The organism is Flavobacterium sp. Root420 (assembly GCF_001427905.1).
Lineage (GTDB): Bacteria > Bacteroidota > Bacteroidia > Flavobacteriales > Flavobacteriaceae > Flavobacterium.
This window is the reverse complement of the sequence record NZ_LMEF01000030.1, coordinates 173,015-288,357: the sequence shown is the minus strand read 5'-3', so window position 1 is coordinate 288,357 and position 115,343 is coordinate 173,015. Positions and strand designations below refer to the sequence as shown.

The 115,343-nt window shown below is 34.3% G+C and carries 105 protein-coding genes and 4 tRNA genes (2 of these 109 running past the window's edge); 55 read left to right on the top strand and 54 right to left on the bottom strand.

What is annotated here, in order from left to right:
- Positions 1 to 736 carry the 5' portion of a chorismate synthase gene (gene aroC, locus ASC72_RS18690; RefSeq protein ID WP_056194335.1) on the bottom strand. It extends 323 nt beyond the left edge of the window, so 736 of the gene's 1,059 nt are visible here — the first part of the coding sequence; the start codon lies at positions 734 to 736; the stop codon falls past the left edge of the window.
- Between the two features lie 188 nt (positions 737 to 924).
- Between aroC and ASC72_RS18685 the strand changes: the two genes are divergently transcribed.
- Both ASC72_RS18685 and ASC72_RS18680 read left to right on the top strand, forming a co-directional pair.
- Positions 925 to 1,752 (top strand): UDP-2,3-diacylglucosamine diphosphatase, encoded by an 828-nt coding sequence (locus ASC72_RS18685; protein ID WP_056194332.1) that lies wholly within the window; start codon positions 925 to 927, stop codon positions 1,750 to 1,752.
- 161 nt (positions 1,753 to 1,913) lie between these two features.
- Complete coding sequence (locus tag ASC72_RS18680) at positions 1,914 to 2,411, top strand: hypothetical protein (protein ID WP_056194329.1); 498 nt, start codon at positions 1,914 to 1,916, stop codon at positions 2,409 to 2,411.
- Positions 2,412 to 2,529: 118 nt separating this feature from the next.
- On the opposite strand, the gene ASC72_RS18675 is transcribed toward ASC72_RS18680, so the two are convergent.
- From ASC72_RS18675 to ASC72_RS18640, 8 genes are all read right to left on the bottom strand, one after another.
- Complete coding sequence (locus ASC72_RS18675; RefSeq protein WP_056194326.1) at positions 2,530 to 2,952, bottom strand: protease complex subunit PrcB family protein; 423 nt, start codon at positions 2,950 to 2,952, stop codon at positions 2,530 to 2,532.
- A 26-nt stretch (positions 2,953 to 2,978) separates the two neighbouring features.
- A complete protein-coding gene (bshA, locus tag ASC72_RS18670) occupies positions 2,979 to 4,115 on the bottom strand; it encodes an N-acetyl-alpha-D-glucosaminyl L-malate synthase BshA (protein ID WP_056194324.1) in 1,137 nt (378 codons plus the stop codon).
- Positions 4,116 to 4,645: 530 nt separating this feature from the next.
- Complete coding sequence (locus ASC72_RS18665; RefSeq protein ID WP_056194321.1) at positions 4,646 to 5,128, bottom strand: hypothetical protein; 483 nt, start codon at positions 5,126 to 5,128, stop codon at positions 4,646 to 4,648.
- A gap of 81 nt (positions 5,129 to 5,209) precedes the next feature.
- Positions 5,210 to 5,812 (bottom strand): hypothetical protein, encoded by a 603-nt coding sequence (locus tag ASC72_RS18660; RefSeq protein WP_056194317.1) that lies wholly within the window; start codon positions 5,810 to 5,812, stop codon positions 5,210 to 5,212.
- Position 5,813: 1 nt separating this feature from the next.
- A complete protein-coding gene (locus ASC72_RS18655; protein WP_056194314.1) occupies positions 5,814 to 6,605 on the bottom strand; it encodes a (Fe-S)-binding protein in 792 nt (263 codons plus the stop codon).
- 135 nt (positions 6,606 to 6,740) lie between these two features.
- Positions 6,741 to 8,078 carry a (Fe-S)-binding protein gene (locus ASC72_RS18650; RefSeq protein ID WP_056194311.1) on the bottom strand — a complete coding sequence of 446 codons (1,338 nt, stop codon included), beginning with the start codon at positions 8,076 to 8,078 and terminating at the stop codon, positions 6,741 to 6,743.
- A gap of 6 nt (positions 8,079 to 8,084) precedes the next feature.
- Positions 8,085 to 9,050 carry an MlaD family protein gene (locus ASC72_RS18645; RefSeq protein WP_056194308.1) on the bottom strand — a complete coding sequence of 322 codons (966 nt, stop codon included), beginning with the start codon at positions 9,048 to 9,050 and terminating at the stop codon, positions 8,085 to 8,087.
- Positions 9,051 to 9,100: 50 nt separating this feature from the next.
- Positions 9,101 to 10,222, bottom strand: a complete 1,122-nt coding sequence (locus tag ASC72_RS18640) for an N-acetylmuramoyl-L-alanine amidase (RefSeq protein ID WP_056194564.1) — start codon at positions 10,220 to 10,222, stop codon at positions 9,101 to 9,103.
- 82 nt (positions 10,223 to 10,304) lie between these two features.
- On the opposite strand from ASC72_RS18640, the gene ASC72_RS18635 reads away from it, so the two are divergent.
- Positions 10,305 to 13,001, top strand: a complete 2,697-nt coding sequence (locus ASC72_RS18635; protein WP_056194561.1) for a putative LPS assembly protein LptD — start codon at positions 10,305 to 10,307, stop codon at positions 12,999 to 13,001.
- Between the two features lie 25 nt (positions 13,002 to 13,026).
- A complete protein-coding gene (locus tag ASC72_RS18630) occupies positions 13,027 to 13,407 on the top strand; it encodes a RidA family protein (protein ID WP_056194303.1) in 381 nt (126 codons plus the stop codon).
- Here ASC72_RS18630 and ASC72_RS18625 read toward each other — a convergent pair.
- The 5 genes from ASC72_RS18625 to ASC72_RS18605 all read right to left on the bottom strand — a co-directional run bounded on the left by ASC72_RS18625 (position 13,388) and on the right by ASC72_RS18605 (position 21,636).
- The gene (locus ASC72_RS18625) at positions 13,388 to 13,762 is read right to left on the bottom strand and encodes a methylglyoxal synthase (RefSeq protein WP_056194557.1); all 375 of its coding nucleotides are present in this window, start codon (positions 13,760 to 13,762) and stop codon (positions 13,388 to 13,390) included. The genes ASC72_RS18630 and ASC72_RS18625 overlap by 20 nt on opposite strands.
- 10 nt (positions 13,763 to 13,772) lie before the next feature.
- Entirely contained in the window at positions 13,773 to 14,624 is an 852-nt protein-coding gene (locus ASC72_RS18620) for an N-acetylglucosamine kinase (protein WP_056194301.1), read from the bottom strand.
- A gap of 129 nt (positions 14,625 to 14,753) precedes the next feature.
- Complete coding sequence (gene gap, locus ASC72_RS18615) at positions 14,754 to 15,758, bottom strand: type I glyceraldehyde-3-phosphate dehydrogenase (protein WP_056194298.1); 1,005 nt, start codon at positions 15,756 to 15,758, stop codon at positions 14,754 to 14,756.
- 96 nt (positions 15,759 to 15,854) lie between these two features.
- The gene (gene pfkA / locus ASC72_RS18610; protein WP_056194295.1) at positions 15,855 to 16,841 is read right to left on the bottom strand and encodes a 6-phosphofructokinase; all 987 of its coding nucleotides are present in this window, start codon (positions 16,839 to 16,841) and stop codon (positions 15,855 to 15,857) included.
- Between the two features lie 307 nt (positions 16,842 to 17,148).
- Positions 17,149 to 21,636 carry a translocation/assembly module TamB domain-containing protein gene (locus tag ASC72_RS18605; RefSeq protein ID WP_241775757.1) on the bottom strand — a complete coding sequence of 1,496 codons (4,488 nt, stop codon included), beginning with the start codon at positions 21,634 to 21,636 and terminating at the stop codon, positions 17,149 to 17,151.
- Between the two features lie 206 nt (positions 21,637 to 21,842).
- Here ASC72_RS18605 and tsaD point away from each other — a divergent pair, with 206 nt between their 5' ends.
- From tsaD to ASC72_RS18565, 8 genes are all read left to right on the top strand, one after another.
- The gene (gene tsaD, locus ASC72_RS18600) at positions 21,843 to 22,865 is read left to right on the top strand and encodes a tRNA (adenosine(37)-N6)-threonylcarbamoyltransferase complex transferase subunit TsaD (RefSeq protein WP_056194293.1); all 1,023 of its coding nucleotides are present in this window, start codon (positions 21,843 to 21,845) and stop codon (positions 22,863 to 22,865) included.
- Positions 22,866 to 22,868: 3 nt separating this feature from the next.
- A complete protein-coding gene (locus tag ASC72_RS18595; protein WP_056194289.1) occupies positions 22,869 to 23,582 on the top strand; it encodes a 16S rRNA (uracil(1498)-N(3))-methyltransferase in 714 nt (237 codons plus the stop codon).
- A gap of 17 nt (positions 23,583 to 23,599) precedes the next feature.
- Positions 23,600 to 24,238, top strand: a complete 639-nt coding sequence (locus ASC72_RS18590) for a DUF4159 domain-containing protein (protein ID WP_056194286.1) — start codon at positions 23,600 to 23,602, stop codon at positions 24,236 to 24,238.
- Between the two features lie 10 nt (positions 24,239 to 24,248).
- Positions 24,249 to 24,743 (top strand): TrmH family RNA methyltransferase, encoded by a 495-nt coding sequence (locus ASC72_RS18585; protein ID WP_056194283.1) that lies wholly within the window; start codon positions 24,249 to 24,251, stop codon positions 24,741 to 24,743.
- 158 nt (positions 24,744 to 24,901) lie between these two features.
- Positions 24,902 to 25,852, top strand: coding sequence for a zinc metalloprotease (locus tag ASC72_RS18580; protein ID WP_056194281.1), 951 nt, complete (start codon positions 24,902 to 24,904; stop codon positions 25,850 to 25,852).
- Positions 25,853 to 25,961: 109 nt separating this feature from the next.
- A complete protein-coding gene (locus ASC72_RS18575; protein ID WP_056194278.1) occupies positions 25,962 to 27,053 on the top strand; it encodes an AI-2E family transporter in 1,092 nt (363 codons plus the stop codon).
- Positions 27,054 to 27,055: 2 nt separating this feature from the next.
- A complete protein-coding gene (locus tag ASC72_RS18570) occupies positions 27,056 to 28,237 on the top strand; it encodes a class I SAM-dependent methyltransferase (protein WP_056194276.1) in 1,182 nt (393 codons plus the stop codon).
- Positions 28,238 to 28,239: 2 nt separating this feature from the next.
- Positions 28,240 to 28,803 carry a hypothetical protein gene (locus tag ASC72_RS18565; RefSeq protein ID WP_056194273.1) on the top strand — a complete coding sequence of 188 codons (564 nt, stop codon included), beginning with the start codon at positions 28,240 to 28,242 and terminating at the stop codon, positions 28,801 to 28,803.
- Here the strand turns inward: ASC72_RS18565 and ASC72_RS18560 are convergent, their stop codons facing one another.
- On the bottom strand, positions 28,804 to 29,457 hold the full coding sequence (locus ASC72_RS18560) for a M15 family metallopeptidase (RefSeq protein ID WP_056194270.1): 654 nt from the start codon (positions 29,455 to 29,457) through the stop codon (positions 28,804 to 28,806).
- A gap of 187 nt (positions 29,458 to 29,644) precedes the next feature.
- On the opposite strand from ASC72_RS18560, the gene ASC72_RS18555 reads away from it, so the two are divergent.
- The gene (locus ASC72_RS18555; RefSeq protein WP_056194267.1) at positions 29,645 to 30,172 is read left to right on the top strand and encodes a hypothetical protein; all 528 of its coding nucleotides are present in this window, start codon (positions 29,645 to 29,647) and stop codon (positions 30,170 to 30,172) included.
- Between the two features lie 39 nt (positions 30,173 to 30,211).
- On the opposite strand, the gene ASC72_RS18550 is transcribed toward ASC72_RS18555, so the two are convergent.
- The 14 genes from ASC72_RS18550 to ASC72_RS18485 all read right to left on the bottom strand — a co-directional run bounded on the left by ASC72_RS18550 (position 30,212) and on the right by ASC72_RS18485 (position 44,895).
- Positions 30,212 to 31,315, bottom strand: a complete 1,104-nt coding sequence (locus ASC72_RS18550; RefSeq protein WP_056194265.1) for an acyl-CoA desaturase — start codon at positions 31,313 to 31,315, stop codon at positions 30,212 to 30,214.
- 120 nt (positions 31,316 to 31,435) lie between these two features.
- The gene (locus ASC72_RS18545) at positions 31,436 to 32,257 is read right to left on the bottom strand and encodes a phospholipase A (protein WP_056194262.1); all 822 of its coding nucleotides are present in this window, start codon (positions 32,255 to 32,257) and stop codon (positions 31,436 to 31,438) included.
- A 244-nt stretch (positions 32,258 to 32,501) separates the two neighbouring features.
- Entirely contained in the window at positions 32,502 to 33,344 is an 843-nt protein-coding gene (locus ASC72_RS18540) for a DUF4249 domain-containing protein (protein WP_056194553.1), read from the bottom strand.
- 5 nt (positions 33,345 to 33,349) lie between these two features.
- The gene (locus ASC72_RS18535; protein WP_056194260.1) at positions 33,350 to 35,962 is read right to left on the bottom strand and encodes a TonB-dependent receptor domain-containing protein; all 2,613 of its coding nucleotides are present in this window, start codon (positions 35,960 to 35,962) and stop codon (positions 33,350 to 33,352) included.
- Positions 35,963 to 36,063: 101 nt separating this feature from the next.
- Entirely contained in the window at positions 36,064 to 36,912 is an 849-nt protein-coding gene (locus tag ASC72_RS18530; protein WP_056194257.1) for a FecR family protein, read from the bottom strand.
- A 12-nt stretch (positions 36,913 to 36,924) separates the two neighbouring features.
- Positions 36,925 to 37,134, bottom strand: coding sequence for a hypothetical protein (locus ASC72_RS18525; RefSeq protein WP_056194255.1), 210 nt, complete (start codon positions 37,132 to 37,134; stop codon positions 36,925 to 36,927).
- A 46-nt stretch (positions 37,135 to 37,180) separates the two neighbouring features.
- Positions 37,181 to 37,702, bottom strand: a complete 522-nt coding sequence (locus ASC72_RS18520) for an RNA polymerase sigma factor (protein WP_056194251.1) — start codon at positions 37,700 to 37,702, stop codon at positions 37,181 to 37,183.
- 552 nt (positions 37,703 to 38,254) lie between these two features.
- The gene (locus ASC72_RS18515; RefSeq protein ID WP_056194247.1) at positions 38,255 to 39,256 is read right to left on the bottom strand and encodes an NADP-dependent oxidoreductase; all 1,002 of its coding nucleotides are present in this window, start codon (positions 39,254 to 39,256) and stop codon (positions 38,255 to 38,257) included.
- Between the two features lie 23 nt (positions 39,257 to 39,279).
- Positions 39,280 to 40,047 (bottom strand): SDR family oxidoreductase, encoded by a 768-nt coding sequence (locus tag ASC72_RS18510; RefSeq protein WP_056194245.1) that lies wholly within the window; start codon positions 40,045 to 40,047, stop codon positions 39,280 to 39,282.
- Positions 40,048 to 40,146: 99 nt separating this feature from the next.
- On the bottom strand, positions 40,147 to 40,737 hold the full coding sequence (locus ASC72_RS18505; RefSeq protein ID WP_056194242.1) for a TetR/AcrR family transcriptional regulator: 591 nt from the start codon (positions 40,735 to 40,737) through the stop codon (positions 40,147 to 40,149).
- 206 nt (positions 40,738 to 40,943) lie between these two features.
- Entirely contained in the window at positions 40,944 to 41,135 is a 192-nt protein-coding gene (locus ASC72_RS18500) for a cold-shock protein (protein ID WP_056194237.1), read from the bottom strand.
- A 664-nt stretch (positions 41,136 to 41,799) separates the two neighbouring features.
- Positions 41,800 to 42,723, bottom strand: coding sequence for an NADP-dependent oxidoreductase (locus ASC72_RS18495; RefSeq protein ID WP_056194234.1), 924 nt, complete (start codon positions 42,721 to 42,723; stop codon positions 41,800 to 41,802).
- Positions 42,723 to 43,796, bottom strand: coding sequence for an alkene reductase (locus ASC72_RS18490; protein WP_056194232.1), 1,074 nt, complete (start codon positions 43,794 to 43,796; stop codon positions 42,723 to 42,725). Before ASC72_RS18490 ends, ASC72_RS18495 begins: the two co-directional genes overlap by 1 nt.
- A gap of 115 nt (positions 43,797 to 43,911) precedes the next feature.
- The gene (locus ASC72_RS18485) at positions 43,912 to 44,895 is read right to left on the bottom strand and encodes an AraC family transcriptional regulator (RefSeq protein ID WP_056194228.1); all 984 of its coding nucleotides are present in this window, start codon (positions 44,893 to 44,895) and stop codon (positions 43,912 to 43,914) included.
- Between the two features lie 194 nt (positions 44,896 to 45,089).
- On the opposite strand from ASC72_RS18485, the gene ASC72_RS18480 reads away from it, so the two are divergent.
- The 10 genes from ASC72_RS18480 (at position 45,090) to ASC72_RS18435 (ending at position 52,100) form a co-directional block, all read left to right on the top strand.
- Positions 45,090 to 45,878 (top strand): SDR family NAD(P)-dependent oxidoreductase, encoded by a 789-nt coding sequence (locus ASC72_RS18480; RefSeq protein WP_056194226.1) that lies wholly within the window; start codon positions 45,090 to 45,092, stop codon positions 45,876 to 45,878.
- Positions 45,879 to 45,964: 86 nt separating this feature from the next.
- Entirely contained in the window at positions 45,965 to 46,258 is a 294-nt protein-coding gene (locus ASC72_RS18475; RefSeq protein ID WP_056194223.1) for a putative quinol monooxygenase, read from the top strand.
- A gap of 50 nt (positions 46,259 to 46,308) precedes the next feature.
- Entirely contained in the window at positions 46,309 to 47,205 is an 897-nt protein-coding gene (locus tag ASC72_RS18470; RefSeq protein WP_056194220.1) for an AraC family transcriptional regulator, read from the top strand.
- Positions 47,206 to 47,400: 195 nt separating this feature from the next.
- Complete coding sequence (locus ASC72_RS18465; protein ID WP_056194217.1) at positions 47,401 to 47,982, top strand: Crp/Fnr family transcriptional regulator; 582 nt, start codon at positions 47,401 to 47,403, stop codon at positions 47,980 to 47,982.
- Positions 47,983 to 48,144: 162 nt separating this feature from the next.
- Complete coding sequence (locus ASC72_RS18460) at positions 48,145 to 48,774, top strand: DsbA family protein (protein ID WP_241775756.1); 630 nt, start codon at positions 48,145 to 48,147, stop codon at positions 48,772 to 48,774.
- 66 nt (positions 48,775 to 48,840) lie between these two features.
- Positions 48,841 to 49,317 (top strand): ester cyclase, encoded by a 477-nt coding sequence (locus ASC72_RS18455; protein ID WP_056194211.1) that lies wholly within the window; start codon positions 48,841 to 48,843, stop codon positions 49,315 to 49,317.
- Positions 49,318 to 49,374: 57 nt separating this feature from the next.
- Complete coding sequence (locus ASC72_RS18450) at positions 49,375 to 50,088, top strand: intradiol ring-cleavage dioxygenase (RefSeq protein ID WP_056194208.1); 714 nt, start codon at positions 49,375 to 49,377, stop codon at positions 50,086 to 50,088.
- An 89-nt stretch (positions 50,089 to 50,177) separates the two neighbouring features.
- Positions 50,178 to 51,017 carry an MBL fold metallo-hydrolase gene (locus tag ASC72_RS18445; RefSeq protein ID WP_241775755.1) on the top strand — a complete coding sequence of 280 codons (840 nt, stop codon included), beginning with the start codon at positions 50,178 to 50,180 and terminating at the stop codon, positions 51,015 to 51,017.
- Positions 51,011 to 51,472, top strand: a complete 462-nt coding sequence (locus tag ASC72_RS18440; RefSeq protein ID WP_241775754.1) for a nuclear transport factor 2 family protein — start codon at positions 51,011 to 51,013, stop codon at positions 51,470 to 51,472. Before ASC72_RS18445 ends, ASC72_RS18440 begins: the two co-directional genes overlap by 7 nt.
- 46 nt (positions 51,473 to 51,518) lie before the next feature.
- On the top strand, positions 51,519 to 52,100 hold the full coding sequence (locus tag ASC72_RS18435; RefSeq protein WP_056194203.1) for a Crp/Fnr family transcriptional regulator: 582 nt from the start codon (positions 51,519 to 51,521) through the stop codon (positions 52,098 to 52,100).
- A gap of 68 nt (positions 52,101 to 52,168) precedes the next feature.
- On the opposite strand, the gene ASC72_RS18430 is transcribed toward ASC72_RS18435, so the two are convergent.
- The 3 genes from ASC72_RS18430 to ASC72_RS18420 form a co-directional block, all read right to left on the bottom strand.
- Positions 52,169 to 53,212: an alpha/beta hydrolase gene (locus ASC72_RS18430; RefSeq protein WP_056194200.1), complete on the bottom strand. Its 1,044-nt coding sequence runs from the start codon at positions 53,210 to 53,212 to the stop codon at positions 52,169 to 52,171.
- A 10-nt stretch (positions 53,213 to 53,222) separates the two neighbouring features.
- Positions 53,223 to 53,783 carry a sugar O-acetyltransferase gene (locus ASC72_RS18425; RefSeq protein ID WP_056194197.1) on the bottom strand — a complete coding sequence of 187 codons (561 nt, stop codon included), beginning with the start codon at positions 53,781 to 53,783 and terminating at the stop codon, positions 53,223 to 53,225.
- A 91-nt stretch (positions 53,784 to 53,874) separates the two neighbouring features.
- Positions 53,875 to 54,702 (bottom strand): AraC family transcriptional regulator, encoded by an 828-nt coding sequence (locus ASC72_RS18420; protein ID WP_056194194.1) that lies wholly within the window; start codon positions 54,700 to 54,702, stop codon positions 53,875 to 53,877.
- A gap of 294 nt (positions 54,703 to 54,996) precedes the next feature.
- On the opposite strand from ASC72_RS18420, the gene ASC72_RS18415 reads away from it, so the two are divergent.
- Positions 54,997 to 56,004, top strand: a complete 1,008-nt coding sequence (locus tag ASC72_RS18415; RefSeq protein WP_082564360.1) for a zinc-dependent alcohol dehydrogenase family protein — start codon at positions 54,997 to 54,999, stop codon at positions 56,002 to 56,004.
- 193 nt (positions 56,005 to 56,197) lie between these two features.
- Here ASC72_RS18415 and ASC72_RS18410 read toward each other — a convergent pair whose 3' ends face one another.
- Positions 56,198 to 56,530, bottom strand: coding sequence for a helix-turn-helix domain-containing protein (locus tag ASC72_RS18410; RefSeq protein ID WP_056194193.1), 333 nt, complete (start codon positions 56,528 to 56,530; stop codon positions 56,198 to 56,200).
- Positions 56,531 to 56,645: 115 nt separating this feature from the next.
- Between ASC72_RS18410 and ASC72_RS18405 the strand changes: the two genes are divergently transcribed.
- The 4 genes from ASC72_RS18405 (at position 56,646) to ASC72_RS18390 (ending at position 59,713) form a co-directional block, all read left to right on the top strand.
- Complete coding sequence (locus ASC72_RS18405; RefSeq protein ID WP_056194190.1) at positions 56,646 to 57,410, top strand: MBL fold metallo-hydrolase; 765 nt, start codon at positions 56,646 to 56,648, stop codon at positions 57,408 to 57,410.
- Positions 57,411 to 57,434: 24 nt separating this feature from the next.
- Entirely contained in the window at positions 57,435 to 58,325 is an 891-nt protein-coding gene (locus ASC72_RS18400; protein WP_056194187.1) for an SDR family oxidoreductase, read from the top strand.
- 147 nt (positions 58,326 to 58,472) lie between these two features.
- Positions 58,473 to 58,835 carry a DoxX family protein gene (locus tag ASC72_RS18395; protein WP_056194545.1) on the top strand — a complete coding sequence of 121 codons (363 nt, stop codon included), beginning with the start codon at positions 58,473 to 58,475 and terminating at the stop codon, positions 58,833 to 58,835.
- A 5-nt stretch (positions 58,836 to 58,840) separates the two neighbouring features.
- A complete protein-coding gene (locus tag ASC72_RS18390) occupies positions 58,841 to 59,713 on the top strand; it encodes a pirin family protein (RefSeq protein WP_056194186.1) in 873 nt (290 codons plus the stop codon).
- Between the two features lie 134 nt (positions 59,714 to 59,847).
- Here ASC72_RS18390 and ASC72_RS18385 read toward each other — a convergent pair whose 3' ends face one another.
- The 9 genes from ASC72_RS18385 to ASC72_RS18345 all read right to left on the bottom strand — a co-directional run bounded on the left by ASC72_RS18385 (position 59,848) and on the right by ASC72_RS18345 (position 75,280).
- Positions 59,848 to 60,753 carry a carbohydrate kinase family protein gene (locus ASC72_RS18385; RefSeq protein WP_056194182.1) on the bottom strand — a complete coding sequence of 302 codons (906 nt, stop codon included), beginning with the start codon at positions 60,751 to 60,753 and terminating at the stop codon, positions 59,848 to 59,850.
- A 23-nt stretch (positions 60,754 to 60,776) separates the two neighbouring features.
- A complete protein-coding gene (locus ASC72_RS18380) occupies positions 60,777 to 62,330 on the bottom strand; it encodes a glycoside hydrolase family 32 protein (protein WP_056194179.1) in 1,554 nt (517 codons plus the stop codon).
- Between the two features lie 21 nt (positions 62,331 to 62,351).
- Entirely contained in the window at positions 62,352 to 63,749 is a 1,398-nt protein-coding gene (locus ASC72_RS18375; RefSeq protein ID WP_082564359.1) for a DUF4960 domain-containing protein, read from the bottom strand.
- Between the two features lie 19 nt (positions 63,750 to 63,768).
- Positions 63,769 to 65,460, bottom strand: coding sequence for a RagB/SusD family nutrient uptake outer membrane protein (locus ASC72_RS18370; protein ID WP_056194175.1), 1,692 nt, complete (start codon positions 65,458 to 65,460; stop codon positions 63,769 to 63,771).
- A gap of 21 nt (positions 65,461 to 65,481) precedes the next feature.
- On the bottom strand, positions 65,482 to 68,586 hold the full coding sequence (locus ASC72_RS18365; RefSeq protein WP_056194173.1) for a TonB-dependent receptor: 3,105 nt from the start codon (positions 68,584 to 68,586) through the stop codon (positions 65,482 to 65,484).
- 18 nt (positions 68,587 to 68,604) lie between these two features.
- Entirely contained in the window at positions 68,605 to 70,212 is a 1,608-nt protein-coding gene (locus tag ASC72_RS18360; RefSeq protein WP_056194171.1) for a glycoside hydrolase family 32 protein, read from the bottom strand.
- Complete coding sequence (locus ASC72_RS18355) at positions 70,175 to 71,533, bottom strand: sugar porter family MFS transporter (RefSeq protein ID WP_056194168.1); 1,359 nt, start codon at positions 71,531 to 71,533, stop codon at positions 70,175 to 70,177. Before ASC72_RS18355 ends, ASC72_RS18360 begins: the two co-directional genes overlap by 38 nt.
- Positions 71,534 to 71,763: 230 nt before the next feature.
- Positions 71,764 to 74,475: a substrate-binding domain-containing protein gene (locus tag ASC72_RS18350; RefSeq protein ID WP_241775753.1), complete on the bottom strand. Its 2,712-nt coding sequence runs from the start codon at positions 74,473 to 74,475 to the stop codon at positions 71,764 to 71,766.
- 421 nt (positions 74,476 to 74,896) lie between these two features.
- A complete protein-coding gene (locus tag ASC72_RS18345; RefSeq protein ID WP_056194161.1) occupies positions 74,897 to 75,280 on the bottom strand; it encodes a helix-turn-helix domain-containing protein in 384 nt (127 codons plus the stop codon).
- A 120-nt stretch (positions 75,281 to 75,400) separates the two neighbouring features.
- Here ASC72_RS18345 and ASC72_RS18340 point away from each other — a divergent pair, with 120 nt between their 5' ends.
- The 4 genes from ASC72_RS18340 to ASC72_RS18325 all read left to right on the top strand — a co-directional run bounded on the left by ASC72_RS18340 (position 75,401) and on the right by ASC72_RS18325 (position 80,465).
- Positions 75,401 to 76,006, top strand: a complete 606-nt coding sequence (locus ASC72_RS18340; protein ID WP_117595815.1) for an NADPH-dependent F420 reductase — start codon at positions 75,401 to 75,403, stop codon at positions 76,004 to 76,006.
- Between the two features lie 15 nt (positions 76,007 to 76,021).
- Entirely contained in the window at positions 76,022 to 76,786 is a 765-nt protein-coding gene (locus ASC72_RS18335) for an SDR family NAD(P)-dependent oxidoreductase (protein WP_056194158.1), read from the top strand.
- Between the two features lie 16 nt (positions 76,787 to 76,802).
- Positions 76,803 to 77,561, top strand: coding sequence for an SDR family NAD(P)-dependent oxidoreductase (locus tag ASC72_RS18330; protein ID WP_056194156.1), 759 nt, complete (start codon positions 76,803 to 76,805; stop codon positions 77,559 to 77,561).
- Between the two features lie 645 nt (positions 77,562 to 78,206).
- Positions 78,207 to 80,465 carry an excinuclease ABC subunit UvrA gene (locus ASC72_RS18325; RefSeq protein WP_056194153.1) on the top strand — a complete coding sequence of 753 codons (2,259 nt, stop codon included), beginning with the start codon at positions 78,207 to 78,209 and terminating at the stop codon, positions 80,463 to 80,465.
- 118 nt (positions 80,466 to 80,583) lie between these two features.
- On the opposite strand, the gene ASC72_RS18320 is transcribed toward ASC72_RS18325, so the two are convergent.
- The 4 genes from ASC72_RS18320 to ASC72_RS18305 all read right to left on the bottom strand — a co-directional run bounded on the left by ASC72_RS18320 (position 80,584) and on the right by ASC72_RS18305 (position 80,986).
- A tRNA-Glu gene (locus ASC72_RS18320) sits at positions 80,584 to 80,659 on the bottom strand.
- Positions 80,660 to 80,707: 48 nt separating this feature from the next.
- Positions 80,708 to 80,781: transfer RNA gene (locus tag ASC72_RS18315), tRNA-Arg, on the bottom strand.
- A 31-nt stretch (positions 80,782 to 80,812) separates the two neighbouring features.
- Positions 80,813 to 80,887: transfer RNA gene (locus ASC72_RS18310), tRNA-Pro, on the bottom strand.
- A gap of 15 nt (positions 80,888 to 80,902) precedes the next feature.
- A tRNA-Ser gene (locus tag ASC72_RS18305) sits at positions 80,903 to 80,986 on the bottom strand.
- Between the two features lie 239 nt (positions 80,987 to 81,225).
- Between ASC72_RS18305 and ASC72_RS18300 the strand changes: the two genes are divergently transcribed.
- Complete coding sequence (locus ASC72_RS18300) at positions 81,226 to 82,404, top strand: acetyl-CoA C-acyltransferase (RefSeq protein WP_056194148.1); 1,179 nt, start codon at positions 81,226 to 81,228, stop codon at positions 82,402 to 82,404.
- A 68-nt stretch (positions 82,405 to 82,472) separates the two neighbouring features.
- The gene (locus ASC72_RS18295; RefSeq protein WP_056194145.1) at positions 82,473 to 83,234 is read left to right on the top strand and encodes a C40 family peptidase; all 762 of its coding nucleotides are present in this window, start codon (positions 82,473 to 82,475) and stop codon (positions 83,232 to 83,234) included.
- 199 nt (positions 83,235 to 83,433) lie between these two features.
- Here ASC72_RS18295 and ASC72_RS18290 read toward each other — a convergent pair whose 3' ends face one another.
- Positions 83,434 to 84,279 carry an AraC family transcriptional regulator gene (locus ASC72_RS18290; RefSeq protein ID WP_056194142.1) on the bottom strand — a complete coding sequence of 282 codons (846 nt, stop codon included), beginning with the start codon at positions 84,277 to 84,279 and terminating at the stop codon, positions 83,434 to 83,436.
- Between the two features lie 119 nt (positions 84,280 to 84,398).
- Between ASC72_RS18290 and ASC72_RS18285 the strand changes: the two genes are divergently transcribed.
- From ASC72_RS18285 to ASC72_RS18265, 5 genes are all read left to right on the top strand, one after another.
- On the top strand, positions 84,399 to 85,385 hold the full coding sequence (locus ASC72_RS18285) for an aldo/keto reductase (RefSeq protein WP_056194139.1): 987 nt from the start codon (positions 84,399 to 84,401) through the stop codon (positions 85,383 to 85,385).
- A gap of 124 nt (positions 85,386 to 85,509) precedes the next feature.
- Positions 85,510 to 86,112 carry an NAD(P)H-dependent oxidoreductase gene (locus tag ASC72_RS18280; RefSeq protein WP_056194136.1) on the top strand — a complete coding sequence of 201 codons (603 nt, stop codon included), beginning with the start codon at positions 85,510 to 85,512 and terminating at the stop codon, positions 86,110 to 86,112.
- Between the two features lie 11 nt (positions 86,113 to 86,123).
- Positions 86,124 to 86,402, top strand: coding sequence for a putative quinol monooxygenase (locus ASC72_RS18275; RefSeq protein WP_056194132.1), 279 nt, complete (start codon positions 86,124 to 86,126; stop codon positions 86,400 to 86,402).
- A gap of 15 nt (positions 86,403 to 86,417) precedes the next feature.
- Positions 86,418 to 87,398 (top strand): zinc-dependent alcohol dehydrogenase family protein, encoded by a 981-nt coding sequence (locus tag ASC72_RS18270; protein ID WP_056194130.1) that lies wholly within the window; start codon positions 86,418 to 86,420, stop codon positions 87,396 to 87,398.
- 58 nt (positions 87,399 to 87,456) lie between these two features.
- Positions 87,457 to 87,915 (top strand): DUF3291 domain-containing protein, encoded by a 459-nt coding sequence (locus ASC72_RS18265; RefSeq protein ID WP_056194127.1) that lies wholly within the window; start codon positions 87,457 to 87,459, stop codon positions 87,913 to 87,915.
- Positions 87,916 to 88,005: 90 nt separating this feature from the next.
- Here ASC72_RS18265 and ASC72_RS18260 read toward each other — a convergent pair whose 3' ends face one another.
- Entirely contained in the window at positions 88,006 to 88,713 is a 708-nt protein-coding gene (locus tag ASC72_RS18260; protein ID WP_056194125.1) for a class I SAM-dependent methyltransferase, read from the bottom strand.
- Between the two features lie 257 nt (positions 88,714 to 88,970).
- Between ASC72_RS18260 and ASC72_RS18255 the strand changes: the two genes are divergently transcribed.
- Positions 88,971 to 89,849 (top strand): LysR family transcriptional regulator, encoded by an 879-nt coding sequence (locus ASC72_RS18255; RefSeq protein ID WP_056194121.1) that lies wholly within the window; start codon positions 88,971 to 88,973, stop codon positions 89,847 to 89,849.
- A 169-nt stretch (positions 89,850 to 90,018) separates the two neighbouring features.
- Entirely contained in the window at positions 90,019 to 91,302 is a 1,284-nt protein-coding gene (locus tag ASC72_RS18250; RefSeq protein WP_056194117.1) for a DUF2130 domain-containing protein, read from the top strand.
- Between the two features lie 272 nt (positions 91,303 to 91,574).
- Here the strand turns inward: ASC72_RS18250 and ASC72_RS18245 are convergent, their stop codons facing one another.
- On the bottom strand, positions 91,575 to 92,357 hold the full coding sequence (locus ASC72_RS18245; protein WP_056194114.1) for an META domain-containing protein: 783 nt from the start codon (positions 92,355 to 92,357) through the stop codon (positions 91,575 to 91,577).
- Between the two features lie 293 nt (positions 92,358 to 92,650).
- Here ASC72_RS18245 and nirB point away from each other — a divergent pair, with 293 nt between their 5' ends.
- From nirB to ASC72_RS18180, 13 genes are all read left to right on the top strand, one after another.
- The gene (nirB, locus tag ASC72_RS18240; RefSeq protein WP_056194111.1) at positions 92,651 to 95,164 is read left to right on the top strand and encodes a nitrite reductase large subunit NirB; all 2,514 of its coding nucleotides are present in this window, start codon (positions 92,651 to 92,653) and stop codon (positions 95,162 to 95,164) included.
- Positions 95,165 to 95,451: 287 nt separating this feature from the next.
- Positions 95,452 to 95,832: a nitrite reductase small subunit NirD gene (gene nirD, locus ASC72_RS18235; protein WP_056194108.1), complete on the top strand. Its 381-nt coding sequence runs from the start codon at positions 95,452 to 95,454 to the stop codon at positions 95,830 to 95,832.
- 148 nt (positions 95,833 to 95,980) lie between these two features.
- Positions 95,981 to 96,565, top strand: a complete 585-nt coding sequence (locus tag ASC72_RS18230) for a DUF4202 domain-containing protein (protein WP_056194105.1) — start codon at positions 95,981 to 95,983, stop codon at positions 96,563 to 96,565.
- A gap of 15 nt (positions 96,566 to 96,580) precedes the next feature.
- On the top strand, positions 96,581 to 98,386 hold the full coding sequence (locus ASC72_RS18225; RefSeq protein ID WP_056194102.1) for an ATP-binding protein: 1,806 nt from the start codon (positions 96,581 to 96,583) through the stop codon (positions 98,384 to 98,386).
- Between the two features lie 575 nt (positions 98,387 to 98,961).
- On the top strand, positions 98,962 to 99,621 hold the full coding sequence (locus ASC72_RS18220; RefSeq protein ID WP_056194099.1) for a response regulator transcription factor: 660 nt from the start codon (positions 98,962 to 98,964) through the stop codon (positions 99,619 to 99,621).
- A gap of 99 nt (positions 99,622 to 99,720) precedes the next feature.
- Positions 99,721 to 101,199 carry a nitrate/nitrite transporter gene (locus ASC72_RS18215; protein ID WP_056194096.1) on the top strand — a complete coding sequence of 493 codons (1,479 nt, stop codon included), beginning with the start codon at positions 99,721 to 99,723 and terminating at the stop codon, positions 101,197 to 101,199.
- Positions 101,200 to 101,528: 329 nt separating this feature from the next.
- A complete protein-coding gene (locus tag ASC72_RS18210) occupies positions 101,529 to 102,788 on the top strand; it encodes an alginate export family protein (RefSeq protein WP_056194094.1) in 1,260 nt (419 codons plus the stop codon).
- Between the two features lie 137 nt (positions 102,789 to 102,925).
- On the top strand, positions 102,926 to 103,291 hold the full coding sequence (locus ASC72_RS18205; RefSeq protein WP_056194091.1) for a hypothetical protein: 366 nt from the start codon (positions 102,926 to 102,928) through the stop codon (positions 103,289 to 103,291).
- A 139-nt stretch (positions 103,292 to 103,430) separates the two neighbouring features.
- Positions 103,431 to 104,135: a hypothetical protein gene (locus tag ASC72_RS18200; protein WP_056194088.1), complete on the top strand. Its 705-nt coding sequence runs from the start codon at positions 103,431 to 103,433 to the stop codon at positions 104,133 to 104,135.
- A 31-nt stretch (positions 104,136 to 104,166) separates the two neighbouring features.
- Positions 104,167 to 104,880 carry an endonuclease/exonuclease/phosphatase family protein gene (locus ASC72_RS18195; RefSeq protein WP_056194085.1) on the top strand — a complete coding sequence of 238 codons (714 nt, stop codon included), beginning with the start codon at positions 104,167 to 104,169 and terminating at the stop codon, positions 104,878 to 104,880.
- Between the two features lie 2 nt (positions 104,881 to 104,882).
- Positions 104,883 to 105,506 carry a bifunctional 2-polyprenyl-6-hydroxyphenol methylase/3-demethylubiquinol 3-O-methyltransferase UbiG gene (locus tag ASC72_RS18190; RefSeq protein WP_056194082.1) on the top strand — a complete coding sequence of 208 codons (624 nt, stop codon included), beginning with the start codon at positions 104,883 to 104,885 and terminating at the stop codon, positions 105,504 to 105,506.
- Between the two features lie 117 nt (positions 105,507 to 105,623).
- A complete protein-coding gene (locus ASC72_RS18185; protein WP_056194079.1) occupies positions 105,624 to 105,863 on the top strand; it encodes a hypothetical protein in 240 nt (79 codons plus the stop codon).
- Positions 105,863 to 106,180 (top strand): type II toxin-antitoxin system RelE/ParE family toxin, encoded by a 318-nt coding sequence (locus ASC72_RS18180; RefSeq protein WP_056194076.1) that lies wholly within the window; start codon positions 105,863 to 105,865, stop codon positions 106,178 to 106,180. The genes ASC72_RS18185 and ASC72_RS18180 overlap by 1 nt, the downstream gene beginning before the upstream one ends.
- Positions 106,181 to 106,229: 49 nt before the next feature.
- Here ASC72_RS18180 and ASC72_RS18175 read toward each other — a convergent pair whose 3' ends face one another.
- The 5 genes from ASC72_RS18175 to ASC72_RS18155 all read right to left on the bottom strand — a co-directional run bounded on the left by ASC72_RS18175 (position 106,230) and on the right by ASC72_RS18155 (position 111,825).
- The gene (locus ASC72_RS18175) at positions 106,230 to 107,036 is read right to left on the bottom strand and encodes an ABC transporter ATP-binding protein (protein ID WP_056194073.1); all 807 of its coding nucleotides are present in this window, start codon (positions 107,034 to 107,036) and stop codon (positions 106,230 to 106,232) included.
- Positions 107,037 to 107,120: 84 nt separating this feature from the next.
- Positions 107,121 to 108,008 carry a nitrate ABC transporter permease gene (gene ntrB / locus ASC72_RS18170; RefSeq protein ID WP_056194070.1) on the bottom strand — a complete coding sequence of 296 codons (888 nt, stop codon included), beginning with the start codon at positions 108,006 to 108,008 and terminating at the stop codon, positions 107,121 to 107,123.
- 23 nt (positions 108,009 to 108,031) lie between these two features.
- Entirely contained in the window at positions 108,032 to 109,261 is a 1,230-nt protein-coding gene (locus ASC72_RS18165) for a CmpA/NrtA family ABC transporter substrate-binding protein (RefSeq protein ID WP_056194067.1), read from the bottom strand.
- Positions 109,262 to 109,288: 27 nt separating this feature from the next.
- A complete protein-coding gene (locus tag ASC72_RS18160; RefSeq protein ID WP_056194064.1) occupies positions 109,289 to 110,728 on the bottom strand; it encodes an alginate export family protein in 1,440 nt (479 codons plus the stop codon).
- A gap of 392 nt (positions 110,729 to 111,120) precedes the next feature.
- The gene (locus tag ASC72_RS18155; protein WP_056194062.1) at positions 111,121 to 111,825 is read right to left on the bottom strand and encodes a Crp/Fnr family transcriptional regulator; all 705 of its coding nucleotides are present in this window, start codon (positions 111,823 to 111,825) and stop codon (positions 111,121 to 111,123) included.
- A gap of 187 nt (positions 111,826 to 112,012) precedes the next feature.
- On the opposite strand from ASC72_RS18155, the gene ASC72_RS18150 reads away from it, so the two are divergent.
- On the top strand, positions 112,013 to 115,343 hold the 5' portion of the coding sequence (locus ASC72_RS18150) for a nitrate reductase (protein ID WP_056194059.1). 188 nt of this gene lie beyond the right edge of the window; 3,331 of the gene's 3,519 nt are visible here — the first part of the coding sequence; its start codon is at positions 112,013 to 112,015; its stop codon lies beyond the right edge, outside the window.

Here is a 115,343-nt window from a genome sequence, read left to right as displayed (position 1 = left end):
ATTCAAAACCTTTTACCGCATTGATAGAAAGCATTGCTTTACCAAGTTCCGCGTGCAATTTATCAAAAACTGGTTCGCCTAGACCAACCGGAACGTTCTGAATTACACAAGAAACAACGCCCCCGACAGTGTCCCCTTGTTTACGGATATCGCGAATATATTCTTCCATAATTGCAGCCGATTTTTCATCAGGACAACGAACAGGATTACTTTCAATTTTTGAAAAATCCAAATCCTGATAAGGAGTATCCAAATGAATTGGCCCAACAGAAGAAACGTAAGCATTAATTTTAATCTCAGGCAACATTTGTTTAGCAATGGCACCTGCTACTACTCTACTAGCGGTTTCTCTTGCAGAACTTCTTCCACCTCCGCGATAGTCACGAAAACCATATTTTTGATCGTATACGTAATCGGCATGACTTGGTCTGTAATTATCTTTAATATGCGAATAATCATCTGATTTTTGATTGGTATTTGGGATAATAAAACCAATTGGAGTTCCGGTTGTTTTTCCTTCAAAAATTCCAGATAAAAACTGAACTGCGTCTGGTTCTTTTCTTTGCGTTACAATTGCCGATTGTCCTGGTTTTCTTCGGGACATTTCAACTTCAATTGCTTCTAAATCAAGTTGTATTCCTGATGGACATCCATCAATAATTCCGCCTAAAGCTTCACCATGAGATTCTCCAAATGTTGTAACTTTATATAGGGTGCCGTAGCTATTTCCTGCCATTGTAATTTGTTTTGAGCAAATGTAAGTTTTATGAATTAAATTAAAAAATTTAAAGTTGGTATTATTAAGTAAAGGTTAAGTTGCCTAAAAATCATAATTTATTAAAATTGAAGCCAAATTGATAACCTTTTGATAAAGCAAAACCATTTCAGTTTTCTTTTATTTGCTAAACTTCAAATTAAGAAAAATTGAAAAAAAGAAATGTCGAATTGGTTATTCTTTCAGATGTTCATTTAGGAACATACGGAAGCCATGCCAAAGAACTAAACAACTATTTATCAAGCATTAAACCTAAAACTTTAGTCTTAAACGGCGACATTATTGATGCCTGGCAATTTAGAAAATCATATTTCCCTAAAGCGCATTTAAGAGTTATTCAGCGAATTATCGGAATGGCTACTAAAGGCACAAAAGTGTATTACATCACCGGAAATCACGATGAAATCCTCCGTAAATTCAGCGATATGAATATGGGAAATTTTGCCTTGTTAGATAAACTAGTTTTAGATTTAGACGATAAAAAAGCCTGGATTTTTCATGGAGATGTGTTTGATGCTTCTGTACAGCACTCCAAATGGATTGCAAAATTAGGTGGTTTAGGGTACGATTATTTAATCCTGAGCAATCGATTTGCCAATTGGTGTTTAGCAAAATTAGGTCGTGAACCTTATTCCTTTTCTAAAAAAATAAAGGCCAGTGTAAAAAAAGCAGTTAAGTTTATTTCTGATTTTGAAACCACGGCAACCGATTTAGCAATAGAAAAAAAATACGATTATGTAATTTGCGGACATATTCACGAGCCAAAAATCGCTACTATAGAAAACAAACACGGATCAACTTTATATTTAAATTCCGGGGATTGGGTTGAAAATTTAACAGCCTTAGAATATCATAAAAAACGTTGGAAATTATTTTCTTACGCTGAATCAAATTTGACTGGAGAAGATGAAAATTTATTTGAAATGGAGGATATTGTTGCTTCTCAGTTAATTACTTCATTCGTAACTAAGAAATAACTATCTAGAAACAAGAAACATAGCGTTATTATTGGCCTCGCACTTCTAAAAGCCCGGCGGAAAATGCATAAAAATGTGAATTATATAACAATTTAAAAGAATCTTATACGTTATATGATTGGTCCTAATTATACATTTGACAAAAATTAATAACCATTTTTATGAAAAAAATCATTTTATCTGCCATTATGCTATTTGGATTAGCGTTTATGGCTCAAGCACAAGACATTGCTAAAAACGCCCTTGGATTACGTTTAGGAGACAATAACGGATTTGGAGGAGAAGTATCATACCAAAGAGGATTAAATCAAAAAAACAGACTTGAGTTTGATTTAGGATGGAGAAACAGTAGTGATGTAGATGCCATTAAAGGAGTTGCTCTTTACCAATGGGTTTGGAACATTGACGGAGGTTTTAACTGGTATGCCGGTGTTGGTGGTGGTATCGCTGCCTGGGATCATGATTACTACAACAATAATGTAAAATATAATGATAGCGGAACTTACGTTTTTGCTGCAGGGGATATTGGTATTGAATACGGCTTTAAAGAAGTGCCAATTTTATTATCATTAGATGCAAGACCAGAAATTGGTTCAGGATATTATGACGATGACAACTTTGGATTTGATGTTGGTTTAGGAATCAAATTCAAATTCTAAAATAAAAATTAAAAAATAATTGTAAAAAAAACCTGTCGCTTTAATTACGACAGGTTTTTTTTATTTGTCACACTGAGCTAAGTCGAAGTGCGCTTCTTGGATATTGTCTCTCTGGAAATTATTTAATAATAATCTCTTTTTTTGAATGAACTTTCACAACTGTATAAGGATAAGTAATCACTTGCATTGTCATAGCATCCGGAGCCGGGTTATTTTCTTTCACGGTAATAATAATATTTTTATCGGTTTCTTCTACTTTTTCAACCCCAATAGAATATCCACCGGTATTTTTCTCTCCCATGTTCAAAATAACATAGTTAGAAGTATTAATATCAGTCTGTTTCATTTTATCGGACAAAAGAGGATCGTTTTCTAACATTTTGATCTCATTTGGCTCAGTCAAAATCTCATAAAATTTAATATTTCCACCTCCGTCTGATTGCGTTGTTAAAACTTCATACAATGCCTTTGAATCTGATGTTTTTTTTGCTCCACAAGAAATTAAAACAAAAACTGCTAAAACCGAAATTACTTTTTTCATTTACGTTTATTTTAAAATTATTGTTTCTACTCTTTATAATCATCAATTGCTTTTTGATACAAAGCTTCGTATATTGGAAGTATGTTTTTAATATCAAATTTCTTCGCCACTTCAAGGGCATTCACTTTAAATTGATTTAAAACTTCATCATTTTCCAGGATTTTAATCGCATTTGCAGCCATTTCCTCAACATTTCCAACATTACTTAAATATCCGGAAACGCCATCAAAATTTACTTCCGGGAGTCCCCCTGAATTACTGGAAATTACTGGAACACCGCAAGCCATTGCTTCTAAAGCTGCCAAACCAAAACTTTCTGTTTCTGATGGAAGTAAAAACAAATCAGTTAAACATAAAATCTTGTCGATTTCATTACTGTTTCCAAAGAAAATTACTTTGTCGTAAATCCCCAATTCCATGCACAAAATTTCTGCTTTCTCTTTTTCAGGACCATCACCTACCATCATTAATTTAGCCGGCATCACTTTCTGGATATTATAGAAAATCTTAATAATATCCGGAATACGCTTTACTTTTCTAAAGTTACTGATATGGGTAATAATGCGCTCATTTTCCTTTGCCATTACATAACGATGACAAGGCGCGGTTGGATCCGTTTTCACTTTATCCAACTCAATAAAATTCGGAATAACTTTTATCTTATTCTTGATTTTGAATAATTTCAACGTATCATCTTTCAAACTCTGCGAAACCGAAGTCACATAATCTGATTTGTTGATACTGAAAGTTACAGCAGGTTTATAAAATGGATGATTTCCAACCAGTGTAATATCCGTTCCGTGAAGTGTAGTAATCATCGGAAGATTAATTCCTTCGTTCTTCAACATTTGCTTCGCCATATAACCCGCATAGGCATGAGGAATTGCATAATGCACATGAAGCACTTCAATTTTATATAATTTTACCATATCAACCAATTTGCTTGACAATGCCAATTCATAAGGCTGATAATGGAAAAGAGGATATTCAGGAACGTTTACTTCGTGATAATGAACATTAGGATTTAAAAGTGCCAACCTAACTGGCTGACTGTAGGTAATAAAGTGGATTTCGTGTCCGCGTCTGGCTAATTCGAGGCCTAATTCTGTGGCTACAACCCCACTACCGCCAAATGTCGGATAACAAACTATTGCTATTTTCATGTATTAAATTTAGTCCTACGAAAGTACTCAAAAATCACGTTTAATTAAAGTTTTCAATTGTTAGATTTTTGTGAATTATTGATTTATCAGATTATTAGATTGTTAGATCTTTAGATTAATAGACTTACTTACCTTTTTATTTCTAATGTATTAATTCATAACTTTCATCAGGAGCAGAAGATTGATTTTCAAAAGAACGATAGGTCCCGCTGTCCGCTATATCTTTTGTGCCGAACCCCGGCACAAAAGGATATCGCTCCCATCGGGGCTAGATTAGAGGTTTTAGTTTTCATAAGAACTTAATGTTTGAAAATTTGATAATTATTTTTTCAATCAGGTGGATGCAAACCATAAAACATTCTACCTGTATAATAATCCAATACTAAATATCCAATAATGATCAGAATGAAAAGTATTATAATTATTTTTATCGTTCTTATCTTCATTTTTTTTATGTTTTCTAAGTATTTAATCTAACAAAAAAGGCATAAAATCTAAATTTTATGCCTTCAAATATTTTTTATAATTTCTTAGAAAAACCTGCTATGCCAGCTATCAGCGGCAGGCACTTCCCAAGATTCATTAAATTCTTCGATATTGTTCACCAAATTATTAAACACAATCGTATTCTCAGAAACCGATTTGTCTTTCACCATTTTCTTAAAATCAATTAATGTTTTATGTGCAATATGTTCTCCATTTTTAAAAGTCACGTTCATTTTATCTAGCAAATCAACGTTGTACTTTTTCTCCAGACTCTGAATAAATTCAACAGAACTATCGATAGAACAACCTGTAGCAGCCTGTACATCCTGATTTACAGCCAAAATAATAAATCGGTTGTATTTCAATAAATACGAAGCCTCTAAACTTGTTCCATGCGCTGCCCATTCCTCAACAAAAGCTTTTAGGTCAGTCTCTATTTCAGAAAATTCTTCCTCAGAAAATTTTCTGTTTGATTGATAAATCCAAACTCTGGATTCACCAGGTAAATTTTCAAAAGGTATATACATTTTAATTTTAGATTTTAGATTGTTGATTTTAGATTCTTTGAAAATTTCAGGTTTAAAGTTTCAAAAAACTTATAACCTTACTTATTGTTTCTCTAATTTTGTAAGTATTTTAAAGGCTCTAAACTCTTTAACTTTAATATCAAATAACTCAATTTCGGTATAACTTACTTTAAGCTTGTCTTTTTTCTTAATTTCATTATTAGTTAGTAATGATGCTGTATCAAAATAATCCAATAAAAGGAGACTATAATTTCTTCCATTTTGATCCATCATTTGTAAAGTCATAAACTGCTCCGATTTTATATCGGTTACCTCACCAACAATAAAAGCATCTTGTTCTTTAACTTGAACATCGTCTTTTGACCCTTTCCCTAATTCCAAAATCATAGCAGGGCAAACTTCCAGCATTTTTACGCCAACAGCTTCTCCTAACTTACTCATTCCTTCCTTATCAGAAAATTTTACCTTTTCATCAGCTTTAAATTCTGACATATGATCAGAATAACTTTTAATCATGCATAATCCAACTGCAGCTTTTAATTCATCTCCAGTAAAATTATCCGATTTAAGCTTTTTAGCATCTAGACATTCACATGTTTCTTTTGCAATAACTTTTAACACATCCTGAGAATAGGTAACGATATTAGAAAATAAAACAATTAGCAAAAATATATTTTTCTTCATTTTATAAATCCTGAGCATTAGCAATTAGTTCAGCAATATCCATAACTTTAACCTGTCCTTCTTTTTCCTGATGTTTGATACCGTCGGTTAACATGGTATTACAGAACGGACAACCCGCTGCTATTATATCTGGTTGTACTTCTAAGGCATCTTCAGTACGCAATACGTTCACTTCTTTGTTTCCTGGTTCAGCATCTTTAAACATCTGTGCTCCACCTGCTCCACAACATAATCCGTTTGCTTTTGAACGCTTCATTTCAACCAATTCAACATCCAATTTCTGAATTAAATCTCTTGGTGCTTCATATACTTTATTTGCTCTTCCTAAATAACAAGGATCGTGAAAAGTGATTTTTTTTCCTTTAAACTGACCGCCTTCAACAGTCAATCTTCCTTCATCAATTAATGACTTTAAAAATTCTGTATGATGAATAACATCATATTGACCACCCAACTCAGGATATTCATTTTTTAAAGTATTAAAACAATGCGGACAAGCTGTAACAATCTTTTTAGCTTCATATGCATTTAAAACCTCGATATTCATCATGGCCTGCATTTGAAACAAAAATTCATTTCCAGCACGTTTTGCAGGATCTCCGGTACAACTCTCTTCTGTGCCTAAAACTGCAAATGAAACATTGGTACGATTTAAAATACGTACAAATGCTTTGGTAATTTTTTTTGCTCTATCATCAAAACTTCCTGCACAACCCACCCAAAATAAAACTTCTGGCTGTTTTCCTTCGGCTAGCATTTCAGCCATTGTTGGCACTACTAAACTTTCTGACATCTTCTTTTGTTGTTAAATCGGTTAATCGTTTATTTGGCTAGTTGTACTCCTTACTATAGCCGCCACTAAAAAAACCTTAAATATTCTATTCCAATAGATTAAACGGTTAAACAAATAACCAATTAAACCTTAATTCTAATTCTCGTTTTTCCAGTTCAATCTATCTTGCTGACTGTATTGCCATGGCGCTCCATTGTTTTCAATATTAGTCATCATAGCATTCAATGACATTGGAGCAGCACTTTGTTCCATCACTAAATAACGACGCATATCCATAATAATAGACAACGGACTAATGTTCACCGGACATTCTTCAACGCAGGCGTTACAAGACGTACAAGCCCACAATTCTTCTGGTGTTATATAATCGTTTAGTAGTGTTTTGCTATCCGGAACAAAAACACCTTTATTGGTATCAATATTTTTTCCTACTTCTTGTAAGCGATCTCTTGTATCCATCATAATCTTACGAGGAGACAATTTTTTACCTGTTTGATTTGCCGGACATGCTGATGTACAACGTCCACATTCTGTACATGTATACGCATTCAGTAGCTGAACCCAGTTTAAATCCTGAACATCGCTTGCACCAAATTTACTCGGCGCAGCATTTTCATCAACCGGAGCTGCCGCAAACGGATCAGCATTTGGATCCATCATTAACTTTACTTCTTTGGTAACCGATTCTAAATTATCAAATTTCCCCTTCGGATTTAAATCTGCAAAATAAGTATTTGGAAAAGCCAAAAGAATATGCAGGTGTTTTGAGAAGTATAAATAGTTCATAAAAACTAAAATACCAGCAATATGAACCCACCAGAAAACTTCAAACAACATCATAACCAACTCATTTGACATTCCGTTAAACATTGGAGCAATAAATTGACTCACAGGAAAAGTTCCTGCTTTATGAAAATGAGAAAATCCTCCCGGAACATTCTGTAAATGCAAATCAGAAGCGTTCATCAATAAAAACAAAATCATCAATACTGTTTCAAAATACAGAATATAGTTAGCATCACTTTTAGGAAAACCTTTTAAATCTGAATGTATAAAACGTTTCAATCTAATACCATTTCTTCTAATCCAGAAAACTGTAACAGCAAAGATTACCAGTATTGCCAATATTTCAAATGAAGCAATTAAAACATCATAAACTACACCCAAATAAGGCGCAAAAATTCTATGAGTTCCAAATAATCCATCAATGATAATTTCAAGTAATTCGATATTTATGATAATAAATCCAACGTATACCACAATATGCAATACACCGGCCACCGGACGTTTCACCATTTTCGATTGTCCAAGAGCAATCAATGCCATGTTTGCCCAACGTGCCTTCGGATTGTCTTTTCGATCTACATTAACTCCTAATTTTATGTTTCTGATTATTTTTTTTACACTTGAAGCAAAAAAGCCAAAACCAGCTATCAGAAGTATAGCGAATAAAATATTATCTAAATAACTCATTCCTTATTATTTTTTGTCGGTTGTATTGGCATCTTTTACAGGTGAAACGTATGGTTTATTTTTCTTTCCAAAAAGAGAAACATTTACATAACGTGTTGGATATAATCGAACATCCTGCAATAATAATTCAAGCTCTTTTGAAGTTTTAGCCAAATTATTATACAAAGCATCATCATTCAATAATTTACCTGCAGAACCTTTTCCTGAGTTTAGGTTAGCCATAATACCATCTACTTTTGTTAAAGTTTGGTTTAAGTTTCTAATTGTTTTTCCTAAATCGGCTTTACTTAAAGAATCTGATATTTTATTGAAGTTGCTTGACATTTTATTAAAGTTTGCCACAACTCCATTAATCTGTGCTTTGTTAGTATCTAAAATAGAATTAAGACTTCCTGAAGCTCTATGAAATTGCTCCATGGTCTGACTCAATTCTGACAACGACTTTTTCAAATCTTCCTGACCTTTTTTATCCAAAACATTGTTTAACCCACCAACCAGCGTATTTATGTTCGCCAGCATTAGATTTAATTTTTGCTCTATTGGCTCTATTTTACCGCCTAAAGATTCAGTTAATCCCAATTCAATAGTTGCTTCCAACGTTTGCCCATCAACCGCAGGATCTTTATCCGCAAGATTCGGAATAATTTTAATTTGTTTTCCTCCAATTAAACTCGGAGAATATAATGCTGCTTTACTGGTTTTAGAAATTGGAAAATCAGTTTTTAACTGAAGTTCAACTAATAATCTACCTGTTGTTTCGTTGATTGTAATTTTATTTACTTTACCAATTCCCAATCCGTTTAAGGTTACCGGTGCTGATTGTGATAAATCTTCAACATTATCATATTCTACATATAATGTTTTGTAATTTGTAAAAAGATCTCTGCCTTTTAAAAAGCTGTAGCCCCAAATAAATAATAAAATTGACGCGATGACTAAAATAGCCGTTTTAATTTCTCTTGTTAGTTTCAAAATTCTAAGTGTTTGTACAAAATTAATATAAATATTCGAACTTGTGGCTATTATTTAGTGGCGTCCTGAATACTGATTTTTTCTCCGTCTTTGTATGCTATTAAAAAAGAAGCTCCATATCCTTTACTTTTAGCTTCTTGCAAATATTTTTGTGCCGCCTGATAATCTGAAGTTTCCTCGTAGAAATATTTATAAATATTATTTTCATACAACATTGTCACATTTTTCAGTCCTTTAAAGTTCTTTGGCTCTAAAGGTGTCTTTTTAATACTGGCAATTAATTGCACTTTAAAGATAGTTCCTTTTGTTGCATTTTTGTTTGTTGCCGGAGCTGCTATAACTGTTTTTGGTTTAGCAGTATCTTTTGCTGGTTTGGCATCCATTACTTCCGGAACTCCAGAACCAAAATACTCCCTTTTGTAACTTATAATTGCTTCGGCGATAGCTTTGGCGATATCATTTTGACCTTCTTCTGAATTTAAAATGTTTCCTTCCGTAGGGTTCGAAACGAAACCGGTTTCAACTAAAACCCTAGGCATATACGCTTTATGAAGTACCATAAAAGGGGCTTGTTTTACGCCACCCTGACGAAGTTTCTTTCCTAAACGGTCAAAATTATCCTCAATTTTACTAGCCAATGCAATACTATTATCTAAATATTCTTCTTGCATTATAGTCATTGCCGCCATTGATTCCGGAGAATTAGGGTCATAACCTTCATACTTACGTTTATAATCTTTCTCTAAAGTAATTACCGAGTTCTCTTTTTTCGCAGCTTCAAGATTCGAAGCGACTTTACTCAAACCCATTACATAGGTTTCTGTTCCGTCTGCTGCAGTATTTTTATTGGCATTACAATGTATAGAAACAAAAATATTCGAGTTAGCTCGATTGGCAATATTAGCTCTTTCGACCAAATCGATAAAAACATCCGTTTTACGGGTATAAATGACATTAACATTTGGACTGTCTTCTAAAATTTTTCCAACTTTTAACACAATGGCCAATGCAATATTTTTTTCGATTCTTCCGCTATAGACGGCTCCAAAGTCATGATCACCGTGTCCGGCATCAAGTGTTACCTTAAAAACATTTGCCTGACTGTATGCGCAAAATGAAATTATAGTTAGAAAAAAACTAAATATTAGCCTAGTTTTGTTAAATATGTTCATAAATCTAAAAGTTAATTTTAATAAAATGCAACTGCTATAATTTTTACAATTGATTATTTTTGCCAAAAAATTATATGTAAGTTTGACATGTCAAAAAACAAGCCATACTTTTACAAAAATAGCATTTAAACCTTTGCATACAAACTTATTTAATATCGTTTTATTATCATTTTTCCTAACACTAGGATGTGGTAAATTATATTCGCAAGAGATAAAAACCAAAAAAAACGCATTACCTGCTGAAAAACAAACAGATAAAACCACAACCACTGTACAAGATACCGTAAAACTGGACACTGTTAGACCTAAAAAGACTTTTCTTGACGGAAAAGTAAAGTACAGGGCCAAGGATTATGCGAAAATCGATCAGAAACACAAACTCATTACTTTATATAACGAAGCTGAATTATACTATAAAGACGTAGAGTTAAAATCGGGTATAATTGTTTTAAATTATGAAAAAGATGAAGTCTATGCAGGAAGAATAAAAGATTCTGCAGGTGTTTTGAGTCAATTTCCTAATTTTAAACAAGGAGCAAGTGAGGTTCAGCCAGACTCTATTCGTTTTAATTTTAAAACAAAAAAAGCATTAATCTATAATTCCAGAACAGAACAAGGCGAATTTAAAATCAAGGCCGCTGTTACTAAAAAAGAAAATGATTCTGTTTATTTCTTAAAAGGCGCGCGCTTTACAACTTCAAGCGATGTAGACAATCCTGAATATTACTTTCAGACCAATAAAGTAAAGTTTATTCCGGGAAAGAAAGTAGTTACAGGTTTAACCAATATGGTCATTGCAGATGTCCCTACTCCTCTTGCCTTACCTTTTGCATACTTCCCTATGAGTCAGGAAAAGAGTGTTTCAGGAATCATTGTACCAAGTTACAATGACTCCAATACAAGGGGTTTCTCTTTGCAAAATGGTGGTTACTACTTTGCTTTAAGCGATAATTATGACCTGACCGTTTTAGGAGATTACTATACAAACGGAAGTTATGCCATGCGCTTTGAATCTTCATATGCAAAAAAATACAAGTATCGTGGGAATGTAAATGTTCGTTTTGAGAATTTGATCAGTAGCGAAAGAGGCTACCCTGATTATTCAAAGCAAAATATTTACAATATCCAGTGGTCACATTCAAAAGATACCAAATCAAATCCTAACTCAAGTTTTTCTGCTTCTGTAAATATGGGTAGTAGTAAATACTTTAAACAATCTATTAATCAGGCAAACGTAGGTTCAAATTTGAACAACACTTTAAGTTCGTCTATCTCTTATAATAAAACTTTCAATACAATTCCCGGGGCTCGTATTGCATTAACGGCCACACACCAGCAAAATACACAAACAGAAGAAATTCAAATGACATTGCCGTCCTTACAAGGTAGTATTGATCGTGTTTATCCTTTTGTTGGTAAAGATGGTGTTAAAAAAGGCCTTATTAAAAATATTAACTTACAGTACAATGTAACCGGACAAAATAGATTTGTCACCACTGATTCTTTATTCTTTAAACCTCAAATGTTTAGAGACGCACAAATTGGACTTCAACAATCGATTCCAATTAGTACCAACTTTAAAATATTTAAGTATTTTAGTGCAGGAGCATCAACAAACTACCAGGAAACCTGGGTTACAAAAACAATACACAAAAATTACGACCCAACACAAAACAAAGTTGTCGATCAGACTATAAACGGTTTTGATGCTTTCAGAACTTACAATTTCAGTTCTAATTTAGGAACTACGATTTACGGTACTTTTAACTTTGGAGAAGACAAAAGAATCCAATCTATCCGCCACGTAATGAGGCCTTCTATTACGTACGCATACACTCCTAGTTTCGAAAAATATTACGATAATTACTATGTTGATGCTTCAGGAAGAATATCAAACTCCTACTCACGCTTTGATGGAGGCGTTTACGGAGCTCCTAGTAAAGAAAACTCTAACATTGTTGGTATTGCCTTAAGTAATACTTTTGAAGCCAAAGTGAGAGATCGTGACAGCACAAAGACAGAGCCTAAAAAAATAATGTTGCTAAACAACTTAAATTTTAGCACCAGCTATAATTTTAATGCTGATGGCAAAGACATACTTGCATGGCAACCTGTATTGGTAAGTGGAGGAACTCAACTTTTTGACAACAAAATGAATGTTAATTTTGGTGCGACTTTAGATCCTTATGCGATTGATAATTCTGGAAAAAAAATGAACGTTTACAACATTGAAAATGGTGGGAGTTTGTTCAGAATGACAAGTGCTAACCTAACATTAAACTACTCTTTTTCAAATAAAGGAGTCAAGGAAGAAAACAAACAAAGTGAGCGGAATGGTGGTCGTAAAGATGATTTATTTGGGACTAATACAGACTTAAATGATAGCCGTAAAAGTCAGTTTGCAGAGGAAAAAGATGATGGCGAAGATGTTATAACCGAATTCTTTAATTCGAAGATCCCGTGGGATATGACAATGGCTTACTCCTTAACTTATTCGAACATAAACAGAGAAAGTAAAATAACCGGAAATTCTATCATGGTTTCTATCAATATGGATATTACGCCTAAATGGAAAGGTGGAGTTTCCAGCGGTTACGATTTCGTTCAAAAAGGGGTTACTTTCACACAATTTCGTTTTGAAAGAGATTTATTAAGCTGGAGAATGGCTTTCAACTGGACACCACTAGGTCCTAACTCAAACTGGAATTTCTTTATCGGAATCAAATCAGGAGTTCTTAGCGACATCAAGTGGAATAAACGAAGTACTTCAAACCGATAATTTATATTCTATTAAAATAATTATTATGAAAAAAATCATCTTTACCGAAAAAGCTCCCGCTCCAATCGGGCCATACAATCAGGCCGTATTATCAGGAAATACGCTATATGCTTCTGGTCAGATTGCTATAAATCCAGCTTCAGGAGAGCTTGTTACTGAAAACATCAATGACGAAACAAAGCAGGTAATGGAGAACATTGCTGCTATTCTGGAAGCTGCAAACATGACTTTTGAAAACGTTGTTAAGGCGACTATTTTCATTATGGATATGAATAATTTTAGCGCTATTAATACGATCTACGGGTCTTATTTTAACGAAAAAACCGCTCCAGCTCGTGAAACGGTTCAAGTGGCATGTTTGCCAAAAAATGTGAATGTTGAAATTTCTATAATTGCTGTGCAATAGCATCTAATAATAATTGTGCCGTTGCTTCATTCGTTGCCAGCGGCACATTATGTACATCGCAAACGCGAATCAACATATTAATATCTGCCTCGTGAGGATGGCTCGATAAGGGATCTTTAAAAAAGAACACCATTTGAGTTATTCCTTCTGCAACTCTTCCTGCAATTTGGGCATCACCACCAAGAGGACCTGAAAGCATTCTTTGCGTCTTAAATCCCGCAGCTTCCGCTTTCCCCCCTGTAGTTCCCGTACCAATTAATTTTATTTTTTCATGATGTAAAACATCTGAATTCTTAATTAAAAAATTAATCAAATCAGCTTTTTTACCGTCATGAGCAATAATCGCAATCTCCATAAAACCAGAACTATTGATTAGCAACATGGTAGGCAATTAGTCCGTCAATTGGTCTTCTTAAAACATTCCCTAATTGAAGTTCATATTTATCAAATGTTTCTTGTAATTCGTCTTTTAAATAAAAAGCGATAGAACCTACGAAATGTACAGGTACTTCTTTACAATTATCAAATTGCTTGATGTAATTTTTAACGAAAGATTTCATTCCTTTGAAAATAATTTTTTTGCAGAAATCAGTGTCTTTATGTTTGATTAAGAACTTTGCAAAAGTCGCTAAATAAGCGTTTGGATTTTGTTCTTTATATAGTTTATTTTTAATAAAATCAGGATCTACATCATATTCCTTTTCAAATTCAATAGCTAATTCCTTAGGCATTTTATTGAAATAGTATTTTCTGATTAATTCTTTTCCAAAAACATTTCCACTACAATCATCCATTACAATATAACCTAATGATTGAACTTTTTGATGCAATACTTTTCCATCAAAATAGCTGCAGTTAGAACCTGTTCCAAGAATACTTACTATTGCCTGTTCTCCTTTTGGAGTTGTTGCATAAACTGCAGCATAAGTATCTTCATGAACCTCTACAATTGCGTTAACAAAATACTCCTGAAAGATTTGTGTCAATGCAATTTTCATTCTGTCAGTACCACATCCTGCTCCGTAAAAAAACAAATGTGATGCATTTTTTTTATTTTGTAAAATATCAAAACGATCGTTTAGTCTTTCAATAATTTCCGGACCGTCAAGAATTTCAGGGTTTAATCCCAAAGTTTGTGTCGTGAATAATACCTTTCCATTATCATCAATTGCAATCCAATCGGCTTTAGTAGACCCACTATCAACTATTAATTTCATTTTTTTTTGTTTTTGGATTAGTTTTTCTTCAATAAATTAAAAGTGTATTTTTTACATTAATTAAAGACGAAACAAAATAAGAAAATCCCGTTACTTTGAAATAACGGGATTTTGCAAAATTATATAATTTTATTTTAAACCTGCAATGTGCACAGATAAATCAATCAATTTACTAGAGTATCCGTACTCATTATCATACCAGGATACTAATTTGAAGAAAGTTGAATTTAAACCAATTCCAGCTGTAGCATCAATGATTGAAGTTCTTTTATCAGAAATAAAATCCTGAGAAACAACTGCATCTTCAGTATATCCTAAGATACCTTTCATTGTAGTTTCAGAAGCCTTCTTTAAAACAGCCATAATTTCTTCATACGAAGTTTCTTTAGCCACTTTTACAGTTAAATCTACCGTAGAAACGTCAGCAGTAGGAACACGGAAAGCCATACCAGTTAATTTTCCATTCAATTCAGGAATTACTTTTCCAACCGCTTTTGCAGCACCAGTAGATGATGGAATGATGTTTATGCTTGCAGCACGTCCACCTCTCCAGTCTTTTCTAGAAGGACCATCAGCTGTCATTTGAGTTGAAGTTGTAGCGTGAACAGTTGTCATCAAAGCTTCTACAATTCCGAAATTATCATGAATAACTTTAGCTAAAGGAGCTAGACAGTTTGTAGTACAAGAAGCGTTAGAAACTACTAAATCTGTAGCTTTTGCTGTCTCGTGGTTTACTCCCATTACAAACATTGGAGCATCTGCTGATGGAGCAGAAATAATTACTTTTTTAGCACCACCTTTAATGTGCTCATTTGCAGTTTCAATAGTTGTGAAGATACCAGTACATTCAGCAACTACATCAACATCAACTTCATTCCATTTTAAGTCAGCTGGATTTCTTTCTGCAGTGATACGGATATTTCTTCCGTTTACATACAGTTTTCCTTCTTTTACTTCTACAGTTCCGTTGAAACGACCGTGAACTGAATCATATTTTAATAAGTAAGCTAAGTGATCAACATCTAACAAATCGTTGATTGCAACTACTTCTACATTATCTCTATTGAAAGTTTCTCTAAAAACGATTCTTCCGATACGTCCGAATCCGTTTATTCCTAATTTTACTTTTGACATTTTACTAAATTTTTTGCTTTTGTTTTTGTTACACTAATTTAAAGTCTAATTTCCTCACAATAAACTTCTTTCCTTTTTTAAACTTTTTTATTTATTTTATGTTGACATGATGTCAGACACTCTTAATAATTCTCTATCAATTTCAGATTTACCTTTAATTGCCTGCTCTAATGGTGTCAAAGCCACTTTATCTTCACGAAGTCCAACCATATAATTTGATTTTCCTTCTATTAAAGACTCAACTGCTTTTACACCTAAACGGCTTGCCAGAACACGGTCAAAACAAGATGGTGAACCACCACGTTGCATGTGTCCCAATACAGAAACTCTTACGTCGTACTCAGGCAAATTAGCTTCAACGTAATCTTTTAATTCGAATACATTTTTACCAATTTTATCACCTTCAGCAATTACCACTATACTTGATGATTTTCCTGAAGCTTTACTTTTTTGAAGAGAGTCTAGCAATCTGTCTAAACCTAAATCTTCTTCAGGAATAAGGATTTCTTCGGCACCAGCTCCAATACCTGCATTAAGAGCGATATGCCCTGCATCTCTACCCATAACCTCTACAAAAAACAGACGATTATGTGAACTTGCAGTATCTCTGATTTTATCGATACAATCTACTACAGTATTTAAAGCAGTATCATAACCTAACGTATGAGTTGTACCAAAAATATCATTATCAATTGTACCCGGAATTCCCATTACAGGAAAGCCATATTCAGCATTAAAAATTAAACCTCCGGTAAAACTTCCATCTCCTCCAATAACAACCAAAGCATCAACTCCGGCTTTTACAAGGTTTTCATGAGCTTTTTTTCTACCTTCAGGGGTTCTAAACTCAACAGAACGAGCCGATTTTAAGATCGTCCCACCTTTGTTTACAATATTATTTACACTTCGAGGGCCCATTTCCTTAAAATCTCCTTCGATCATTCCCTGATACCCTCTATAAATTCCTATGCATTCTATATTATGATAAGCACATGTTCGAACAACTGCTCGTATTGCGGCATTCATTCCAGGTGAATCTCCTCCTGAGGTTAGAACACCAACTTTTTTTATTGTTTTTGGCATTATTTAAGTATTAAAGTGTAAAATTAGCAAACATTCACCACTTTTCAGGTTATGATTGTAATAAATTAATAAAATATGTTAAATTCAAACGTTTTCGTTAATAAGTTTTTTGATATGAAAAAATTCATTTAAAATAATAAAAGCCCCTTATTTTAATTAAATCCTTAAAATTAACAATACATAAATGAAGTGTTATAAAATTATGTCGTTTCCTTATTTTCCGAAAAAATTGAAGCATCTAAAATTAACACAAAAAAACCATTCGTTGCAGCGAATGGTTTTATAATTGTACTTTTTTATCAAAAGCTTAAAAATCGTCATTATCCGGAATTAATCCCTGATTGTTATTTTGAGTCTGTGGCTGCTTTTCTTCTTCCTTTTTATCCGTCTTCTTTTTATTCTTATCAGCCTCTTTTTTACTAGAGAAATTTATATAATCCGGATTCAAATTGGAATCTTGTAAATCATCTGGAGAGTCTTTTAAAGTTCTTTCAAGCTTATGACTCTTAAACAGCTTATTTACCAATTCACTGAAAGTATCAAAATCAACTTCATATGAAATACCGACACCTTGTGTATAACCAATTCCTTGTCCTATATAATTAATGTCGTTTTCTTTATTAAACAGACGAAGGTTCATCGATCCATCTTCATTTACCCTGTAAAGTATTTCAATGTCTCCTACGATTGCCGATTCATTTACTCCTCCAACAGGAACACCCACTTTTCCGTTAATTGAAATTTTCTCATTAATCTGAGACGAAATATTTGCTACGAACTGACCATCGGCTTCCTGACCTATTCGTTTATCTGCGGAAATAAAATTCAGGTCGATATTAAATTTATCATTATCCGATTTTATGATTCCACCTAATAAACTGGCAGCTGTTTCGGCAAATGTTCCTGATAAATCACTTTGATTAAATCCGTCCGGACTCATAAACGAACCTGTTGACAATAGATATAAAGCTTGCGTTTGCCGCACATCTTTATCGTCTAACTTATATTGTATCTCGGATTTTAAAACACTACTTACAGATGGAAACTGAATATCAAAATTTGGCTCCGGACTTGCTAAATCTCCTCTTAAACCAATAACCACCTCTACAGGCACTTTTTTATTGAACGAAGAATTCTCCAACAATACCGCCGGATTTGCTGATGTTCTGTAAACGGCTTCTAAATTTAACTGAGCTTTCATCGGGTTTCCTTCCCAAATGATTGACCCTCCTTTTTTAACTGCAAACTTTTTATCAATTAAACCTCCGTATTTAAAATTATAAGTTCCTTCATATGCCTGGAAATCTCCCCACATATTAAATTTACCGAGTGTATTAATTTTAAATAATAACGATCCGTATCCTTTTCCTTTCATTCCATGTCCGGAATTTCGATCCAGAATTACTTCTACTTCTGCATCAGGCGTGATATCAAAATCAAATTCCAGTTCAAGACCATTATAGTTTCTGGTTTTTTCTACAATACCATTTGCTAAATTGTATTTTTCTTTTGGTGTTACAAAATGTATCCAGCTGCTTTCTCCAACACTTTGTACATTATTAATAGGAATTTTGACTTCGGTACCTTTCTCTGATTTTGCATCAACTTTTATAAATAAATTTTCTGTCGGCCCTTTTATACTTGCTGTACCATTTATAAAAGCAGTACCAAAATAAGCTGCATCATCACTATCTTTAGTATCAAGTGCCAATAATCGTTTTGAAGTAATGGTTAAATCTAATTTCCAATCTCCAAAATTATGGTGTTCGATACTTCCATTTAGCAATCCTTTTGTTCCGTATTTTGTGTCTGTTAATTGATTATTTCTGAATAAGAATTTCTCATCAGTTAAATCAATTACAGTTCGATCACTCAACTCATAATCCGTATTCAGATAAGGAATAGTCATCCCCGCTTTCTCAACATACAGCCTTCCGTTAATTTCAGGTTTTTTTAGATTCCCTACAACAGCTGCATTTCCTGAAACAGATCCACGAACATTTGATAAAACATCTTTACCAACTGTTCCTAAAGTTGCCAGATTAAATCCTTCGAGTTTTAGATTTAGATCCAGAAAAGTTTCTTTGTTTTCAATTGCAAAGGTTCCACTGGCATTAAATGATTCTGTAAAACCATTGTGAATGGAGGAATTTATAGTAAATTTTCTCAGATTCTCATCTCCGGAAATATCAAAATCCAAAGTTCCTAGTTCTGTGTTATTTAAATTAAGATGATCAATAACAATCGAAGCTGTAGGTTGATAAACATCTTTATTCTGCTTAAAATTCACATTCCCATTTAAATTACCATTAAAAACAAATTTTGAATTTAACGGTGTAATTTTATTAATATCAACATCTTCAAAATTCAGCACTATATCCTTATAATCACTGCCTTTTAAAACTCCGTTTAAATCAATTTTTTGATCTTCGTGGGACAAAACAATATTGTTAATCGTAAAGTTTTTGAAATTTTTATCAAAAACAATCTGATTATCTTCTGCTTCTTCTTCATTTAAATACCATAAGTAGTCTTTAAATTTCATTTCAGATTTTTTGATACCGACTATATTATTTTTGTTTTTATCTATAGTATGAAACAAATCAAGATTATAATAATCCTGGCCTTTTTCTCCTCCTTTAAATTCTGAACGAACAAACAAAGTATCTTTTGAAGTTACATTAATCAAACTAAAATCGCGTATTTTGTAATACGGCGTTTTAATACTATCCAACTCTACAAACGCATTATAAAGTGGGTTTTTATTATCAATACTAACCCGGATATTATCAAACGTGTTTTTTGCAGCTGTAATTTTTTGCGATTTAAATTTAAACTTAAATTCATTTAAATCGGCGTCAATTTTACCACGAACAACCGTAGACGAGTCAACATTGATTTCAGGATATAACATCTCAACAACTTTATCATACACATGAAAATTGAAACGTAAAAACTGTCCCTTTTTAACTTTATAAGGTTTATAATTTGTGTAAAGACTTCCAACGGAATTCATTACTAATTTGTCTAATTGCGCAAACTGAAATTTACCCACAATTTTACCATCAACAATATCAGTAGAATTAATCGTTATGGTTCGTAACCTATCAGCATCAAAACTTGAATTGATCGTTAATTCATCAAATTCGTAAGTTGCTTTTGGATTTTGGTAAACAGCATCCTTTATATAAATATTTCCCTGAAGATTTTCTATTGAATTTCCTGAAACCTGAACAACTGCATCGCCGGTAAAATGCGAAATAGAATCGTTTATAAATTTAAGTTTGCGTAAATCTGCATTCTCCACATTGATATGAAAATCATATTTATTTTCACGCGTACTTAAATCTACCAAACCATCAAACGTCATGGATAAATTAGGATCATTTACAGAAATTTGTCCTTTATAATAAGGCAATTTAAAATTACCATTGACTACTATATTATTATAGGTGTACTTATTATAGTCTAATTTAGCAATGTCACCTTTTATAATGGTATTAAGGTATTTCTCTGTAAAGCCTACGCCATCAACATCTAAATTTAAAGTTGTTCTTCCTATATCTTTTCGATTTAATAAAGCGCCAACATCAAAATTCTCCAGGACAATATTTCCCGAATAAGATGCTTTATCAATAAAATCCATATTATTTAGATGCAGATCAACATTACCGCCTCCTAAATCGGTAACCATTTTAAAATTGGCTTCTACTGCAGTTGTTGAAACTTTTGCCTTTCCTATGATCGTAAATTTCCCTATTCTTTTTAACTCTTGTGGGAGTCTTTTACCTAAAACAATTGGAAGCAAAGCAACCATATTATCATAACTGGAAATCAATCTGTCAAACTTACCCTCCATAGAAAACTTTTGCTCCTTGGTCCCTAAAAGGTTTTTAAAATTTATGTTACCAACAATTCTCGAACCATTAGTATCTGTAAGTCTCAAGCCTCTTAGATTAAGATTATTAAGAGGTCCTTTTAATTTTGTTTTAAGCTTAAAATGCTGATTTTTTCCTAACCCATCATAAAAATAACGAAGATCATTTGTTGCAATTGATGATGAATCAATTCGAACATCAAACTTTACCTTATCAGTAAAATTTAAAAAATCTTCTACTTTATAATTTAAAATTGCCTGACCATAAATAGATGATCTTTTGGTTTTTATAGCTAAATTTTCAACTTTTATCTGTTTTTTGGTATAACTGAATTTCCCGGCAAAATTAGAAACGTAAAGACCGCGATGATCCAAAAATGAAAAACGATGAATTATAGTACTTACATCAGGACCATATAAGTTAAAATCACTGATGTAAGCATTAAGCTTTGTGAACGCCAAAAATTTAGGCGTTTTTTTATTTTCGTCAGTGACAGAAAAAATTCCTTTTGAAATATAAGCATTTTTAGCAGTCAGTAAAAAATGCCTGTTTGTTTTGGAAGGTTTATCAGAATCAAAAAGTCGTATAAACTTATTGATATTGTTTTCATTTTCCCCTTTATAGGTTTTCAAATTAAAAATTAAACCGGTTAAACGCAAATCGCCAAAAATTAGATCACCATCTAATAATCTTTTGATGCTTAAAATGTCGGTAGAAATAATATCAGAGTAGATTAAAACTTTTTTGTGATGATCATAGATCAAAACCTTTTTAAGTTTTACTCCGCCAAAAATGTTTATCGCAACCTTATCAACATGAATATCGGTTTTAAAATCCTCGTTTAGGGAAGTAGTAACATATTGGGCAATTTTAGTCTGAACTATAGGCAAAGACAGCGTTATAGCAAGCGCCAACAAAAGTAAAATTAACCCAATTAGGGTTCTTGATATTATTTTCTTTACTTTTTTGATAGCTTCTTAATTTTAGTTTTCTTTTAAATTCACTTTGAACAGACAAAGAGCGACTGTTTTTGATAAAAATTCTTTAATTTTGGCTTCTCCTTACAGTCAAAGAAAATTAAAAATTTGATTTGTCAAATATAATCCAAAATTCGTGCCTTTATATGCAAAATTCAGAGGTTTTTATTCTTGCCATCGAAAGTTCCTGCGATGATACTGCTGCTGCAGTTTTACATAACGATAAAGTACTCTCAAATGTTGTGGCCAATCAGCTTATTCACAACCAATATGGTGGTGTCGTACCTGAGTTAGCCTCAAGAGCACATCAGCAAAACATAGTTCCTGTAATTGATGCTGCACTGCGTAAAGCAAATGTACAAAAAGAACAATTAACAGCCATTGCATTTACCCAGGGTCCCGGTTTAATGGGATCATTATTAGTGGGAAGTTCATTTAGCAAATCATTATCATTGGCATTACAAATTCCGTTAATTGCTGTAAATCACATGCATGCTCATATTTTAGCGCATTTTATTGATGAAGAAGGATTTGACAAACCTCAATTTCCATTTTTAGCTTTAACGATTAGTGGAGGACATACCCAAATTGTAAAAGTAAATGGCTTTTTTGATATGGAAATTATCGGCGAAACTACTGATGATGCCGTGGGAGAAGCTTTTGACAAAAGCGCCAAAATTCTTGGGCTTCCCTACCCTGGCGGTCCATTAATAGACAAATATGCGAAAGAAGGAAACCCGAAAGCTTTTGCGTTTACAAAACCAAAAGTACCAGGATTAGATTTTAGTTTCTCCGGATTAAAAACGGCTATTTTATATTTTATTCAGAAGAAAAAAATAGAAAACCCAAATTTCATCGAAGAAAATTTAAATGATATTTGTGCTTCTATTCAATATACGATTATCGAAATTTTAATGGATAAATTGAAATTAGCGGTAAAAGAAACAGGAATAAAACAAATTGCAATTGGCGGAGGAGTTTCTGCAAATTCCGGAATCAGGACGCGATTGAAAGAAAGTGAAAGCAAATACGGATGGACAACTTTTGTTCCGAAATTTGAATACACCACAGATAATGCTGCAATGATTGGCATTGTAGGATACCAAAAATATTTATCAAGTCGTTTTGAAACTTCTGCAGTAGTTTCTAAAGCGCGAATTCAATTTTAAATTATGCAATTATTTTACAATCCTGATATAGACGAAACGACTGAAACTTTTTCTTTTGATAAAGAAGAAAGCCGACATATTATAAAGGTTTTACGAAAAAAAGATTCGGACATTTTACACGTTACAAATGGCTTAGGTTTATTGTTTGAAACTGAAATTACACTGGCTTCTGACAATAAATGTATTGTTCAGGTACTTTCGATAAAAAAATCTCCAGAGCCAAAATTCCGTTTGCATTTAGCCGTGGCGCCAACCAAAATGAATGATCGTTTTGAGTGGTTTTTAGAAAAAGCTACTGAAATTGGAATTCAGGAAATTACGCCTATTATCTGCGACAGATCTGAGAGAAAAGTGATTAATTTAGAACGTTTCGAAAAAATAATTCTTTCAGCAATGAAACAATCCAATGAAACATATTTGCCAAAATTGAATGAGGCGATTTCGTTTAAAGAATTTATCAAACAAAAAAATGAAGGTTTGCAATTGATTGCGCATTGTGAAGAAACTGATAAAAAATCACTGAAAGAAGTTTTAAAGCCGAATGAAAATGTAACAATTATGATTGGTCCCGAAGGTGATTTTTCAGATAAGGAAATTGCATTAGCATTAGAAAATAATTTTCAGCCGGTAATGCTAGGCAATACTCGTTTGCGTACAGAAACTGCTGCTGTTGTGGCTTGTCATAGTGTTGTTTTTTTTAATGAAACTCCAAATTAACTGATCTTAAAATTGGTATGAAAAAAATTTTCTATTTGTTTTTATTGCTTTCTGTTTCTTCCTTTTCACAAGAAATTGCTTTATTAAAATATAGTGGCGGTGGCGATTGGTATGCAAATCCCACTTCATTACCAAACCTCATCCGTTTTTGCAATTCGAACATCAATACCCGAATAAAAGCAAAACCATCAACGGTTGAACCAGGCAATCCTGATTTGCTTTCTTATCCGTTCGTACACATGACCGGACATGGAAATGTTGTTTTTAGCGATACCGATGTAACTAATCTTAGAAATTACCTGACTTCAGGAGGTTTTCTTCATATTGATGATAATTACGGAATGGATCAATACATTCGAAAAGAGATCAAAAAAATATTCCCCAATAATAGTTTAGTCGAAATTCCGGCAAATCATCCTATTTTTCAGAAACCCTTTCCTTTCCCGAATGGTTTGCCAAAAATTCATGAACACGATGGAACACGCCCGCAGGCTTTTGGAGTTTTCGTAGAAAATAAACTTGTCTTATTATACACTTACGAATGTGACTTAGGCGACGGCTGGGAAGATCCGGAAGTACATAATGATCCCGCTGATATTCGTGACAAAGCCCTAAAAATGGGTGCCAATATCATCAACTATATTTTTACCAATTAATTATAAAAAAGTGCAACTTACTCACGAAGAAAACCAATTTGAGCGAAAAACGTTTCCCATAACACTGGTTTGCGATCATATTTACTTTCAGCAAAACATCGGTTCTCTTTTTAGAATAAGTGAGGCTTTTGGCGTGGAGAACATTATTTTTTTAGGAAAAGATATTCCATTAACCCCACGAAAAATTAATAAAACTTCACGAAGCACTCATCTTCATGTGCCACATACAATAATCGAACAGGCTTCTGATTTGATTACGTATTTGCTTCAAAATAACTTCGAAATTATTGCTTTGGAAATAGCTAGTACAAGCAAACCGATAAAAGAAGTCACTATTCCTGAAAATCAAAAAATTGCACTTATTATAGGAAGTGAAATTGATGGGATTTCAGATGACCTTTTAAAAATTTCCAATCAAATTGTTCATATAAATATGTTTGGTAAAAACAGTAGTATGAATGTTGTGCAAGCTGCAAGTATAGCTTTGTACGAATTTACTTCTTAATAATTTAGCCCGATTTTTTGTAAGAATCAAGCCGTGCGGGCCGTTGTAAAATTCTCACAAAAAAAATGTTATAAAAATTTGGTCTGAAAATCATTTTGTTATAAAATTGCCACATAATTAACCAAATTTAATTTTTTATAACAAAAACCCAAATTATTATGAAAAAAGTTCTTATTACCGCATTTACAGCTTTAGTGCTGTTTTCTTGTCAAAATGACCAATCTGAGGCAGCTGGCTCAGAAGCAAGTGCTACAGCGCGTCGTGGATGCGCCACACAAGAAGTATTAGAGGCACAATTAAAAGCTGATCCAATGTTAGCGATCAGAATGAATGAAATTGAAGCATTTACAGAAAAAAAGATGTTAACTAGTAGACTTGTAAATGGCAAAGTCGAAATTCCGGTTGTAGTAAATGTATTGTACAGAACTGCTGCTGAAAACATTTCTGATGCTCAAATTCAATCTCAAATTGATGTCCTTAATAAAGATTTTAATGCATTAAATTCAGATTTCAACAGCGTACCTGCTCTTTTTTCTGGCGTTAAAGCGAATGTTGGAATTACATTTGTTTTAGACCAAATCATCAGAAAATCGACTACAAAAACTTCATGGGGAACAGCTGATGCCATGAAAAAAACATCAAAAGGTGGTTTGGCTCCAACTTCGCCAACTACAAAACTAAACCTATGGGCTTGTACTATTGGTGGTGGAATTTTAGGATATGCACAATTTCCTGGAGGTGCTTCTGCAACTGACGGTGTTGTAATTGATTCTAAATATTTTGGTTTATCTGGTGCTGGTGCTGCTCCTTACAATTTAGGAAGAACTGCTACTCACGAAGTAGGACACTGGATGAATTTACGTCACATCTGGGGAGATGCAACTTGCGGAAGCGATTTAGTATCTGATACTCCAACTCACAATGCTGAAAACTATGGTGTACCTGCTTACCCGCACTACAGTACTTGTTCAGGAACTCCTGTAGAAATGACAATGAATTACATGGATTATGTTGACGATAACGCAATGTACATGTTCTCAAATGGTCAAAAAAGCAGAATGGCTGCAATTTTCCTTTCAGGAGGACCAAGAGCTGCTTTTGGAATCTAAAAAAGAAACTCAAAATAGCAAACTTAAAAGCGAGATGTATACATCTCGCTTTTTTTATTCCTGAAAAATTAAAAAAGCTTTTCCTATATTTATAGTCTAAAAATAAATCATGATAACATCAAAAGTCATTTCAAACGGAATTTTACGAGCTTTAGCTACAATCCTGGTCGTTGCTGCTATTTTATATTTTTTATATGAAATTCAAACCGTAATCGTTTATTTATGCATTTCATTACTATTATGTTTGATCGCAAATCCTCTGGTTCAATTTTTAAAAAATAAATTAAAGTTTAGCAATTCATTAGCCGCAACCACTACAATAATACTTTTTATATTATTAATGGTTGGATTTATTTTGCTATTTGTGCCGTTAATTATTTCTCAGGCAAACAATTTATCGCTGCTTGACACGCATAAACTCCAATTACAATTCTTTGAAACAGAACGCAGCATAGAAAATTATTTTAACATTCAGCATGTTGACTTGGGTAAGGTCCTAAAAGATTCTAAAATTGCCTCAGCATTTAGTTTCGGTTATTTTTCAAGCTTTATAAACTCGATAATGGGTTTCATGGCTGATATGGGAATGGGGCTTGTTTCTGTATTTTTCATCACCTTCTTTTTTATTAAAGATCAGGAGGATTTTAAAGCAGGTGCCAAAAAAATTCTTCCCGATACGAACGAGGATAAAATCTTAAATTCTATTGCCAAAATAAATCATTTACTGACTCGCTATTTTATTGGTTTGTTACTTCAATTAACGGTTGTCTTTATTTTGTATTTAATCGTATTAATGATTTTCGGAAGTAAAAATGCGCTTGTAATCGCTTTTTTATGTGCCATTTTAAATATTATTCCGTACATAGGACCAATTATCGGAACTATTTTAGCAGCCATATTAACAATGATCAGTTTGATTGGCAGCGATTTCCAATCTGAGATTTTGCCAACAACCATCTATGTAGTAATAGGCTTCTTGCTGGTTCAGGCTATTGACAATAATATTAGTCAACCTATAATTTCATCAAAAAGTGTAAATTCGCACCCGCTGGAAATATTTCTGGTTACTTTAATCAGTGGAATTACTTTTGGAATTGTTGGAATGGTGATTGCAATTCCGGTTTTTACCATGTTAAAAGTAATTTTGAAAGAATTTTTTCCTGACAATAAAATTGTTTCCGTATTAACTGAAAAAATCTAACATTGAATTCGTCTCTTTTAAGTAAAAACATTCAGGAATTTATAACTAAAAATACTGGTGCAGAAATTACAAAACTGGCACTTCAGAAAAATCCTTTTCCCGAAGTGGATTGGATTTTGATTCTGAACCAAATAGAAGCGAAAACAAAGGCAAAAGACAAATTACCTACTTGGTTTTCAACCGAAAATATAATTTATCCCAGCAAAATATCGGTCGAACAAACTTCATCTGAAAAAACAGCTGCTTACAAAGCTTCTTTAATTTCCGGAGAAAGTTTAATTGATCTTACCGGAGGTTTTGGTGTTGATGATTATTACTTTTCAAAAGGATTTAAAAATGTAGCCCATTGCGAGATAAACGAAGATCTATCTGCAATCGTTAAACATAACTTCGAACAATTACAAATAACAAATTGTGATTTTTTCGCCAATGATTCTACAAATGTTTTAACAGAACTGAATCAAAAATGGGATTGGATTTATATTGATCCTTCAAGAAGAAATGATGCAAAAGGCAAAGTTTTCATGTTAAGAGACTGTTTGCCAAATGTTCCTGAATTATTGGATTTCTATTTTGAAAAAACAGATTCGATATTAATAAAAACTGCCCCTTTATTAGATATTTCCGCCGGTTTATCAGAATTAAAATTCGTCAAAAACATTCACATTATTGCTTTAGAAAATGAAGTAAAAGAATTGCTTTTTGAAATTCACAACCATTATTCGGGCGAAATCACAATTAAAACTGCTAATATCTTAAAAGATAAAATCGAAACATTCGAATTTATTTTGAATGATAAATCTGGTTTTCCTTCTTATAATCTACCGCAAAAGTATTTATACGAACCAAATTCGGCCATAATGAAATCCGGTGGTTTTGATGAAGTAAGCTCAATTTTCAAAATAGATAAACTTCACAAACACTCTCATCTATACACTTCTGAAGAATTACTTGATTTTCCGGGAAGGGCTTTCGAAATAGAAAAAGTGATCTCCTACAACAAAAATGAGATGAAAACAGCGCTTCTAAATCAGCAAGCCAATATCACAACCCGAAATTTTCCGGATACGGTAGAAAACATTCGAAAAAAGTGGAAAATAAAAAATGGTGGAAATTTATATTGTTTTTTTACAACAGATCAAAATGATAACAAAATAGTTTTAATTTGCAGAAAAATAACTTAAAAATGAAACAACTAATTACGCTAACTTTTTTTCTATTAACCCTTACCGCATTTGCCCAAAAACCATGTGAATACAGTACCAACGTTACAGATTCCATTGGTACTTATAAAATTACAAACGAATATTTAATGAGCGAAAAGAGCTTTGGAGGTTCGTTTAGTTACGTATTCTTTTCATTGGCACAAACAGACGGTCTGCCAACATTAAATTTACAATTGATTCAAAAAAGCAAGGATTTTATAAAGGCAAACTGCTTTGACAAAAACTCAAAAGTTTTTCTGCAATTACAAAACGGTAAAATTGTTACTTTAATGCACATCGAGCAGGAAAACTGCGGAACACTGATTCGTGATAAAGGTTTTGATAATCGTGTAAATACAGGAATTTTTGTATTTATGAAAGATAGCTATGATGAACTGAAAAAATCTCCGGTTAACATAATGCGTATTAAATACCTGACGACTACGGAAGATTATATTGTAAAAAGTGAATTAACCTCTGAGATGAATGGAAAAGTATATAAACCAGATACTTATTTCATGGAAAATATTAGATGTGTGGAATAACTATTCGCAATTCCATTTTTGATTCGAAACTTTATCTTTTAAACCTGTTTTTAAATTATAATGCCACCATTCTGAATCAAATGAATTAAAGCCATTTTTAATCATCACTTTCTTAAGATACTTTCTATTCGATTTAACTTCATTTGAAAGTTTAGTATAATTATGACTGGCCTGTATTCCGAAGAAATCAAAAGGAGTTCCCATATCAACTTCTTTTCCATTCAAATCAACTAACGAAATATCAACGGCTCCTCCTCTATTATGGATGGAGCCTTTTTTTGGATCAGCCACATACTCTGGATTCGAAACAATCTCCCACATCTTTTTCTGGATTGATAAAGGCCTGTAACAATCATACAATTTTATCTTAAACCCTTTTTTCTTAAAATCATTATTAGCAGCAATTAGCGCCTGAACAGTTTTGAAACGCAGAAGACATTCGGCACAATCATAAACTTTTGCTTTCAGAAAATTATCTTCTGTAGCATATTTCATGTCGTAGATGAAATCCTGGCTGAAATCTTTTAGATTAACAAAAGTGGTATCGGCAATCTCTTGTTTTACTTCGCTTGCATAAACCTCATTTTGGGCATTGGAAGTAAATCCAAAAAAAAGAAAAACTAAAAAAAAGAAAGAATTAATGGATTTTGGCATGAACTGACATTTTTAATTGAGAAGCTTTCTGAAAAGTAAATATAACAATAAATAAAGTAAAACTTATTTACGGAATGTTTCAAACTGTAAATACGGTTGGTTTTCAATTCATTTTTAGATCTTTTTTCGTTAAATTAGCTAAATAAGATTTTATAAATCAATCATTTAATTTCAAAATTTAAATACTATGAAGAAAAGAGCAAAACATTTATTTATAGTTACAATGAGTTGTTTTATATTGATTTCATGCAAAAAAGAAACAGTTAAAAGCGTTCCTGCAACAGATTCAACTTCAATAATAACACATTCCTTAAAATCTGATTCAGCCATAATTAATCCATCAGACACTTTAAATAATTTAGTAGACAAAAGCGTAATCGGAACCCATTTATTAACCGAAAGCAGTATCACTCCAAGATTAAAAACGCTGTTAGGAAGTGATTTCGATCAAATGGTTAAATATTGGAACACAGAAACCCCTTTTACAAAAGAAGGTGATGTTTTGCATGCGAGTGGCTGCAAGCAACACGACTGCAACACTTATTCTTATGATCTTTATATTGATACAAAAAACAACAAAATCAATGTATATAAGTTTAGTCAATCAAAACTAACAGTCTTTGCCGAAGATGATTTCAGAATTGCTTTAAAAGATTCACTATTGCAGGATTTAAATACCAAAAAACTCAATGCTACTATTCCTAAAGAGAAATAATATATTCGCATCCTGAAATTATTGAACCAATTCTTAATTCTAAATCTCTCCAGTCATTAAAATATTTTCCTTTACCCCTTTATTTTTAAGCATTCTGAAGTGCGATCGGACAGCGTGATAAAACGGATAAGAAGTATAAGGGAGATCATATTCTTCAGCATAGCGTCTTATAATTGGCGTAATATAAGGATAATACGTATGCCCAACTCCGGGAAAAAGATGATGCGCCACATGGTGTGTAAAACCTCCGTATAAAAAATTCGCCAATTTACTCTCTGTACTGAAATCTTTAGTCACAATCATTTGATGCATCGCCCATGTTGCCGAAAGATTTCCTTCTTCGTCTGTACCAGGAAAGTGTGCATCTTCATCAACATGTGTAGATACAAGTGCCACAACACCAAGTGCACTGCCGGACATGTGCATAGCGAGCCAGGCATATAAAACCATATACCAGGGCTGGTTTAACAGAAACATTGGAATAAAAAGCAGATACACCAAATTAATTATTTTAGCAACAACCATTTTATAAATTTCTATGGTTGGAATTTTGTCAACTACTTTTTTTACGTAGTTATCTTTCTTCCCAAAAAAATCTTTAAAATCTCTGATATAAATCCAATTCAGACTATAAAGCGGATAGATAAGCCACATGTAAATATGTTGGTATTTGTGATAATTAAATAAAGGACTATTTGGAAAAATTCTGATAATGTCGCTTTGTTTAATATCAACATCCCAATCCGGAACATTTGGATAAGCATGATGAAGATTGATATGACGACGCACCCAAAGCCAATGATTGCCACCAAAAAGCTCCAGCACATACATAAACCATTCGTTATGTTTCGATTTTTTGAACAATGCACCGTGAGCAGCATCATGAAATGCATTGATAAAAAGTGCGATCATGGTTATACCGCACAAAATATAGAAGAGAAACAATAAAGATATGCTGTTTCCGAATAGCGAAATACAAGAATAAAACAAAAAGAAAAGTACAACTAGTCCTAAAGACTTAATTATATTAAACCGATACAGAGATGTTTTTTTTAAAACCGTTTCATTTACTTCCTTTCGAATCTTTTTAAAAAAATCATCAGTACCAGGTTTAAGATAAACCGGGCGATTTAATTTTTCCATAATGATTATTGGCTAGAAATTCTTACAACAAATTTAATAAAAAAAGTTAAAGCGTACGGTATCAAACCATTACAAGTTAAAAAGAAAAAAAAACACACTTTGCTTGAAGCATTAAAAAAATTAAAAAATTCCCATATTTTCAGGTTTAATCGTAAATCCTAAACGTATCATACTTTTGTGCTCCTGATAGTCAATCAAACTTTCAGTATAACCTATAAACCATTGAAGTGTGAGATAATAATTTTCTTTTTTATAAGGCCTCCAGTTTACCTGTGTCTGCAAAGAGCCATAATTGATAAGGCCGCTTCCCTTCCTGAAAAGAATATCGGCACTCCATCTACCCGGTTGTATCTGATACGTTGCGCTTGCTTCGCCATAACCTACATATTTTGTAAGTTCAGGATTATCTTCCTTATCAACAAGTGGAATCCATCCTCTTAATCCGACAGTCCATCTTGGAGAAATCTGTGATTTTAAGGAGAAAGCAAGCATGTTCCAGGTTCTGGAATAAATAGAATCCCTGCCATTTGATTCGTGTTCGAATGAGATTGTTGCATAGGTCAGTCTTCCGCCTTTTAAATAAAACGGACGAACAACGGCAACTCCAGGATTAAAATTAATTTCGGCAAATGGTTTTGAGTTTGCATAAATATCCCAAAATGCTTTTTGAGTATACATTAAATAAGGAAAGAAACCACCCCATAATGGTTTTGATTTTAATCGGAGTTTAAAACTTACCTGATATTTTATATCGGCGGAATTTCTGTCGATGGGCTCATTAAGAGGAACGCCTGTTAGAAAATAATTGTCTTTGTGAACAGAAAAACTAGGTTCTTTCAAAAGTGAATCTGCTGCCCGGAAGTTTTTTTTAGGTTCTAAAATTTGTGAATTTGCTTTGAATGAAAACAAAATCAAACAAAGGAATAGGTATTTTAAGTACATTATTATAGTTTAAGTTGTAGCTTCTTTTTTTGCTTTTAAACTAATGTACGTTATTATTAGAAATCCTATTAACTCAATAAAATAAGAGTTAACCCAATAAAATTAATCTTATCACTTGTTATTCTTTGATACCAGAATTCAGAAAAATTCGATTCTCCCGATTAAATATTTTCATAAAAAAAAACATCTGACATATATTATTTATATGTCAGATGTAATTACAAATCAACCTTCAATTAAAATTTTATTTTACCACATAAGAAACTTTATCAGCTTCACAAAGCCTGAAATAACCAAAAGCAAAATTGTTTGGGTCACTGGTATTTATAATGTTTCCTCTGATATTTCCGGGAGGAATAGAAAAAGGACTTCCTCCATATATTTCTAAAATTAAATTCATGTAATTATAAAAGTTTTTAGATATACCACGATGTGTAATATTATATGTTATTCCCGGTTTTATTTTATCATCGTCTGTGAATCGGGTGTCCATTTCATTTCCATTAAAGAATTCATCACGTGTAAGATCGTATTCTGGAAAAAGCAGATAATTACTTTTAAAATCTGTCAGATAGTAATTGACCTGATCAGCAGGGTCCTTATAATAAAATACGATCTCAATAAACTCGTCTCCCACTGCATCCTTAACCGTTTCCTGCTCTACCCTGTCAATTGGCGCTACCGCTGTCAGCTTTTCAACTGCTCTGAAAGTTTGTCCTTCTGTAGCTACAGAAAGTGTGTAATCCATATTCAAAACAGGAACAAAATTATTACATACATAAGAACCCGGTTCTGTTTCGTTAAAAGTAAAAACATCTCCATTACTATTTTCAATTTTTACCTGTGCTCCTGAAACTTTTGGTGTAGTGTTATTGTAATAGGGAGCCGTTTTACTCACTTTTATTACCTGTTCATTACCAGCTGTTCCTTTTTGCCAAATAATTTCTGCGTCGATAACTAATTTTGTTTGACCTGTTTCTAAATCAAGTTGTACGACATCTTCACAAGATGAAAAAAACAGTACGAAAATAAGACTCAATAAAGCCAATGCTTTATTTTTAAAAGTATACTTATTAATCCTTTGCATATTCATTAAAATTTAAAATTATAAGAAATACCAGGTACTATCCCAAAAATAGACAGTCTTCTGGTTTCATTCGCTCCCGTGTCCTCATTTGTTGCAAATGTCATAGAAGCGGCATTTTTTCTATTGTAGATATTATAGATGCTAAATACCCAATAGCTTTGCCATCCTTTCTTTTTGTCTGGCTTAGGTGTATAAGTTGCTGCTAAATCCAAGTGATGAAAAAGTGGTAATCTGTTTTCATTTCTCAAAGAAAAATTAGGAATATTGATGCCTCCAAATTCATAATAGCCATTCGCATAAGTAACAGGCTGACCCGATTGCAAAGTAAAATTAGCATTAAAAGACCACTTAGGATTGTATTCATAACTTCCTACAATGCTCAAATTGTGCAATTTATCATATCCTGATAAATACCAATCACCATTTGCAATACCCGGTTCTTCAGGCGTTCTTCCCGGCGTTTTTTGCTCGGCTCTTGATAAAGTATATGAAACCCATCCTGTGAAACGTCCGGCATTCTTTCTGAACGATAATTCCATACCGTATGATCTGGCTTTACCATTCAAAATAACCTGCTCTACATTATTATTCGCCAATATATCTGCTCCGTCTATATAATCAATGCGGTTTTGGATTTTCTTATAAAACAATTCTCCTTCAAAAGAATAATCTTTGTCTCTTAAGTTCTTAAAATATCCTACGGCATACTGGTCCAGTATCTGAGGTTTTGTAAAAGGTCCGCTTGGCGTCCAGATTGTCATGGGTAATGGAGACTGGGTATTTGATAACATATGAATGTATTGTGCCATTCTGTTATAACTTGCTTTTACAGAAGTATCGTCGTTAAAAGCGTAAGACAATGCAGCACGCGGTTCCAGATTATCAAATTTATTGATTGTTTCTCCGCTTTTATAAGAGATGCTGCCGGTTGGGGTCCCTTCTTCATAAATATTATATAACGGATTATAAACAACAGCCTGTCCATTTTCATACGTACTGATTTCCTCTCCTCCTAAACGGTAAAACATACTATAACGAAGTCCATATCTAAGATTCAGTTTCTCCGTAATCTGATGTTCAAAATCTAAATAAACAGAAGATTCAAAAGCATATTTTTTGTCCAGCTGTTTGTAATTAAACTGCGATTCTGAAGTGGTAGGTTTTACTGTTCCCGGATTGAAGTTATAATATTGGCCGTCGATTCCATAATTCAATTTTAACTTCTCTGATAAAGTGTGATTCCAGGCATATTTAAGTCCATACGTCTGAATGTTATTGTTCCATTTAAAAAATTCTGTAGGCAAGCCCAGATTAAATCTGTAATCGCTATAGAAAACCGATAAATTGGTATTTAAATTGTCCGAAAACTTATGCTTCCAGCTTAAGTTTCCCATAGTATTTCCAAAGGTGCTGGTAAAACGGTTATCTATATCAAAAACATCATTCCCAAAATATCCCGAAAAAGCAATCGAGTTATTAGCATTGAAACGATAATTAAGTTTCGTATTGATATCATAAAACTTTGCTGAATTACTATTATCATTAAGTTTTAAAAATAAATGGGCATAAGAAGTACGTCCTGCAACAATAAAGGAACCTTTACCTTTCTCGATTGGCCCCTGTACTAAAAGTCGGCTTGATATTAAACCAATACCACCGTTTACTTTATAATCTTCAAAGTCTCCGGTTTGCTGGGTTACATCAAGAACGGAAGAAACTCGTCCACCATATTTTGACGGAATTCCTCCTTTGTATAAATCTAATCCGTTTATAATATCTGCATTAAAAATTGAGAAAAATCCGAACATGTGAGAATCACCATATACTGGAGCACCGTCTAAAAGAATCAAATTCTGATCGGCAGCACCTCCGCGAACGTTAAAACCAGACGAAGCTTCTCCGGCATTTGTAACTCCTGGCAATGTCAATAACGATTTTAAAGGATCCGGCTCACCCATAGCGGCCGGAATCTTTTTTATTTCTTCCATCGTAAGCTTATTAACACTCATTTGGGTATTTCTCACATCAACAGCTTTGTTACTGGTTATGATAACCTGCTCTAATTCCTGACTGTCTGCGTCCATGGTGAAATTTATTCTAGCATCATCAGAAACCGTAATTTGTGCTTCTTTATCTTTTAAGCCAACATAACTAATCTGGACAGTATAGTTACCTTTATTTAGCTCAATGGAAAACTTTCCCTCACTATCAGTAGTTGCGCCGGCAGAAAGTTCTTTGATAAAAACATTAGCACCAATAACAGGTTCTCTGTCGTCATCAAAAACCTGACCCATCAGCTTAATTTTTCTTTTTGAAGATTTTGCAGATTTTTGTTTTACAAAAATATTACTCCCAACGATTGAAAATTGAATTGGAGTATTTCTATTTAATTCATTAACAAGTTCTTTTATTTCGATACGGCTATAAGTCTTTTTTTTAGTAAAATATTTTTGACTTGTATCGATTTGGTCTGTAAAGGCAAATTTAAAATCTGTTTGATTCTCAATTTGTTTAAATAATTCTTTTAGCGTTACAGTATTATCAACAGTTATCGTAATATTTTGAGAAAACACACTCCAACTGAATAAAAAAAAGCATGCTGAAATTATATGCTTCATGAAATTTCGTATTTTTGAATATTATTAAATGGGATAGTTTTATACTACCCTGACTATGAGGAAGGATGTTTAGTTTCGCGGCTAGGACATCCTTTTCTTTTCTATTGAAAAGTAACTTCTTTTAATTCTTCATTTATTTCAAAGTTTAGGTTATACATTTCTGATATTAATTGCACAATTGTTTTTAGATCTTCTTTTTTATTGATTCGCACCGTAATTTTCTGATTATAATATTCCTGCGGAAGTGTCATTTTATAACCGTAATTTTCCTTTAAGTAGGTACTCAAATCGATTAATTTAGCGTTGTCAAAATCAGTATATCTGTTAAATTCGGTTACTAAAGCTGTATTGTTTTTTCCATAAGTAAAAGTTTCACCGGGTACCAAAATCCATTTTTTATCCTGGTTTTTTATGCTCATCTGAACGCTACCTTCATAAAGTGATACACTTACTTCACTTTGCCGATTACCTTTTACTGTAAAAGAAGTTCCTAAAACGGTAGTTGTAGTTTCATTGCAAGAAACCTCAAAAGGATGTTTTTTATCTTTTTTTACTTTAAAATAACCTTCCCCCTCCATTTCAATTTTTCTGTTAGTTACAAAATTGTTAGCATACCTAATTCTGGAATTCGGGCTTAATTCTACCTTCGAGCTATCCGGTAAGAAAACCGTTTTTATTTTTGAAGTCGTATTTTCAATTACATTTGAAGCAAGTTCAATATTTTGCACTACCGGACCTCTATTAAAATAAATCCCCGTTCCGATGAGCACAAAAATTAAAACTGCCGCCGCCGCCGCCGCATAACGCCAAACTCTAAATTTCTGTTTCTTTGGAGGAAAGGCTTTAGAATGAAAATCATTCCACGAAGCCTCTTTCATATCATGTGTGTGTGAAATGGGAGTTTCATCCCAGATTTTTTTTAATTCTTCTTCTATTTTTTTCTCATCCATGACTTTGGAGCGTTAAAGTTTCTGACAATAAAATCCCTGCTTATTAAAAACACCATAAACCATTTCTTTAATTTCTCTGTTGGTTTCGATTCTTAGAATATGATTAGAATCATCTAAATCAAAATTCATTATACAGTCAGAAATAACAAATTGAAGAAGTGCTACAATAAACCTTGCATCCTCTTTGGTTTTAACATCTGTTTTATAAGCCTCAATATTCATTTTTATGTTCTGTTTATATCTATAACAAACGAGAACATAAAAGTTCCTAATGATCTTCTATTTTTTTTCTAATAAATTTACTGGCAAGATAAATATGATTGGCAATAGTCTTTTCAGAAAGATCTGTCATTGCTGCAATCTCCTTATAGCTAAGGTTTTCCAGTTTATGTAAAGTAAATATTTTTTGCTGCTGCTCAGGAAGCAGATTTATAAAAGTATGTAGTTTTTCTTTTCTTTCTTCAAAAATTCCTGTATCAGAATCCTCTTGTTCCATTTCGAATTGTAAAGGATCAAGTTGAATTATTTTATTTTCGCGATTAACGTGGTTGATAATGATGTTCCTGCATATTGTAAACAATTGTTTATCAAATAAAACATCTTCATTAAGTAATTCTCTTTTATTGTATATTCTTAAAAAAGTTTCCTGAACAAAATCCTGTGGAGTAAGAACTGTAAAATTAAATCGTCTGGCAATGTTTATTAGTTTATCATAGTAATTCAGGTAAGCTTCCTTGTAAGAAGCTTCATCACCTTTTTTTAAACTTAATATAAACTTTTTATTGTCCATCCTAATATAGTCATTAGTCTTAACTCAAGGCTCAGAATAATATTGTATTGTAAGCGATAGCTGAAGATTGCCTTAATAAACTTTGACTGCAAAGAACTGAAATTTTTATCCTAAAATTATCTAACTGAAAAAATATAATTTTAAAAATTTGTAATCTTACTATTAACTTTGTCCAAATAGGTCGAATTTTGGCTTGAACACAGAGGATTAGAACCTTCTTCTTCCCGATTAGAAATTGAGGTATTCTTTCAACGGAGTTAACACATAAAAAATGATTTTGACATAAAAAAAGCCTCTCAAATTAAAGGCTTTTACTGTGAATATAGATGGTATAAATCCGAATACGTAATCACACACTTCCAATTCAAAACAAGCATTCGGTTTTTGGTGTAAATCAGTTAAATCCCATTCCCGAATTTAAATCATAATTGATTTTCGTTTAAATTACGCATAGGGCCACAATGAATGAAATCAAAAAATTTCATTTATAACTATTTGTAAATTAGATGCTCATTTTAAATTGAAAATGATGATCAATCTCTAAAAGATTATTTATTTTATTTTAATAACAACTTTCCCCTTGGCGTGTCCACTTTCTACGTATAGCAATGCTTCACTTGTTTTATCGAACGGAAAAATTTTATCGATAACCGGTTTAATTACTTTTGCTTCAATAAGTGATGTAATTTCGCTTAACTGCTGCCCATTAGCTTTCATAAATAAAAAGGAATAGTCAACGTTTTTATTCTTTGCCTTTTTACGAATCCCGGAACTTATTAGAGAAAGAATTATTTTTACAAACCATGGTGCTTTAATTTCTTTAGCAAAATCTGGTGTTGGCGGCCCCGAAATCGAAATAAGTTTTCCGCCGGATTTTAGTATTTTCAATGATTTTTCAAGCGTTTTTTGATCCTGACTATTTAATACAACATCATAATTACTCAACCTGTTTTCGAAATCGCTATTCTTATAATCAATAATAACATCAGCACCAAGGTCATTAAGTAAATCAAAACTTTTGGCACTTGCAGTTGTAGCAACGGTTGCACCTAAATATTTGGCTAACTGAATTGCAATTGTTCCTACCCCTCCTGAACCTGCCTGAATAAATACTTCTTGCCCTTTTTTGATTTGTGCCCTTTCAACCAAAACCTGCCAGGCTGTTAATGCCACCAATGGGATCGAGGCCGCTTCTTCCATTGAAATGTTTCTGGGTTTAAGTGCAACATCTCTTTCATCTATTGAAATAAATTCGGCAAATGTACCTATGCGATGATCTGCTGTCCTGGCATAAACTTCATCGCCAACTTTAAACTTTTTTATATTTTTTCCAACCTTTGTAATTACTCCGGCTACATCATGTCCTAAAATTAATGGAAGCTTATACGGTAAAATGAGTTTAAACTCTCCCGTTTTTATTTTTGAGTCTAAAAGATTTACTCCGGCTGCATGAACTTCAACCAGAACATCATTATCTTTTACTTCTGGCTCAGGTACTTCAGCAAGCTGTAAACCCACATTTTTACTATACTTATTAATTGTGAATGCTTTCATTTTATATATTTTTAAAGTTTGTATTACTGCTTTAAGCTCGCATATATCTTTTTAGGATTTACCAAATTGAAAGCTAGTTTTGGAAAAAACCTGCTTACAAAATATAATAATTTTGCATCTCCTACCCGAATCGTAAATTGATCTTTTTTGATTCCTGAAATAAGTGCTTTTACCAATTGCTCGGGAGTCATTTTCTTGTCATTTCTTTGAGCCGTCATCTCTGTTGCCACAAGAGGCGGAAGCAGTTCAAACACTTTTACATTGCTACCTAGTATCTCTAAATTTTTTCTAAGTGTTTTTGTATAAAAACTTAAAGCTGTTTTTGTTGCCGAATAAGTTGGCTCTTCTAAAGCTGGTACCAAACTCAAAATAGATGTAGTGTTTATTATGGCACTTTCTGTTCTTGATTTCAGCATGTCTATAAAAAGAGTATTCAGCCTTATAACACCAAAATAATTAATGTTCATTTCATAAATCGCGTTCTTCAAAATTTGTTCATTTGCAATTCCGAGATTAAGCGCCGGGCTTCCAACGCCTGCATTATTGTACAAAATATCAATTCCGCCTAAAGAAACCACTTTCTCAAAAAGTACTTTCGCGTCTTCAGGATTTTCAACATCACTTTTTATAACCGTTAATGATGAAAACAATCTTTTGGCTTCATCTAATTTAGCCTGATTTCTACCCGTGATAATTACATTTGCGCCTTCAGCTAAAAACTGTCTCGCCGATTCTAAACCAATACCAGAACCACCTCCGGTAATTAATATCGTTTTACCTTTTATATCCATTGTTATTTTATTTAAAAAATTGTTTTCTTTTCTATTTTTTTTAGACTTTTTGGTTTATTTTAAAATATACTAAAAAGTATATTTTATCAGAAAAAAAAGTCATATTCTGTATTGTTCCAATTCCGATTTTAAACTTTTAATAAGGCCTTGCATAGGCTTTGCTGTATCCATCACTCTACACATTACAACGCCCCCTTCAACTGAAGCTACCAATTTAAAAGCAAAGACTACAGGATCTAGATTCTTGGAAAATTCACCATTATCAATTCCATGCTGAAGCAAAGCAGTCAATTCTTGCTGACCAGTTTTAAACACTTTTGCTACTTTTTCCTTTATAACAGGATAATTATCATCCACTTGTACGGCAGTATTAAATATCGGACATCCACCAGAAATAAAGGTTTCAAAAGGATTTTTATAAAAATCTAAAAAGCCAAATATTTTAGCTTTAATCGTTTTTCCTTTGTAAACTTCTGCTCTAATTTTATCCGAAACCATTTTAAGCGCTAAGTCAATAACTTGTTCAGACAAATCATCTTTACCTTCAAAGTGACCATAAAGGCATCCTTTTGTAAGCTTTGTTGCTTCGAGAACATCATCTATATTCACTCCCGAAATACCTTTTTCATTATAAAGAGGTACTGCAGTCTCAAGGATGAATTGTTTTGTTTTTTCTGCTTTTGTGAGCATTGTCGTTTCTAAATTAGACTACAAATATACTAAAAAGTATATTTTAACAACATAAAAATTTAAAAATAATTTAATTTTGTTCTTAATTTCATGTTTTGTTAAGTGATATAACAGTGTTTTTTATCCAAACAAACTAAAATTAAGAATAAGTGATAAAAAAAAGCACCTGCTATGGGCAGGTGCTTTATATTCTTTCTTGTAGAATGTTAAGCTACAACTACATTTACTGCATTAGGACCTTTTTTTCCTTCTGCTACGTCGTAACGTACTTCATCGTTCTCACGAATATTTTCTGACAAACCCGAAACGTGAACAAAAATTTCACTTCCGCCATTCTTTGGTGTTATAAACCCAAAACCTTTTTCTTCATTAAAGAATTTTACTGTACCTTCTTGCATCTTATAATTATTTATTATCTACAAATGTAAGACTTTTAACATTATAACACTGAAAAAGAATAACTTATATTTAAATATTTTTAAGTATGCTCCTATTCTTTTTTAACTTATAGTAGAAATTTGCCTCCTAATATATTGAAAAATAGATTTTCTGTCACCTTTTTACATACGACTTATATGACAAAAACCTTGAATATACTAATAAAAATAGATTCATAATCAAGAGAATACAACTTATCTTTCTATATAATTTTCTTAGCACATTCATCAATAATTTATATTTTTTAACTTTCCGAAAATTAGGACTGGGAATTATATAATTGCCGGTGTCAAAAAATATAAAAATATCCTTTGATTAAAATTCATCTTTGAATATTGCAAGTTGAAACTTATTTGCTCTAAATCACTTCTGGTACTAGCAGAACACTATTTTTAGCAATAATTTAAGTATATTACAACCGCTTTTTCAAAAAATTTAATAAAGAAGATCTTCATATACTAAAAGTTATGAAATGATATAATGCAGTAAAGTAATGCATCACCAAAGATTTTAAGTAAACATAAAATGGAAGATTATGTTTATGGACAGCCCGTCATTTACATAACTGTATCTGGCGGGTTTTCCATTTTATTATTTTAAATAAACCTTAATACCTACCCTAGATCAACCTACAACCAAAACAACTTTACCATTTACTCCGCCAGCAGTTAAATAATCCTGGGCTATAGCCGCTTCTTCAAGCTTAAATGTTTTGGAAACAATTATCTGAAATTTCCCAGCTTCTATCAGATCAATTCCATTTTGTAAGGTTTTTGATGATATGTCTGAAACTACGAAAGAGGCTTTCGCATTGTATTGAACTGCCATCTCCTGTGATGGTGGTGTGGCGATACTCAATAGTTTACCACCGGGCTTTAAAACCTGAAAAAGCTTTTCCTGAGTTTCGCCTCCAGCAGTATCTGCGACTAAATCAATATCTCTGACAATATTGGTCACATCCTGTAATTTATAATCAATCACTTCGTCGGCACCAAGTTTTTTTGCCAAAGCCACACCTTCTCCAGATGCAGTTGCAATAACGTATGCGCCCGCAGCTTTTGCCATTTGTACCATAACGCCTCCAACTGCGCCAGCACCGCCCTGAATTAATACTTTTTGGTCTTTTTCTAATTTTCCTTCTGTAAATAATACCGATTGTGCAGATCCTATAGTAACAACAATTGAAGCTGCTTCTTCGAATGACAGACCTTTCGGTTTGGGTAAAACAAAATTTTCGTTTGCAGTAACATATTGCGCATAAGCATTTTTCATAGTAAGAGCAATGACTTCATCACCAACTTTAAATTTGGATACGCCCGCGCCAACGGCAACAATTATTCCCGCCGCTTCACCGCCCGGTATAAAAGGCATTTCAACAGGGCGAATCTCTTTCATAAACCCCATTCGTATTTTCATATCGATCGGATTCACTCCTGCTGCCTTAACCTGAATTAGAACATCATTTTCATTCTGGATCAATGGTATCGAAATATCCACGAGTTCAATCACAGCTGAACTTCCATAATCTTTGTATTGAATTGCTTTCATTATTTTGAAGTATAAAGTGAATAATCGGTATAACCTACTTCATCCGGAGAATACAATGTGCCGTAGTCTATATCATTGAGGGGGACGTTTTTTTCGATACGGCTAATAAAATCGGGATTGGCAAGGAATCCTCGTCCAAAGGCAACAAGGTCTGCAGAATTGTCTAACAGCTTTTCTTCTGCTGTTTCAGGAGTCAGTCCATTACAGATTATGATAGTGTTAGTAAATACTGCACGGATTGCCTTATATGTTTTTTCGGGAATTTCAGGATTGGTTGAAAGATGGATATAAGCAATCCCTACTTTATCCAATTCACTGCTTAGATAAGTATAGGTTTGATGCACTTCTTCTGTATCATAAGCCCCCTGATCGCTTAATTGAGAAAACGGAGAAAAACGAATTCCGACTTTATTCGGGCCAATAGCTGTTGCAATTGCTTCGGTAATCTCTAAAATGAGTCGGCTTCTGTTTACAAGGTTGCCTCCGTAAAGATCAGTCCTGTTATTCGCATTGGGGTTTAAGAATTGTTCCAGCAGATATCCATTGGCACCGTGAAGCTCTACCCCATCAAAACCCGCAAGGATTGCATTTTTGGACGCATTTACAAAATCGGCAATAACGCGGGTAATTCCATCTAAACTAAGCGCTACCGGAACTGAGTGTTCCTGCATACCAAGCGAATCAGTAAAAATTTCACCGGCCGCCTTAATATCTGAGGGTCCTACAGGCTGAATTCCGTCAGGTAGGTTGGCAACGTTGGCAATACGTCCGGTATGCATGAGCTGCAGGAAAATCTTTGATCCGTTTTGGTGCACTGCAGCTGTGACTTTTTTCCAGCCCACAACCTGAGCTTCTGAATAGATTCCGGGGATACGTGGATAACCCAGCCCTTCAGGACTTGGTGAAGTACCTTCTGTAATAATCAAACCAGCACCAGAGCGTTGTGCATAATAGTTTGCCATTAGTTCATTTGGAAGATTGCCTATAGCTCTGCTTCGGGTCATCGGTGCCATCACCAGATGATTTTTAAATTTCAGGGAGCCTTTTTCAAAAGGCGTTAGTAACTTTTTCATTTTGTCATATTTAATTATAGGAACAAATTTAGAAGTTAACAAGTGGGCAAAATAACCGAAAAAGACACAAGAATAGTCCTATCCGACAATTACAATTTTAAAACTTAAAGTAAAACTATACAGCGTAAGAGAATTTCTTAGGCGTAATGCCGTACTGTTTTTCAAATAATCTGCTGAAGTGGCTAAGGTTTGAAAACCCCAACTCATAGCCCACCTCAGAAACGGAATGTTTAGCCTGTTTCAACAAAAAAGCAGCTTCTTCCATCCTCGCCTTTTGATAATAATTATAGATTGTATCTCCAAATGTCTGTTTGAAGAGTTGCTTAAGTTTCGTTTCGCTCATAGAAGCTATACTGGCTAATTCATTTAGAACCGGCGGAGTACTGAGATCGTTCAGTATTTCGTTGCGAATGACCAAAAGTTTTTGTGCATCGTTACTATTTATATTCTTAAAAGTCGTGTTCTCCCTAAGCGATAATTTACTAAAAAGTAAATACATTAATTCCTGCACCTTAATTTGTACATAAAAATTATTCATAGAATTATTCATGTCGACCGATACAATATTTTTAAGAAGCAACTGCATTTCAGGGTCCAAATTTTCGAAAAAAAGAAAAGAAGCATCTTCGGCAGTAATGGTTTGTATTGTGCTATTAGGTTTTTCTATAGATAAAACCGAATGCAATCTGCTGGCAGTAATACCCACTACAACATACTGAATATTGCTTCCGGCAGGAAAACGAATTTCTGTTCGCAAATCATTTGTCGAAAGAATTATAGAAGAATCATTCTTTTGAAAAAATGGGATATTTTCCTCGTTATTGCATTTAACCTCAAAATCTTCTTTATTACTATAAAAGAAAATGGTACGCACGTTATTAGACTGTATGGCCGGATTACGTTTAAGAATTAAATCCTCCTTTAATATATACCGATGAATTGTTAATTTAAAATCATCTCCAAACCCAACTTTACGCACATAACCTTCGCCCAGGCTTGCAGGAATTTCCAATACATTATCTCGCACAGGAACATTTATTTGTTTTGAAAACAAAGTTATAAAGTCAAAACCAGGTGCTGATGTAAATTCAAAAATCATTAGGTAAGCTATAGAGAATACTAAATTAATGCAAATAATTATATTTTACTCTTTATAACTCATTTTATAATTGGAGTGATTAACAAAAAACAAATTGTAAAAATGTATCACGTCTTCCGACTTTTGTATAAGTAGTAACAATGACTCCTACTCTAAATTTGCCTCATTATTAATCACATAAAGAAATAAAAAAAATGAGCAAAACAATTTTAATCACAGGAGCATCATCAGGTTTTGGATTGATGCTGGCAAACGACCTTCATAAAAAAGGCTTTACAATAATTGGAACAAGTCGCGAACCGGAGAAATACAAAGTTCCATTTAAATTAATGCGTTTGGATATTGATGACGATAATTCGATTAATGAGTTTATAGAAAAACTAGCAAAAGAAACCAGACAATTAGATGTTTTAGTTAACAATGCAGGGTTTATGGTAACTGGTATCGCAGAGGAAACTCCTATCGATGTAGCAAGAAAACAATTTGAGACTAACTTTTGGGGAACTGTTAAAGTCACAAATGCATTACTACCCTATTTTAGAAAACAAAAATTTGGACAAATTATTACGGTAAGCTCTATTGTTGGTTTGATCGGGCCTCCAAATTTATCCTACTATTCTGCTTCGAAACATGCAGTAGAAGGATACTTCAAATCATTGCGTTTTGAGCTGGATCAATTCAATATAAAAGTAAGCGTAGTAGAGCCTGTATGGTTTAAAACAAATCTTGGCCATAATGCAATTTCTTCAACAGGAAGTATTCCAGATTACAATATTTATAGAAAAAAAGTAAACGCAGCTACTCAAAAAGGATTGGACGAAGCTGAATCGCCAGATGCCGTAGCTAAAATTATAACTAAATTAATTGGCACAAAAGAACCAAAATTCAGCAATCCGGTTGGAAAAATGTCTGGTATGATCGTATTTCTACAGCATTTTGCACCGAAAATGTTTGAAAATTCGATACTAAAAAGCATCAAATAAATAATTCTGATAAAGAGTAAATTAATCTATAGTTGGAATGTTTTCAAGATTGTTAGCATTCCAAATTATATTTAAAAACAAGAAAAATGAAAACTAAAATTATAACAAGCGCCACACTTAAAGTTGATCCTGAATTTATTAATGAAGTACTTCCTCTTGCAATTGAAACCAGAAATCATATCCTACTTGAAGAAGGATGCGAAAGTTTTGTTTTGATGAGAAAAAGCGAAGAACCAAATACGCTGGTAATTTTTGCTATTTATACTTCAAAACAAATTTATGACTGGCATCTGGAGCAAGATTATGTGAAAAGTTTTTTTGCTTTTTTAAATGGAAAACTAATTGCCGCACCAGAAGTAACTTATCTTGAAGAAATTTAAGTAATGATAAACTTTTAAACGTAGATTTATGATGTATAAAACTGTAAAGTATGAAAAATTACAAAACGATAAGTGAACTCTATACTTCCAATGGATTTCCGCCACCAGAAAATCCTTTGCTGGGTTTGGTAACTTTTGAAGAGCTACAAGGATGCACATTTGCTGAAACAGAATTCACGATGGATTTTTATAAAATAGCTTTAAAAAAAGTAAAATCCGGTACCATTTTATACGGAAAAACGAAGTACGATCATGATAATGGTTCGATGGCATTTGTAAAACCCGGTCAGAAAATAAGCATGAGTGATATTGAGCTAGCCGAGAAAGGTTTTATGATTTATATTGATGAAGATTTTTTAATGAATACCAATCTTTATTCAGAAATAAAAAAATATGGTTTTTTTGACTATGAAGTGAATGAAGCGCTGCACTTATCCCCAAAAGAAGAGGAAACTATCTGGGATTTGTTCTATAAAATAAAGTTGGAATATTATAATAACCAGGATGACTTCAGTAAAGATATTATGCTAACCCATATTGATTCGATTCTAAAATATTCGCAACGCTATTACAAGCGACAATTTCTAAACAGAACCTCATTATCAGGAACAATAATTACCAGGTTTACTGAGATTCTTAAATTTTATTTTGAAAGTGGAAAACTTCAAAAAGAAGGATTGCCAACCGTAAAATATATGGCATCAAAGTTATCGCTATCAGCAAGATATCTCAGTGATTTACTTAAACAGGAAACTGGCAAAACAGCTTTAGAACACATCCATATTTCTCTGGTTACAGAGGCAAAAAATCTGTTGGTAAGCACTGACAATACAGTAGCAGAAACGGCCTATCAATTAGGTTTTGAGAATCCACCCTATTTTTCCAGATTATTTAAAAAAGAAGTAGGATTAACTCCAACAGAATACCGGGAACAATTTTTGAATTAATATGCAAATCTCACATGCAAAAAAGCCACTCCATTCAGCAGCTTTTTTGCATGTGAAGCTAATGACATAAAACGAACCTTTTACTGGAAGATTTAAAGCTTTTGGCTGATTGTATAACGATTAAATCAGTAATATATTTATGTACCTTAGCGAAGCTAAAAAAAATACTTTACCAGCACTTTTGCATATTGTTATATGAAAGCACTTTTAAAACAAAATATCGCTCAACATATTTCTCTTTCAGAAAATGAAACAGAAGAATTTTGCAATTTATTTGAACAAAAGTTAATCTCAAAAAAGAGCTTTTTACTCAGAGAAGGCGAGATTTGCAAATTTGAAGGTTTTGTTACCAAAGGGCTTTTTCGGGTTTATCATATTGACAAAAATGGTTTTGAACAAATACTCTATTTTGCTATTGAAAATTGGTGGATTACTGATATTGACAGTTTTACTACTGAAATCCCTTCACAACTTTTCATAGAAGCACTTGAAGACAGCGAAGTGCTTTTAATTTCTAAAAATAATAAGGAGTTTGCCTATGCTAATTTGCCTAAAATTGAAAAGCTATTTCGGGTAATGACACAAAAAACGCACGTTGCACTTCAACGCAGAATGATTGATAATTTGAGTAAAACAGCAGATTCCCGTTATATCGAATTTACAGAAAAATACCCACAGCTTATCCAACGACTTTCTAATATCCAAATAGCTGCCTATTTGGGAATTACCAATGTTTTTTTGAGTAATATTCGAAAGAAAATTGCCGTGAAAAAATAAGATTTCCCTTTATTTATTAAACTAGTTTAATGTTTTTATATCTTTTTTGATATCATCTTTGCATAGTACTACACTAGTAATCAAAACGCTAAGTAAATCAAAGATTATTATTATTTCATCCGTTCACCTTAAGGGCGGTTATGATACAAAAAACACAATATAATGAGTAAACTAATTTATGTAATGGATCCGCTTTGTGGCTGGTGTTATGGGAACAGCACAAATACACAAAAACTATACGAAAAATATAAAGACCTGATTGATTTCGAAATTTTGCCTGCCGGAATGTGGATTGGCACAAATGCTCGTACACAATCGAAACAAATGGCACAATTCATCAAAAAACACGATCTACAAGTACAGCAAACCACAGGAACTGAATTTGGTAAAGCTTATTTTGAGTTTATCGAAAATGAAAATATTGTTTTGGATAGCGAAGTACCATCAAGAGCCATTGTCAGCGTAAAGAAATTATGGAAATCACAATCCATCCCGTTCACTATTGAAGTGCAAAAAGCGAGATATTGGTACGGAAAAGACCTCAATAGTGATGAAACTTATCTTAGTATTTGTGAAAAGCTGGGATTGAATAAAGAAGAGTTTCAAAAAACATTTCATTCTGAAACCATTAAAAAAGAAACTGTGGAAACCTTCGCTTTAACACAAAAATACGCCAGCTCCTATCCTACGCTCGTGGCAGAAAAAGAAGGTAAAATCTATCTTTTAGAACATGGTTATGCTGCTTTTGAAACTATTACAGAACAGATTGATACATTAGATTTATTAAACTAGTTTAATGGATTTAGGCATTAGTTAGCTTCATATTTGTATTATACTTTAAATTTAAAATGAAAAAAAATGAAAAAAATTATTACAGCACTTTGTGCTATTATCAGTATTTCCATTTTTATAGCAGGCTGCTCAAATGATGGCAAGTCCGTATCTTCAACCAGAAACTTACAGCAAGAAGAAAGTAATAAGCAATTGGTGTTAAAATTCTACCAGAGATTATTTGGCGATAAAGATATTTCTGCTATTGATGAGTACATTGTTACAAATTACATACAGCACAATCCGCAGGTTGCAGATGGCAGAGAGGCTTTAAAGACAATGGCAGCACAATGGATTGCAGGTAGCCCAAAAACAACAGTGGATGTACGTAAATCAGTTGCCGAAGGAAACTTGGTTATTCTGCACGTCAAAAGCCCTACGCCAGATGGAAAGTATCAAGCCATTGTAGAAATTTTTAGAGTAGAAAATAACCAAATAGTAGAGCATTGGGATGTTATTCAGGATGCTCCTGAGACTTCTGCAAATCCACATCCGATGTTTTAGATAATGGTAATCTAAGAAATTGAAAACCTTTATAAATTATTGTTAAAAAATAAAGTAATGGACAGAAAAAAATTTCTAAAAAATAGTTTCTTCGGCTTGGGGGCAATTGTAGCTTTACCTACCGCAATCAGCTCATGCTCAAAGGACAATGACGGTGTAACCACTCCTCCAAATGATGGCAGCAATAACTCAAATGATTGTGCGATTTCCCCAACAGAAACCGTGGGACCTTTTCCTATCCTTACTCCTGCACAATATGTCAGGGCCAGTATTATTGGAGACAGAATAGGCGTTCCGCTTTTAATGACCCTGACCATACAAGACCAAAGCAATGGCTGTACACCTCTTGAAGGAGTATTCGTAGATGTTTGGCAATGTGATAAAGAGGGTAATTATTCCCAATATGGCGGGAATCAATTGCAATCTACTAATTATAGCAACCAGAACTTTCTTCGCGGGAGACAAACCACAAATGCTAATGGACAAGTATCTTTCATCAGTATTTTTCCGGGATGGTATCCGGGCAGGGCACCCCACATCCATGTTGAGGTCCTCACAACGAGTGGCACTTCTCTTTTAGTAACACAAATTGCTTTTCCAGTTTCAGTCTATTCTGAGGTTTATGCAACTAATGGCTATAATGGTGCTCCCGACAGATCTAACACACAAGACAGTATCTTTTCAGATAGTTTAAGCAGAAACATGTCAGATAGTGTTACAGGGAATACTGTTGACGGGTATACACTTTTGAAAAAAATTACCGTGGGATAAATCAAAAATTTATCAATATAAAACAAATAAAAGTCATGAATAAAAACAGCATCTCAACAATACTTTTAACAATCTTAACTTTATTTAATATGGAATCACAAGCACAAAGTTTCAAAACAATTGAAACTAAAAATTTAAAACTAGAAGTTTACAACGCATCTGAAAATAGTTTTGGTGTAGCATCGGTAATTGTATCAGGAAAAACAGATGCGGTTTTGATTGATGCACAATTTACTTTGGCGGATGCCGAAAAAGTAGCACAGGAAATTAAAGCAAGTGGTAAAAAATTGACCACCATTTTTGTTTCTCATGGTGATCCTGATTTTTATTTCGGACTGGAAGTATTCAAAAAATATTTTCCTGAAGTTACTGCTTACGCTTCTCCTGCAACAGTAGAACATATAAAAACTACAGCTCAAAAGAAATTAGAAGTTTGGGGTGAAAGATTAGGCAAAAACATTACGTCAAATGTAATTTTACCTCAGGTTTTAAAAGGAAATAGTATTGAATTGGAAGGTCAGAAATTACAAATTATCGGTTTGGAAGAATTTCCGAATAAGACTTTTGTATGGATTCCTTCTATCAAAGCAGTTGTAGGCGGAATCAATATTTTTGGAACAACGTTTCATCTATGGATGGCAGATGCGCAAACTACAGAAGCCCGTAAAAGCTGGATTGCAGTTTTAGATAAAATCTCAACTTTAAAACCTGAAATTGTAATTCCGGCTCACGCCAATTCAAATTCTCCATTTGATATAACTGCTGTAAATCACACTAAAAGTTACATTCAATTCTACGAAGAAGCTTTGAAAACCAATAAAACATCTGAAGATTTAATTACAGCTTTGAAAACAAAATATCCAACACTTACTTTTGAAACTGCCTTAATGATTGGTGCAAAAGTAAATACTGGAGAAATGAAATGGTAAAATCAATCATTTACAGCCTGACAGCACTTTTAGCCTTGTCAGGCTGTTCTTTAAATAAAAAGACAATGACAAATCTTGAAATAGTTAAAAGCACTTACGAAGGAAAAACTTCGGAAGAAAATGGTCAAAATCTCGCTAAATATGTTGTTGAAGATATTTCGTGGACAGAAGCAAAAGGCTTTCCCTACGCAGGAACTTACATTGGTTTAGAAAATATAACTAAAAATGTATTTAGCCGATTGGGAAGTGAATGGATAGATTATAAATTTACTCCGGAAGATTACGTTGCCAGTGATGATAAAGTAGTCGCTTACGGAACTTACACTGGAACTTATAAAATTACAGGTAAATCATTCACCGCCAGAGTGGCTCACGTTTGGAAATTAAAAGAAAGCAAAATTATCAGTTTTGAACAGTTTGTAGATAGCCAGACTGTAAATGATGCTGTGAAATAAAGCCCTTTTTTTATACCTTGCATTGTTTTAATGAATTATCAAACTAATGCACGAAAAATTAATAGCCTATATCAGCCAATATGCAAGTTTACCGCTTACAAGTGAAGAGCAAGCCTTAATTGTTGCTACTTTTCAACCTAAAAAGCTACGAAAAAAACAATACTTTTTACAGGAAGGTGATGTATGTAAATATGCTGGTTTTATTGTAAAAGGAGCTATGCGCCAATACAGTGTTGATGATAAAGGTACAGAATATATTGTACATTTATTCATTGAAAACTATTGGGCAAATGATCGTGAAAGCTCAACGATGCTAACTCCATCCAAATACAATATTGATGCTTGGGAAAATACTGAACTTCTCATTATTACAAGAGCTGAAATGCTGGATTTGATGGACAAAATACCTGCATTGGTGCAAATGATACGTTTAATGGATGAAAGAAATGCCATTGCCAACCAACGCAGATTAAGCTCTACTATCAGTAATGCTGCAGAAAAACGCTATGAAGAATTTGCTACTCATCATCCGCAATTTATTCAACGTTTTCCACAGCATCTTATTGCTTCTTATTTAGGAATTACCAAAGAAACATTGAGCCGAATTAGAAAACAAGGAACGAAATAAACTCTATTTTTCAAGTTATAAATACAAAAACCGTTGATGAATGTCAACGGTTTTTTTGAATCTAATTTTTATTTCAAATGTTCTTTAAAAAAAGCATCTAATTTATCAAAAGGAATCACATCCACTTTATCATACAAATCCACGTGAACTGTATTTGGAATAATAATTAGTTCTTTTGGTTCAGCCGCAACTTTAAAAATATCTTCACTAAAATATCTTGAATGTGCATTTTCTCCTGCGATCAATAGCATTGGTCTTGGGGAAATTTCTTTCACATAAGTCAGAATTGGCATATTCATAAAGGATATTGGATTGGTAATTAACCAGCCTCCGTTTGAGTTTACAGAATTGGGATGAAAGCCACGCGGCGTTCTGTAATAATCAAAATATTCTTTTATAAATTGTGGCTCGTCGCCTTTCAATTTTTCAGGTAAATTTCTTGGACCGTCTGCCGGTTTTCCATTTTCAGCATCTTTCCAACGTTGCAGGCTCAAACTTTCCAGGGTTTTGGTACGTTGTTCTAGTGTAACAGCATCGTTGTAACCTTTCGACATTACTCTGGTCATATCATACAAACTAGTTGTAGCAACGGCTTTCACTCGTTTATCAACGACAGTTGCATTTAAAGCAAAACCTCCAAAACCACAAATTCCGATGATACCTATTTTGCTTCTGTCAACGTTTTTCTGCAATCCTAAAAAGTCAACTGCAGCGCTAAAATCTTCGGTATTGATTTCTGGCGAGGCTACGTTCCTTGGTTCCCCACCACTTTCTCCTGTGTAAGATGGGTCAAACGCCACAACAGCAAAACCTCTTTCTGCCATTTGATTGGCATATAATCCTGATGATTGCTGTTTCACTGCTCCAAAAGGTCCGCCGATTGCTAATGCGGATAATTTTTCTGTTCCTGTATTTTTTGGAAGATATAAATCTCCACTTAATGTAATTCCGTAACGATTTTTAAAGGTTACTTTTTGACGTGTAACTTTATCGCTTAATTTGAATGTATAATGTTCTGTTGTTTCCATTTTTTTTAATTTAGATTTTTTGTCTTGTGCAAATGCTTGTCTTGTTAAAAGAAGCATCATTGCGATTACCAAAGTTTTTTTCATTTTTATTAAATTAAATTGTTTTTAAAATTTTCGCAGGAATCCCGCCTACGATAGTATTGTCAGGAACATCTTTTGAAACGACCGAACCCGATGCCACGATAGCATTTTCGCCGATAGTGACACCTTGTAAAATGGTTGCATTTGCACCAATCCAGGCATTTTTTTTAATATGGATTGGTTTTGGAATTAAAGAATGTCGGTCTTCGATGGCGATTGGATGCCCTTCGGTTAGCAAACTTACTTTCGGTGCTATCAATACATTGTCTTCTATCGTAATTCCACCAAAATCAAGAAAAACACAATCAAAGTTGATGAAAACATTTTTGCCAATTCTTGTATGTTTTCCATAATTGATCTGTAGTGGTGTAAATACAGTTACACTTTCATCGATTTCAGTCTCAGTAATTTGGCTTAAAAAATTCCTGATTTCAACAGGGTTCGATGCATTATTCATCTCAATCAATAATTTCTTTGTAGCAAAGGAAGCTTCACGCATTTTATAGGCGTCATTGTCGGTAGGCGAAATAATTTCTCCTTTTTTTAACCGCTCGAATATCGTTGTTGTTTGCATTGTCTATTAAGATTTACAATGCAAAATTAAACACAAAGCCTCGCAGTGACTTTACTGCGAGGCTCAAAGAATCTTTCTGAGAAGCTCAATATTAAACTTCTGTTGGTGGAATTCCGTATTGTTTTTTAAATGCCGTTGAGAAATGAGAAGGGTTTTTAAAACCAACTTCCATATAAACATCTTGTATTTTTTTGTTTTCTTCTTTAAGTTTGATATAAGCCATTTCCAAGCGTTTTTTTATCAGCCATTTTTGTGGCGTGAGGTTGCTTACTTTCTTAAAATCTCTTTTGAAAGTTGCCAAACTTCTTCCTGTAAACGAAGCGATTTGTTCCATCGAAAGTTCTTCCATATAGTTAGTGTTTAGGAATTCCAAGAGGTCAATTTTCCAAGGTTCTGCAAAGTCAAAAAGTATGGGATAAAGTTGTTCGTTGCTGTTTAGTAAAGCATAAATTCCTTCCAATAATTTTAAATGTGTAACGCCTTCCGTTGGTTTAATGTTGCTGTCAAAATAAGGCGTAAGCGATTGAAATAAACTTTCTATTGCAGGACTTGGTTCTAACTTGAAGACTGTTTTATCAGAAATTTTTACAGCTGAAGGAATTTCAGATTTATTCATTTTACTGTAAAAATCACGCAATACATTACGCTTAAACGTTAACGAAATACCTTTGTATAAATCTTCACCTTTGCTGTTTTTGTACATTCTCAAACGATGGTCTCTTCGAATAAAAGCACAATCCCCCGCCTGGAGTTTTATTTTTTTGTTTCTGTCTTCAATTATCTGTTCGCCGGAGTACAAATAAACCAAAACATGTTCAGGCGTAGCGTGAATACACTTTTCGCTATAATCAGCAAAGCAGGAAAGAAATATTCCTGAATAGCTTAATGTTTTTAATTTATCTTCTTGTTGCAAGTCCATCTTTATTGTTGTTTTACTAACGTACAAAAGTAAAACTTATATTTCTGATTTTCTTTGCTCTAAGGTTCATTTTATCTTTCTCTGAGGCTCAATCATATTGTTGAACTTTACCAAAGAAACCTAGAGCCGAATTAGAAAACAAGGAACGAAATAAACTCCATTTTAAACTTTAAATTATAGAAACCGTTGATATATGTCAACGGTTTTTTTTATCATATCTCATTGTAACGAGGCTTGCCTTTGATGCAACTTTGCCTTATCAAAATCAATTAAAAAATTATAAAAAATAAAACAATGAGTGATTTATCAAAAATGTCTAAAACAGTAGTTTTCCACGAAGCTGGAACTCCGGAAGTATTAAAAGTTGAACAAGTAGAAGTGTCTTATCCCGGGCCTCAGGAAGTAAGAATTCAGGTTAAATCAATTGGGATTAACAGAGCCGACGCTATGTACCGTCAGGGAATGTATATCGAAAATCCTGTTTTCCCAGCCCAGTTAGGCTATGAAGCAGCAGGAATTGTTGAAGCGGTAGGTACAGATGTTTCTAATTTAGCAGTGGGTGATGTTGTAAATGTTATACCAGGGTTTTCATTACATAACTATTCCTCTTACGGAGAATATATTATAATGCCAGCTTATGCGGTGCATAAATATCCAGCCAATTTATCTTATGATGAAGCAGCATCTTTGTGGACGAGTTACTCCACAATGTACGGAATGATCGTAAATTCCGGAAAATTAAAAGCAGGTGAATTTGTTGTTATCAATGCTGCATCAAGCAGCGCTGGACTTGCCGCTATTCAAATAACAAATTATGTTGGCGGAATTTCAATTGCCTTAACTACATCATTAAAGAAAAAAGAAGCATTATTAAAAGCGGGAGCATCTCACGTAATTGTAACATCAGAAGAAGACATTGCAACTGAAGTTTTAAAAATTACTAATAATGTAGGTGCTCATTTAATTTTAGATCCTGTTGTTGGTGCTAAATTTAGTAACCTTTTAAGCTCAGTTGCCGAAAACGGAAAAGTATTTGTTTATGGTGCGTTGAGCCACGAACCAGCCAGTTTTCCTGCATTTGATGTTCTTATGAAAACGCCAACCATTAGAGGTTATTCTGCGATAGAAGTTTTAGGTAATATGGATGTTTTGACAGAAGCCATAACTTTTATTGACAAAGGTGTAAGCGAAGGAAAATTGAAACCAATTATTGATAAAATTTTTAATCTGGACGAAATTGTTGCCTCTCACATCTATTTAGAGTCCAATCAGCAATTTGGTAAAATTGTAGTGAATATATAATTTCTATCACTTTTTTCCAATATTTTTTTACAGTCACTTTAATGGCTTTTAAACCGTTGATTAAATGTCAACGGTTTTTCTTCAAACCAAATTTCGCAAAACTACTTTTAGTGGTTCGTGTTTATCCGTCTTTGAAATGTTTCTCTGATCTAAATTCATTGTCTGTACAATTTACCACTTTATGACCGTAATTTCAAACTAAATTCTCTAACCCAAATTGAGCTAATTGATCCACAATTGGTAATGTCTTCAATCCTAGTTTAGTCAGTCGATATTCTACTTTGGGAGGAATTTCGGGATAAGCTTTTTTACTGACTAATTTATTTTCAACAAGCATATTTAATTCTTGTATCAGCATTTTTTCACTAATGCCCGGAACTGCCCTTTTTAGCTCACCATAGCGCATTACTTTGTCGTTGATTTGAAATAGTATCATCAGTGTCCACTTACCGCTTAACAGGTTCAAAGATGCTTTTACAGGACAATTTTCATCACAAGGCGGAATTTTTTTTAAGTTTTTTTCCATTGACAATCAATTATTCTAACCATTTGGTAAGTACCCAACCATTGGGTAAGTACTTGTACAAAAGTAAGCACTTGTTTAATTTTGTACAAGTTTTAGTCATAAAAACAATAAGAAAATGAAAATCCATCAAATACGAAATGCCACTATTATAATAGAATATGCAGGAAAGAAAATTTTGGTGGATCCAATGCTTTCCGACAAAGGAACGTTGCCAGCATTTATTCCATCAAAAACATGGAGTTTTAAACAAAATCCATTGTACGATTTACCTATTTCCAAGGAGGAAATTGTAAAAGATGTTGACTTTGTTTTTGTGAGTCACTTGCATTACGACCACTGGGACAAAGAAGCTGCAAATACTTTACTCAAAGGAATCAAAATATTTGTACAAGACGAAAGGGATAAATTAAAGATTGAAAAATCAGGATTTACCAATGTAGAAATTCTTACTGAAAACTCATCTTTTGGAGAAATTAAGCTCAGTAAAACCAAAGCCCAGCACGGTAAAGGGTATATTCTGAAAATTGCAGGTTTTGTTTGCGGGTTGGTATTAAAACATCCGACAGAAAAAACTTTGTACATAGCTGCAGATACCGTTTGGTACAAAGGAGTTCAGGAAGCCTTAGACCAACATAAACCCGACATAATAATTTTGAACGGTGGCGACAATCAATTTGCTTTTGGAGGTCAGGTAATAATGAATAAGAAAGATATTTATGAAGTTCATAAAGCCTCTCCCAATGCTGCAATTGTAGTAAGCCATATGGAAGGAGTGAACCACAATACCCTTACAAGGAAAGATTTGAAAGAATTTCTTAATGAAAAAGGAATAACTGATAAAGTGAACGTTCCTGAAGATGGGCAATCCTACACTTTTTAATTATCAACATCAAAATAAAAGAAAATGAAAATTCTAGTATTCGGAGCCACTGGCTCACAACAATTCAATGTTATAGGAGAGGCTCGAAAAAAAGGAGCAGAAATAATAGCTGCCACAAGCTCAGAAACTAGTTTTGAAAAATTAAAACAAGCGGGGGCTACACCAATTTTAGCAAATATGAGTGATGCTGCTAAGATGCAGGAGATTACTAAAAACATCGAGGCGATAGCATTAATGATACCTGTTTCTCTACCCAATCCGCTTGACGGCCTGCAATATGCCAAAAACGTGATCGATGCCGCCAAAATAAATGGTGTCAATAAAATAGTATGGAATACCAGCGGATGGTTAGCGCCGCAAAAAATAGGAATACCCGGTGAAGATGTGAAATTGGACATTAGAGATTATCTGAAAAATAGTGGTTTGAATTACGTAATCATTGAACCTACTATTTATATGGAAAATATGATGGGACCATTTTGTGTCCCTTTTGTAAAAAACGAAAAGAAATTGGCTTATCCAACACCAGAAGCAATGCCTATAGGCTGGATAGCTTCCAGAGATGTAAGCGCCTTTGTAGTGGAAGCTATTTACAACACAGAGTTAAAATCTGATACTTTCCAAATTAGTGGCCTGGAAAATCTAAGTGGAAATGATTTGGCAGAACAGTTTTCTAAAGGTGTAGGCGAAAAAATAATATATTATCCACAACCTCCAAAAGAATTTGGCGATATATTAAAACCATTTGTGGGAGAAGCAGGAGCGGCTGGCGTTACATCTTATTATGAAAGTCTTCAAAACGCAACTGAATATCCACCAAAATTCAATCCCAATATGAGTGAAATTTTAGAAAAACTTCCTGTAAAAATGACTTCGCTGGAACATTGGGCAAAGGAGAATAAGGATTTTTTTTAAACTGATAAATTAATTCAGTACAAACCTAAAACCGTTGACAAATGTCAACGGTTTTTTTTATCATATCGCATCGTTTTGAGGGTTGTTTTCGACGCAATTTTACATCATAGAAATAAACAAAAAATTAACTCTCAAAAATTAGAAAAAATGAACAAAGACAAAATTATTTATTGGACAACAACAGGAATTATCACATTTATGATGCTTTTCAGTGCATTCAGTTATCTTACCAATCCTGATATGAAAGCAGCATTCTTGCATTTGGGTTTTCCTGATTATTTCAGAATTGAACTGGCTATTCTAAAGATTTTAGGAGCTTTAGTTTTGATACTTCCAATGGTTTCAGATAAAATTAAATCATTCGCTTATTTTGGATTTGCATTAGCATTCATTTCTGCATTCATTGCACATACAGCGAGCGGAGACCCAATATCTGTAGCGGTTGCACCTATTGTTTTTGTAGTGATTCTGGGAGTTTCTTATATCTTTTATAATAAAGTTAAAGCGTAAATAAAATGAAAAAGGAAATCAGTTTTTCAACAAAGGGGAATAGAGCCGATTTAGGGCCATTGACTATCAATCGAATGTTGCCAAACCGGTATGCTAATAAAGTTGGTCCTTTTGTATTTCTGGATTATGTAGCTCCTGCTGTCAAGGAGATCATAAATAAAGACGGTATGGGCGCACATCCACATAGAGGTATTGCTACATTGACTTATATTCTTCAAGGCGAAGAAGAACACTTTGATAGTGCCGGGAATTATGCGAAAATACATTCAGGTGGCGTTCAATGGATGAAAGCAGGTACAGGAATAGTTCACGATGGAAATTTGAATTATGATTCTGAAACAGACAGCAAGATGGTTCAGGGTTTTCAATTCTGGATTAATTTACCTGCAAAAAACAAAGCCGAAAAACCAGCACATTTAGCAATTCAGGCCAATGAAGTACCCAAAAAAGCATTGCCTGACGAAAGCGGATGGATAAAAGTGATTGTTGGCAATTATGAAGATTTGAGTTCGAAAATTCCTAATTATTCCGAGCAGTTTTTGTATCATATCCAATTGGAGGCAGGGAAACAATTTTCTATCAGCCTAACAGATAAAATGGAAGTTGCTACTTTTTTAACCACACATAATGCAATTCTGAACGACACCGAATTTGGAGTTGGAGAATTTATAGAATTTGGCAGAAATGAAGGAGAAATAGAGATAAAAAACACGGCTCAAATTGCAATCGATATTCTGCTATTTGGTGGCGAAGAATATACAGAACCTGTTGTAGCAGAAGGCCCATTTGTAATGAGCAGTCAGGAAGAAATAGTTCAGGCTTATCAGGATTTTTACGCCGGAAAATATGATAAAATTAATCTGTTAAATAAAAAATGACAGCATTAAAAATTCTGAATTGGCAATAAGAAGTATTATAGGTGACTTTTGTCCCAATAAAAATGCCTCCAAATAATTACTGCATTTTGGAGGCATTTCAAATTCAAATGGATTTTCTTTTTAAAGTTAAAATGTTATAATTTTACCTTAAGGATCATATTTTCAATTTTAGAATACGAAATATCGGGATTGGCACCCGGTGCTCCTGCCACTAAAGCCCCAACTGCACAAGCAAAGTCAATAGCAGTTTGTGGAGATTTACCAGTCAGCAAAGATGTTATTAGGGCTGCTAAAAATGAGTCGCCTGCTCCTACTGTATCGGCAACTTTAATGGGATAACCACCATTTTCATAAATTTTCCCTTCCCACATTAATAATGCTCCGTGCTTACCTTTAGTTACACACATTGCGGTTACTTTGGTTCTTTCTGCAATGAAGTGCATATTGTCTTCCAAACCCGTAAATGGCGACTGCATAGCTGCGCTAATTTCTAATAATTCCTCATCATTGAATTTTATAAAATTGGCAGAATGCATTAATTGTTCCAGAATTTCATATGAATAATGAGGCTTTCTTAAATTAACATCAAAAACCTTATAGGCCTGTGTTTGCAACAACTCTTCCAAAGATTGCCTTGATACCTCATCCCTGCAAACTAAACTTCCGTAAATTAAAACATTCGCATCAGCAGCTACTTTTTTGGCAAAATCGTTCAACACAATCTTATCCCAAGCCGATGGATAATTGATTTCATAACTTGCAGAACCACGTTCATTCAGCGTCACGTTTACTAATCCGGTTGCAAAATTTTCGGTTTGCATAATAGCATTCGTTTCAAGTCCTAAACTTTTTACCTGATCGATAATCGCTTTGCCATCTTCATCATTTCCGACACAGCTAATCATGGCCACATCACAGCCTAATGTTTTCATACGCAAAGCTACATTTAGCGGTGCTCCGCCAATCTTTTTTTCATTGGCAAAAACGTCCCAAAGCACCTCTCCATAGGCCACTGCCTTAAGGTTTTTTCCGTTATTCATTCTAAAATTATTTTATATTAATGTTATTCTGGTTGCGAAATCTGAAGATTTGAAATTACGGTGTTTTGTCCTTCAGCAATTAATCCCCATTTATTCTTGTCTCTTCCGTAAATACGGTTCGTCAAAGCCGCTTTTCCGTTAATGTAAAGTACGACAACGCTTCCCTCAGTAATTATTTCAACAGCATATTTTGTATTTATTTGAAATTGAAAAGGTATTCGGGTTACTTCCTGTGACGCAGAATTATATCCGATGATTTTTCCTTTCGTTATATCAAAAACAATCTTATAATAACTTCCGGAATCATTGGTATGAAAAACAAATCCCGAAGTACCATTTGCATTTCCTAAAGTAACCTCCGCTTTTATCTTAGCTTTTTTGCCTATTGATTTAAACGTTGCCAATGCTTTATTTGTTGCACCGGATAAAGTATAATTTCCTGAAGTTATATTTACATTTTCTGAAACCGCATCAATCTCAGCAATTATGTTTTTAGAAAACAAATCTTTTACTTTTTGAGGAGCCTGGGTTCCTAAAGTTCCATCCGGATTTTGTATCAACTCGTGAATGACCATATTTCCGGCCCAATCTTTATTTCCAAGATCATTTTCTGGTGTCTTTCTGGCATTCCATCCAAAAACATATCTTTTATTTCCGTCAGAAGCTGTTTTTCCGGCATAAAAATATTCTCCGTCAATTAGATCATTTTCTGGCGCTGTCCAGGGCCCGTTAATAGATGTTGCCATTCTGTAATGTGTTCCTTTATTCCCACTCCAGTTTTCAGAAAATATCAAATACCAGTAACTTCCCATTTTAAAAATATCGGCACATTCCATCATTAAATAATTTTCCTGCGGAGTTGTGGTGTAAATTGGCGTTTGAACATCCCACTTTCCGGAAACTGGATCTGTACTTGTAAAATGCAATAAAACTGCTTTTCTACCCGGCTCAGTTTGTGTACTAACCAACATCGAATACTTTTTCAGCTCATCATTGTAAAATACATGCGGATCTCTAAAATCATAATTATAATATCCGGCAGGTGCAGTGATTTTAAACGATGGCACTTTTGTCCAATTTTTTAAATCAGTACTAGTAGCACACAACACACTTTCTCTTGCATTTGATTGCACAAAAGCAGGTGTTTCATTGTGTCCGGTGTAATAAAAGTAGTAAAGATTACCCACTTTTACAACTGATCCTGTGCCAATGGCAAAATCAGGATCAGCAGTTTTTCCGAATGGAATTGTTTGCCCTTCGTAGGTAAAATGAGCCAAATCTGTACTTATATATTCATGAATATCATGAAAACCCTTTCCGGCAGGTTTATTCTGCGCATCATGAAGAAAATAAATATGGAATTTTCCGTTATCAAAAAAAGGCATTATATCACCTGTATAACCGGCACTATAATAGGGATCATTTGTTCCCATCCATTGTGAGGGTGGCACAGGATAGATGCTTGTCATTTCAGACTCGCCTCCTGAAACAGAACCTCCAATATATGTATCGTCCTGACTACAAGAAACAAGCGAAAAGAAAATGGAAGCGATTGTTATTATATTTCTATATTTCATTTTTATTGAATTCAAAGTAAATTAATTTTTAGCCAGATAATTAATACTGTTTTGTGTCAAAAGCTTAATATTATTAATGAATTCATTAGCCTGGCTTGGAACACCGCTGCTATTGGTTTCGTTATACCAGTCGTAGGCTCCCATCGAAATTACGACCACATTTTTATTGGTTGCGCTGTTTGGAAATTCTGCAATAGTCACTCTTCCGTCAAGATTATTATCCCAGGCCTCACTGGCTAAATTGGTTCCGCCTGTTTGGTTTCTCCAGCCTTCTCCATTAACATAACCTCCCCATTCCGGTACAAACCACCATCCAGTATGGTTTAGTCTGAAAGTTCCGCCTTGCAATAAATTAGCTTTCCCTGTTTCATAAGTTGTTAACCCTTCAAAAATGGGGTGATTTTCATGCCCTTTAAATGACATTCCCCAAGAGTTTGCATCTACAAATCCGTTTGGAGGAAAATCTCCAAAAACATTATTCGGCCCTTTTCCTGAAGGAACAATTCCTAAAGCATCTACATATTGAGAAGCAAAAGATGTCAAAAGTAAATTCCCTCCGTTAGTTCTGAAATTCTTTAAGGAAGTAATGACAGCAGGTTTATAGGCAATTGCAGGTAAAGTCGCTGCCGAATCAAAATGCCACCAGATTACGTCAACATCGTTTAAGTCGGCACCGTTTTGAACGCTGTCAAAAGAAATATATTTGGCTCCGCTAAAAGTTGAAAAGAACCAATTAGCAGCGGTAACTTCATCCATATTTGTAATTTCAGCTCTTGTTGCAGCAGTCCCTAAAAAAGCAACTACCAATCCTGTTACCGGAACTCCAACTTTAGCCGTATAATTCACACTCTTTCCGTTAGATGTTACCACAAAAGTTACTGGATTGCTAAAATCAATCGTAACTCCAGAAGCAGGGGAAATAGAAACACCATTGGTTAATTCGATTACAGGTTGAAGTGTTTTCAAATTGGTACCTTCAGGTAAAGTCATTGTAATAGTTTTGCTCATATCATTGATTGTTGCAGCAACTCCATTGATTTTAAAACTCTTAATTGGGCTCAAAACTACCGTCGTTACGGTGTAATCTTTGAACAAATTACCATTTACAACTCTAAATGTTACCGGATTTGTAAAGTTGACTGGCACTGTTATATCAAGATTTGATGTTGCTCCTGCCTGTAAAACAATTTCAGGTTTTACAGCAGTAATATCTGATCCATAAGGCATTGTTACATTAATTTTTCCTGTTTTCTGATCAATTTCTCCTGCTACTCCATTTATTTTAAATGAAGTAACATTAGAAGGTGAATTGACATCAAAACCGCCACTCTCAAAGCTATTTTCGCAGGCAGTAATCATAAAAAGCAATGACAATATCACAGACACTTTGGTCCAATATTTATTTATATGTTTTTTCATACTAATGATCTTTAAAAGATTAATAACCTGGATTTTGTTTGTACAATCCCTGACTGAAATTAATTTGCTTCAACGGAATTGGGCAGTACTCTTCTTTATGTGCATCAAAAAAGGCATCCTGATAATAAGTGCGCTTCGTTTTTTCTCCAGCATAAAAGTCATTCAGTACCTGATCTGTTACTCCCCAACGAACTAAATCAAAGAAACGATTTCCTTCCATAGCCAATTCTAAACGACGTTCGAAGCGCATTGCTTTACGGGCAAAATCCTGTGTCCAGTTGCAATTAACTCCGTTAACATACGTATTGATTTTAAAGTTGTTCACATACGGAAGTCTTCCGGTACTTTGAGCAGCTCTCTCTCTAATTTGATTGATTAATGGCAAAGCTTCTGATTGTCTTCCTAATTCAATCAAAGCTTCAGCACGCATCAAGATCACATCGGCATAACGAATTTGGATTCTGTTTTTTGAATTTCCATAAAAAGGATCAATATTCACCACACAGCTGCAGCTTGGCGCCACATTTTCTTTTAATGAAGCAAAATAGCCATACGTTCCCGGAGATCTTACCCAGGCTTCAACATATAAAAATTCCGGATCATATTTATAAGGCAAGCCTGGCATGGCAACAGTATGATACAATCTTGGATCAACCGTATTAGCATCTATATTTTTATAATCAAAATCCTGGTTGTTGTAAGTGTCAAATTCAGGCAAACCATTTGTACCCGTTTTAAAAGCGTTTACTAAGTTTTGACTTGGTTTATGAAAATCGCAGCATCCTAAACCCTGAGGCGTTGAAAGGACATCTGAAAAATTTAATCTTCCGTATAGAGTTCCATCGTTATCTGAAAATTGAATTGAGAAAATCGATTCTGCTCCGTTTTCAAAAGTTCCAGGTAAAAAGTTATTAGCAAAATCTGGCTCTAAGCTTGCTTTACCTATTACTTTGTCAGTCGCTGCAATTACTTCCTGCAAATGCTGTTGATTGATTCCTGTAACTTTATACGTTTCGTCTTGCGTATAAGCCTGATACAAACGGGTTTTTGCTAAATAAGCATAAGCTGCTTTTTGAGTCGCACGGCCAACTTGCGGTTGAGTTTCCGGCAAATTATCGGCGGCAGCCTGAAAATCTTCCGCAATTTTATTCCAAAGTTCTTCGTTTGAAAGTGCCTTATTTGAAATGGTTTTATACTCTTCTACCGGAATATCTTCTGTGATGTAAGGAACATTTCGGAACATAATTTTAAGCATAAAGTAAAAATGTCCTCTTAAAAAACGCATCTCGGCTATACGAGTTTTCTTTAACGGAAAATCGGCTTCTGAAATTTGTTCTAATGCCTTTAAGGCTTTATTCGCTCTGGAAACCCCAACATAACTGATGTACCAGAAGTTATCTAATTCACCAAAATCCGGTCTGATATTATTCGAAACTTCAAAAAAGTGAAAATCCTGAATATCATTAGTTCCGCTTCCACCTTTGTAAGCATCGTCAGAACGCACATTTCCAAATGGCCACAAACTATAAGGTGAATCATAATGATCATTTCCTAACTGTGCATAAGCTGCATTCATAAATCCTTCTACCGACTGAGGCGTTACAATATCTTCTTCAGACAACACACCACGCGGATCATTTTCAAGAAAATCAGAACAGGATGCCATTACTCCCAGCACTAAAAACCCTGTTATATATAGTATTTTTTTCATGTTTTTTTGATTTAATCTTTATTATAAAGTAAAACTAAGACCAGCGGTAAAAGTCGTTGGCTGAGGATATCCAAATCCAGCATTCTCAGGATCTACACCTGTAAAGTTTTTAGCATCAATGATCAGTAAATTTTGTCCACTGATATACAATCTAAAGCTTTCGAAATTCATTCTTTTCAACAAATCTTTTGGCAGACTGTAACCAAATTGCAAAACACGCAGTTTAAGATAGTTTCCATTTTCCACATAATAAGTTGAAAATCTAGATTCTGCATTTCTATCGACTGTAGTTAAAGCCGGAATCGTAGAATTTGGATTGTCTACAGACCAGGCATTTAACAAACGTGTTCCCTTGTTAGAACCTACGTCATCAACACTCCAGAAATCAGTTTGATATTTGGTATTGTTAATCACCTCAACATCACTTGCGCCTTCCCAGAAAGTGGTGAAATCCCAATTTTTATATCCTAATCCTAAATTAAATCCATACAACAGACCCGGGTTTGGATTTCCAATCCAGGTACGGTCTTTATCCGTAATAGTTCCGTCACCGTTTAAATCTTTATAACGAATTCTTCCAAGACCTTTTCCTTCCTGATTGGCCGAGTTATCAACTTCGTCCTGACTTTTAAATAATCCGTCAGTAACATAACCGTACATAGAGTTAATCGGGCGACCTAAAATATTATCATTTAATCCGTCTCCTCCATAATTATTTTTCACTTCATCCGGCAATTCTGTAATCTTGTTTTTGTTTGCAGAAATATTAGCCGAAATGTCATATTTTAATCCGAATGCCGTTTCATCATGGTATCCTAAAGAAACTTCCCATCCTTCATTTTCCATCGAAGCACCGTTTACCCAACGATTTCCACCTTCGCCAATTACTCCTAAATAAGGCGGTAAAACCAGGATATCTTCCGTTTTCTTGATATAATAATCAACAGAACCACTTAATTTTTGTTTGAATAATCCGAAATCTAAACCAATGTTGGTTTGCGTAGTCGTTTCCCATTTTAAATCATCATTTCCAGATTGTGTTGCAATAAACCCGGAAGGAAGTAATCCGTTTCCGTTTCCTGCAATGTCATAAGCTGTTCCGTAAGACGTGGCCCAGGTTGGGCTTCCACCTGCATAACTGGCCAAATACAAACTGTAAACGGCAGTATTACTAATTTCCTGATTTCCGGTTTGTCCCCATCCTACACGTAATTTTAAATCTGAAATAGCAGGTGCATTATTTTTTATGAAACTTTCATTACTGATTCTCCACCCTGCTGAAACTGCCGGAAAAGTTCCGAATTGATTGTTTTTACCAAAACGAGAAGAACCGTCACGACGAATGGTAGCCGAAAGCAAATAACGGTTATCAAACTCATAATCTGCCTTTCCAAAATAAGAAAGCAATGAATATACGGTTGAAGTTCCGCTTGTAAACGATTCTCCTGTTCCTGCATCAGGATACATATAATCTGGTGTTTCGATCAAAAAATCATTTTTACGTAAAGTTGTCGTGTCAAAAACATCTTTATACATCTCGGTTCCTGCCATTAAATTCAAATTACTTTTTCCAAAATTCAGGCTATAAATTGCCGTATTGGTCCAGGTCCATTTATCGCTCACCGATTGGTCAATTGTAACTGATGTCTGATCATTTTGCAAATACCCAGATTGGTAACTTCTTTGCAAAGTGCGTTTTTTATAAGACCCGTAATCAATACCAAAACTACTCTTGATATGAAGATTTTTGATAATCTCTAAATCGGCATACATATTTCCAAAAAGACGTAAATAATCGTATTTATTGTCTTTATTATATTCTAAAAGACGAACCGGGTTTTGTCTGTCATTCATTCCTCCTACAGGCCCGCCCCAGCCTTTTCCGTCAACAGTTCGTACCGGAATAATTGGCAAAGCACGAAGTGCAGGATCTAAAACTCCCGGATCTGTAACTTCGTTGGTACGATTCAAACTAAAATTTTCTCCGATAACCAATTTACCATCAAAATATTTATAAGAACCATTCATTCTGGCCGAGATTCTTTCAAAATCGGTTGTTTTTACAACACCTTCACTTCCATAATAACCTAATGAAAAAACATAGCTTCCTTTGTCTGATGCGTTTGAAACTGATAAATCATAAGAATTTGCTATTCCGGTTTGCGAAATGGCATCGTACCAGTCTGTATTAGAAGCTTTCAGAGTTTGAGCAGCATCTAAATATTCCGGAACCAAAACTTTATTTAGCTCTGGTTTATTATTGTTAACCGACCAATCAAATTGATAACGCAGGTTATTATTATTTGGATTTAATCCGTCGTTGATATTTGCCTGCCATAAAGCTTCACCAAATTGATTGGCATTCAGTACTTCCTGTTTTCTGGAATAATCAGAAATTGAGGTATAAGTACTAAAATTGATTCTCATTTTACCCTCTTTCCCTTTTTTGGTTGTAATGATAATTACTCCATTTGAAGCGCGAGAACCATAAATACTTGCTGAGGAAGCATCTTTTAAAACCTGAATAGATTCAATATCATTTGAATTTAATTCGTGCATTCCTGATTTGGTTGGCATTCCGTCAATTACATAAAGAGGATCTGTGTTGTTTAAAGTTCCAACTCCACGAATTACCACTTTTGTATTTCCTCCACTCGGAGATCCGTCAGACGAAACTTTCACCCCCGCTACTCTTCCCTGTAACGCTTTAATTGGGTTTGGCTCAGGCTGTTTCATGACTTCCTTCATGTTTACAACAGCAACTGCTCCGGTAATATCTGTTTTCTTTTGTTTGGAGTATCCTGTTACAACAACTTCATTTAATTGATTGTTGTCTACTTTTAAAATTATATTGAGTGTTTTTTGTCCTTTAACGGGAATCGACTGTGGCGCGTAACCGATAAAAGAAACAACAATTACTGCATCTGAATTTATATTTCCGAAAGAAAAATTTCCATCAAAATCTGTTACTGTACTGGTATTCGTTCCGGAAATAATTATGGTTGCTCCCGGAAGTGGCATTCCGTCATCTGACGAGATTACCGTTCCTTTAATTCCGCTTTCCTGTGCTGTCATAATCAGCATTGGAAAGAAGAAAAATAGAAAATAAATAATTTTACTTTTCATGAGGTTAGTGGTTTTTAGTTAGTTTATTTTTAATTGGTTAAGTACGAGGTTGCTCAATTCAATTCCTTCGTTTGAAGAAACCGACATACATGTAAATGGCTGTTTTGTGAAAAAGATTTCGGTGATTACTTTTTCGCCATTGTTGTAAAATATTTCAATAGAGGTTTTGTCTAAAATGATTTTAAAAACACCCTCTTTTTGATTACCGTCTAAAGCTGCTTTAGTAATTGTTGAAGCAAATTTTTCTGAGAAATCGTTTTTTCCTGCCTTCGAACGATCCAGAAATAAATAATGATCTGAATTATTGATCCCGAAAGCCAAAGATTCTCCGGCTGCGTTTGAAAGTGTAAAAATGTAGGTATCCTCTTTTAAGTTTTTTAAATTAAAATTGACAATCGCCTGAGTTAAATCAATTTTTCCTGCTTCAGGAATCGAAAGCTTCCCTTTTCCTTTTAGATTTTTCCCTTTGATCGTTTTAGAAACATATTTATTGATTTCTTTTACCGGATTGCTAACCAAACTATAGTCATTTCCTTTTTTGATTAACTGAATTTCACGGGCAATTGTCGTACTGCTTCTCCATGCATTAGTAGGAACTTGCTGTGCATAATCCCAATTAGACATCCATCCAATAAATAATCGTCGTCCGTCAGCACTTGGAACATTATTCCAGGTTACTCCTGCATAATTATCTTTTCCGTAATCAATCCAAACGGCTTTTTCCTGTTCTACTCTTTTGGCAAAATTTTGATCTAGTGTAAAAGTCGTTCCATCAAAATCTCCAATAAAATATTGTGTACCAGAACCGCCATTTGCTCCACCCGGATTTAAACTCTGAATTAAAACCCATTTGTTTTCCTTGCTGTCTTTTACTTTTATCTGAAAGAAATCCGGACATTCCCAAACACCTCCGTGAGCTCCGATATTCTTTCCGAAATCAGACAAGTATTCCCAGCTTTTGAGGTCTTTCGATTTATAAAACTGAGCTCTGTCCTGAGCTGCCAAAACTAATATCCATTGTTTGTGGGTCTCATCCCAGGTCATTTTTGGGTCACGGAAATCACGAATTCCAGGGTTTTTTATGACAGGATTTCCTTCCTTAAATTTCTGCCATGTAAAACCGTTATCATTCGAATAGGCAATATCCTGCTGCTCAACATCAATTTTGTTTTCTTTTTCCTTTGTCATATCATGCAAAGTATAAATCGCAACAATTGGAGCTGTTTTTCCGGTACCTAAGCCAGAAGTATTGTTTGTATCTACAACCGAACTTCCCGAAAAAATATATTTGTCATTGTCCGGGTAAATAGCAATGGGCTGTTCTTCCCATTTAATTAAATCTTTGCTGACTGCATGTCCCCAATGCATTGGCCCCCATTTATTTCCGTCAGGATAATGTTGATAAGACAAATGATATAGTCCGTTGGCATAAAACATTCCGTTAGGATCATTCATCCAGCCTTTTTTTGGTGTAAAATGAAAATTAGGACGGTACATTTGCTCTTCAGTAGAAGTTGAAACCGTAGCTACTGTTGTTTGTGCAACAGCTGAATAGGGTTTACAGCCTCCTATCGATAGTAGTATAGCACTATAAAATGCCAGCGGTAGATGTTTCTTTGATTTCATTTTTTTTGATATTTTTTTTGGTTAGATTTTCGCTTAATACTTCTAAGGATATTCCTTTAGTTTCCGGCATTATAAAAATTACAAACAGTAATTGCAGCACCATCATTAATGTAAAAATTAAGAATACGACTTCCGGGCCAATTTCTGAAAATAACATTGGAATTAAAGAGGGAATAATCGCGGCTAAAACCCAGTGTACTGAACTTCCAAAAGCCTGTCCCGATGCACGAATGTGATTTGGGAAAATTTCTGAAATAAAAACCCAGATAACAGCTCCCTGACCAATGGCGTGAGAAGCGATAAATAAGAAAAGGAAAATGGGTACTGATAATCCTCCCCAATTGAAATAAAATGCAGCCGAGACCAAACCTAAAGAAATAATATATCCAATAGAACCAATGTACATTAACAACTTTCTTCCTAATTTGTCAATTAATGCTACTCCGATTAAAGTAAATATAAGATTCGTAATCCCGATTCCGATACTGCTTAATAAAGCTGTATTTTGTCCTAAACCTGCTTCTTCAAAAATTCTTGGCGCGTAATATAAAAAGGCATTGATTCCTGAAAACTGATTAAAAAACGCAATTAAAAAGGCCAGCATTAACGGAAAACGGTATTTTTTCATGAAGATATTTTCATGTTTGGTCACACCATTTTCTCTTGAATCATCCATAATATCTTCAAGATTTGTAGTCGGATCAATTTTATATAATACTTTGCGGGCTTCCTCATCGCGGTTTTTAGATAATAACCATCTTGGGCTTTCTGGTATTGTAAGGATAAAAAGGACGTAAATAAAAGATGGAATTGCCTGTACTCCTACCATCCAACGCCAGGCATTTTCGCCAATATCTTTTAAAAAGTAATTGGATATAAAGGCAATTAAAATTCCCAATACAATATTAAACTGATACAAAGCGACTAATCGTCCGCGTTTGTCAGCCGGAGCAATTTCAGAAACATAAGCCGGAGCAGCAATGGTTGAAGCACCAACACCTAAACCTCCAATAAATCTGAAAGCAGCAAATACAAATGGATCATTTGCAAAAGCAGCACCTACAGCTGAAATGAAATATAAAATCCCGATCCAGAATAGTGTTTTTTTACGACCTATCTTATTGGTTGGGATTCCTCCAAAAATAGCACCTACAACAGTTCCCCAAAGTGCCATTGCCATAACAACAGAACCATGAAAAGCATCAGATGAATGCCAAAGAAGCTGTAGTTGTTTATCAGCTCCAGAAATAACTACGGTATCAAAACCGAATAGAAAACCTGCCAGTGCAGCAGTAACAGACCAAATCAATATCTTATTCATTGTAGATGTATTAAAAACTTGTTGCTAAGATATCCGCAAAAAAAACAACTTATTTTTAATGATGTTACAATTTAATTCTATAATTATTGATAGTTTGGCATATAAACTATAAAACCTTTGTTTATAAGGCTTTACATGATTTAAAATTTATTTACGAAAACCGTGTAGTTTCGATTTTGTTACATTGCGTTTAAAATTGATACACGAATTGTATCAATTTTAAACGAATATCAATTGGAAGATTTGTATTCCTTTGGTGAAATTCCAAATTTATTCTTAAAAGCTGTAGAAAAATAGTTTGGAGAAGAGAATCCAAGTGAGTACGCAATTTCAGAAATATTCATATTATTTGACTTTAAAAGCTCTGCTGCTTTCTCCAATTTTACATTATTAATATGATCGCTGATATTAATTCCGATAATAGCTTTTACCTTTCTATACAATTGAACTCTGGAGACACCAAGTTTATCAGCTAAATCTTCTACAGAGAACTTAGGATTATCGACATTCATCTTAATAATATCATTCATTTTAGTAATAAAAGATTGCTCCTGATTGCCAAATTTAGATTCAGGTTCAATACGATAAATATTATTGGTATAATAATAACGTAGTTTTTCTCTGTTGAAAAGCAAACCAGAAATAGATTGTTTTAAAATAGAGAGACTAAAAGGTTTTGTAAGATATTGATCAACACCGCTTTGCAATCCTTTTAAAACAGATTCTTTGTTACTTTGCGCCGTTAAAATAATAATGGGAATATGCGAAGATCTTAAATCCTTTTTCAATTCTTTACTAATTTCATAACCGTCTTTGTCTACCAAATTAATGTCGCAAATGATGATATCCGGGACAAGTTCCATTGCTTTTTCTATAGCATCACTTCCGTCTGAAGTATGAACCACATATTCGTTTGATAATTTAGCTTTTAAAAATGTAACCAAATCGATATTGTCTTCTATAATCAAAAGTGTATGTTTCTCTGATTCAGAAATTATATTTACTTCATTTAAATCAGCTTCAATATCTAAATTATCTGATATTAAATTTGGAGTTATATTTAGATTTTCGGCTTTATTAATCATTTCAGAAGGCTGTAAATGACTATTCCCTTTTAATAGCGTAATTACAAACTCGCTTCCCTGCTTTGATTTAAGTTCAATTGTTCCCTGATGTAAAAGCACAAATTCTTTTGACAGGTGAAGTCCGATTCCTGAGCTGTTTTTATTATTATTTGAAGCTCTGAAAAACGGATTAAAAACATTAGACAATTCATTTTCAGGTATCCCGATTCCGGAATCTTTAAAACTAATTTTAACCGTATTGTCCTGATTTTCGACAATCGAAATGTTTATTTTTCCGTTATCGGGTGTAAATTTAAAGGCGTTAGAAAGCAAATTAAAATACACTTTATCCATCAGACCCCTATCAATAAATAATTCCAGATTTTTGTTTTTGCAAGTAAGCTGAAAATCAATATTTCTTCGGGCAGCTTCGCCTTTAAAATTGGTCATTACTTCGTTTGTAAAATCATATATCTTGGTATTTGAAGCTCTTAACGTAAACTTTTGCTCTTCGATTTTTCTAAAATCTAACAACTGATTAATTAAACGCAACAATCTATTCGAATTTTTATGAATCAGTTTTACCTCGTCAATAAGCGCGGTTCCTTTAATTTTTTCATTTTCAATTAACGACTCCACATAACTCATAATCAAAGTTATCGGCGTTTTAAATTCATGCGAAAGTCCGGTAAAGAAATTCAATTTGGCTTCATTACTTCTTTCAGCTATTTTTGCCATTTCCTGAATTTCATTATTCTGATCGATTACCGTTTGATTAATTCTTTCGAGCTGTTTTTTCTTTCTTGAAATAGAAATAGTCGAATAAATACTGTAAATCGTCAAACTCAAAATAATCACTAAGAAAAAACTCAGTAATCGAACCAGATTGTTCTGTGAAGCGTATTCTCTTTCCTGTACATTTATTGCTCCTTGTTGTGACTCGATAACGGCTTGCTGCTGATCAACTTTATCCATTTGATTCTCAATAATTTCAGCATTATTCTTGTCGATAACAATTGTATTTAGAATATTATTTTTAGAAATCGGTTCCTTGTTATACATTTTTAAAGCCAATTTCAAGGCTTCGTTTCCTCCTGTAGGATACAAAATAGTTCCGTCTAAAACACCACTTTTCACCAATTCTATTCCACCATTAACCGTATTGAGTCCATCAACACCAATAAATTTAATTTTCTTCTCTAGTCCAACAGTTTTAGCTGTTTCCCACGCACTTAATGCCATACGGTCGTTATGGGCAAAAATATATTCGACGTTCGGATTTTGTAAAAGAATTGTTTTTAAAGGTGCTTTAACCGATTCTCCCTCCCAATCACCCTGGATAGTGTTTTCTATTTTGAAACGCTTGTTTTCATTAATTATCTGCTCAAATCCCAGACTGCGCTCATACGCGGGTGATGAGCCTTTTGCTCCTGTAATTTCTATAATTTTACCAGAACCTTTACTGTGCGAAATAATATATCGGGCGGCAATTCTGCCAATTTCAATATTATCAGCTCCCAGATAGGCGGTGTAATTTTCGCCGTCAATTTTCCGATCTACTACAAGAACCGGGATTCCGGCTTTTATCGATTTTTCGACAACTGCTGTTAAAGGTTTAGATTGAATTGGAGATACAATAATGACATCTACCTTATTAGAGATGAGTCTTTCAATATCTTCAATTTGTTTCTCGATATTGTTATTAGCATCTTTAATGGTCAGATCAACTTCAGGTCGTAATGAAGCTTCAATTTTTATCGAACTGTTCATTTGCTTGCGCCAATCATCAGTAGCCATAGCTTGAGAAAACCCGACTTTTATTTTATCTCCTTGTTTTTGTTTACAGGAAACTAAACTTAATGATACTATAATAAGCATCAAAATATATTTTACAAATTGATACATGAACTAAGAATTAATGTAAATAAAAAGAATTTTACAATATCTTCCGAAACAGATAACTTGTCAAAATAATTAGGAAGGATTATTTGTCAATGACAAGCGGGAAGGCAATATATAATAAGGTAAAATTAAACTTTTATTTCGTGTATGCAAATCAGTAAATAAAAAATTCAAATCGTATGTTCTTATTTAGTACTTACTGTTATAGTCTGATCTATTTCCTCAACATTCTGATATACTAATGAATAAATGGATCCCATACCGACATTATTGATCAAGACTGTACTATTTAAGCCTTCCACCGATTCAATATTTACAGCAGTTTTTTACCAAATTCATGTGTCAGATACTGTTTAGCCAGAAACGAAGGATATTTGGTACGTTTGGATAAAAAGGATTAAATCTTTTTCTTTTTTTCTTTCCTACTTTCCGGCTCCAATTTTTTAAGGTCGCACATTTTGGTGTTTTCATAAAACACATTCCACTCACAAACAGATTTTAAGATCGGCAATAAAGCCAATCCTTTTTCTGTAAGCGAATATTCAACGCGGGGCGGCAGTTCTATAAACTCTTCCCTAAGCAAAATTCCGTCTTCTTCCAGTTCATTTAATTGCTGTGTCAGCACTTTCCTTGTAATTAACGGAATAATCGCATCCAACTGTCCAAACCTAATTTTTCTGGTATGGATAGTGTGAATAATAATGGGTTTCCATTTGCTGCCTAAAGATACCATAGCCCTGGTCATAGGACATTCTGCGGCGAAAAATCTTTGATCTCTCATAACACTTTTAATTTTTTAGTTACTTCAAAGTAACTAGTTTGACGTATTCGCTGTTTCACAAAGATACTATCAATAGTATCTTTGTGAAACAAAAGTAATAAAATAGTTTTAACAATTAAAATGTATAAAATGAAAATAGGAATTATCGGTGCCGGAGCTATCGGCACAACACTCGCAAACCACTTAACTGAAGCAGGTTACCAAGTAATTATCAGCAACAGCCGTGGTGCCGATACACTTACAGAAAAAATAAAACAAATCGGTGGCAATATTACCGCAGGTTCGGTGCAGGAAGCAGCCCAAGGCGATGTAGTATTTCTTGCAGTGCGATGGGAACACGCTCAGGAGGCATTATCTAACATTTTATTAGAAGGCAAAATCCTCATAGATGTTACAAATGCTAGTTTACCAGAATTTGTATTGGCAGAACCGGGCTCGAAAACATCCAGCGAAGTAGTAAGCCAATGGGCAAAAGGTGCAAAAGTGGTTAAAGCTTTTAATACTTTATATGCAAATGTGTTGGCAGAAAATCCACAAGTTGCTAATGGAAACAGGGTTATTTTTTATTCAGGAAATTATGACGATGCAAAAGATGTTGTATCAGGCATAATTAATCGAATCGGATTTGCTGGTATTGATTTAGGCACACTGCACGAAGGCGGAAAATTGCAGCGATTCCCTGGTGGATCATTACCAACATTAAATCTTATCAAATTAAAAAAATAATTTAAAACTAAAATAATGAGTAAATTAAAAAACAAAGTAACCGTAATTACAGGCGGCAATAGCGGTATCGGGTTTGGTATTGCTGAAGCATTTAAAAACGAAGGTGCCGTAGGGGTTATTGTCGGCAGAAATCAGGAAACTTTAGATAGTTCTGTGGCCCAACTTGGAGATAATTTTATAGCCATAAATGCCGATGTAACCAATCTTGCCGACCTGGAAAGAGTGTTTGCAACAACAGCTGAAAAATTTGGTAAAATAGATGTGATTGTAGCCAACGCAGGCGGTGCAGTTACAGGAGCAGCATTTGGTTCTGTGGCAGATATTGGCGAAGCCGACTATGACAAAACTATGGACTTAAACCTGAAAAGTGTTTACTTCACTGTACATAAAGGACTTCCTTATATGAACGATGGTGGTTCTATTATTCTTATCGGATCAAATGCAGCACATCGGGCATATACATCATTTTCACTTTATGGTGCTACCAAGGCGGCTGTTATTCATTTTGCAAAAGGATTTTCAAACGATCTTTTAAGTAGAAGAATTAGAGCAAATGTAATATCACCAGGCACAACCGATACACCCGTATTTGACAAGTTTGTTCCTGCCGAACAACTTGAAGCTGTAAAAAAATACTGGGCAGATGTTATGCCGATAGGCAGAATTGGGCAACCCTCTGACATTGGCAAAACTGCGGTATTCCTTGCTTCTGATGATTCCTCGTTTATACTTGGTGCTGAACTCCTTGTTGATGGCGGTATGACCTATTTGTCTAAATAATTAAAATAATTTTAAAATGAGTAAATTAAAAAATAAAGTAGCTGTAGTTACAGGTGCATCAAAAGGAATAGGTGCCTCTATCGCCAAACACTTTGCTGAAGAAGGCGCAAAGGTTGTTGTAAATTATGCTTCAAGCAAAGAAGGAGCAGATAAAGTGGTGAAAGCCATAACCGACAATGGAGGCATAGCCATTTCGGTACAGGCCGATGTATCAAAAGAAGCCGATGTAGTCAGGCTGTTTGAAGAAACAAGGAACGCTTTTGGCACGTTAGACATTTTGGTAAACAATGCGGTCTTTCAGCAATTTTTACCTATTGAACAGGCATCGCCAGAGGCTTTTCATCAGCATTTCAACGTCAATGTTTTGGGGGCTATACTTACTATTCAGGCATCTTTAAAACTGTTTGCAGATAAGGGCGGTACTATCATCAACATCAGTTCGGGTGCAAGCAAATCTCCGATGGCGGGAGTCTCTTTGTACTCTGCAACCAAAGCGGCATTAGATGCCATAACGATTTCCTTGTCGAAAGAACTGGGTACAAAAAAAGTCCGTATCAATTCTATTTTGCCGGGCGCTACAGAGACAGAAGGTGCAACTAGTGCCGGTGTTACCCCTGGCAGTGAGTACGAAAAAATGTTTATTGCCAATACACCGCTTGGCCGTAGAGGGCAGCCAGAAGATATTGCGAAAGTTGCCGTATTTCTTGCTTCCGATGATGCAGCGTGGATTACGGGAGAGCAAATTTCCGTTTCGGGTGGTATGTATGGGTTTTAAATTCATAATCCTGAAAAACGAAAGACAATGTACCAATTAGCGCTTGGTTCCACTAACTACATATTAAAATAATTGTTTCAAAATATAATTTTCTTTCAAATCCTTGTTTCTCCGGAAGCAGGGATTTTTTTACTATACATCACGCTAATTTGAAAATTACACAGGTATTTTTACCTGGACTAACAGAGTGTTAAAAGAGCGGGTGTGGCATTGCTGTATTCCGCTTTTTTTGTATTTCATCTCACCTCTGTTATATAGACAACTTCCTCTGTTTGTGCCCCATTAGCCCCAGGTCGTTATGCGTTAAAATTTTGTTATAGTTAAAAACATTCCGCTGGAAATATTTTAATTTCATAATGAGATTGGTCAGGTCTTGTCAGGAAGCCATGATTATAAAACAAATAAAAACTGCCGCTGTTATCTGATGTACCAACGCATCATAATTTTTTCATGTTAATACTATGAATGTTTAATGATGTATAAAGAAAATATGGGATTTTGATTAGGCAATAACAAAAAAAAATTGATTTACTAAAGGAAGCGGCAAACTGGAAGTAAAAAAAATAACATGAGCCATCAAAAATCTGAATGGAGCTACCGAATATCTCAATCATCCCGTTTTAGCTGTTATCATAGTTAATAAACATGAAAAATATTATCATAACAAACGCAAGGCAAAACAATCTGAAGAATATTTCTGTACAGATACCCAAAAATCAGATTACTGTTTTTACGGGTGTTTCGGGTTCGGGGAAATCGTCTTTGGTTTTCGAAACAATCGGAGCGGAAGCGCAACGTCAGTTCAACGAAACACAAGGCAGTTTTATAAGAAATCGCTTGCAACATATTGGAGTTCCGGAAGTAGATAAAATTGAAAACTTGAATGTTCCCATTATCATCAACCAAAAAAGATTAGGTGGAAGTGCAAGGTCAACCGTAGGAACAGTCACAGATGTGTATGCTTCTTTAAGACTACTTTTTTCCCGAATGGGAAAGCCGTTTGTAGGATATTCCAATGTGTTTTCATTCAATAATCCTTTGGGAATGTGTCGGGAATGTGAGGGGCTTGGTTTTGTACAGACGGTTAAAGTAGATGCTCTCATAGATAAACAGAAATCTTTGAATGAGGGTGCAATAGCATTCCCAACTTTTCAGCCTGGTGGTTGGCGTTTAACGAGATATACACAGTCAGGTTATTTTGATAATGATAAAAAGCTGGGAAACTATACTTTAGAAGAATGGGAAATGCTTCTGAACGCTTCTGAACACAAGCCTAAGAACCCCGATAAGGACTGGTGGAAAACAGCAAAATATGAAGGAATAATCCCCAGAATTGAGAAAGCATTTCTAAAGAAACAATCAAAGGAGAATATCGCCCGAAAAGAGGCATTGAAAAATATTATTATAACAAAGCCTTGCCCAGTCTGTCAGGGTAAAAGATTGAATGATAAAATTTTGTCCTGTAAAATTAATAATAAAAATATTGCCGACTGTACAGCACTTTCGATAGATGAGCTTTTAGAGTTTGTCAGTTCCATACAATCCCAAACTTTTGAAATAATTCTTATTGAACTTAAAAAGAAACTTCTAAACATCGTCAATATAGGATTACAATATTTGACATTGGACAGAAGAACAGATACACTTTCGGGCGGAGAAAGCCAAAGAATAAAAATGGTAAGAAACCTTGGGAATAACCTGACGGACTTACTCTATATTTTTGATGAGCCGAGCATAGGACTCCATCCAAAGGATTTACAAAACATCGCTTCAATTATTAAACAGATAAGAGATAAAAGCAATACAGTTTTAATTGTTGAACACGACCCTGATTTGATTAAAATCGCTGATTGGGTCATTGATATGGGGCCACAATCAGGGAAAAATGGTGGAGAAATTATTTATCAAGGTACATTTGAGGGATTAGAAAAGTCAAAGGGAAAAACTGGTTTATACTTTGCAAAAGTATCTGAAATTAACAACAAAACAAGAAGTGCAAAAGGATATTTGGAAATTGAAAATGGTAATCTATATAATCTTAAAAACATCAATGTAAAAATCCCTCAAAACGTAATGACGGTAGTTACAGGAGTTGCAGGTTCAGGTAAAAGTACATTGATTAATAAAGTACTTCCTAAATTTTATCCTGAAATAACAATTATTGACCAGTCTTTATTCGCCACAAGTATACGCTCCAATCTGCTTACATATTTAAACTTATCTGATGATATAAGAAAACGATTTGCAAAAGCAAACAATGTGTCCGATAAACTTTTTAGTAGAAATAGTGAGGGAGCTTGCAAAAATTGTAAAGGAATTGGAGTGGAAAAAATTGATCTGGCATTTATGGATGACATAGAACAACCATGTGAAGTTTGCGGAGGTTCGGGTTTTAAACCACAGGTCTTAAAGTATTTTTATAACAATAAAAATATTGTAGAGACAATGGATATGACCGTTGAGGAAGCTATTGATTTTTTCCCCGATGAATTGTATCACAAATCCTTTGATATGTTGCTTAAATTAGGTTTAGGCTACCTTACTTTGGGGCAACGGCTGGACAGTTTCTCAGCCGGGGAAAGACAACGTCTGAAATTGACCAAAGAATTGAAACATTCCAATAAAATAATCGTTCTTGATGAACCAAGCACAGGGTTACATCCAAGTGATACCCAAAAGCTCTTAAATTTTATGGATAATTTGGTTGACAATAATTATACCCTAATCGTTATAGAACATAATCTTGAGGTTATTGCTCAGGCAGATTGGATTATTGATATTGGTCCCGGTGCGGGTAAGTACGGAGGAAATATTTTGTTTATCGGAACAGTTTCAGACTTATTGAAAGACATGGTTTCCATAACGGCAGAATATTTAAGGCAACATTTAGGTAAAGGAAAATAATAAGAAGCCGTTCATAAGTTGCTTGTGAAACGGCTTCTTCCATTTTATTAGCAATACCATGAATTTACAAGTTAAAAAAACAGTCCAAATACGGTTTTTTCTGATTTGGACTGTAATATGAACGCAGAAGGATTTGAACTTTCGCCCGTCCCGATTGAAAATCGGGATGCTCTATCCAGCTAAGCGATGCGCACTAAAAACCAATACAAAACAAAAAAGCCACTCAAATGAGTGGCTTTTCGTGAACGCAGAAGGATTCGAACCTTCGACCGCCTGCTTAGAAGGCAGGTGCTCTATCCAGCTGAGCTATGCGTCCATTTGTTTTAAAACTTATGGCAAAGTTTCTGTCGGGGTGGCAGGATTCGAACCTGCGGCCTCCTGCTCCCAAAGCAGGCGCGATAACCGGGCTACGCTACACCCCGAAAGCAAAAATTAAGCGGAGAGACAGGGACTCGAACCCTGGCGACGGTTACCCGTCGACAGATTAGCAATCTGCTCCATTACCGCTCTGGCACCTCTCCAAGCTCAAGGAACGTGTCCTGTTTTGCGGTTGCAAATGTAAGTCAACATTATATTTCTCACAACTATTTTTGCGCTTTTTTTTATCTTTTTTCAATCTTTTTTTTAAACCACTTCACAATCAAACGAATAGAATTAACAAAAAATTCATTTAAACTTAAAACTCAATCGAATTGATACAAAATTTGAAATTATTCAAATAAAGAGTAAATTTGCTTGATTAACTAATATTACACAGAAAATGAACAAAAGAGTTGTTATCGTTTCTGCCGTTAGAACACCTATCGGAAGTTTCATGGGAGGGTTATCTACCGTACCCGCACCAAAATTAGGTGCTGCCGCTATAAAAGGCGCACTTCAAAAAATTAACCTAGACCCAAAATTAGTTGATGAAGTTTTTATGGGCAACGTTGTTCAGGCAGGAGTTGGACAAGCTCCCGCACGTCAGGCGGCACTTTTTGCCGGTTTGTCTGAAGAAGTTGCTGCTACAACTGTAAACAAAGTTTGTGCTTCCGGAATGAAAGCTGTAATGTTCGCAGCACAGGCTATCGCTTGTGGCGATGCAGAAATTGTAGTTGCCGGAGGAATGGAAAACATGAGTTTGATTCCGCATTACGTACAAATGCGTAACGGAACAAAATTCGGACCTGCAACAATGCTTGACGGAATGCAAAAAGATGGTTTGACAGATGCTTACGATAACAACGCAATGGGAGTTTGCGCTGATTTATGTGCGTCTGAATACAACATCAGCCGTGAAGAACAGGACAATTATGCCATTCAATCGTATGAGAGAAGCGCAAAAGCCTGGGATGCCGGAAAATTCAACAACGAAATTGTTCCTGTCGAAGTTCCACAAAGACGTGGTGAGCCAATTATCGTTTCTAAAGACGAAGAATACACTAATGTAAAATTGGACAAGATTCCTTCATTAGCAGCTGTTTTTACAAAAGACGGAACTGTTACTGCGGCTAATGCCTCGACAATAAACGATGGAGCTGCTGCTTTAGTTTTAATGTCTGAAGAAAAAGCAAACGCATTAGGATTAAAACCTCTTGCCTATATAAAAAGTTATGCAGATGCTGCTCAGGAACCAAAATGGTTTACCACAAGCCCGGCAAAAGCATTACCAAAAGCATTAGACAAAGCTGGAATCGCAATTGGAGATGTCGATTATTTCGAATTCAACGAAGCTTTTGCAGTTGTTGGTTTAGCTAATTCAAAAATTCTTAACTTAGATAACGATAAAGTAAACGTAAATGGAGGCGCTGTTTCATTAGGACATCCTCTTGGATGCTCGGGAGCCAGAATCATTGTAACTTTACTGAATGTTTTAGAACAAAACAATGCTAAAACCGGTGCTGCCGCAATTTGCAATGGCGGTGGAGGTGCTTCGGCAATTGTTATCGAAAGAGCTTAAATAATATTACCTTAAATTAGGAGTTGTTGTAAATAACTCCTAATCTTTCAACTTATAAATTACCCTAAATGTTCGGAATTTGCAATCTCGCCATAGTACCCGTTCGATCTGAACCAAGTGACAGAAGTGAAATCGTTACACAACTTTTGTTTGGCGAGCACATCGAAATTTTAGAACGCCAAAATCAGTGGGCCCTAATAAAGATCCAGTTTGATGATTATGAAGGCTGGGTAGATTCCAAACAATATCAGGTAATTTCAGAAGCAAATTACAATCAGTTAAGCAAAGAAGCTATTATTCTAAATGCTGATTTGATAGATTATATCACAGCTCCGGAAAATTTATTATTGCCAATTCCGCTTGGCGCTTCCCTTACCTTTTTAAACAATAGCGAAATCAATACCTCAAACTTTGATTTCGAAGGCACAAAAACCAGTGGAGTCAAACCAAAAAGTGCTTTAATAAATACCGCTTTTATGTATTTGAACGCACCTTATCTTTGGGGCGGAAAAACACCTTTTGGTATTGATTGTTCCGGTTTTACTCAAATGGTTTATAAATTAAACGGCTACAAAATTCATCGTGATGCGTCACAGCAAGCACTTGACGGAGAACCTTTAAGTTTTATTGAAGAAAGCGAAGCAGGTGATCTTGCCTTTTTCGACAATGACGAAGGAAACATCATCCATGTCGGAATCATTATGGACAATAATTACATCATTCACGCCAGTGGAAAAGTTCGTATTGACCGTTTAGACCACTTAGGAATTTACAATCCCGAATTGAATAAACACACGCATAAACTGCGTGTAATTAAAAAGATTATTTAGTTTTTTCTGCCACTGATTGCACAGATTTACACAGATTAAAAAACCATTTTAATCCATTAATCTGTGGCTAAAAAATTTCTACCACAAATTCACACAGATTAAAAAAATCATTTTAATCCCTTAATCTGTGGCCAAAAAAAAAAATCCGCGATAATCCGTGTTTTCGCTTGCGAATCCGCGTCATCCGCGTGCCAATTTATCACGCACTAATTCGTATCGTCTTCCTAAACTCCGAAGGACTATTCCCTCTTTGTTTCTTAAAGAATTTATTAAAGTGACTTTCATCCGTAAAGCCGAATTCATAAGCAATTTCATTGATCCGTTTATCGCTGAACTGCAAACGATGTTCGATCAGTTTCGTTTTATAATTGCTGATATACTGTTGCATGGTTTCGTTAGCATGTTTCTTAAAATAACGTCCCAAATACGTATTCGAAATTCCGAAATACTCACTTAATGATTCTGCTTTTATTCTTTCGGGATAATAAATATTATTCTGAATATATTGCAAAATATCCATTGCTTTTGCCTCACAACCAATATTTACCTGCTCTGGCAAATACTTCGCAATATTTCGGGCAACAACAATAATCAATGTATTGACCAATTGCTGAATCAGTTCTTTATTATAAACATCTTTATCCTGATGTTCCCGAATAATGGCTTCTACCATTACTTTTACCAAACATTTATCGGCCTGATTCTTCAAAATACAACCTGGCTGATGATTCGCATTCTGCAAAATATATTCTAAACGCTGAATATTTTCATTTTGTAAACTTGAGTTTTTCAAATAAATATCATTGAATCTCAAAAAGAAAAACTTCGTTTTCGTCTCAATCGTAAAATTATGGCAATCTTCAGGCGTCAATAAAAACATATGCCCGGCATCATATTCAAAAATATTTTTGTTGATGCATTGTCTTCCGGTTCCTCCCAAAATATAAACCAATTCGAAGAAATTATGACGATCTCCAACATCCGGATATTCATCCAGAGTTTCAAAGGAAACGGTAAACGGCTCGTATAAATTTTCTTTTTTCATGAGGTGTAAATTATTTGAAGTTGCAAATCTACATAAAAAAGACAAATATATACAAGTTAACACTCTTAAAAATGGTATAATTTTGCCAAGTGAAATTTAAGATTTAAAAATACAACATTATGGAATATAGAAAATTAGGCAATACCGAACTTGAATTATCAACTATTACATACGGCGCATTTGCCATTGGCGGAAACATGTGGGGCGGAAACGAAAAAGCAGATTCAATCGCTTCTATTCATGCGTCAATCGACAACGGCGTGACCACAATCGACACTGCTCCTTTTTACGGATTTGGTTTAAGCGAAGAAATGATTGGTGAAGCCTTAAAAACACAAGATCGTTCGAAAGTGCAATTATTAACCAAATTTGGTTTGGTTTGGGACGGAAGCAATAACGGAAAAGGCGATTTCTTTTTCGATGCCGATGATAACGGAAAGAAAATTCCAATTTATAAATACGCCTCAAAAAGCAACATTGTTAAAGAAGTGGAAGAAAGCCTTAAACGTCTTCAAACCGATTATATTGACTTGTTACAAATTCACTGGCCGGACTCCACTACTCCAATTCAGGAAACAATGGAAGCCTTAGAAACTTTAATTGAACAAGGGAAAATCAGAGCAGCCGGAGTTAGCAATTATAGCGTATCTCAAATTCAGGAAGCGCAAAAAACAATTCAGTTAGCCTCCAACCAGGTTCCGTTTAGTATGCTGAATCGCAAAATCGAAACCGATTTGATTCCGTTAACCCTTGCAGAAAGCATCGGAATTATCGCTTATAGTCCAATGGAAAGAGGTTTATTAACCGGAAAATATTTCACAGACAGCAAACTAAAAGACAACGATCATAGAAATGGCTATTTCGGACAATTCGATCTTCAAAAAGTAAAAACTTTGGTTGAAGAATTGAGTTCATTAGCAAATGCAAAACACATTTCGATTTCTCAATTGGTTTTACGCTGGACTACTTTACAAAAAGGAATCACAATCGTTTTGGCCGGAGCAAGAAATGCAGAACAAGCGATTTCAAATGCAAAAGCAATGGATTTTGATTTATCTGGTTCCGAATTAGATTTCATTGATCAGGCTATTTCAAAAGTAAAATAATAAGAATAATTAGGGTGTGTCCCTCCGGGTCGGGCTTTCGGCTATATCTTTTGTTCCGTTCCACTGCACAAAAGGATACCGCCTCTATCCCTCACACTCAAAATTTCATAAGAAGATTAAAGACATGAAAAAAATATTTATCATCAACGGAAGTCAAAATTTCGCTCATTCAGGTGGGAAATTTAATCAAACCGTTACCGATTGGACAATCGAATACCTAACAAACAGTAAGCAATTCGAAATAAAAACAACCGACATCAAACAAGATTTTGATCTCGATGATGAAGTCAAAAAATTCGTTTGGGCCGATGTTGTAGTATATCATACACCCGTTTGGTGGTTTCAATTACCAAACCTTTTCAAAAAATACATCGACGACGTTTTTACAGCCGGCCACAACAAAGGAATTTACAAAAGCGACGGAAGAACGAGAACAAATCCGGATATAAATTATGGAACCGGCGGACAATTACACGGTCGTAAATACATACTAACCACAAGCTGGAATGCGCCTGCAACTGCTTTTACACTTCCGGGAGAATTCTTCGAAGAAACTTCTGTAGATGAAGGAGCTATGTTTGGTTTCCATAAAATGAATAAATTTGTAGGTATGGAAAAACTAGACAGTTTCCATTTCCACGACGTTGAAAAAGGTGCTACCGCCGAAAACATTGACATCTTTAAAGAAAATTATACAAAGCATTTAGAAAAAATTCTTAATTCTTAATACATTTAATCATGATCTCTATTACCGCAATTATCAAAAGTAAACAGGAAAACATCGAACAAGTTCGAAACATGATTCATCATTTGGTTACCGAAACCAGAAAAGAAGCTGCTTGTGTGCGTTACGACCTGCATACAACCGAAAATATTTTTATCATTTGGGAAGAATGGAAAGATCAGGCTGGTCTTGACATTCACAATAATCAATCTTATTTACTGGATTTTATTAAACAAAGCGAAAATTTAGTCGCCTTGCCTATTCAGGTTTATAAAACGTTTCAAACACTTTAATTAAAAACAAAACTAATGAAAGTACTTTTCACAAATACATACGAATCCGATTTTGTAACTACTGAAATCGCAAAACCAAGTCCGAAAAAAGGAGAAGTTTTAGTAAAAATACACGCAAGTGGCGTTAACCCAATTGACAACAAAATTAGATTAGGACTTTCTCCATATGCATCACCTGTACTACCAGCAATTTTAGGAACTGATCTTGCAGGGGTTATTGAAGAAATTGGCGAAGGCGTTACCGAATTTAAAGTGGGTGATGAAGTCTACGGACTTGCCGGTGGCGTTTTAGGCCTTCAGGGAACTTTAGCAGAATATACAGCTGTTGACGCTGACTTATTAGCTAAGAAACCAAAAAACTTAACCATGAAAGAAGCTGCCGGAATTCCATTGGTATTGCTGACAGCCTGGGAAGGTCTAATCGACAGGGCAAAAGTAAAAAAAGGCGACAAAATTTTGGTTCACGCGGGGGCGGGTGGTGTTGGTCATATGGTTGTTCAGCTAGCCAAAATTTTTGGTGCCGATGTGTATGCAACTGTATCGTCTCAAAAAGCAGACATTGTAAAAGGATTTGGAGCAACTCCAATTGATTATAAAACAGAAACCGTTGAAGACTATGTAAATAAATATACGGACGGAAAAGGTTTTGATATTATTTACGATACTGTTGGTAGTCAATCGCTGGACGAGTCCTTTAGCGCCATTCGTCATTATGGACAAATTGTGAGTTGCTACGCCTTTGGAACACATTCTTTAGCAACAGGATCACTGCGTTCTGCAAGTTTACATGGCGTTTTTGTTTTACACCCGATGATTAGTGGCGAAGGAAGAAAACATCATGGAGATATTCTAGAAGAAGCTACAAAACTAATTGAAGAAGGAAAATTAAAACCTCTTATTGATCCTCGAAAATTCACTTTAGACAATGCTATGGAAGCTCACAAAGCCGTTAGCGATGGTTCATCAGTTGGGAAAATTGTTATAGATATAACGTAATCGTTAAAAATAATTACTCAAAAAACGATTAACTTGCTTCCTATTCAAACATACAAATATGAGTAATTATCATCTTGCTGAAATTAATATTGCCAAAATGAAAGGAGTCACTATAAATGATCCGATCATGAAAGAATTTGTAGATAATTTAGACCTTGTCAACAAGTTAGCCGAAGATAGCGAAGGTTTTGTCTGGAGACTGAAAGATGACAGTTACAATGCGACAAATCTGAATCCGTATAATGACGAACAGATTATTGTAAATGTTTCAGTTTGGGAAAATATTGAGACTTTAGAACATTATATGTACAAAACGTTTCATAGCGAATTTTTAAGACGCCGTAAAGAATGGTTTCTTAAATTCGGAAAAGCAGCTACAGCAATGTGGTGGATCCCGAATGGACATATTCCAACACTTGAAGAAGCCGTACAAAAATTAGATTACCTTCAAAAAAATGGCCCTTCAGAATTAGTTTTCGATCTTCGAAACAAATATCCAGTACCAGTTGACGTATAGTTTTTTGTTAGCCACGAATTCACGAATTATTTTTTTTTAAAATCTATGCGCAAAGCATTTAAATTAATTCGTGAATTCGTGGCGAAAAAACTACTTAATCCCTCCAAAAGCACCAAAACACATGTTCTTGTGTAAAATTTCAACACTTGTAAATCCAACTTTTTTCATCAAATCCAATTGATAATTCATCGATCTTGGCGTGTCTTCTTTTTCGACATAATCCAATACTTTCTGGCGGTATTCTGCACCACCAATTCCTTCTAAATAATCGCCATAACATTGCCAGGTATATTCATTTAATAAGTCCGTGTCTTGTGTAATCAAGTCCGAAATCATGAAACACCCACCGGGTTTTAATAATTTGAATATTTTAGTAAAAGTAGTTTCCCAATCCTGATCATCTCTCAAATGATGCAAAACCGCTCCCGCCAAAATAATATCAAAATGATTTTCCTGTAAATCAACTTCACGAATATCACCTTGCTTCACTTCTACTTTTCCGGTAGTTTCATTTGACACTCTTTCAAATGCACGATCCAACATCGGCAAACTTAAATCGACCAAAGTGCAATTTAAATTGGGTAACTTAGACAACATTTTCAAAGTATAATTTCCGGCACCACAGCCAATATCCAAAACATTTACAGCATTGGGAACAATTCTTTTAGAGGCTTCCGTAATTAATTCTAAAGAAATGGTAGCATCGATTGTCGCCACTTGTCCGGTTTCTAAATTCGAAAATCTTTCGACATCATTATCAAAACGTTCCCTGATCTCTTCAATAGTTGATTTTTTCATAGTTTTCTTTGTTTTGTTTATGGCACGCGGATGACACAGATTTAAACGGATTTACACTGGTCTTTTATCTAATTATCTATTGAATCTTAATCTGTCACATTATATTTTTTTAATCAGCAACTAAAAAAATAAAATCTGTGTCAACCAGCTAAAATCCGTGTCATCCGCGTGCCATTCCATTTTTTTGTAAAGCTATCACTTTGATATATACTTCAAAAATACTTATTTTGTCAATTATTAATACTTAATAGGTATTTATGGAATTACGCCACTTGAAATATTTTTTGGCTGTCGCCGAAGAATTAAACTTTACCAAAGCTGCTGAGAAACTATTTATCTCACAACCTCCTTTAAGCCGGCAGATTATAGAATTAGAAGAAGAAATCCAGGCACGCTTATTCAACCGAAACAATAAAAAAGTGGAACTGACCGAAGCAGGAAAATATCTTGAAAAAGAAGTTAAAGCTCTTTTTCAGAACTTGGAGCGTATTACCAGTAAAACAAAAAAAATAGCCGAGAACGTATCCGGCGAATTCAGAATCGCATACATCAGTTCGATTTATTCGTCTGTAATTTCCGATTTGATCAAGCAATTGAAAGAACAATTCCCCTACGTCAATTTCAAACTTTTTGAAGTATCCACGACCAAACAGATTTTAGCTTTGGAACAAGGAAAAATTGACTTGGGAATTATTCGGTCGCCTGTAAAATCTCCTAAAATAAAATCGCAATTGTGGTTTCAGGATGGTTTTTCAGTAGTTTATAATAAGAGTTTGATTCAAATTAAATCAGAAGAAGAGATTCCGAATTTAAAAGACGAAACGTTTGTCTTTTTCAATAAAGATTATGCACCGCATTATCATGAAGTTTTACTGGAGCTTTGTGCTTTTTATGGTTTTGGACCCAAAATAATTCATGAATCAAACAATATTAATTCGATAGTACAATTGGTAAAAAATGGTTTGGGAATTTCGATTGTTCCGTCCAATATTGCAAAGAATAATCAGAATACAGAAATTGGTTTTATCGAATTGAAAAAAGTTAATTTATTTACGGATGTTTCGTTAATTACTTCAAAAGAAGACGATTCTGAAATTACAAAATCAGCGGTTGATTTTTTGTTGAAAAAAGAATAGCCACGAATTCACGAATTTTATTTTTTAAAATCTATGCGCAAACTAAAAAAGAAATTCGTGAATTCGTGGCTAAAAAAACGTTACAATTTATCACAACTTGTTTTGCGCTTAAAAGAGAACTTTTAAATACCTTAGCAAATTATAATTCTCGTTAAAAAATCAACAAAAAATGGCTGAGCAATCTTCAATTATATGCCCAAATTGCGGTACACCAATCGATGTAAACGATGTTTTAAAACATCAGTTGGAAGATAGTATCCGTAAAGAATTTCAACAAAAAGCCAATGCTCAAACCAGAGAATTGGAACTTAAAAATGAACAATTCGAAAAAGCCAAATCCGACTTTGAAGCTAAAAAGAAACAAGAAAATGAACTTTTCGCTGAACGTTTGGAACGCGAAAAAAAGACAGCCGAAAAAGAAATTACCGAAAAGCTAAAAACCAAACTTGAAGAAGAAAATAAAGATCGTTTGACGTTGATGGAAAAAGAACTTTCTGAGAAATCAGAAAAGCTTCGGGAATTAAATAAAATGACCGGCGAAATTGCAAAACTGCAACGTGAAAAACTGGAAATGAAGGAAGCCATCGAAGCTGAAGCGCAAAAACAATTGAATGCGACTTTGGTTTTGGAACGTGATAAAATCCGTAAACAGGAAGAAGAAAAAAACGAACTTAAAATAAAAGAATACCAAAAACAATCTGACGACCAGAAAAAGCTAATCGAAGAAATGAAACGCAAGCAGGAACAAGGTTCTATGCAGTTACAAGGCGAAGTAATGGAATTAGCGATCGAAGAATGGCTGGCAAATAATTTCCCATTAGACAGTATCGATGAAGTTAAAAAAGGTGCCAATGGTGCTGATTGTCTTCAGATTGTAAACACACGCGAACTGCAAAATTGCGGTTCTATCTATTACGAAAGTAAACGTACCAAAGCTTTTCAGCCAGCCTGGATTGAAAAATTCAAAAATGATATCAGACTAAAAAGAGCCAATATTGGGGTCTTAGTAACCGAAGTCATGCCTGCCGGAATGGACAGAATGGGAATGCGCGACGGAATATGGATTTGCACTTATGAAGAATTTAAAGGCTTAAGCGCTGTCTTGCGTCAGTCATTGATTCAGGTAAGTCAGGCGGTTCAGGCGCAGGAAAATAAAGGGGATAAAATGTCGATGTTGTATGACTTTTTAACGAGCAATGAATTCCGTTTGCAGATTGAAGGAATAGTAGAAGGTTTCACGCAGATGCAAGGCGATCTTGATGCCGAAAAAAGAGCAATGCAAAGAATCTGGAAACAACGCGAAAAACAAATCGAAAAAGTAGTTCACAATACTTTAGGAATGTACGGTTCAATTCGTGGTATTGCCGGAAATGCGGTTCAGACGGTACGCGCTTTAGAATTGGATTTTATTGAAGATGAAAAAGAAGAAGATTCAAAAGAACTATTGGAATAATTAATGACACGGGTTTTGGCGGATTTATGCTGATTTTTTTTGCTCTCATTGTATGTCATTGCGAGGAACGAAACAACCACATTTGCTGAATAAGTTTTGCTTTTTAGTGCGGTTGCTTCGTTCCTTGCAATGACAGGCGTGGTTACTTTGTCAAAAAAAAAAAACTTCTTATAAAAATGAGTCCCCTAGCCCTGATAGGAGCGGTATCCTTTTGTGTCCGCCGCAGCGGACACAAAAAGATACAAGCGGATAGCAGGAATAGCTCCTGAAAACTAATCCACCTTTCTAAATACCAATAATTTCCCTGAAGGATTAGAAAGCGTCAATCGATTATCTCCTATAGAATATGTTGTAACACCTTGAAGCGCTTTCGTAAATTCGCCTTCTTTATTTCCGGGTGCGCAGGCCATTAAGGTCGAAATCACTTTTGTAAATCTTAAAACATCTTTTTCATAGAATAGAGTTCCGCTGATAGAATTACAGCCTCCAAAGCCCATGAATGAATTTTCCTGTGCATGAATTTCAATTCTTGGCAACTCCTTTTGATAATCGGCTATAAAAACTTTATAACCGTTTAATTCTTCCAAAACCCAAATATCATGCAGGCGATAATCGGTGATATATTTTCCGCAGCCTTGTAGTTTTTTAGTCTCTAACTCTGAATTGTTTTTAATTTCAACGGATACTTTATAAGGTGAAATCGCTCCCGACATTGAATCCTGACAATCCAATTGCTGAATGGTAACGGTTGCAGTTGCCTTTTCATTACTTAGTTTATACATTTTGACATTCGCATCCATTGCTTTAATTGGTTCAACCGATGAAAAAATGATTTTTTCTTTGCCAGAAATCAACGAAGTAAAAATGGTTTGCTCCTTCCCTAATGTTATTCCCCAGAACGGTTCATTTCCTGTTGCTTTAAAATAGATGGTCATATCGGCTTCCTGAGTATTAGATGCCGAAGTACTTGCAGTAGCATCTGAAACTGATCCGGATGTTGGTTTACAGCTTGTTATTAAGGACATTAAAAGCAAGAGTGAAAGTATTTTTTTCATGAGATTTCTATTTAAGAATGAATTTGATTTTGAGAAACAAATTCAAAAATTCAATTGAATTTACGACAATTTTCTGAAATCCTTATTTAGAATCCTTTCAAATTTAGGAAAATCTGTATCAAAATGATAAAAATTATAATGATGCAAAATCTTCCGAAATCCGCACTACGTAAGAGATTACGATAAAATACGTAATTATTAAAACTATTTTTTCAACAAAAAATCAAATTACATACGTATTTTTATAAGTATAAATACTTATATTTGCGTAGTAATACTTAATTAAAGAAATCATGATAAGAGTAATAGTAGTTGGAAACGGCATGGTTGGTTATAAATTTTGCGAAAAATTCATTGCAAAATCAGGACAGGAAAAGTATCAGATTACCGTCTTTGGTGAAGAGCCAAGACGTGCTTACGATCGTGTTCACTTAAGTGAATACTTTGGAGGAAAAACCGCTGATGACTTATCAATGTCGACTAGCGAATGGTATGCAGAAAACAATATTACTCTGAACACTTCTGAATTAATTACAGATATTAACAGAACAGAAAAAACAATACATACGCATTTAGAAAAAACACATACGTACGATTACTTAGTTCTTGCAACGGGATCTTCAGCATTTGTACCACCAATTGATGGGGTTGAAAAAGAAGGTGTTTTTGTCTACAGAACGATCGAAGATTTAGATGCGATTATGGCTTATGCCAAAAAAATAAAACAAAAAGGTGCAACAGAAGCAGCTGTTTTAGGTGGTGGTCTATTAGGTCTTGAAGCTGCAAAGGCAGTTCGTGATTTAGGATTAAACCCTCATGTAGTGGAATTTGCTCCAAGATTGATGCCTAGACAATTGGACAAAGGCGCCAGCGACATGTTGCAGTCTAAAATTGAAGAATTAAATATTGGCATTCATCTTAACAAAGCCACACAATATATTGATGGAAAAGAATGCATAACGGGAATGATGTTTGCCAACGAAGAATTGTTAAAAGTTGATATGTTGGTTATATCTGCCGGAATAAAACCTCGCGACGAATTAGCTCGAGTTTCAGGATTAGAGGTCGGTTTACGAGGTGGTGTTGTGGTAAACAATCAGATGCAAACATCAGATCCTTCTATTTATGCGATTGGCGAAGTGGCTTTATACAATCAAAACATTTACGGACTTGTTGCTCCAGGTTACGAAATGGCCGATGTAGCCGCTGAGCAAATCTTAAATGGTTCTAAAACCATGAGAGAAACCATCGATATGTCGACACAATTGAAATTAATTGGTGTTGAAGTTGCGAGTTTTGGTGATCCTTTTATCGAAAATGACGATGTAACCGCGATTATTTATGAGAATAAATTATCAGGAGTTTACAAAAGAATCAACGTTACTAAAGATTCTAAAACCTTATTAGGCGGAATTTTAGTTGGAGATTCAAGCGATTATAATTCTTTATTTCAGATTTACAGCAATGCTATGGCTTTGCCTAAAAATCCGGAAGATTTGATTTTAGGGTCAAGAGATGGCTCTGAAGGTTCAAGTTTAGGAAGTGTTATGGATCTGCCGGATACCGCTGTAATCTGCTCTTGCGAAAATGTAACGAAAGGTTCTATCTGCTGCTCACTTTTAGATGAAACCTGCTCTAGTTTTTCAGATGTTGTAAAACATACAAAAGCAACTTCTGGCTGTGGAGGCTGTAAACCAATGGTTTCTGACTTGGTAAAAGCGACTCAAAAATCATTAGGAAAAGAAGTAAAAGAGGTTATCTGCGAGCATTTTTCATACACAAGACAAGAATTATTTGATTTGGTAAAAATCAACAAATACGAGAATTTTTATGAAGTGATCGATCATCACGGAAAAGGTGACGGTTGTGAAGTTTGTAAACCAGTTGTAGCTTCTATTTTCTCTAGTATTTATAATGATACTGCCAACAAACACGTAACCACACAAGATACTAACGATAGATTTTTGGCCAATATTCAACGAAACGGAACTTATTCAGTTGTACCTAGAGTTGCCGGTGGAGAAATCACTGCAGAGAAATTAATTGTTATCGGAGAAGTTGCAAAACAATTCGATTTATATACTAAAATTACGGGTGCTCAACGTGTTGATTTATTCGGAGCACATTTGAATGATCTTCCAAAAATCTGGAAAATCTTAATTGATAATGGTTTTGAAAGTGGTCACGCTTACGGAAAATCACTTCGTGCTGTTAAAAGCTGTGTCGGAAACGCATGGTGTCGTTACGGAATGGACGACAGCGCGGGATTTGCAATTGAATTAGAAAACAGATATAAAGGAATTCGTTCTCCACATAAATTAAAAGGTGGTGTTTCGGCTTGTATTCGTGAATGTGCCGAAGCCCGCGGAAAAGATTTTGGTTTAATTGCTGTTGAAGGTGGCTGGAATTTATACATCGCCGGAAATGGTGGAGCGAATCCAAAACACGCTGTTTTATTAGCTGAAAAAATTGATAAAGAAACGGTTATCAAATATATGGATCGCTTTTTAATGTATTACATCCGTACGGCTGGTCCGCTAATTAGAACATCAACCTGGCTGGAAAAACTAGACGGTGGTTTAGAGTATTTGAAAGAAGTAATTATCGAAGATAGTTTAGGCCTTTGCGAAACCTTAGAAGCTGAAATGCAGACTTTAGTTAATACTTTTGAATGCGAGTGGAAACAAGTATTAGAAAAACCAAGATTATTAAAACGTTTCAACCATTTTGTAAACTCTGATGAGAAAGATGACAATGTTGTTTTTGTTCCGTTAAGAGATCAAAAAGCGCCAAAAGCGTGGTCCTAAAACTTTATAAATAATTTTAAACACATAGAAACATAGATTTTAAAAGTACAAAGGAGACGTTTTACTTACATATAAACACATAGCTATGTGTGAGAAACTAGTTTCTTTTTAAAATCCTTTTTCGATAAAACAAAAAACTATGTTTTCTATGTGTTTAAAAACAGCTCCAAAAAAAGAAAAAAAATATCACAAACGTTTGCTGTCCTCTTACCCTCTTTTTTACTGCGCCATCAAACTCTCTTGATTGTAAAAAGAGGGATAAGAAACAGAAACAAAAATTTACTCAAATGGAAGAAATCTTAAGTCAATACGAAACAGTACATCCAAACGATGCTACAATTTGGTTCAAAGCTGGAAAAGTAGAAGATTTTCCGACCAACCGCGGAGGCTGTATCAAATACAAAAACAAACAAATTGCGATTTTCAATTTTACACGCCGCAACGAATGGTACGCTTGTCAAAATGCCTGTCCACATAAAATGGAAATGGTTTTAGCCAGAGGAATGACTGGATCTGCAGATGATATTCCGAAAATTGCATGTCCGATGCATAAAAAAACTTTTTCATTGGTTGATGGTTCAAACTTAAATGGAGATGACGATTTAAAAATTGCAACGTATCCAATTAGAGTGATTGAGGACGAAGTGTTTGTTGGTTTTGTAGACTAGACTTTTAAGAGGCAAGAAACAAGAAGAAAGACGATAAAGTATTTCAAATCTTGCTTCTTGCTTCTTTCATCTCACTTTCGACTTTCAACTTTCGACTTTCGACTTTTATACTTATTTACGTATATTTGAAATCTATTAATTAGCCAAAATGAATACACCTTTTCAAAAAGCAAGTGAATGGATTGATGCCGAAAACGCTCAGGATCCAAATATCGAAATCGACCAAAACAACGAATACCCTAAAGAGTTACTTTATTCAAACAGGATGTACGAGAGGCTGATGCAATTTGAGCCTGAAGCTTCGGAAGAAGTTCAGATTGCTTCAAAAGCACAACACATTTGTCGATGGAAAGTCGCTCGAGAATCGTACCCAATGGATCGTGTGGGGTATTTGAGATGGAGAGAAGAATTGAAAAAATTTCACGCTAAACTTACTGCCGAAATCTTAGAAAAAGCAGGCTATAAAGAAGATTTTATTGACCGGGTTTCTTTTTTAATCGAGAAAAAACTACTTAAAAAAGATGCCGAAACGCAATTGCTTGAAGATGTTATTTGTTTGGTATTTTTAGAATATTATTTAGATCCTTTTGTACACAAACATGATGAGGAAAAACTAAAGAATATCATCAAAAAAACCTGGGATAAAATGTCAGACAAAGGACATCAGGAAGCCTTAAAAATCAACTATTCTGAAGAAAATCTAAACTTGATAAAAGCATCTTTAGGATTGTAATCTGATTTTTTTATTATGAAGAAAAGCAATCAGGAAGCTGCAGATAAAATTACTTTCAAAAATTTACGCCGTCTGTATTTTTTTGCACTCTGGACTATTGCTGTAACCATCATTTTAAGTCAGGTTTTAGTTCAATATAATTTAAAACAACAATTTAGCGATTCTAAAATCATCAATATTTCAGGGAAGCAAAGAATGCTGAGTCAGAAAATTGTCAAAGAAGTTCTGATTTTACATTATGTTTCTGACACTACTTCTCAAAAACAGATTTCCCATCTAAAAAATGTTTTATCACTTTGGAAAAACAATCAGAATTCACTCGAGAACGGAAGTGACAGTCTGGCTTTTCCAAAAGAAAAAAGCGAGACTCTGGATAAATTTTACCTTGAAATAAAACCAAGCTTCAATAGTATTGTAAAAACCACCGATTTGTTTCTGCTAAATTTAGAGCAGAAAAACAAAGCCGCAGATAATCAAAAACTGGTTTCGATTATTCTAAAAAACGAAGGTGTTTTTCTTTCGAAAATGAATCAGATTGTAAGTCAGTACGATCTTGAAGCACACGAAAAAGTTACGGAACAGCGCAGAACAGAATATTGGATTTTTGCCTTTACCCTATTCGTTTTACTGTTGGAGTTTTTCTTTATCTTCAAACCAACCAATAAAAAAATCGAGAGACTTATTGCCAAACTTTTATCTTCTGAAAAGAAAGCGTTAAAACTCGCATACGATACTGAGATTATCAGTGAAATAAAGGAAAACTCCGTAAAAGAATTAAAATCGCTCAATTATGCAATGGAAAATACGTTGCTCTATTGCCGTATTGCTCCTGATGGTTCGATTATTCATATTGGAGAAAAATTTGCCAAACTTTTAAATTACACGAAATTTTCCTCTAACAAAAAATTCTCTGAAGTTTTAACCACTGATGAAAAAGAGCAATTAAATATTGACCGAATCATTTTTGAGAAACAACGTAGTGGCTGGCAAGGCGAAATTAAAATCATAAACAAAGAAGATCAGACAATTTGGCTTGATTTATCAATGGTTCCTGTTACCATTAAAAAAGACGAACTGGAACTTTTAATTGTTTGTTTCAACATTACCGAACGCAAAAAAGCGCAGCGCGAAGTCGAACGTTTGAATATTGAAAACAGCACGGAAAAAATCAATCAGCAAAAGGTTATTTCGAGTAAAATTGTTGAGAATCAGGAAAACGAACAAAATCGAATTGCAAAAGAAATTCACGATGGAATTGGCCAAATGCTTACCGGATTAAAATTTAGTTTAGAAAGCATCAATCTGGATGACAAAGAAAAAGCTGCTCAAAAAATTGAATATCTAAAGAAACTGTCACTAGATATTATCAAAGGAGTTCGTACGGCAACTTTCAACCTGATGCCACCGGAATTAAGTGATCACGGTATCGTTTCATCTTTAGCAAAATTGACACAGGAACTATCCAAATTAACCGGAAAAGAAATTCTGTTTTACAATAAAACCGATTTTAGTCAGCGTTTGGATTCTCTAATCGAAATAAATATTTATCGTCTTACCCAGGAAGCAATCAATAATGCCATAAAATACGCTGAATCTTCACATATTATAGTGCAGCTTTCACACAGCAATACCCTATTAAGTATTATTGTAGATGACAATGGTAAAGGTTTTGATGTGGCCGCTGTCGATAAAAAAAGAAACAGCGAATCCGGAATGGGAATGTTGTTTATGAAAGAAAGAATTCAATATATCAACGGACGTGTTTTCTTCAAATCAATTCCGGGTGAAGGAACGAGGATTACTTTTAATATTCCGATTTGACAATGTGTCAATTAGAAAATTTGATAATTAGATAATTTGCCATTTTATACTTTCAATCACACAAACTTGTCATTTCGATTTCTATGATAAAACCAAATCTTTTTTTCAGGAGCTAATCCCGCTATCCGTTTCAATCTTTTGTGGCGAACCCCGCCACAAAAGGATTTCCACTTCTATCGGGGCTAGACCAGTCATTTTCATAAGAATATTTCCGTCTTGTTTGTCATTTACGAAGGAGACCCGAGCCATAGCGAACAGACGAAGTAAATCCCTGCAAGTAGCTCCGCAACAAAGTTGCCAATCTTTGTCGAGTTACTAGTGTGATCTCTCCTTCGTCGAGATGACAAGATTGCACAAAAAATAACGGGTTAACAAGGTTATTTTCATATTATCGAATTCTCACATTCTAATTATCTAATTTCCTAATTGGCACATTTTCTAATTGGCACATTTTCTAATTGACAAATTATCTAATTATCTAATTGACACATTCACAAATTTAAAAAATTACGTATATTAGCATCTTCTTTATAGATGAATATACGTAAAAATTCAGAATCAAAATTAAGTAAAATATGAGTGCTACTATTCGAGTTGTTCTAGCTGATGATCATGTATTTGTAAGAGATGGAATAAAATCTTTACTGGAAAACGAAGCAAACATTGAGGTTGTAGGCGAAGCTATTGATGGTGCCGATGCTCTCGAAGTGGTTGCTGACAGTAAACCAGATTTACTTATAGTAGATATTCGTATGCCAAACTTAACTGGTATTGAGGTAGTAGAAAAACTTAGAAGCGATAATAATGATGTAAAAATCATTATGCTTTCAATGCACGAATCTGAAGAATACGTATTGAAATCAATAAAAGCAGGAGCCGATGGTTATTTATTGAAAGGTTCAAGCAAAGAAGAATTTCTAAAAGCCCTTCACACAGTAGCGGCAGGTGGAAAATATTTTAGCGGAGACATTTCTTCTATACTTATTGGACAACTAACAAGCTCTTCGACTTCATTAGAACCTAAACAAAATTTAGGTGAAGAAATGATGATTACCAAAAGAGAAAAAGAAATCCTGACACTTTTATTATCCGGAAAAGGAAATAAAGAAATTGCCGAAGCCCTTGATATCAGTAAACGAACTGCGGAAGTACATCGTTTTAACCTGATGAAGAAACTGAAAGTTAAAAACTTAATGGAACTTTCGAATAAAGCGACTGAGTATTCTTTATTATAAAAAACTACGTATAATTACGTAATTATTTTTCAAAAACTGCGTTTTCGCAGTTTTTAACTACGTTATAGTACTTATTTTTGTTAAAAAATATTAAGTGCTATGAAAAATACAAACTCACTCTCGCAATCACACAAAATTTTATTCTTAAATACCCTGGCTTTCACTGTGTGTTTTGCCTGTTGGACATTAAATGGAGTTTTAGTAACCTTTTTAGTTGATAATGGTATCTTTCACTGGAGCGTTGTTCAGGTTGGATGGCTTCTTGGAATTCCGATTCTGACAGGATCTATTATGCGTTTACCAATTGGTATTCTTACGGATAAGTTTGGAGGAAAATATGTTTTCTCATTATTGCTTCTCCTCTGTTCAATCCCTTTATTTTTACTGCCTTTTGCAGATAGCTTTATAACGTTTGCTTTGCTAAGTTTTTTATTCGGAATGGTGGGTACCAGTTTTGCAGTCGGAATTGGCTACACTTCCATTTGGTATCCAAAAGAATGGCAGGGACGCGCTTTGGGAATCTTCGGAATGGGGAATGCCGGTGCCGCAATCACTACTTTTTTAGCGCCTTCATTACTAAATCATTTTTCTATTGAAGATCCTCAAAATGGCTGGAAAATACTTCCTGTAATTTATGGTGTAGCGTTGGTAGTTATTGGAATTGCTTTTTTAATTTTTGCCAAAAACAAGAAAATGGAAAACAATACAAAAAGTGTTTCTCAAATGCTTCAATCTCTTAAATCTGCCCGAGTTTGGCGTTTTGGAGCTTATTACTTTTTAGTTTTCGGATGTTTTGTAGCTTACTCACAATGGTTACTGCCCAATTTCATGAACGTGTATCAAACGAGTTTAGTGATGGGTGGATTATTTGCAACGCTTTTCAGTTTGCCATCTGGTGTTATCAGGGCTTTTGGAGGTTATTTGTCTGATAAGTTCGGCGCCAGAAAAGTGATGTATTGGGTTTTAAGCTCTTCCGTAATTTTAAGTGCCTTATTAATGATTCCGAAAATGGAAATTACGACAACCGGACCTGGAGTTTTAGCCAGCAAAAAAGGAATAATAACAGAAGTTTCAAACGAAAAAATTAAAGTTGGCGATACTGATTTTGCCGTTGCTCAAAAGAAAGAAAACGAAAGCGAAAATGCTATTTTTCCAACCAGAACTTCCTGGCAGCAAGTGGTTGTTCAGCAAAACCAAACAGTAAAGAAAAAAGAATTACTGGCAAAAGGAATTACTGTAATAAAATTCGATGCCAATATGTGGGTTTTTCTTGTTTTGGTTATTCTAATCGGAATCTCTTGGGGAATTGGAAAAGCGGCAGTTTACAAACATATCCCGGAATATTTTCCAACTGAAGTTGGTGTTGTTGGCGGAATGGTGGGAATGATCGGTGGTTTGGGCGGTTTCTTTGGTCCGATTATCTTTGGATACTTACTGACCGCAACCGGAATCTGGTCAAGTTCATGGATTTTTATTTTGGTATTTTCCGTTATTTGTCTGATTTGGATGCATTATACCATCACCAAAATAATGAACGAAAAACAGCCTGTATTGTCACGTGTTATCGACAGACAATAATTCAATTTTCATAGTTAATTAATTTCGGCGAAAGCCAAATAGTTCTAATTTCTCTGCTAAAAAGAGCTTTTGATTGATTTCAAAAGCTCTTTTTGTATTTTTGATTCTCTGCTAAATAATCAAATAAGGTTATCAAGCATTTGTTTGTTCTTTATTTTTGATTAAAAAGTCATTATTAAACAATAAGTACTCCCACTGTATCTTACTCATTTTGAACAACAAAAAATTCCACTTATTTTAAATTCAAAATAATTTAAAAATATGACTTTTATCATTTAAGAAAACCCTATTAATCTTATAAATTTGTGGCTCATCAAAATAAAAGGAAAATGAAAAAACTAAGAATACTTATCTTATTAGTATTAGGAGGAATGAGCGCTTCAATTCAGGCGCAGGAATTAGATGTAAATTTACAAGTTAGACCTCGTTTTGAATACAGAAACGGCTACAAAACACTTTTACCCGAAGGTCAGGAAGGAACTTCTCAGATTTCACAACGTTCTCGTTTAAACTTCAATTACAAACAAGAGCAGTTAACCGTAAAACTGACCCTTCAGAACACAAGAACATGGGGAGATGTTGTACCTACGGCGACAGCAGATAAAAATGGAGTAGCTGTTTTTGAAGCCTGGGCACAATATGATTTTACCGAAAAATGGAGTGCCAGAATGGGCCGCCAAGTACTGTCATACGATAATCAGCGTATTCTGGGAGAGCAAGACTGGGGACAGCAGGCACAAAGCCATGATGCATTAACAGTTTCTTTTCATTCTGAAACACAGAAATTAGATTTGGGAGGAGCTTACAATTCAACTGCTGAAAATATTCTTCAGACTCCTTATACGGTAGCAAGTTACAAAGCGTTGCAATATGCCTGGTACCATACTGCCTTTGATAAATTAGGAGCAAGTTTATTGTTGCTGAATACAGGTTATGAATACGCTAATGCCGATGCTAAACTATTGGTAGATTATAAGCAGACTTTCGGAACATATCTGTCTTATAAAACAGACAAAATCGACAGTAATTTATGGTTGTACGGACAAACAGGAAAAAGCACAGATTTACAAGTAAGCGCATGGAATGCCGCTGCTAACTTTGGATACAATATAACCGAATCCTTCAAAGCTGGATTAGGATATGAATTTTTATCTGGAAAAAGAACAAATGACGGAAGCACAGTGATTAAATCTTTCAATCCAATATTCGGGACCAACCATGGTTTTAATGGTTATATGGATTACTTTTATGTTGGAAATCACTTAAACAATGTTGGACTTCAGGATGCATTTATAAAATTAAACTACACTATTAATAAATGGCAATTTGCTTTGATTCCACATGCATTTTTAGCTGCTGCTAAAGTTGTAACACCTTTAAATGAAAATTTAGATTCCTATTTAGGAACAGAGATTGATGCGACTTTTGGTTATAATTTCAAAAAAGACATTACTGTTTCCGGAGGTTATTCTCAAATGTTTGGTTCTAAAACTTTGGAATTTATTAAAAACGGAGACGCCGGCCATACCAACAATTGGGCTTGGTTGATGATTTCTGTAAATCCTAGAATTTTTAGCTGGAAAAAATAGTTTTTCTGTAAAATTAACTTATATATTTTAGCCTTTTCCTATTTCGGAAAAGGGTATTTTTTTTTACTTATCAAAATCTTATTATATGTTTTAATTAGTTATATTTGAATCGATTATGAACCCCCAATTCTATCCCAATGAAACAATTTTTAAAATTATCTATGTTAACCTTTTTTGTAACTCACACTGGTATTGGTCAAAAGTTCAATGAGACTTTGATTTCAAAAAACTCAGAAATAAATTTTGCAAAAACACAAAAAAGAGGAATTAAAAAAAACAACATTATTTATTATGTTGAAAATGATCTACAAACCATATCTGCCTACAAAGGAAGCAAATTGAAATGGCAAACCAATGTAATTTCCATTTGTGGAGAACCAAAACGTGGAAATCCTGAAATAAGATATGTGGGTTATAATACAGACAAACTGCTTATCGTTATGGGAAAACATAATTTTGCAGAAATTGACATCAATAATGGCATAACAACACTTGTTGGTTAGGATTAAAAAGTATAAAAGCGATATTTAACCTAATTTTCTAAAATATACATTTTTAATTTACCCTTTTTCAGTTTTGGAAAAGGGTATTTTTTTTGGTTTACATAAATTATTTTGCAGTTTTAATTGATATATTTGGTATATGAAGAGAATTATAAAACTAATATTCATAATAGTAGTTATTCTTTTTTCTAGCTGTGAAAAGAAAGTTACAGATTTAGAATTTGAGAAAAATGTTATGACCGAAATTTTTCCAAGTTTAATCGATTCAACCTGCATTGATATGAGAATCTTTTCAGAACCACCTCCTATTGTAGGCGAAATTATATACGACAACGAAGGAAATTATATTCGTGTAGATTCTACAAAAGGAACTAATGAACAAAAGCAAAAATTATTAGACTGGAAAAATCATATAAAAAATATTGAAAAAGATACATCTAAAATAATTATTGGATTTGATCCATTAATAAGAGACAATTCTCGAGATTTAAAAGAAGATTTCAAAACACATTTTAAAAATTCAAAGATCTTTTTATCAAAAGAAAAAAAAGAAACTGAATACGTTTTTGATTTTAAAAACATAAAACTCAATAATAAATTTCGACTTAAAGACATTGCTCTATTTCCAAAAGATAATAAAGCAATTTGGAAAGCAAAATACGATTTTATATTTGGAGGGGTGGTTTCATTTTCTAGAATACAATTTAATAAAAATAGACAATTTGGAATTTTAGATGGCGGTTTTGTTTGTGGCAGACATTGCGGACAAGGATTTAGAATTTATATTAAAAAAGTCAATAATAAATGGATTATTGATGAAGTTGAAGGAACTTGGGTTGCTTAATCTTTTATTCTCCTTTTAAAATTTCTTGTAAATGAAACTCATAGCCTGGAATTGCAACATGGCATTCAGAAAAAAAGCAGAATTCATTCTGCCTTATCATCCTGATATTGTCGTAATTTCTGAGTGTGAAAATCCTGAAAAACTAAAATTTCCCACCGATACAAAACTACCAACGGATATTCTTTGGTACGGTACCAATCCACACAAAGGAGTTGGCGTTTTCTCTTATGGCGATTATCGGTTTCAATTACTGGATTGCCATAATCCGAGTTTTAAAAACATTCTGCCAATAGCAGTTACTGGCGGAAAAGTTGATTTTACCTTGTTTGCTGTTTGGGCCAATAATCCCGCCGATAAAGACGGTCAATATGTAACTCAGGTTTGGAATGCTATCAATTATTATGAAGATTTAATTAGGGAAACCAAAACGATTTTAATTGGCGATTTCAACAGCAATACCATTTGGGATAAACCTCGAAGAGAAGGAAACCATACGACAGTAGTAAATCAACTGGAATCAAAAAAAATCTACAGTACGTACCATAAATATTTCAATCAAATTCAGGGTAAAGAAGAGCATCCTACTTTGTATCTTTATCGTCACGAAAACAGGCCTTATCATCTTGATTATTGTTTTGCTTCAAATGATTTTATCGAAGTTCTCGATCATGTCGAAGTTGGAACTTATCAGGACTGGACCATGCACAGTGATCACAAGCCTTTAATTATTAATTTTAATATATAATCATGAATGACACCTGGACGGAAAGATGGAACGACCGCTACAGCAATGAGGAATTTGCGTATGGCGAGGAACCCAATAATTTCTTTAAAGAACAAATCGAACAATTAAATGTTGGAACCATTCTTTTTCCTGCCGAAGGCGAAGGCCGAAATGCTGTTTATGCAGCCAAATTAGGTTGGAGAGTTGCTGCTTTTGATATCAGCGAAGAAGGAAAAAACAAAGCTTTAAAACTAGCGCAAGCCAACAATGTAAAAATTGACTATAAGGTTGGTGCATTAGAAACGCTAAATTATCAACCCGAACAATTTGATGCAATCGCTTTGATTTACGCTCATTTCCCGGCGGAAATTAAATCATATCTTCACAAAACACTTGAAACTTATTTACGAAAAGACGGAATCATTATTTTTGAAGCTTTCAGCAAAAAACATTTAGAATATCTTGCTATTAATGATAAAGTTGGAGGACCAAAAGATATTGCATCTTTGTTTTCTATTGAAGAAATAAAAGCTGATTTTCCTAACTACGAAATCATTCAATTGGAAGAAACAGAAATTGAACTGAACGAAGGTTTATTTCATAACGGAAAAGGCTCTGTAATTCGATTTGTTGGAAAGAAAAAGTAAATCAATTTGACTGACTGCCTAGATCAAGTATAGTTATACTAAATAGTAATTTAAAAATACAGTCAAAAAAATATTCATATCCAAGATAATTCGTAAATTTGGAAAAATACTAATGAGATGGATTTACAGACTAGAAAAATAGAATTTGTACAAGAGTTTCTGAAAATTCAAAGTGAAGAAGTAATTTCTCAACTTGAAAATTTATTAAAAAGCAGAAACAAAAAAAATGAAGACGAAAATGAATTTTTCAGCCCATTTTCTATTGAAGAACTTAATAGTAGAATTGATCAATCAGAAGATGATTTTAAAAAAGGAAAATATAAAACAACTTCACAACTTCTAGAAAAATATAAGTAATGAAATTGAAAGTTGTGTGGTCTGATTTTGCTGAAAATGAAATTGATAAAATCTATAACTATTATCTGCAAAAAGCAGGAATGAAAGTCGCTAAAAAAATTATTAAAGAAATCATTTCTGAACCTAATAAGCTTATAAATAATACATTTTCAACACAAGTCGAAGATCTTTTATTAGACAGAGAAAATAAATATTTATATCTAACTTGTAACAATTACAAAATTATCTATTGTATTGACGATGAGAAAAAGTTGATAAAAATTTCAGACGTTTTTGATACAAGGCAAAATCCTGGTAAAATTAAACGAACAAAATAATTGAGACGCACCGCAATGCGTCTCAACAGAACATCTCAACTAAATTATCTTAATTTTTATATTTCATTCCCATATCTTCAATAGAGAATTTGTCCGTCAATAAATGCAACAATTTATCTCTTAAGGTAATATATTCCGGCATTTTTACAATTTCAATTTTGTTTCTCGGCCTTGGCAAATGCACTTCTACAATTTCTCTGATAGTTGATGCCGGACCATTATTCAATACCACAATTCTATCAGATAAAAACAAAGCTTCTTCAATATCATGCGTGATCATTACGATCGTTTTTTCCCTGTTGTCTAAATTCCACAATTTCAAAACTTCCAACTGCATCGATCCTTTTGTTAAGGCATCTAAAGCACCAAAAGGCTCATCTAAAAGCAATACTCCCGGATTGATTGCAAAAGCTCTCGCAATGGCAACACGTTGTTTCATTCCGCCCGAAAGCTGTCCCGGTAATTTATCTTTATGCTCAAATAAATTCACCATTTTAAGGTTCTCAATCACAATTTCGTGTTTCTCTTTTTTAGAGCAATTCATAACCGAATCAACAGCCTGAAAGATATTTTGTTCTACCGTTAACCAGGGTAAAAGCGAATAATTTTGAAAAACGATTCCGCGATCCGGTCCTGGCCCTTTTATTTTTTGATTGGCTAATTCGACAGAACCACCTGTTGGGGTCAACATACCGCCAATAGCATTCATAATAGTCGATTTTCCACAACCTGAATGTCCGATAATCGAAATGATTTCTCCTTTTTGAATGGATAAATTAATATCACGAACCGCAATGTATTTCCCTTTTGGAGTTGGAAATGATATCTCTAAATTTTTGATTTCTAAATAACTCATATGTGTAATTTTAGATTGTTGATTTTAGATTTTAGATTTTAGATTGAAAAACCTTTGAACCTTTGCTCCTTTGTACCTTTTAAACTAAGCCTTGTAAGCCACTTTATTTTCCACGTAAGTGAAGAATTTATCGAATATCAAACCAACTATTCCGATGATGATGATGGCTGAAATTACTTTTTCTAAACTTAAGGCGTTCCAGCTGTCCCATACGAAGAAACCAATTCCGGCTCCGCCTGAAAGCATTTCTCCGGCAACAATTACCAGCCATGCCACACTGATACTTAAACGTAATCCGGTAATTATATGCGGCAAGCTAAACGGAATTAAAATTTTAGTCAGATAACGCATTTTAGAAAAGCCAAATGCCTTTGCTACATTTTTATGATCCTGGGGAATAGAAGCGATTCCGAAAGAAGTATTGATTAAAGTAGACCATAAAGACGTAATGAAAACGATAAATATGGTTGCCAAACCGGTGTCTTTAAAAACGACCAACCCAATAGGAAACCATGCCAAAGGCGAAACTGGCTTTAAAAGCTGCACAATTGGATACATAATTTGCTTGCAAATCGTGCTCGCTCCCATCAAAATCCCGATTGGAATAGCTACTAACGAACCTAATAAAAAGCCTAGTAAAACGGTTTTTATTGAATTGAATAATTGCAACCCGATTCCTTTATCATTTGGTCCGTAATCATAAAACGGATCGCTTAACATTTCTTTCAAAACGGTAAAAGTAGCCAACGGTCCAGGCAGTGCATCTTTGGTATAAAAACTCAATAAACTCCAAAAACCAATAAATAATGCAATTCCGATTCCTGCAAATGCCGTTGATTTTAGTTTAATCAAAATTGAATTTAAAATCAATTTTGATTTCTCTTTTCTTCCACTATCAATTGCGGTATTAGGCATCAAAACTTCTGTTTGATCCGCGATATCGTTTAGCGTTAAGGTATCTTTATTAGACATGATATTCTGATTTAAATTAAAAATTATTTTTTAACCGCTTTTAAGTAAGCCTCTGGATTTGAAGGATCAAAAATCGTTTTATCCATTGTGAGCGAGAAAGGTTTCATATCATCATTTGGTACTTTTACTTTCATGCTTTTGGCTACTTCTTCGTATAAATCCTGTAAAATCAATTTATCAGCGATTGCTTTATAATTTGGTGCTTCTTTTAGGTATCCAAATCGAACATATTGCGCCATAGCCCAAATAGCATAGGATTTTCTAGGATAATTTACAAGACCGCCTTTGTAAAACAACATATAATCTTTTGCATAAACTTCCGTCCCCTGGTTACAGCCCAAATCATAATTTCCCATTAATCTATTTTCAATAACATCAGCAGGAGCATTTACATAAGGTGCTTTCCCAATTATTGCAGCTGCTTTTTTACGATTTGCCGGATTATCCAGCCAAATACAAGCTTCTAAAACGGCTTTCATCACTTTTACAAGATCAGTTCTTCTTTTTTCGCTGAATTCTTTGTTTACAACCAATGCTTTTTCAGGATGATCTTTCCAGATATCTTGCGAAGCGATTTGCGTAAAACCAATTCCCTGTTTTACAGCGACTCCTCCCCAAGGTTCTCCTACACAATATCCATCCATATTTCCAACTTTCATATTGGCTACCATTTGCGGAGGTGGAATCGTAATAATTTTAGACGTTTTTTGACTTACACCTGCAATTGCCATCCAGTTTCTCAGCCATAAATCGTGCGTTCCCCCAGGAAAAGTCATGGCAAAAGTCACTTCTTTTTCTGCTTTAAGCTTGGCCGCCACAACTGGCGCAATTTTATTCATTTGTTTGAAACCTACTTTGCCACAAAAATCATTTGAAAGTGTGATCGCCTGACCATTCACATTTAGCATCATGGCGATTTTCATTTCAGAACCTGCTTTTCCTCCTACCCCAGTGTAAACCGAAAACGGCATTGAATACAGACAGTGCGCTCCATCTAATTCACCGGTTAAAATTTTATCACGAACATTAGCCCATGAAGATTCTTTGGTTACCACAACTTCAACTCCGTATTTTTTAAACAATCCTAGTTCTTTTGCCATTACGATTGGAGAGCAATCTGTTAGTGGAATAAATCCGAGTTTTACAGGATCATTTTGAGCTGAAACTTCTGAAAAAGAAACGGCTAGAACGAGTATTAAAGTTAGTATCACTCTTTTGAAAACTTCTGTTGTGTTTATCAGTATTTTTTTCATTTTTAAGAAATTTAAAAGTTATTTTTTTTATTTTTTAGCTAAAAAATTCGGTTTGATATTTAGCATTACATAAGCAAACTGTGGGCTTAAATCAGCATTTGCAACATTTTTAACCGCTGCCGAAGCCATAGAATTCGTTGCTTTCATGAAAGAATAGCCTGCTTCGATATTGACGATTTTGGTTAGATTGTATTTTACCAGTAAATCCAATTCGGTTCCTAAATAAGAGTTTAACTTCCCTCCAGCGCCATTAGATAAAGTGTTTGCCGACTCAAAACCGTGAATGTCCAATGCGAAACTTAAATTGTCTTTGGCATTATATTTTATTTTGAAGAAGTAATCCAGCAAACCTTGTTTCCCAAAACCATTGGCTGCATAAAAATAATCCATGCTTCCCCAGAATTTATGAGGCGTCCCGTAAAGCGGATCAAATCGATTGTCTTTTGAATCGGCCGTAACTGTTTTGGTTCCGTCATCTCCAGATAAAAAATCAACTCCAGGGCCAATGAACAATTTTCTTCCTACTTGTAAAGTTGATGTAATCGAAAACAAATTGGCATTTAATGATCTTCCATCTTTGTTTTTTCCACCTTGATAGTAGTAACTTCCCATTAAATTTAATTTTCGGGTCACATTGGTGTTGAAATAAATTCCTGTTGTATTTCTGCTCCAAACCCCTGTTCCATTTACTTTTGTAGTTACGGCCGGAGTTCCTGCAGTCACTAAAGTATATTTGTTGAAATCATCTTTGAAGAATAAAAAAGATAAGTCACCAAAGAAGAATTTTCTCCCCACATAAGCATATTGAAACGATTTGTACATAGTCCCAATTCCGTTAGTTCCTGCGCCATAAGCCGGGTTAGTACCATTATAAACTGTTCCCGTATTATTTTCTTTATTCTGGTTAAAAGCAGCTCCAACATCTGCGATCCAGCCTTTATTGGCAAATTTAAAAACGATCGCATCATGACGTCTTCCTTGTTGCAACCAGTCTAAACTTCCTAAAACTTTTTGATCATCATAAGAAATTTCCTGACGTCCGGCTTTTATAGACAGATTCTGAATCGTACTAACGGTATCATTCAAAAAAATCTCCGCCCAGGCTTCGTGCAATAAAATTCCGTTATTTGCTTCAGTTGTTGTTCTGTTGATAGAGGAAGCATCCTGTCCCCAAACGCGAACATCTTGTAGCGTCGTGAAAATTTTAAATCTATAACCAGAATATCCGGCACTTAATCTTGTTCTCTGACTTGTAAATAAAGCAGCTTTATCACCTTCTTGTTGTAAAGTTCCTTGTCCGGCACGCATTTCAACACGGTCTCTTAACTGACCTGTAAGTGTAAATTGCGCTTTTGCTTCATAGCTTCCTAACATTGTAAGTACAAAACCTAATAGAATAGATTTTGAAAGTTTAGATGTAAAAATAGTACCGTGGTTTTTTAAAATAGGATTGGTTAATTTGCTCATAATAATTTGTTTTGATTTGTATGAAGCAAATTTATATACGTATAAATACTTAAGTACAATACTTATGCCATGTTAAAACATTTTTTTTAACCAATAAAAAGCGTTTGAAAGTCAATTTGTTTTCTGCGTTTTCGCATGAAGTTGGCACTATGCCCCGTAAAACAAGAGGTTTAAGGGATTACGTAATTTAACTTAATTGGAGAATGAGGAAATTAGATAATTAGATAATTTTTGGGATCTTGAAAAAAGAAGAAAGAAGAAAGACATGAAAAATCTGATTTCCAATTGTTACCGTAGAAAACGTGAAACCTGAAACCTGAAACTTGAAATCTGAAGCTTGAAATCAACAAACCTGAAACAAAGAAAACCTGAAGCCTGAAACTTTTCTTCTTTTAAAAGTATTTATGTTCCATGATTTCTGACTGAAGTTTTGGAATGGCGAGGATGCCAATTCTTTTGCCTACAGTTTTTATTAAGGCTTCTTTTTTGAGGCTTGACAGCACACGAATGACTTGTTCTTCAGTCGTTCCGGCGAAGTCTGCTATTTCTTTTCTTGAAAGTTCAATTTCAATTAGGCCGTTTATTTGCCCAAATTTTCGGTGGATGTACAATAATAAATCAATAACGCGCTCACGTACATTCATATGGGCAATTTTACGGATATTGTTTTCGCTTTTATTGAGTTCATCGGCATAAAACAACATTAAGGCATACGTAAATTCAGGAACGTTCTGAAGAATTTCCATCATGGTTTCATTGCTGAAATTACACAAAACCGTATCTTCAAGAGCATAAGCACCAATAAGATAGCGTTTACTTGTTCCAAAACCTCGAAAACCAATTGTGTCTCCATTTTTAGTAAGACGAACAATTTGTTCTCGGCCGTTAATTCCGGTTTTAACCGTTTTTACTTTTCCTTTACATATAAAATAAAGTCCCTGAATTGGAGCACCTTCAATGATAAACTGCTGCGATTTTTTGCAAACAAAACTATGTTTCTTCTGAACATATTGTTTCATTTGTTCTAAATGCAGATGCTTTTTAATAAAACAGTTCTCGTTGGCACAGGTATAACAAATTGCTTGCTCGTCTTTCATGAGTTCTAAATTTTAACCGATTTAAAAACTAATTTGTTGTTCCTCATTTATTTTCATCAAAAATAGAAAAAAAAATTCAAAAAATACGTATTTATACGTAAAAATACTTATTTTTGTCTAAGTCAAATACGTGAGGCATTTACGACTGGGCATAATTACTATAGTTGTATTTAAAAAAGAAGCTGTAATGCAAAATACCAAAATGAAAACTACCTGTTCATATTGTGGCGTCGGCTGCGGAATTATCGTCACTAATGATGCCAAAAATGGTGTGATGGTAACGGGCGACAAAGATCATCCTGTCAACAAAGGAATGTTGTGTTCTAAAGGAATGAATTTGCATTACGTAGTCAATGATACTTCTGACCGAATTTTATATCCGGAAATGCGTGGGAGCAAATCCTATCCACTGGAGCGCGTAAGTTGGGATACCGCTCTTGATCGCGCTGCAGCGGTTTTTACTTCTATCATAAAAAAACACGGACCAGACAGTGTTGGTTTTTATATTTCAGGCCAATGTTTAACGGAGGAATATTATTTAGTCAATAAATTGGTAAAAGGTTTTTTGAAAACCAATAATATAGACACCAATTCGAGACTTTGTATGAGTTCTGCGGTTGTGGGTTATAAAAAGACTTTTGGAGAAGATTCTGTCCCAATTGCTTATGACGATATCGAATTGGCTGATACTTTCCTGATTACCGGTGCAAATCCGGCCTGGTGTCATCCTATTTTATTTAGAAGAATTGAAAAACACAAAGAGAATAATCCAAAAATAAAAATTATTGTAATTGATCCGAGACGAACAGACACGGCTGCTTTTGCCGATTTACATCTGCAAATTATTCCCGGATCTGATATTATTTTATACCATGCGATCGCCAGACGTATTATCGAAAAAGGATATGTTGATCATGATTTCGTAAAAAATAATGCGGAGAATTTCAAACAATACAAGGACTTAGTTTTAGGGACTTCGCTTGAAAAAGCTTCTAAACTGTGCGGAATTTCCGTAAACGACATCAAACTTGCCGCCGATATTATCGGAAAAGCAAAAGGTTTTATTTCGCTTTGGGCCATGGGACTAAATCAAAGTGCTGTTGGTGTTGATAAAAATACTGCTTTACTAAATTTGTCTTTACTGACAGGACAAATTGGAAAACCGGGTTCAGGTCCATTTTCATTAACCGGACAACCTAACGCTATGGGCGGACGAGAAGTGGGCGGAATGGCGACACTTTTGGCCGCACACAAAGACATTGCAAATCCGGAACATCGCAAAGAAGTGGCTGATTTTTGGGGAGTTGACGAAATCTCAGACAAACCGGGATTGACTGCAACCGAAATGTTTGAAGCATTGGAATCTGGAAAAATGAAAGCCGTTTGGATTATCTGTACCAATCCGATGGTAAGTTTACCGGATTCCCGACGTATTGAAAAAGCGTTGCAAAAGGCCAAGTTTGTTGTAGTTCAGGATATTTCACATAACGCTGATACCTCAAAATATGCCGATCTTTTATTGCCTGCCGCCGGCTGGTTAGAAAAAGAAGGTACAATGACGAATTCGGAACGTCGTATCTCTTATTTACCAAAAGGAATTAATGCTCCCGGCGAAGCACTTCCGGACATTGAAATCTTAATTCGTTTTGCTAAAAAAATGAATTTCAACGGTTTCAATTTTAATAGTGCCGAAGAAGTTTATAAAGAACATTGTGCACTGACGAAAAACACCAATATTGATATTTCATTTTTAAATTATCATCGCTTAAGAACCGAAGGCACTTTTCAATGGCCTGTTCCTGATTATGGACATCCGGGAACTCCCCGTCTTTTTACTGATAAAAAATTCTATACGCCATCAAAAAAAGCAATTTTCAATTTACCAACGGCTATTGAAAATACTTCGGAACAACCAAGTCCGCAATTTCCTTTTATCCTTACTACAGGCCGAGTTCGTGATCAATGGCATACAATGACGAAAACAGGGAAAGTATCGCGATTGATGACGCATACGCCAAGTCCGGTTTTAGAAATTAATCCTATTGATGCTTATAAAAACGACATCAAAAATGGTGATATCGTAATCGTTTCCAGTAAAAATGGAGAAGTTAGGGTAAAAGCAAAAGTGACCGATTCGATCAGAGAAAAAGTGGTTTTCTTGCCGATGCATTGGGGAAAACAGCTTGATAATGATTTAAACCGTACGAATAACTTAACGAATACCGTTGTTGATCCTGTTTCAAAAGAACCTGATTTTAAATACACCACGGTTGCTATTACAAAATATGTAAAACCTTTCCAGAAAATTGCCATTGTAGGCGCCGGAGCAGCAGCGTTCCGATTTATTCAAAATTATCGAGAATTCAATTCAACCGATGAAATTATTGTTTTTTCGAATGAAGTAAATCCGTTTTACAATCGCGTTTTGCTACCGGAATACATGACAGGCGAATTTACCTGGCAACAGTTATTAAAAGTAAAAGACGGTGAAGCTTTAAGTAAACTAAAAATTACGATGAAAGCCGGCGTGGCAATTGATAAAATAAATGCGACGGCAAAAACCATAACAGATAGTTTAGGCGAAACCCACACTTTCGATTCTTTAATTTTAGCAACAGGAAGTCGTCCTTTTATTCCTGAAAATGCTCAGCTTCATTTACCGGGACGTTTTACCGTTCGTCGTAAAGAAGATGCAGACCGACTAAAAGCCTACCTTGACAATACTGGTTTACCTCCTGAAGAACAACATGTTGTTATCATTGGTGGTGGTTTATTAGGATTGGAATTAGCTGCAGCCCTAAAACATAAAAAAGTAAAAATCACTATAATCCAAAGGGCTTCACGTTTGATGGAACGTCAGTTAGATTTGATTTCTAGTAAATTATTGGCCGAAGAAGTTCAGCTTCGTGATATTCAGATTTATTTTGATAATGAAGTAAGTACTGTCTTTGAAACAGAGAATCCAAATGAACTGGAAATTGCACTGAAAAGTGGCAGAATCATTACGGCAAATACCATCGTGTATACCATCGGAACTATTCCGAATATCGAAATTGCCCGTGAAACCGGGCTTGCCTGCGGCCGCGGTGTAAAGGTAAATCAGTATTTACAATCTTCAAATCCTGACATTTATGCTATTGGAGAAATAGCCGAATTTGATAATAAATTATTCGGAATCACTTCTGCTGCTGAAGAACAAGCTGATATTTTAGCTAACTATTTAGCAGGTGATATTAGCAGTTATTACAAAGGCTCGGTTTTGATGAACATCTTAAAATTGGAAGATATCAATCTCTGCAGCATTGGAGACATTGAAATTCCGGAAAACGATGACTCTTACGAAGAAATTGTTTTTGCCGATTTAAAACAACGTTATTATAAAAAATGCATTGTTAAAAATGATTTGCTTGTTGGAGCTATTTTGATGGGCGACAAGAATGAATTTGCCGAATTTAAAACGATGATCGAAAGCAAAATCGAATTATCAGACAAACGAAATTCATTATTAAGAGGAAGTT

Bases quoted from the DNA above. Each gene is read 5' to 3' on its own strand.
- ASC72_RS18495 (WP_056194234.1), bottom strand. From the start codon at position 42,723: ATGAAAGCAATTCAATACAAAGATTATGGAAGTTCAGCTGTGATTGAA.
- ASC72_RS18485 (WP_056194228.1), bottom strand. From the start codon at position 44,895: ATGATTTTTGAATTTACATCAGCACCTGGTTTTGACTTTATAACTTTG.
- ASC72_RS18210 (WP_056194094.1), top strand. From the start codon at position 101,529: ATGAAAAAACTAAGAATACTTATCTTATTAGTATTAGGAGGAATGAGC.
- ASC72_RS18350 (WP_241775753.1), bottom strand. From the start codon at position 74,475: ATGCTTATTATAGTATCATTAAGTTTAGTTTCCTGTAAACAAAAACAA.
- ASC72_RS18630 (WP_056194303.1), top strand. From the start codon at position 13,027: ATGAAAAAAATCATCTTTACCGAAAAAGCTCCCGCTCCAATCGGGCCA.
- ASC72_RS18260 (WP_056194125.1), bottom strand. From the start codon at position 88,713: ATGAAAAAATCAACTATTGAAGAGATCAGGGAACGTTTTGATAATGAT.
- gap (WP_056194298.1), bottom strand. From the start codon at position 15,758: ATGTCAAAAGTAAAATTAGGAATAAACGGATTCGGACGTATCGGAAGA.
- ASC72_RS18395 (WP_056194545.1), top strand. From the start codon at position 58,473: ATGAACAAAGACAAAATTATTTATTGGACAACAACAGGAATTATCACA.
- ASC72_RS18335 (WP_056194158.1), top strand. From the start codon at position 76,022: ATGAGTAAATTAAAAAACAAAGTAACCGTAATTACAGGCGGCAATAGC.
- ASC72_RS18185 (WP_056194079.1), top strand. From the start codon at position 105,624: ATGGATTTACAGACTAGAAAAATAGAATTTGTACAAGAGTTTCTGAAA.
- ASC72_RS18660 (WP_056194317.1), bottom strand. From the start codon at position 5,812: ATGAAGAAAAATATATTTTTGCTAATTGTTTTATTTTCTAATATCGTT.
- ASC72_RS18345 (WP_056194161.1), bottom strand. From the start codon at position 75,280: ATGAGAGATCAAAGATTTTTCGCCGCAGAATGTCCTATGACCAGGGCT.
- ASC72_RS18440 (WP_241775754.1), top strand. From the start codon at position 51,011: ATGGTAAAATCAATCATTTACAGCCTGACAGCACTTTTAGCCTTGTCA.
- ASC72_RS18500 (WP_056194237.1), bottom strand. From the start codon at position 41,135: ATGCAAGAAGGTACAGTAAAATTCTTTAATGAAGAAAAAGGTTTTGGG.
- ASC72_RS18370 (WP_056194175.1), bottom strand. From the start codon at position 65,460: ATGAAAAAAATACTATATATAACAGGGTTTTTAGTGCTGGGAGTAATG.
- ASC72_RS18415 (WP_082564360.1), top strand. From the start codon at position 54,997: ATGAGTGATTTATCAAAAATGTCTAAAACAGTAGTTTTCCACGAAGCT.
- ASC72_RS18540 (WP_056194553.1), bottom strand. From the start codon at position 33,344: ATGCAAAGGATTAATAAGTATACTTTTAAAAATAAAGCATTGGCTTTA.
- ASC72_RS18180 (WP_056194076.1), top strand. From the start codon at position 105,863: ATGAAATTGAAAGTTGTGTGGTCTGATTTTGCTGAAAATGAAATTGAT.
- ASC72_RS18430 (WP_056194200.1), bottom strand. From the start codon at position 53,212: ATGAAAAAAACTTTGGTAATCGCAATGATGCTTCTTTTAACAAGACAA.
- ASC72_RS18665 (WP_056194321.1), bottom strand. From the start codon at position 5,128: ATGTATATACCTTTTGAAAATTTACCTGGTGAATCCAGAGTTTGGATT.
- ASC72_RS18290 (WP_056194142.1), bottom strand. From the start codon at position 84,279: ATGAAAAAAGAAAATTTATACGAGCCGTTTACCGTTTCCTTTGAAACT.
- ASC72_RS18475 (WP_056194223.1), top strand. From the start codon at position 45,965: ATGAAAACTAAAATTATAACAAGCGCCACACTTAAAGTTGATCCTGAA.
- ASC72_RS18550 (WP_056194265.1), bottom strand. From the start codon at position 31,315: ATGGAAAAATTAAATCGCCCGGTTTATCTTAAACCTGGTACTGATGAT.
- ASC72_RS18275 (WP_056194132.1), top strand. From the start codon at position 86,124: ATGATCTCTATTACCGCAATTATCAAAAGTAAACAGGAAAACATCGAA.
- ASC72_RS18190 (WP_056194082.1), top strand. From the start codon at position 104,883: ATGAATGACACCTGGACGGAAAGATGGAACGACCGCTACAGCAATGAG.
- bshA (WP_056194324.1), bottom strand. From the start codon at position 4,115: ATGAAAATAGCAATAGTTTGTTATCCGACATTTGGCGGTAGTGGGGTT.
- ASC72_RS18545 (WP_056194262.1), bottom strand. From the start codon at position 32,257: ATGTACTTAAAATACCTATTCCTTTGTTTGATTTTGTTTTCATTCAAA.
- ASC72_RS18285 (WP_056194139.1), top strand. From the start codon at position 84,399: ATGGAATATAGAAAATTAGGCAATACCGAACTTGAATTATCAACTATT.
- ASC72_RS18680 (WP_056194329.1), top strand. From the start codon at position 1,914: ATGAAAAAAATCATTTTATCTGCCATTATGCTATTTGGATTAGCGTTT.
- ASC72_RS18465 (WP_056194217.1), top strand. From the start codon at position 47,401: ATGAAAGCACTTTTAAAACAAAATATCGCTCAACATATTTCTCTTTCA.
- ASC72_RS18270 (WP_056194130.1), top strand. From the start codon at position 86,418: ATGAAAGTACTTTTCACAAATACATACGAATCCGATTTTGTAACTACT.
- ASC72_RS18195 (WP_056194085.1), top strand. From the start codon at position 104,167: ATGAAACTCATAGCCTGGAATTGCAACATGGCATTCAGAAAAAAAGCA.
- ASC72_RS18445 (WP_241775755.1), top strand. From the start codon at position 50,178: ATGGAATCACAAGCACAAAGTTTCAAAACAATTGAAACTAAAAATTTA.
- ASC72_RS18560 (WP_056194270.1), bottom strand. From the start codon at position 29,457: ATGCCAAAATCCATTAATTCTTTCTTTTTTTTAGTTTTTCTTTTTTTT.
- ASC72_RS18675 (WP_056194326.1), bottom strand. From the start codon at position 2,952: ATGAAAAAAGTAATTTCGGTTTTAGCAGTTTTTGTTTTAATTTCTTGT.
- ASC72_RS18225 (WP_056194102.1), top strand. From the start codon at position 96,581: ATGAAGAAAAGCAATCAGGAAGCTGCAGATAAAATTACTTTCAAAAAT.
- ASC72_RS18410 (WP_056194193.1), bottom strand. From the start codon at position 56,530: ATGGAAAAAAACTTAAAAAAAATTCCGCCTTGTGATGAAAATTGTCCT.
- ASC72_RS18375 (WP_082564359.1), bottom strand. From the start codon at position 63,749: ATGAAAAAACATATAAATAAATATTGGACCAAAGTGTCTGTGATATTG.
- ASC72_RS18165 (WP_056194067.1), bottom strand. From the start codon at position 109,261: ATGAAAAAAATACTGATAAACACAACAGAAGTTTTCAAAAGAGTGATA.
- ASC72_RS18160 (WP_056194064.1), bottom strand. From the start codon at position 110,728: ATGAGCAAATTAACCAATCCTATTTTAAAAAACCACGGTACTATTTTT.
- ASC72_RS18340 (WP_117595815.1), top strand. From the start codon at position 75,401: ATGTATAAAATGAAAATAGGAATTATCGGTGCCGGAGCTATCGGCACA.
- tsaD (WP_056194293.1), top strand. From the start codon at position 21,843: ATGCAAAATTCAGAGGTTTTTATTCTTGCCATCGAAAGTTCCTGCGAT.
- ASC72_RS18215 (WP_056194096.1), top strand. From the start codon at position 99,721: ATGAAAAATACAAACTCACTCTCGCAATCACACAAAATTTTATTCTTA.
- ASC72_RS18265 (WP_056194127.1), top strand. From the start codon at position 87,457: ATGAGTAATTATCATCTTGCTGAAATTAATATTGCCAAAATGAAAGGA.
- pfkA (WP_056194295.1), bottom strand. From the start codon at position 16,841: ATGCCAAAAACAATAAAAAAAGTTGGTGTTCTAACCTCAGGAGGAGAT.
- ntrB (WP_056194070.1), bottom strand. From the start codon at position 108,008: ATGTCTAATAAAGATACCTTAACGCTAAACGATATCGCGGATCAAACA.
- ASC72_RS18575 (WP_056194278.1), top strand. From the start codon at position 25,962: ATGATAACATCAAAAGTCATTTCAAACGGAATTTTACGAGCTTTAGCT.
- ASC72_RS18220 (WP_056194099.1), top strand. From the start codon at position 98,962: ATGAGTGCTACTATTCGAGTTGTTCTAGCTGATGATCATGTATTTGTA.
- ASC72_RS18385 (WP_056194182.1), bottom strand. From the start codon at position 60,753: ATGAATAACGGAAAAAACCTTAAGGCAGTGGCCTATGGAGAGGTGCTT.
- ASC72_RS18450 (WP_056194208.1), top strand. From the start codon at position 49,375: ATGGACAGAAAAAAATTTCTAAAAAATAGTTTCTTCGGCTTGGGGGCA.
- ASC72_RS18280 (WP_056194136.1), top strand. From the start codon at position 85,510: ATGAAAAAAATATTTATCATCAACGGAAGTCAAAATTTCGCTCATTCA.
- ASC72_RS18200 (WP_056194088.1), top strand. From the start codon at position 103,431: ATGAAGAGAATTATAAAACTAATATTCATAATAGTAGTTATTCTTTTT.
- ASC72_RS18510 (WP_056194245.1), bottom strand. From the start codon at position 40,047: ATGGATATAAAAGGTAAAACGATATTAATTACCGGAGGTGGTTCTGGT.
- ASC72_RS18255 (WP_056194121.1), top strand. From the start codon at position 88,971: ATGGAATTACGCCACTTGAAATATTTTTTGGCTGTCGCCGAAGAATTA.
- ASC72_RS18230 (WP_056194105.1), top strand. From the start codon at position 95,981: ATGAATACACCTTTTCAAAAAGCAAGTGAATGGATTGATGCCGAAAAC.
- ASC72_RS18505 (WP_056194242.1), bottom strand. From the start codon at position 40,737: ATGCTCACAAAAGCAGAAAAAACAAAACAATTCATCCTTGAGACTGCA.
- ASC72_RS18460 (WP_241775756.1), top strand. From the start codon at position 48,145: ATGAGTAAACTAATTTATGTAATGGATCCGCTTTGTGGCTGGTGTTAT.
- ASC72_RS18490 (WP_056194232.1), bottom strand. From the start codon at position 43,796: ATGAAAAAGTTACTAACGCCTTTTGAAAAAGGCTCCCTGAAATTTAAA.
- ASC72_RS18365 (WP_056194173.1), bottom strand. From the start codon at position 68,586: ATGAAAAGTAAAATTATTTATTTTCTATTTTTCTTCTTTCCAATGCTG.
- ASC72_RS18325 (WP_056194153.1), top strand. From the start codon at position 78,207: ATGAAAAATATTATCATAACAAACGCAAGGCAAAACAATCTGAAGAAT.
- ASC72_RS18360 (WP_056194171.1), bottom strand. From the start codon at position 70,212: ATGAAATCAAAGAAACATCTACCGCTGGCATTTTATAGTGCTATACTA.
- ASC72_RS18535 (WP_056194260.1), bottom strand. From the start codon at position 35,962: ATGAAGCATATAATTTCAGCATGCTTTTTTTTATTCAGTTGGAGTGTG.
- ASC72_RS18520 (WP_056194251.1), bottom strand. From the start codon at position 37,702: ATGGACAATAAAAAGTTTATATTAAGTTTAAAAAAAGGTGATGAAGCT.
- ASC72_RS18250 (WP_056194117.1), top strand. From the start codon at position 90,019: ATGGCTGAGCAATCTTCAATTATATGCCCAAATTGCGGTACACCAATC.
- ASC72_RS18330 (WP_056194156.1), top strand. From the start codon at position 76,803: ATGAGTAAATTAAAAAATAAAGTAGCTGTAGTTACAGGTGCATCAAAA.
- ASC72_RS18555 (WP_056194267.1), top strand. From the start codon at position 29,645: ATGAAGAAAAGAGCAAAACATTTATTTATAGTTACAATGAGTTGTTTT.
- nirB (WP_056194111.1), top strand. From the start codon at position 92,651: ATGATAAGAGTAATAGTAGTTGGAAACGGCATGGTTGGTTATAAATTT.
- ASC72_RS18625 (WP_056194557.1), bottom strand. From the start codon at position 13,762: ATGGAGATTGCGATTATTGCTCATGACGGTAAAAAAGCTGATTTGATT.
- ASC72_RS18425 (WP_056194197.1), bottom strand. From the start codon at position 53,783: ATGCAAACAACAACGATATTCGAGCGGTTAAAAAAAGGAGAAATTATT.
- ASC72_RS18515 (WP_056194247.1), bottom strand. From the start codon at position 39,256: ATGAAAGCATTCACAATTAATAAGTATAGTAAAAATGTGGGTTTACAG.
- ASC72_RS18295 (WP_056194145.1), top strand. From the start codon at position 82,473: ATGTTCGGAATTTGCAATCTCGCCATAGTACCCGTTCGATCTGAACCA.
- ASC72_RS18655 (WP_056194314.1), bottom strand. From the start codon at position 6,605: ATGTCAGAAAGTTTAGTAGTGCCAACAATGGCTGAAATGCTAGCCGAA.
- ASC72_RS18245 (WP_056194114.1), bottom strand. From the start codon at position 92,357: ATGAAAAAAATACTTTCACTCTTGCTTTTAATGTCCTTAATAACAAGC.
- ASC72_RS18380 (WP_056194179.1), bottom strand. From the start codon at position 62,330: ATGAAATATAGAAATATAATAACAATCGCTTCCATTTTCTTTTCGCTT.
- ASC72_RS18400 (WP_056194187.1), top strand. From the start codon at position 57,435: ATGAAAATTCTAGTATTCGGAGCCACTGGCTCACAACAATTCAATGTT.
- ASC72_RS18580 (WP_056194281.1), top strand. From the start codon at position 24,902: ATGAAAAAAGTTCTTATTACCGCATTTACAGCTTTAGTGCTGTTTTCT.
- ASC72_RS18640 (WP_056194564.1), bottom strand. From the start codon at position 10,222: ATGAACATATTTAACAAAACTAGGCTAATATTTAGTTTTTTTCTAACT.
- ASC72_RS18405 (WP_056194190.1), top strand. From the start codon at position 56,646: ATGAAAATCCATCAAATACGAAATGCCACTATTATAATAGAATATGCA.
- ASC72_RS18420 (WP_056194194.1), bottom strand. From the start codon at position 54,702: ATGGACTTGCAACAAGAAGATAAATTAAAAACATTAAGCTATTCAGGA.
- ASC72_RS18530 (WP_056194257.1), bottom strand. From the start codon at position 36,912: ATGGATGAGAAAAAAATAGAAGAAGAATTAAAAAAAATCTGGGATGAA.
- ASC72_RS18590 (WP_056194286.1), top strand. From the start codon at position 23,600: ATGAAAAAAATTTTCTATTTGTTTTTATTGCTTTCTGTTTCTTCCTTT.
- nirD (WP_056194108.1), top strand. From the start codon at position 95,452: ATGGAAGAAATCTTAAGTCAATACGAAACAGTACATCCAAACGATGCT.
- ASC72_RS18525 (WP_056194255.1), bottom strand. From the start codon at position 37,134: ATGAATATTGAGGCTTATAAAACAGATGTTAAAACCAAAGAGGATGCA.
- ASC72_RS18155 (WP_056194062.1), bottom strand. From the start codon at position 111,825: ATGAAAGACGAGCAAGCAATTTGTTATACCTGTGCCAACGAGAACTGT.
- ASC72_RS18175 (WP_056194073.1), bottom strand. From the start codon at position 107,036: ATGAGTTATTTAGAAATCAAAAATTTAGAGATATCATTTCCAACTCCA.
- ASC72_RS18620 (WP_056194301.1), bottom strand. From the start codon at position 14,624: ATGAAATTAATAGTTGATAGTGGGTCTACTAAAGCCGATTGGATTGCA.
- ASC72_RS18480 (WP_056194226.1), top strand. From the start codon at position 45,090: ATGAGCAAAACAATTTTAATCACAGGAGCATCATCAGGTTTTGGATTG.
- ASC72_RS18565 (WP_056194273.1), top strand. From the start codon at position 28,240: ATGAAACAACTAATTACGCTAACTTTTTTTCTATTAACCCTTACCGCA.
- ASC72_RS18455 (WP_056194211.1), top strand. From the start codon at position 48,841: ATGAAAAAAATTATTACAGCACTTTGTGCTATTATCAGTATTTCCATT.
- ASC72_RS18205 (WP_056194091.1), top strand. From the start codon at position 102,926: ATGAAACAATTTTTAAAATTATCTATGTTAACCTTTTTTGTAACTCAC.
- ASC72_RS18300 (WP_056194148.1), top strand. From the start codon at position 81,226: ATGAACAAAAGAGTTGTTATCGTTTCTGCCGTTAGAACACCTATCGGA.
- ASC72_RS18650 (WP_056194311.1), bottom strand. From the start codon at position 8,078: ATGAGTTATTTAGATAATATTTTATTCGCTATACTTCTGATAGCTGGT.
- ASC72_RS18595 (WP_056194289.1), top strand. From the start codon at position 22,869: ATGCAATTATTTTACAATCCTGATATAGACGAAACGACTGAAACTTTT.
- ASC72_RS18470 (WP_056194220.1), top strand. From the start codon at position 46,309: ATGAAAAATTACAAAACGATAAGTGAACTCTATACTTCCAATGGATTT.
- ASC72_RS18390 (WP_056194186.1), top strand. From the start codon at position 58,841: ATGAAAAAGGAAATCAGTTTTTCAACAAAGGGGAATAGAGCCGATTTA.
- ASC72_RS18355 (WP_056194168.1), bottom strand. From the start codon at position 71,533: ATGAATAAGATATTGATTTGGTCTGTTACTGCTGCACTGGCAGGTTTT.
- ASC72_RS18435 (WP_056194203.1), top strand. From the start codon at position 51,519: ATGCACGAAAAATTAATAGCCTATATCAGCCAATATGCAAGTTTACCG.